At 58.5% G+C, this 115343-nt stretch carries 103 protein-coding genes; 64 read left to right on the top strand and 39 right to left on the bottom strand.

The window, feature by feature from the left end; genetic code table 11:
- Positions 1 to 395: 395 nt before the first annotated feature.
- Positions 396 to 1994: an isocitrate lyase gene (locus tag F1529_RS00710; protein WP_007150484.1), complete on the top strand. Its 1599-nt coding sequence runs from the start codon at positions 396 to 398 to the stop codon at positions 1992 to 1994.
- A 643-nt stretch (positions 1995 to 2637) separates the two neighbouring features.
- Here F1529_RS00710 and F1529_RS00705 read toward each other — a convergent pair.
- The 4 genes from F1529_RS00705 to F1529_RS00690 all read right to left on the bottom strand — a co-directional run bounded on the left by F1529_RS00705 (position 2638) and on the right by F1529_RS00690 (position 9298).
- Complete coding sequence (locus tag F1529_RS00705) at positions 2638 to 3930, bottom strand: hypothetical protein (protein ID WP_155131184.1); 1293 nt, start codon at positions 3928 to 3930, stop codon at positions 2638 to 2640.
- Positions 3931 to 4424: 494 nt separating this feature from the next.
- Positions 4425 to 6239: an acyl-CoA dehydrogenase C-terminal domain-containing protein gene (locus F1529_RS00700; RefSeq protein WP_155131181.1), complete on the bottom strand. Its 1815-nt coding sequence runs from the start codon at positions 6237 to 6239 to the stop codon at positions 4425 to 4427.
- A gap of 370 nt (positions 6240 to 6609) precedes the next feature.
- Positions 6610 to 7419, bottom strand: coding sequence for an SDR family oxidoreductase (locus F1529_RS00695; RefSeq protein WP_155131178.1), 810 nt, complete (start codon positions 7417 to 7419; stop codon positions 6610 to 6612).
- Between the two features lie 178 nt (positions 7420 to 7597).
- The gene (locus F1529_RS00690; RefSeq protein ID WP_155131175.1) at positions 7598 to 9298 is read right to left on the bottom strand and encodes a potassium/proton antiporter; all 1701 of its coding nucleotides are present in this window, start codon (positions 9296 to 9298) and stop codon (positions 7598 to 7600) included.
- A gap of 376 nt (positions 9299 to 9674) precedes the next feature.
- On the opposite strand from F1529_RS00690, the gene mnmG reads away from it, so the two are divergent.
- From mnmG to F1529_RS00605, 17 genes are all read left to right on the top strand, one after another.
- On the top strand, positions 9675 to 11570 hold the full coding sequence (mnmG, locus tag F1529_RS00685) for a tRNA uridine-5-carboxymethylaminomethyl(34) synthesis enzyme MnmG (RefSeq protein ID WP_007149401.1): 1896 nt from the start codon (positions 9675 to 9677) through the stop codon (positions 11568 to 11570).
- Positions 11567 to 12181 (top strand): 16S rRNA (guanine(527)-N(7))-methyltransferase RsmG, encoded by a 615-nt coding sequence (gene rsmG, locus F1529_RS00680; protein WP_155131172.1) that lies wholly within the window; start codon positions 11567 to 11569, stop codon positions 12179 to 12181. Before mnmG ends, rsmG begins: the two co-directional genes overlap by 4 nt.
- A 66-nt stretch (positions 12182 to 12247) precedes the next feature.
- The gene (locus F1529_RS00675) at positions 12248 to 13045 is read left to right on the top strand and encodes a ParA family protein (RefSeq protein ID WP_007151340.1); all 798 of its coding nucleotides are present in this window, start codon (positions 12248 to 12250) and stop codon (positions 13043 to 13045) included.
- A 13-nt stretch (positions 13046 to 13058) separates the two neighbouring features.
- Positions 13059 to 13976 carry a ParB/RepB/Spo0J family partition protein gene (locus F1529_RS00670; RefSeq protein ID WP_155131169.1) on the top strand — a complete coding sequence of 306 codons (918 nt, stop codon included), beginning with the start codon at positions 13059 to 13061 and terminating at the stop codon, positions 13974 to 13976.
- A gap of 440 nt (positions 13977 to 14416) precedes the next feature.
- Positions 14417 to 14794 carry an ATP synthase subunit I gene (locus tag F1529_RS00665; RefSeq protein WP_007149221.1) on the top strand — a complete coding sequence of 126 codons (378 nt, stop codon included), beginning with the start codon at positions 14417 to 14419 and terminating at the stop codon, positions 14792 to 14794.
- Positions 14795 to 14809: 15 nt separating this feature from the next.
- Positions 14810 to 15721 (top strand): F0F1 ATP synthase subunit A, encoded by a 912-nt coding sequence (gene atpB, locus F1529_RS00660; RefSeq protein WP_007149904.1) that lies wholly within the window; start codon positions 14810 to 14812, stop codon positions 15719 to 15721.
- Positions 15722 to 15777: 56 nt separating this feature from the next.
- Positions 15778 to 15999 (top strand): F0F1 ATP synthase subunit C, encoded by a 222-nt coding sequence (gene atpE, locus F1529_RS00655; RefSeq protein WP_007151035.1) that lies wholly within the window; start codon positions 15778 to 15780, stop codon positions 15997 to 15999.
- Between the two features lie 65 nt (positions 16000 to 16064).
- Entirely contained in the window at positions 16065 to 16535 is a 471-nt protein-coding gene (locus F1529_RS00650; RefSeq protein WP_007148941.1) for a F0F1 ATP synthase subunit B, read from the top strand.
- A 15-nt stretch (positions 16536 to 16550) separates the two neighbouring features.
- Positions 16551 to 17087: a F0F1 ATP synthase subunit delta gene (locus tag F1529_RS00645; protein WP_007148826.1), complete on the top strand. Its 537-nt coding sequence runs from the start codon at positions 16551 to 16553 to the stop codon at positions 17085 to 17087.
- Between the two features lie 16 nt (positions 17088 to 17103).
- The gene (gene atpA / locus F1529_RS00640; RefSeq protein ID WP_007151537.1) at positions 17104 to 18648 is read left to right on the top strand and encodes a F0F1 ATP synthase subunit alpha; all 1545 of its coding nucleotides are present in this window, start codon (positions 17104 to 17106) and stop codon (positions 18646 to 18648) included.
- A gap of 23 nt (positions 18649 to 18671) precedes the next feature.
- Entirely contained in the window at positions 18672 to 19532 is an 861-nt protein-coding gene (gene atpG, locus F1529_RS00635) for a F0F1 ATP synthase subunit gamma (protein WP_007150649.1), read from the top strand.
- 49 nt (positions 19533 to 19581) lie between these two features.
- Positions 19582 to 20964 (top strand): F0F1 ATP synthase subunit beta, encoded by a 1383-nt coding sequence (gene atpD, locus F1529_RS00630; protein WP_007149423.1) that lies wholly within the window; start codon positions 19582 to 19584, stop codon positions 20962 to 20964.
- Between the two features lie 22 nt (positions 20965 to 20986).
- Positions 20987 to 21409, top strand: a complete 423-nt coding sequence (locus F1529_RS00625) for a F0F1 ATP synthase subunit epsilon (protein WP_007150605.1) — start codon at positions 20987 to 20989, stop codon at positions 21407 to 21409.
- A gap of 165 nt (positions 21410 to 21574) precedes the next feature.
- Positions 21575 to 22933 carry a bifunctional UDP-N-acetylglucosamine diphosphorylase/glucosamine-1-phosphate N-acetyltransferase GlmU gene (glmU, locus tag F1529_RS00620; RefSeq protein ID WP_155131166.1) on the top strand — a complete coding sequence of 453 codons (1359 nt, stop codon included), beginning with the start codon at positions 21575 to 21577 and terminating at the stop codon, positions 22931 to 22933.
- Positions 22934 to 23052: 119 nt separating this feature from the next.
- Positions 23053 to 24882: a glutamine--fructose-6-phosphate transaminase (isomerizing) gene (glmS, locus tag F1529_RS00615; RefSeq protein WP_155131163.1), complete on the top strand. Its 1830-nt coding sequence runs from the start codon at positions 23053 to 23055 to the stop codon at positions 24880 to 24882.
- Positions 24883 to 25119: 237 nt separating this feature from the next.
- Complete coding sequence (locus F1529_RS00610; protein WP_155131160.1) at positions 25120 to 25401, top strand: hypothetical protein; 282 nt, start codon at positions 25120 to 25122, stop codon at positions 25399 to 25401.
- A gap of 251 nt (positions 25402 to 25652) precedes the next feature.
- Positions 25653 to 26207 carry a DUF3592 domain-containing protein gene (locus F1529_RS00605; protein ID WP_155131157.1) on the top strand — a complete coding sequence of 185 codons (555 nt, stop codon included), beginning with the start codon at positions 25653 to 25655 and terminating at the stop codon, positions 26205 to 26207.
- Positions 26208 to 26306: 99 nt separating this feature from the next.
- Here F1529_RS00605 and F1529_RS00600 read toward each other — a convergent pair whose 3' ends face one another.
- Positions 26307 to 27107: an SDR family NAD(P)-dependent oxidoreductase gene (locus F1529_RS00600; RefSeq protein WP_155131154.1), complete on the bottom strand. Its 801-nt coding sequence runs from the start codon at positions 27105 to 27107 to the stop codon at positions 26307 to 26309.
- 298 nt (positions 27108 to 27405) lie between these two features.
- Here F1529_RS00600 and F1529_RS00595 point away from each other — a divergent pair, with 298 nt between their 5' ends.
- The 4 genes from F1529_RS00595 (at position 27406) to F1529_RS00580 (ending at position 29078) form a co-directional block, all read left to right on the top strand.
- Positions 27406 to 27828, top strand: coding sequence for an RDD family protein (locus F1529_RS00595; RefSeq protein WP_155131151.1), 423 nt, complete (start codon positions 27406 to 27408; stop codon positions 27826 to 27828).
- Positions 27829 to 27900: 72 nt separating this feature from the next.
- On the top strand, positions 27901 to 28176 hold the full coding sequence (locus F1529_RS00590) for a DUF4145 domain-containing protein (protein ID WP_155131148.1): 276 nt from the start codon (positions 27901 to 27903) through the stop codon (positions 28174 to 28176).
- Positions 28177 to 28248: 72 nt separating this feature from the next.
- On the top strand, positions 28249 to 28515 hold the full coding sequence (locus F1529_RS00585) for a hypothetical protein (RefSeq protein ID WP_155131145.1): 267 nt from the start codon (positions 28249 to 28251) through the stop codon (positions 28513 to 28515).
- A gap of 203 nt (positions 28516 to 28718) precedes the next feature.
- Positions 28719 to 29078 (top strand): hypothetical protein, encoded by a 360-nt coding sequence (locus F1529_RS00580; protein WP_155131142.1) that lies wholly within the window; start codon positions 28719 to 28721, stop codon positions 29076 to 29078.
- 152 nt (positions 29079 to 29230) lie between these two features.
- Here F1529_RS00580 and F1529_RS00575 read toward each other — a convergent pair whose 3' ends face one another.
- Positions 29231 to 29764 carry a CGNR zinc finger domain-containing protein gene (locus tag F1529_RS00575; protein ID WP_155131139.1) on the bottom strand — a complete coding sequence of 178 codons (534 nt, stop codon included), beginning with the start codon at positions 29762 to 29764 and terminating at the stop codon, positions 29231 to 29233.
- 509 nt (positions 29765 to 30273) lie between these two features.
- On the opposite strand from F1529_RS00575, the gene F1529_RS00570 reads away from it, so the two are divergent.
- The 3 genes from F1529_RS00570 to F1529_RS00560 all read left to right on the top strand — a co-directional run bounded on the left by F1529_RS00570 (position 30274) and on the right by F1529_RS00560 (position 36305).
- Positions 30274 to 33543 (top strand): carboxyl transferase domain-containing protein, encoded by a 3270-nt coding sequence (locus F1529_RS00570; RefSeq protein WP_370456920.1) that lies wholly within the window; start codon positions 30274 to 30276, stop codon positions 33541 to 33543.
- Between the two features lie 410 nt (positions 33544 to 33953).
- A complete protein-coding gene (locus F1529_RS00565) occupies positions 33954 to 35318 on the top strand; it encodes a Na+/H+ antiporter NhaC family protein (RefSeq protein ID WP_007150477.1) in 1365 nt (454 codons plus the stop codon).
- A gap of 54 nt (positions 35319 to 35372) precedes the next feature.
- Positions 35373 to 36305, top strand: a complete 933-nt coding sequence (locus F1529_RS00560; protein WP_296030600.1) for a DUF808 domain-containing protein — start codon at positions 35373 to 35375, stop codon at positions 36303 to 36305.
- Positions 36306 to 36373: 68 nt separating this feature from the next.
- On the opposite strand, the gene msrB is transcribed toward F1529_RS00560, so the two are convergent.
- Positions 36374 to 37438 carry a peptide-methionine (R)-S-oxide reductase MsrB gene (msrB, locus tag F1529_RS00555; protein WP_155131136.1) on the bottom strand — a complete coding sequence of 355 codons (1065 nt, stop codon included), beginning with the start codon at positions 37436 to 37438 and terminating at the stop codon, positions 36374 to 36376.
- Positions 37439 to 37584: 146 nt separating this feature from the next.
- Here msrB and F1529_RS00550 point away from each other — a divergent pair, with 146 nt between their 5' ends.
- Positions 37585 to 38436 (top strand): DNA ligase, encoded by an 852-nt coding sequence (locus tag F1529_RS00550; protein WP_370456919.1) that lies wholly within the window; start codon positions 37585 to 37587, stop codon positions 38434 to 38436.
- 72 nt (positions 38437 to 38508) lie between these two features.
- Here the strand turns inward: F1529_RS00550 and F1529_RS00545 are convergent, their stop codons facing one another.
- Positions 38509 to 40509, bottom strand: coding sequence for a bifunctional 2',3'-cyclic-nucleotide 2'-phosphodiesterase/3'-nucleotidase (locus F1529_RS00545; protein WP_155131133.1), 2001 nt, complete (start codon positions 40507 to 40509; stop codon positions 38509 to 38511).
- A gap of 67 nt (positions 40510 to 40576) precedes the next feature.
- On the bottom strand, positions 40577 to 42463 hold the full coding sequence (locus tag F1529_RS00540) for a hypothetical protein (protein WP_230457666.1): 1887 nt from the start codon (positions 42461 to 42463) through the stop codon (positions 40577 to 40579).
- A gap of 248 nt (positions 42464 to 42711) precedes the next feature.
- Here F1529_RS00540 and F1529_RS00535 point away from each other — a divergent pair, with 248 nt between their 5' ends.
- Complete coding sequence (locus F1529_RS00535) at positions 42712 to 44115, top strand: phospholipase D family protein (protein ID WP_155131130.1); 1404 nt, start codon at positions 42712 to 42714, stop codon at positions 44113 to 44115.
- Between the two features lie 40 nt (positions 44116 to 44155).
- On the opposite strand, the gene F1529_RS00530 is transcribed toward F1529_RS00535, so the two are convergent.
- Positions 44156 to 45766: a class I adenylate-forming enzyme family protein gene (locus F1529_RS00530; RefSeq protein WP_230457665.1), complete on the bottom strand. Its 1611-nt coding sequence runs from the start codon at positions 45764 to 45766 to the stop codon at positions 44156 to 44158.
- 100 nt (positions 45767 to 45866) lie between these two features.
- Between F1529_RS00530 and F1529_RS00525 the strand changes: the two genes are divergently transcribed.
- Entirely contained in the window at positions 45867 to 46310 is a 444-nt protein-coding gene (locus F1529_RS00525) for a thioesterase family protein (protein WP_155131124.1), read from the top strand.
- Positions 46311 to 46368: 58 nt separating this feature from the next.
- Here F1529_RS00525 and F1529_RS00520 read toward each other — a convergent pair whose 3' ends face one another.
- The 7 genes from F1529_RS00520 to F1529_RS00490 form a co-directional block, all read right to left on the bottom strand.
- Positions 46369 to 46773, bottom strand: coding sequence for a PaaI family thioesterase (locus tag F1529_RS00520; protein WP_039926580.1), 405 nt, complete (start codon positions 46771 to 46773; stop codon positions 46369 to 46371).
- A 99-nt stretch (positions 46774 to 46872) separates the two neighbouring features.
- On the bottom strand, positions 46873 to 47853 hold the full coding sequence (locus tag F1529_RS00515) for an NADPH:quinone oxidoreductase family protein (RefSeq protein WP_155131121.1): 981 nt from the start codon (positions 47851 to 47853) through the stop codon (positions 46873 to 46875).
- A gap of 256 nt (positions 47854 to 48109) precedes the next feature.
- Complete coding sequence (locus F1529_RS00510; protein WP_155131118.1) at positions 48110 to 51208, bottom strand: penicillin acylase family protein; 3099 nt, start codon at positions 51206 to 51208, stop codon at positions 48110 to 48112.
- 331 nt (positions 51209 to 51539) lie between these two features.
- Positions 51540 to 52385, bottom strand: coding sequence for a MerR family transcriptional regulator (locus F1529_RS00505; protein WP_007151241.1), 846 nt, complete (start codon positions 52383 to 52385; stop codon positions 51540 to 51542).
- A gap of 203 nt (positions 52386 to 52588) precedes the next feature.
- Positions 52589 to 54328, bottom strand: a complete 1740-nt coding sequence (locus F1529_RS00500; RefSeq protein WP_155131115.1) for an SDR family oxidoreductase — start codon at positions 54326 to 54328, stop codon at positions 52589 to 52591.
- On the bottom strand, positions 54328 to 55065 hold the full coding sequence (locus tag F1529_RS00495) for a hypothetical protein (protein ID WP_155131112.1): 738 nt from the start codon (positions 55063 to 55065) through the stop codon (positions 54328 to 54330). The genes F1529_RS00500 and F1529_RS00495 overlap by 1 nt, the downstream gene beginning before the upstream one ends.
- Positions 55066 to 55316: 251 nt before the next feature.
- The gene (locus tag F1529_RS00490) at positions 55317 to 56162 is read right to left on the bottom strand and encodes a metal-dependent hydrolase (RefSeq protein ID WP_007150621.1); all 846 of its coding nucleotides are present in this window, start codon (positions 56160 to 56162) and stop codon (positions 55317 to 55319) included.
- An 86-nt stretch (positions 56163 to 56248) separates the two neighbouring features.
- On the opposite strand from F1529_RS00490, the gene F1529_RS00485 reads away from it, so the two are divergent.
- Positions 56249 to 57232: a hypothetical protein gene (locus F1529_RS00485; RefSeq protein WP_007148994.1), complete on the top strand. Its 984-nt coding sequence runs from the start codon at positions 56249 to 56251 to the stop codon at positions 57230 to 57232.
- Between the two features lie 143 nt (positions 57233 to 57375).
- Here the strand turns inward: F1529_RS00485 and F1529_RS00480 are convergent, their stop codons facing one another.
- Positions 57376 to 60255: a GGDEF domain-containing phosphodiesterase gene (locus tag F1529_RS00480; RefSeq protein ID WP_290519039.1), complete on the bottom strand. Its 2880-nt coding sequence runs from the start codon at positions 60253 to 60255 to the stop codon at positions 57376 to 57378.
- A gap of 196 nt (positions 60256 to 60451) precedes the next feature.
- On the opposite strand from F1529_RS00480, the gene uvrD reads away from it, so the two are divergent.
- Complete coding sequence (uvrD, locus tag F1529_RS00475) at positions 60452 to 62614, top strand: DNA helicase II (protein WP_155136795.1); 2163 nt, start codon at positions 60452 to 60454, stop codon at positions 62612 to 62614.
- Between the two features lie 125 nt (positions 62615 to 62739).
- The gene (locus F1529_RS00470; RefSeq protein ID WP_155131109.1) at positions 62740 to 63888 is read left to right on the top strand and encodes a TRAP transporter substrate-binding protein; all 1149 of its coding nucleotides are present in this window, start codon (positions 62740 to 62742) and stop codon (positions 63886 to 63888) included.
- Positions 63889 to 64019: 131 nt separating this feature from the next.
- Here F1529_RS00470 and F1529_RS00465 read toward each other — a convergent pair whose 3' ends face one another.
- The 3 genes from F1529_RS00465 to F1529_RS00455 are packed head-to-tail and all read right to left on the bottom strand — an operon-like array spanning position 64020 to position 66350.
- Positions 64020 to 64415 carry an acyl-CoA thioesterase gene (locus F1529_RS00465; RefSeq protein ID WP_007149898.1) on the bottom strand — a complete coding sequence of 132 codons (396 nt, stop codon included), beginning with the start codon at positions 64413 to 64415 and terminating at the stop codon, positions 64020 to 64022.
- A 4-nt stretch (positions 64416 to 64419) separates the two neighbouring features.
- Positions 64420 to 65790: a TRAP transporter large permease subunit gene (locus F1529_RS00460; protein WP_155131106.1), complete on the bottom strand. Its 1371-nt coding sequence runs from the start codon at positions 65788 to 65790 to the stop codon at positions 64420 to 64422.
- Positions 65790 to 66350: a TRAP transporter small permease subunit gene (locus F1529_RS00455; RefSeq protein ID WP_155131103.1), complete on the bottom strand. Its 561-nt coding sequence runs from the start codon at positions 66348 to 66350 to the stop codon at positions 65790 to 65792. The genes F1529_RS00460 and F1529_RS00455 overlap by 1 nt, the downstream gene beginning before the upstream one ends.
- Before the next feature lie 262 nt (positions 66351 to 66612).
- Here F1529_RS00455 and F1529_RS00450 point away from each other — a divergent pair, with 262 nt between their 5' ends.
- From F1529_RS00450 to arsH, 9 genes are all read left to right on the top strand, one after another.
- Entirely contained in the window at positions 66613 to 67665 is a 1053-nt protein-coding gene (locus F1529_RS00450) for a substrate-binding domain-containing protein (RefSeq protein WP_155136792.1), read from the top strand.
- 137 nt (positions 67666 to 67802) lie between these two features.
- Positions 67803 to 69191: a phosphate ABC transporter permease subunit PstC gene (gene pstC / locus F1529_RS00445; protein WP_155131100.1), complete on the top strand. Its 1389-nt coding sequence runs from the start codon at positions 67803 to 67805 to the stop codon at positions 69189 to 69191.
- A 22-nt stretch (positions 69192 to 69213) separates the two neighbouring features.
- Entirely contained in the window at positions 69214 to 70482 is a 1269-nt protein-coding gene (gene pstA / locus F1529_RS00440; RefSeq protein WP_155131097.1) for a phosphate ABC transporter permease PstA, read from the top strand.
- Between the two features lie 26 nt (positions 70483 to 70508).
- Positions 70509 to 71402 carry a phosphate ABC transporter ATP-binding protein PstB gene (pstB, locus tag F1529_RS00435; RefSeq protein ID WP_155131094.1) on the top strand — a complete coding sequence of 298 codons (894 nt, stop codon included), beginning with the start codon at positions 70509 to 70511 and terminating at the stop codon, positions 71400 to 71402.
- A gap of 24 nt (positions 71403 to 71426) precedes the next feature.
- Positions 71427 to 72140: a phosphate signaling complex protein PhoU gene (gene phoU, locus F1529_RS00430; protein WP_007149407.1), complete on the top strand. Its 714-nt coding sequence runs from the start codon at positions 71427 to 71429 to the stop codon at positions 72138 to 72140.
- 205 nt (positions 72141 to 72345) lie between these two features.
- On the top strand, positions 72346 to 72663 hold the full coding sequence (locus F1529_RS00425) for a metalloregulator ArsR/SmtB family transcription factor (RefSeq protein WP_007148977.1): 318 nt from the start codon (positions 72346 to 72348) through the stop codon (positions 72661 to 72663).
- 44 nt (positions 72664 to 72707) lie between these two features.
- A complete protein-coding gene (locus F1529_RS00420) occupies positions 72708 to 73202 on the top strand; it encodes an arsenate reductase ArsC (RefSeq protein ID WP_155131091.1) in 495 nt (164 codons plus the stop codon).
- Positions 73202 to 74221, top strand: coding sequence for an ACR3 family arsenite efflux transporter (gene arsB, locus F1529_RS00415; protein WP_155131088.1), 1020 nt, complete (start codon positions 73202 to 73204; stop codon positions 74219 to 74221). Before F1529_RS00420 ends, arsB begins: the two co-directional genes overlap by 1 nt.
- A gap of 137 nt (positions 74222 to 74358) precedes the next feature.
- A complete protein-coding gene (gene arsH / locus F1529_RS00410) occupies positions 74359 to 75069 on the top strand; it encodes an arsenical resistance protein ArsH (RefSeq protein ID WP_155131085.1) in 711 nt (236 codons plus the stop codon).
- 61 nt (positions 75070 to 75130) lie between these two features.
- Here arsH and F1529_RS00405 read toward each other — a convergent pair whose 3' ends face one another.
- From F1529_RS00405 to F1529_RS00380, 6 genes are all read right to left on the bottom strand, one after another.
- Entirely contained in the window at positions 75131 to 76315 is a 1185-nt protein-coding gene (locus F1529_RS00405; protein ID WP_155131082.1) for a hypothetical protein, read from the bottom strand.
- A 52-nt stretch (positions 76316 to 76367) separates the two neighbouring features.
- Positions 76368 to 76931 carry an HdeD family acid-resistance protein gene (locus F1529_RS00400; protein ID WP_155131079.1) on the bottom strand — a complete coding sequence of 188 codons (564 nt, stop codon included), beginning with the start codon at positions 76929 to 76931 and terminating at the stop codon, positions 76368 to 76370.
- Between the two features lie 168 nt (positions 76932 to 77099).
- Positions 77100 to 78188: an alanine/ornithine racemase family PLP-dependent enzyme gene (locus F1529_RS00395; RefSeq protein ID WP_155131076.1), complete on the bottom strand. Its 1089-nt coding sequence runs from the start codon at positions 78186 to 78188 to the stop codon at positions 77100 to 77102.
- On the bottom strand, positions 78185 to 79408 hold the full coding sequence (locus F1529_RS00390) for a DUF1611 domain-containing protein (RefSeq protein WP_230457664.1): 1224 nt from the start codon (positions 79406 to 79408) through the stop codon (positions 78185 to 78187). The genes F1529_RS00395 and F1529_RS00390 overlap by 4 nt, the downstream gene beginning before the upstream one ends.
- Positions 79409 to 79619: 211 nt before the next feature.
- On the bottom strand, positions 79620 to 80159 hold the full coding sequence (locus F1529_RS00385) for a YaeQ family protein (RefSeq protein ID WP_007151525.1): 540 nt from the start codon (positions 80157 to 80159) through the stop codon (positions 79620 to 79622).
- An 83-nt stretch (positions 80160 to 80242) separates the two neighbouring features.
- Positions 80243 to 80827 carry a TMEM165/GDT1 family protein gene (locus tag F1529_RS00380; RefSeq protein ID WP_007150279.1) on the bottom strand — a complete coding sequence of 195 codons (585 nt, stop codon included), beginning with the start codon at positions 80825 to 80827 and terminating at the stop codon, positions 80243 to 80245.
- A gap of 563 nt (positions 80828 to 81390) precedes the next feature.
- On the opposite strand from F1529_RS00380, the gene F1529_RS00375 reads away from it, so the two are divergent.
- A complete protein-coding gene (locus F1529_RS00375; protein ID WP_007150683.1) occupies positions 81391 to 81597 on the top strand; it encodes a SlyX family protein in 207 nt (68 codons plus the stop codon).
- A gap of 207 nt (positions 81598 to 81804) precedes the next feature.
- Here F1529_RS00375 and F1529_RS00370 read toward each other — a convergent pair whose 3' ends face one another.
- The 3 genes from F1529_RS00370 to F1529_RS00360 all read right to left on the bottom strand — a co-directional run bounded on the left by F1529_RS00370 (position 81805) and on the right by F1529_RS00360 (position 84647).
- Positions 81805 to 82230: a TM2 domain-containing protein gene (locus F1529_RS00370; RefSeq protein ID WP_155131073.1), complete on the bottom strand. Its 426-nt coding sequence runs from the start codon at positions 82228 to 82230 to the stop codon at positions 81805 to 81807.
- Between the two features lie 194 nt (positions 82231 to 82424).
- Entirely contained in the window at positions 82425 to 83546 is a 1122-nt protein-coding gene (locus F1529_RS00365; protein ID WP_007148919.1) for a PilT/PilU family type 4a pilus ATPase, read from the bottom strand.
- A 66-nt stretch (positions 83547 to 83612) separates the two neighbouring features.
- Entirely contained in the window at positions 83613 to 84647 is a 1035-nt protein-coding gene (locus F1529_RS00360; protein ID WP_007148309.1) for a type IV pilus twitching motility protein PilT, read from the bottom strand.
- A gap of 137 nt (positions 84648 to 84784) precedes the next feature.
- On the opposite strand from F1529_RS00360, the gene F1529_RS00355 reads away from it, so the two are divergent.
- The 5 genes from F1529_RS00355 to F1529_RS00335 all read left to right on the top strand — a co-directional run bounded on the left by F1529_RS00355 (position 84785) and on the right by F1529_RS00335 (position 89219).
- Positions 84785 to 85474, top strand: coding sequence for a YggS family pyridoxal phosphate-dependent enzyme (locus F1529_RS00355; RefSeq protein WP_155131070.1), 690 nt, complete (start codon positions 84785 to 84787; stop codon positions 85472 to 85474).
- Between the two features lie 19 nt (positions 85475 to 85493).
- The gene (proC, locus tag F1529_RS00350) at positions 85494 to 86303 is read left to right on the top strand and encodes a pyrroline-5-carboxylate reductase (protein WP_007149373.1); all 810 of its coding nucleotides are present in this window, start codon (positions 85494 to 85496) and stop codon (positions 86301 to 86303) included.
- Positions 86304 to 86478: 175 nt separating this feature from the next.
- A complete protein-coding gene (locus F1529_RS00345; protein ID WP_007150807.1) occupies positions 86479 to 87027 on the top strand; it encodes a YggT family protein in 549 nt (182 codons plus the stop codon).
- A 177-nt stretch (positions 87028 to 87204) separates the two neighbouring features.
- Positions 87205 to 88668, top strand: a complete 1464-nt coding sequence (locus F1529_RS00340; protein WP_155131067.1) for a sensor domain-containing diguanylate cyclase — start codon at positions 87205 to 87207, stop codon at positions 88666 to 88668.
- A gap of 77 nt (positions 88669 to 88745) precedes the next feature.
- On the top strand, positions 88746 to 89219 hold the full coding sequence (locus F1529_RS00335; protein WP_007148797.1) for a PaaI family thioesterase: 474 nt from the start codon (positions 88746 to 88748) through the stop codon (positions 89217 to 89219).
- Between the two features lie 181 nt (positions 89220 to 89400).
- Here the strand turns inward: F1529_RS00335 and F1529_RS00330 are convergent, their stop codons facing one another.
- Positions 89401 to 90324, bottom strand: a complete 924-nt coding sequence (locus F1529_RS00330; RefSeq protein WP_155131064.1) for a hydroxymethylglutaryl-CoA lyase — start codon at positions 90322 to 90324, stop codon at positions 89401 to 89403.
- Between the two features lie 203 nt (positions 90325 to 90527).
- Here F1529_RS00330 and F1529_RS00325 point away from each other — a divergent pair, with 203 nt between their 5' ends.
- The 10 genes from F1529_RS00325 to F1529_RS00280 all read left to right on the top strand — a co-directional run bounded on the left by F1529_RS00325 (position 90528) and on the right by F1529_RS00280 (position 98059).
- Positions 90528 to 91184, top strand: a complete 657-nt coding sequence (locus F1529_RS00325) for a VOC family protein (protein WP_155131061.1) — start codon at positions 90528 to 90530, stop codon at positions 91182 to 91184.
- On the top strand, positions 91181 to 92356 hold the full coding sequence (locus tag F1529_RS00320; RefSeq protein WP_155131058.1) for an alpha/beta fold hydrolase: 1176 nt from the start codon (positions 91181 to 91183) through the stop codon (positions 92354 to 92356). The genes F1529_RS00325 and F1529_RS00320 overlap by 4 nt, the downstream gene beginning before the upstream one ends.
- Positions 92357 to 92471: 115 nt before the next feature.
- A complete protein-coding gene (locus tag F1529_RS00315) occupies positions 92472 to 93326 on the top strand; it encodes a triacylglycerol lipase (RefSeq protein WP_007148664.1) in 855 nt (284 codons plus the stop codon).
- 84 nt (positions 93327 to 93410) lie between these two features.
- Positions 93411 to 93860, top strand: coding sequence for an OsmC family protein (locus F1529_RS00310; protein ID WP_155131055.1), 450 nt, complete (start codon positions 93411 to 93413; stop codon positions 93858 to 93860).
- A gap of 256 nt (positions 93861 to 94116) precedes the next feature.
- Positions 94117 to 95256 (top strand): acyl-CoA dehydrogenase family protein, encoded by a 1140-nt coding sequence (locus F1529_RS00305; protein WP_155131052.1) that lies wholly within the window; start codon positions 94117 to 94119, stop codon positions 95254 to 95256.
- Positions 95257 to 95861: 605 nt separating this feature from the next.
- Positions 95862 to 96308, top strand: coding sequence for a nuclear transport factor 2 family protein (locus F1529_RS00300; protein WP_155131049.1), 447 nt, complete (start codon positions 95862 to 95864; stop codon positions 96306 to 96308).
- Positions 96309 to 96499: 191 nt separating this feature from the next.
- Positions 96500 to 96829, top strand: coding sequence for a hypothetical protein (locus F1529_RS00295; protein ID WP_155131046.1), 330 nt, complete (start codon positions 96500 to 96502; stop codon positions 96827 to 96829).
- A gap of 63 nt (positions 96830 to 96892) precedes the next feature.
- Positions 96893 to 97165: a hypothetical protein gene (locus tag F1529_RS00290; RefSeq protein ID WP_155131043.1), complete on the top strand. Its 273-nt coding sequence runs from the start codon at positions 96893 to 96895 to the stop codon at positions 97163 to 97165.
- Positions 97166 to 97257: 92 nt separating this feature from the next.
- Positions 97258 to 97680 carry a hypothetical protein gene (locus tag F1529_RS00285; protein WP_155131040.1) on the top strand — a complete coding sequence of 141 codons (423 nt, stop codon included), beginning with the start codon at positions 97258 to 97260 and terminating at the stop codon, positions 97678 to 97680.
- A 49-nt stretch (positions 97681 to 97729) separates the two neighbouring features.
- The gene (locus F1529_RS00280; protein WP_290517223.1) at positions 97730 to 98059 is read left to right on the top strand and encodes a YnfA family protein; all 330 of its coding nucleotides are present in this window, start codon (positions 97730 to 97732) and stop codon (positions 98057 to 98059) included.
- A 77-nt stretch (positions 98060 to 98136) separates the two neighbouring features.
- Here the strand turns inward: F1529_RS00280 and F1529_RS00275 are convergent, their stop codons facing one another.
- The 3 genes from F1529_RS00275 to F1529_RS00265 all read right to left on the bottom strand — a co-directional run bounded on the left by F1529_RS00275 (position 98137) and on the right by F1529_RS00265 (position 101596).
- Positions 98137 to 98730, bottom strand: coding sequence for a class GN sortase (locus F1529_RS00275; RefSeq protein WP_155131037.1), 594 nt, complete (start codon positions 98728 to 98730; stop codon positions 98137 to 98139).
- A complete protein-coding gene (locus tag F1529_RS00270) occupies positions 98717 to 100690 on the bottom strand; it encodes a marine proteobacterial sortase target protein (protein ID WP_155131034.1) in 1974 nt (657 codons plus the stop codon). The genes F1529_RS00275 and F1529_RS00270 overlap by 14 nt, the downstream gene beginning before the upstream one ends.
- A 240-nt stretch (positions 100691 to 100930) precedes the next feature.
- Complete coding sequence (locus F1529_RS00265) at positions 100931 to 101596, bottom strand: GntR family transcriptional regulator (RefSeq protein WP_007150803.1); 666 nt, start codon at positions 101594 to 101596, stop codon at positions 100931 to 100933.
- Positions 101597 to 101757: 161 nt separating this feature from the next.
- Here F1529_RS00265 and F1529_RS00260 point away from each other — a divergent pair, with 161 nt between their 5' ends.
- Positions 101758 to 102906 carry an alkane 1-monooxygenase gene (locus F1529_RS00260; protein WP_007149975.1) on the top strand — a complete coding sequence of 383 codons (1149 nt, stop codon included), beginning with the start codon at positions 101758 to 101760 and terminating at the stop codon, positions 102904 to 102906.
- A gap of 192 nt (positions 102907 to 103098) precedes the next feature.
- Here F1529_RS00260 and F1529_RS00255 read toward each other — a convergent pair whose 3' ends face one another.
- The 5 genes from F1529_RS00255 to def all read right to left on the bottom strand — a co-directional run bounded on the left by F1529_RS00255 (position 103099) and on the right by def (position 109036).
- Complete coding sequence (locus tag F1529_RS00255) at positions 103099 to 104550, bottom strand: TrkH family potassium uptake protein (RefSeq protein ID WP_007150777.1); 1452 nt, start codon at positions 104548 to 104550, stop codon at positions 103099 to 103101.
- Positions 104551 to 104661: 111 nt separating this feature from the next.
- Positions 104662 to 106038: a Trk system potassium transporter TrkA gene (gene trkA, locus F1529_RS00250; RefSeq protein ID WP_007151073.1), complete on the bottom strand. Its 1377-nt coding sequence runs from the start codon at positions 106036 to 106038 to the stop codon at positions 104662 to 104664.
- Positions 106035 to 107366, bottom strand: coding sequence for a 16S rRNA (cytosine(967)-C(5))-methyltransferase RsmB (rsmB, locus tag F1529_RS00245; protein ID WP_230457832.1), 1332 nt, complete (start codon positions 107364 to 107366; stop codon positions 106035 to 106037). Before rsmB ends, trkA begins: the two co-directional genes overlap by 4 nt.
- The gene (gene fmt, locus F1529_RS00240) at positions 107335 to 108327 is read right to left on the bottom strand and encodes a methionyl-tRNA formyltransferase (RefSeq protein ID WP_155131028.1); all 993 of its coding nucleotides are present in this window, start codon (positions 108325 to 108327) and stop codon (positions 107335 to 107337) included. Before fmt ends, rsmB begins: the two co-directional genes overlap by 32 nt.
- 202 nt (positions 108328 to 108529) lie before the next feature.
- Positions 108530 to 109036 (bottom strand): peptide deformylase, encoded by a 507-nt coding sequence (def, locus tag F1529_RS00235; RefSeq protein WP_155131024.1) that lies wholly within the window; start codon positions 109034 to 109036, stop codon positions 108530 to 108532.
- A 147-nt stretch (positions 109037 to 109183) separates the two neighbouring features.
- On the opposite strand from def, the gene F1529_RS00230 reads away from it, so the two are divergent.
- From F1529_RS00230 to F1529_RS00200, 7 genes are all read left to right on the top strand, one after another.
- On the top strand, positions 109184 to 110254 hold the full coding sequence (locus tag F1529_RS00230; RefSeq protein ID WP_230457663.1) for a LysM peptidoglycan-binding domain-containing protein: 1071 nt from the start codon (positions 109184 to 109186) through the stop codon (positions 110252 to 110254).
- A gap of 75 nt (positions 110255 to 110329) precedes the next feature.
- A complete protein-coding gene (dprA, locus tag F1529_RS00225; RefSeq protein WP_007149770.1) occupies positions 110330 to 111391 on the top strand; it encodes a DNA-processing protein DprA in 1062 nt (353 codons plus the stop codon).
- Between the two features lie 76 nt (positions 111392 to 111467).
- A complete protein-coding gene (locus F1529_RS00220) occupies positions 111468 to 112016 on the top strand; it encodes an L-threonylcarbamoyladenylate synthase (protein ID WP_155131022.1) in 549 nt (182 codons plus the stop codon).
- A 29-nt stretch (positions 112017 to 112045) separates the two neighbouring features.
- Entirely contained in the window at positions 112046 to 112954 is a 909-nt protein-coding gene (gene hemF, locus F1529_RS00215) for an oxygen-dependent coproporphyrinogen oxidase (protein ID WP_007150863.1), read from the top strand.
- Positions 112951 to 113787 carry a shikimate dehydrogenase gene (gene aroE / locus F1529_RS00210; RefSeq protein WP_155131019.1) on the top strand — a complete coding sequence of 279 codons (837 nt, stop codon included), beginning with the start codon at positions 112951 to 112953 and terminating at the stop codon, positions 113785 to 113787. The genes hemF and aroE overlap by 4 nt, the downstream gene beginning before the upstream one ends.
- 6 nt (positions 113788 to 113793) lie before the next feature.
- On the top strand, positions 113794 to 114240 hold the full coding sequence (locus F1529_RS00205) for an ion channel (protein ID WP_007149358.1): 447 nt from the start codon (positions 113794 to 113796) through the stop codon (positions 114238 to 114240).
- A 61-nt stretch (positions 114241 to 114301) separates the two neighbouring features.
- Positions 114302 to 115282, top strand: a complete 981-nt coding sequence (locus F1529_RS00200) for a lipid A deacylase LpxR family protein (protein WP_155131016.1) — start codon at positions 114302 to 114304, stop codon at positions 115280 to 115282.
- The last annotated feature ends 61 nt before the right edge of the window (positions 115283 to 115343 follow it).

Genomic DNA, 115343 nt, shown 5'->3' with positions numbered 1-115343 from the left:
CTTGATAATAATTTTCTCCCTGGGCACATGCTGTCTACCTGATGGGTAATGCACTCTCCATGCCAGCTGTGCAGAGGTGATCATAGTCGCAAAGGGGAGGGTGGGTCACGGTGTGCGGGCCGCAAAACGTGGGCGTTTCGGTAAATCAGGACGCTGTCTCATTGAGCGATGGCAACGGCCGGTTCTCACTGGTACCTAAGACTGAGGTGACTCATCAGCCACGCTTTCCATAAACGTGGCATTCACGGGGTGAATACCGAATATAGATCATATTGATTATGTTTATGTGTCGTGGGGCACTAGAATGCGCGGCATCGGTAGACCGGCATGAAATGCATGAGCAGGGTTGCCCCTCTCCGGCGTCGATAAACCAATTTCATATTCAGAGGTTCACCATGTCATACACCAAAGACATCGAAGCACTCGGCTCCGTGGTTGGTGCGCAAAGCACCTGGAAAGATATCAACCCGGAATCTGCGGTTCGCATGCGTCTGCAAAACCGTTTCAACACGCATCTGGACATCGCCAAGTACAACGCCAAGATCATGCGTGAAGACATGGCGGCCTATGACGCTGACACGTCCAAGTACACCCAGTCTCTGGGTTGCTGGCACGGTTTTGTTGGTCAGCAGAAAATGATCTCCATCAAGAAGCACTTCGGTAGCACCAAAGGTCGTTACCTGTACCTGTCCGGCTGGATGGTTGCTGCTCTGCGTTCCGAGTTCGGTCCGCTGCCTGACCAGTCCATGCACGAGAAGACAGTTGTTGCTGACCTGATCCGTGAGCTGTACACCTTCCTGAAGCAGGCTGACGCCTGGGAACTGAACCACCTGTTCCGTGCTCTGGACGACGCTAAAGAAGCTGGCGACGAAGCCAAGCAGAAAGAAATCATCGGTCAGATCGACAACTTCGAAACTCACGTTGTGCCGATCATTGCTGACATCGATGCGGGCTTCGGTAACCCGGAAGCCACCTACCTGATGGCCAAGCAGCTGATCGAAGCTGGCGCGTGCTGTATCCAGATCGAAAACCAGGTTTCTGACGAGAAGCAGTGTGGCCACCAGGACGGTAAAGTAACCGTTCCTCACGCCGACTTCCTGGCCAAGATCAACGCTGTACGCTACGCGTTTCTGGAGCTGGGTGTTGACGACGGTGTCATCGTTGCCCGTACCGACTCCCTGGGTGCTGGCCTGACCAAGCAAATCGCTGTTACCAACGAGCCGGGCGACCTGGGCGACCAGTACAACGCATTCCTGGACGGTGACGTGGTTGAGTCCGCTGGCGACATCAACAACGGCGACGTTGTGATCAAGTCCAACGGCAAACTGCTCAAGCCGAAGCGTCTGGCTTCCGGCCTGTTCCAGTTCAAAGAAGGCACTGGTATCGACCGTGTTGTTCTGGACTGTATCACCAGCCTGCAGAACGGCGCTGACCTGCTGTGGATCGAAACCGAGAAGCCTCACGTTGGCCAGATCGCAGAAATGGTTAACCGTATCCGCGAAGTGGTGCCGGACGCCAAGCTGGTTTACAACAACAGCCCGTCCTTCAACTGGACTCTGAGCTTCCGTCAGCAGGTATTCGATGCGTGGGAGAAAGAAGGTAAAGACGTATCCGCTTACGATCGTGCCAAGCTGATGAGCGCGGACTACGACGACACCGAGCTGGCTCAGCTGGCTGACCAGTGGACCCAGAACTTCCAGCGTGATGCGGCCCGTGAAGCAGGTATCTTCCACCACCTGATCACCCTGCCGACTTACCACACTGTGGCTCTGTCCACCGACAACCTGGCTAAAGGCTACTTCGGTGAAGAAGGCATGCTGGCCTACGTTGCAGGCGTTCAGCGTAAGGAAATCCGTCAGGGTATCGCTACCGTGAAGCACCAGGACATGGCCGGTTCCAACATCGGTGATGACCACAAAGAGTACTTCTCCGGCGAAGCAGCACTGAAAGCTGGCGGTAAAGACAACACCATGGGTCAGTTCGAGAACAACTAAGTCTCGATAGATTCAAGGCAAGTCTTTAAGAGGCGGCCCCCGAAAGGGGGCCGCTTTTTTTTGGTTCTTCGCAGATTAGAGTGAATAAAACGCTTCTCGCCATCTGCCCGGTTTATCCCGAATACCCGGCACTTTGCCAAACGCTCGACGCCGGATGTCCGACGTAAACCTCCATCGCCTGAGAGGCTGTCGTTATTCCAGCCTCTCTTTTGAGAGATATTTTGAGGAATTGTCAGGGCCATCATTGAGGCAATAATCGGGTAATGCATTTTGCACAGAGAGTATGGCGGGCAATGTTTTCAGGTTTTGAATGCCCAGCGTCCGTCGTTGGGCATCCGGCGTCCAGCGGCGGCCAAGGCGGGATAATGAGACAAGTTCTGAAGCCGGCTGATCACTCAATTCCGCGATGAACCTTTTTTTGTGCTATCGCGGATTGGAATGAAAAAGGTTCCAGGCGGCTGACGGGCTTATCGCGCTCTTTTGTCACTTTGCCGGACGCTTGAAGCCGGGTGCCTGATACCCGGGAATAACCGAATAGCCTTTGTGATCGCTGTCCTTACGGTTTGTTGCGAGCCGGTGAGCGATGAAAAGCGCAGGGGCATAAGTGCCCCCGCTATTTACTGTTCTGCTTATGTGAGGGGTATCAGAAACTCAGCGGACAATTCAGGCCGCCAAAGTTCTTCTTTACCTGGCTCAGGCAGAGTTTCAGGGAGAGGCCAAAGGGGTCGCCGGGGAGCTTTTCGCAGGCTTTACGTGCGGCATAGGCCTTACCACATTCCGACGCCGTATCGCTGACCGTATTGGTGTCACTCTGCGCTGTCGCCGGGTTTGTGGGGTTGGTCGGGGCTGAGGCTTGCATGGCAATGGCGGGGGTGGGTGTGGTTGTCTGTGGCAGGCTCTTGCGAATGCGTAATATCGGATCCATGTAAACACCGTCCTGGCCGAATTCGGATTCGTTGGCAGCGACACAATCGTAATCGCCATCCATCCGGAAGTACTGCACGGAAACCCCTTCATCCTTGCAGTAAACATGAGACGGCTGGTCTCCCATTGGTACCACAAACAGTCCGCTCTGCTTGCCATTTTTCTGGGTAAGGATGGTGCCGTTACGCATCCAGGTTCGGGTCATGAAATCATCGCCGTTGATCCAGCGCATGGTGATGCTATTGCCGGTTTTGTTGGTCATAGTCTGACGAAACAGGGTGATATTTTTATAGTCATCGTTGTCGGCAGAAAAATACGTAATGATAAACATGGGCTGTTCTTTAAACCGGGAGATATCCACATCGCCCTGCTTCAGTGTTTGTGAGTGTTCCCAGCTGGTTTGTTGATAAGGAAACCCACTGATCTCACTGCGGGTGCGGTAACGTTTCACGGAAACGCGGGCAATACCTAGGTCGGAAGTGCGCCATTTATTATTAATGTTGACCTTGTTCCTGGTGTGCTTGGTATAGCTGCCACTCATATAAACCGGGTAGGGAAAATCATAGGGCAGCCGTTTCAGGTTGACGACCATATTGGGCTCAACGTGCATTTCCACATTGGCCAGCGCTGCGCAGCCAGCAGTTGTGGAGCGAATGGTCATAGGCTCATAGGTTACGGTGGATTCGTTTTTAACGTTACCGTTGGCGGGAGAGGCGGGATTGATCATATCCGGGCTGATGCCGGCGATGTCCAGCGCGCGCTCCTGGGACAGGTCGCAGATGACCAGATCGGCATAATCCGAGCCGACATCGTTGTTGGCATAGTTGGCCTGATAGTGCGCGACGAAATCGTTCTGTAGCACGGTAAGGTCTTTCTGATTTTGCGCAGGCCAATGGTTTATCGGATCGGTTTCCACGGCATACAGCTTCTGCATGGCTGGGCTGGTGGCGGTGGCGCAGGCATTGAGTGCGGCGATAACGGCCGTACACGCCAGTATACGAAATAGTTTCATGTCGTTCCCCTTCAGACAAACTTCCCCACAGTAGTAGGGAATAGTGCATGGTCAGGAACGGCGGCGCATCCCTCAGATGGGGGATGAGTGGCAGGAGGAATAAAAAAGGTTCTTCACGGATTAGAGTGAATAACTCGCTGTTCGCCGTCTGATGGGTTTATCGCGAATACCCGGTACTTTGCCAAACGCTCGAGGCCGAATGCCTGACGTAAAACCCCATAGCCTGAGAGGTTGTCGTTCTTGTGGCATCTCCTTTAAGGGGTATTCAGGGGCATCATTCAGGCAATAATCGGGTAATGCATTCTGCGCAGAATGCATGGGGGCCAAGGTTTTCAGGTTTTGAATTCAAGCGTCCGTCGTCGGGCATCTGGCGTCCAGCGGTTGCCAGGGCGGGATAATGAGACAAGCTTTGAAGTCGGCTGATCACTCAATTCCACGATGAACCATAAAAAAGGCGGCCAAATGGCCGCCTTTTTTGGATCATGCTGAGCGTTTTACTCGTAATCGAACGAGAAGTCTTCGGCGCTCATTTGCATGGTGCTCTTGGTGGGCTTCAGCGCCGCTTCGGCATGACCCTTGGCGCTGGGCAGCATACGATCGAAGTAGAATTCTGCGGTGGCCAGTTTGGCCTTGTAGAATTCAGCCGGCTCGTTACCGCCATTTTCCAGCTTGTCGCTGGCCACGCCCGCCTGCAGTGCCCAGAAGTACGCCATCATGGCGTAGCCGCTGTACATCAGGAAGTCGTAGCTGGCGGTGGATACCATGTCACGATCCTTCGCCGCCACCAGCATGATGCGGGTGGTCAGGTAGTTCCACTCGGCGGCAATTTTCAGCAGCTTCCAGGCGAACGGACGCAGCTTGGGGTCACGCAGGTTTTTGGTACCGAAATCCACCAGTTTCTTGGAGAATTCGCGCACACATTTGCCGCGGGAGGACAGCAGCACCTTGCGGCCCAGCAGGTCCAGCGCCTGAATGCCGGTGGTGCCTTCGTACAGGGTGGAGATGCGCGCGTCACGGGCGATCTGTTCCATGCCGTGTTCTTTGATGTAGCCATGGCCACCGAACACCTGCATACCCTCATTGGCTGCTTCCAGGCCTTTCTCGGTCAAGAAGCCTTTCAGGATCGGCGTCAGGAAGCCCAGCTCGCTGTCCCAGTGCTCGTACTTCTTCATGTCGTCTTCGAGCATGCCGGCGATCATGTTGTCCGCGTACTGGGCGGCGTAATAGATCATGGCGCGGCCGCCTTCAGCAATGGCCTTCTGCTTGAGCAGCATGCGACGCACGTCGCCGTGGTGGATCAGACTGTCGGCGATGGCATCCGGCTCTTTCTTGCCAGACAGGGCACGCATGGACTTACGCTCTTTGGCGTAAGGCAGGGCGCCCTGGTAAGACAGTTCCGCGTGGGCAACGCCCTGCATGGCGGTGCCGATACGGGCGCTGTTCATGAACGTGAACATGCACTCCAGGCCGCCATGTTCCGGGCCGATCAAAAAGCCGGTGGCTTCATCGAAGTTGATCACGCAGGTGGCGGATGCCTTGATGCCCATTTTCTTTTCCAGGGAACCACAGCTCACGCCGTTGTCTTCACCGATCTTGCCCGGCAGGTACTTGGGCACGATGAACAGGGAGATCCCCTTGGTGCCTTTCGGCGCATCGGGCAGGCGGGCCAGCACGATGTGGACAATGTTCTCGGTCAGGTCATGGTCACCGGAGGAGATGAAAATCTTGGTGCCAGAGATTTTGTAAGAACCGTCTTTCTGCGGCTCGGCCTTGGTTTTTACCTGGCCCAGGTCGGTACCACACTGAGGCTCGGTCAGGCACATGGTGCCGCCCCAAGTGCCTTCGGTAAGCGGTACCAGGTAATCCTGGTGCTGCTGCTCGGTGCCGTGCATCTGGATGGTATTCATGGCCCCCAGGGACAGGCCCGGGTACATGGAGAAGGACCAGTTGGCCGTCGCCATCATTTCCTGTTTGATCAGGCCCAGCGACATGGGCAGGCCCTGGCCACCGACTTCTACCGGGTGGCTAAGCCCCTGCCAGCCGCCGGCCACGAATTCGTTGTAGGCTTCCTTGAACCCTTTCGGGGTGGTAACCACACCGTCTTCCAGCTTACAGCCTTCTTCGTCGCCGCTCTGGTAAAGAGGCGCAATGGTGTTTTCACACAGCTTGGCCATTTCACCGACAATGGCTTCCACCATATCGGGAGTGGCGTCTTCACCATTAGGCAGAGTTTTGTAGTGACTCTCGAAATCGAAGACTTCGTTCATCAAAAAGCGCATATCGCGCACGGGGGCCTTGTAAGTCGGCATAGCAATCACCCTTGAAAAAACGGATTAACTGTCAGAAACGGACAGCGCAACAGGGCAGGCATTGTTGGGCAATTCAAGGGTGAAGGCATTGACTGCCAAGGCGCGGCGCCGTTGGCGTTAGGGTGAATGGGTGTAAACGGGGTGTTGAGTTGTGCACTGCGAGCAGCCTCCTGTAGGAGTTCCCTTCCAGGGGACGAACCGAGCTTCAGCGAGGAAATCTGCGAAAATTCTCTTAGCCCTCAGAAAACCATTCAAAAAATCTAAAACCCATGATCTCCCTTCGGTCGATGCCGCACTGCGTGCGGTTCGTCCCCTGGAAGGGAACTCCTACAGCGGTTTTTGAAGAAAAGGTTTTACTTATGATTCGCCGCTACTTCTTTCCCTTCCAGCTATACATGGAGGTGGAGACACCCATGCGCAGGGCAACCTCATCCCATACCCCTTGGGGAAGGACCGCCTTGAGCAGTTCGGTGGATTTGGCGATGGGGGGTTCGATGACAAAGCTGTCTTTCTTCTGCATGCCTCTGATGATGCTGTTGACCACTTTTCCGGGGGTGAGCATGGGCGTAAACATGGGGGTCTTCACACCATCAAACATGCCGGTGGAAATATAGCTGGGGCACACCGTGGTCACGTGCACGTGCTTTATCTTGCGCACATCCAGCTCCAGGCGGATGGATTCGGAAAAGCCGACCACCGCCCATTTGCTGGCGGCATAGGTGCTGCCATAGGGCAGGCCCACAAAAGCGGAGGCGCTGGCGATATTGACCAGATAGCCTTCTTTCGCCTGAATCAGGTCTTCGATAAAAGCATGGCTGGTCGCCATCAGGCCTTCGGTGTTGATGCGGAAAGTGTTCAGATGCTGTTCCAGCGATACCTGCTCGAACTCGCCACCAAAGACTACACCGGCGTTGTTGATCAGGCCGGTGATGGGGCCGACTTCTTCATGCAGCTTGTCCCGGAATTTGGCAATCGAGGCAATTTTGCTCACATCCAGCACATAGGGGTGAGCCTTGCCGCCGGAGGCCTTGATCCGCTCCGCCACTTCGCGAGCCGCGCTGATACGACGGGCCGTAACGATGACTTCTGCCCCCTGTTTGGCAAATTCTTCTGCCATCAGGGCGCCAATGCCGGCACCGGCGCCGGTGATCACAATACGGTGATTATCAAAACGGGCCATGTGTCGTCCTTGCTAATGAGTTGAAAGATTAAAGTTGAAAGTTTAAAAGCGCGGGATGGGTGCTGCTCTGCTTTGAGATTCCGTGCCCGCGCCATTACCGTTGATCGCGGGCACAGCACTGCATGACAGAGCTGCCTGATCCGCGTTTTAACTTTAAACTTTCAACTCGTAACTGCTTTTACCCCGGCAGCTTCAGGCCAGCCATCACCACCAACCCGTCTTCCACCGATCTTGCCCTTAGCCGAAGCCCGCTGACCCGCACCGTATCACCCACAACAGCCTGTTTCCCCACTTGTTTGGTGAACATCTCGGCCACGGTCAATCCTTGCCAGAGTGGTGGAGGGGCTTCGACCCCGTACACAGCAATCAATTGTGCTACCGGGGTTTTACCCAGCACGCTGAAGTCGCCGTAATACCGTTTCTCATCGCTACTTAATTTATGGCACAGGTCGGACAGGCCGGATTTGTGCGATAACGGTGCGAGCCAGGCGATCAAATCACCGGCTTCAATTTTGGGGTCGTCACCGAGGCTGAGCACCTGCTTGTTACGGTAGAGAATCAACGGCGTACGTTCGTCTTCGCCCAGCTCGGCCAGGCTTTTACCCACCGCCTTGGCGCCGTCTTCCACTTCAAACTGCATCAGGTAGCGGTCGCGGGGGGCGGCCAGGGCCACGGTCTGCTTGGGTTCGGTGGTCCGTGGTATCGAGACTTTCAATTTGCGCGCAACAAACCGCAGGCTCGCGCCCTGGCCGAGCAGGGAAATCAGTACCACCACCAGAGTGATATCAAACAACAGATAGGTCTGCTCGACCCCGGCCAGCAGCGGGAACACGGCCAGCACAATGGGAACGGCACCACGTAGCCCGGTCCAGGCGATAAAGATTTCTTCGCGCCAGGTGAAACGAAAGGGTAGCAAGCTCAGCCACACGGACACCGGGCGCGCCAACAACATCAGGAAGGCCGCCACGGCCAGCGCCCAGGGCAGGTTTTCGGTGAGCCGGGAGGGCGTGACCAGCAGCCCCAGGATCAGGAACATGCCGGATTGAGCCAGCCAGGCCATGGAATCCATGGCCTTGAGCACATTGTCGCCGGTGCCGCCGCGGCGGTTCCCCGCCACCAGGCCGGTCAGGTAGACCGCCAGGAAGCCGGAGCCGCCCACCAGATTGGTGATGGCAAATACCATGGCGCCCCCGCTGCACAACAGCAGCGCGTGCAGGCCTTCATTGCTGCGGACCCGCAATAACACCTCGCTGATCACCGCCCCCAGCAATAGCCCCAACAGAGCGCCGAGCCCGAATTGCTGCAGCAGGGTCACCAGCATGCCGATGCCCCACTCTGCATCCGGGTCCACCAGCAGCCCTACCAGCATCAGGGTAATAAAGATGGCCATGGGGTCGTTAAGGCCGGATTCGATTTCCAGGGTGCTTGCCACCCGCTCATTCAGGGTGACACCGGCGCCCTTGATCACGCTGAATACCGCTGCCGCATCGGTGGAACCAATAATGCCACCCAGCAGCAGGCCTACCCGCCAGTCCACCCCGATCAGCCAGGTGGTAAAGGCGCCGACCAGGGCGGCGGAGATAGCCACGCCGAGGGTGGCCAGGCTAAGGGCCGGGCGCAGGCCCAGCTTGAAGGTGCTTAATCGGGTGCGCAGACCGCCATCCAGCAAAATCACCGCCAGGGCGATGTTGCCAATCACATAGGCTGTGGAGAAATCATCGAACTCGATACCACCCAGGCCGTCTTCCCCGGCCACCATGCCGACCACCAGAAAAATAAGCAGGGACGGCACCCCGAAACGGGCGCTCAGGGAGCCCAGCAGCAGGCCGGTGAACATCAGGCCCGTGCCGATCAGCAGAAAGAGATTCAATGATTCCAAATGCGTTCCTGGTTAAGTGACTTCTAGGTTCTATAGTAGAATAGCTTACACGTAACACGCTGCACGCTGCATGCGCTCCGTAGGAGCGTCGCTGGCGGCGCGATAAACACAAGCGAGTAACGAGTTTCGAGTGACGAAAACCTTCAGGCAGTGCCTGTTTGTGGTCTATGCCTTTCGAAACTCGTTTCTCGCAACTCGAAACTGGCCGGATCAGAGTGTCGACACGGCTGTTTCTCCTGCGCGAGCTGGCGTTTCGGTGCTGCGCTGATTCTGACGCGTCCCGTGATGCTTGCAGCGTGAGGCGTTCTCTTTATACTACCGCGCCCGGATTGACTATATTTTGAGCAGCAGGCCAGCCCTGCAAGGTAAGTAAACGATGGATTTTTCCCAGCGATTTGGCGTGATTGTGATCGGCGGCGGCCATGCCGGTACCGAGGCGGCACTGGCCTCTGCGCGCATGGGCGTTTCAACGCTGCTGCTTACCCATAATATTGAAACCCTGGGTCAGATGAGCTGTAACCCGGCCATCGGAGGCATCGGCAAGAGCCATCTGGTGCGTGAAATCGATGCCCTGGGCGGGGCCATGGGCCGTGCCACCGATAAAGGTGGCATTCAGTTTCGTGTACTCAATGCCCGCAAAGGGCCGGCGGTGCGCGCCACCCGTGCCCAGGCCGATCGCGAGCTCTACAAGGCCGCCATTCGCGGGACCCTGGAAAACCAGCAGGACCTGACCCTGTTCCAGCAAGCCGTGGACGACCTGATTGTGGAAAACGGTCGCTGTGTGGGGGTAGTCACCAATATGGGCCTGCGCTTCATGGCCGATGCCGTGGTGCTCACCGCGGGGACCTTCCTGGGCGGTGTGATCCATATCGGTATGGATAACCACCAGGGCGGGCGCGCCGGAGATCAGCCTTCCAATGCGCTGGCGCGGCGCCTGCGGGAATTGCCGTTCCGTGTCGATCGCCTGAAAACCGGCACGCCGCCGCGCATCGACGGCAAGACCGTGGACTTCTCGGTAATGGAAGAGCAGTGGGGCGACAGCCCGCTGCCGGTGATGAGCTATCTGGGCCAGGTGGAAGAACACCCGCAGCAGGTGTGCTGTTACATCACCCACACCAATGCCCAGACCCACGACATCATCCGCAGCGGCTTTGATCGCAGCCCCATGTTCACCGGTGTCATTGATGGGGTGGGGCCGCGCTACTGCCCGTCCATCGAAGACAAGGTGAACCGCTACCCGGACAAGGACAGCCACCAGATTTTCGTGGAACCGGAAGGGCTCAATACCCACGAGTTATACCCCAATGGCATTTCCACCAGCCTGCCATTTGATGTGCAGCTGCAGGCGGTGCGTTCCATTCGTGGTTTTGAAAATGCCCATATCACCCGCCCGGGCTACGCCATCGAATACGACTACTTCAATCCCCAGGATCTCAAGCACAGCCTGGAAACCCAGCACATGCCGGGGCTGTTCTTCGCCGGCCAGATCAATGGCACCACCGGTTATGAAGAAGCGGGCGCCCAGGGGCTGCTGGCGGGCCTGAATGCGGCCCTGCTTAGCCAGGGCAAAGATGCCTGGACCCCGCGCAGGGACGAGGCCTATATCGGCGTGCTGGTGGATGACTTGATCACTATGGGCACCCAGGAGCCTTACCGCATGTTCACCAGCCGCGCGGAATACCGGTTGTTGCTGCGTGAAGACAACGCGGACCTGCGGCTCACCGAAAAAGGCCGCGAGCTGGGCCTGGTGGATGACGAGCGTTGGGCTGCCTTTAACGCCAAGCGCGAGGGCATGGCGCAGGAAGAGCAGCGCCTGAAGAGCACCTGGGTGCGGCCGAAAACGCCGCAAGCCGAGGCGGTGAATGCCCTGATCGAGAAGCCCCTGGCCCACGAATACAATCTGCTCGACTTGCTCAAGCGCCCGGAGCTGACTTACGCCAATCTGGCGGACGCGGTGGCGCTGGCGGAGCGCCCGGATAGCGCGGTTATCGAGCAGATGGAAATTCTCGCCAAATATGCCGGCTATATTGATCGCCAGGCCGATGAAATCGAAAAACTGCGTGCCGCAGAAACCACCGCGCTGCCGGCGGAATTCGATTACGGCCAGGTAAAAGGCCTGTCCAATGAGGTGAAGCAGAAGCTCGGCGAGATTCGCCCCCAGACCCTGGGCCAGGCCGGTCGGATTCCCGGTGTGACCCCGGCGGCCATCTCCCTGCTGATGATTTACCTGAAAAAACACCACCACCAAAAGAAGGCCGCCCAACAAGCATGAGTCTCTCTGACACCCTGGCCCGGGGCATCGATACCCTGGGCCTTACCCTGAGTGACGACCAGCAGCGCCTGTTGCTGGCCTATGTGGACCTGCTGGTCAAATGGAACCAGGCCTATAACCTCACCGCCATCCGCGATCCGCAGGAAATGGTGACCCGCCACCTGCTCGACTCCCTGGCCGTTTTGCCTTATCTGGGAGAGGGCGACACCCTGGACGTGGGCACCGGCGCCGGTATCCCCGGCATTATTCTCGCGGTGGCCCGCCCCCAGCAGGCATTCGTGCTGCTGGATTCCAACGGCAAGAAAACCCGTTTTGTGCGCCAGGCCCGCCGGGAGCTGGGGCTGGATAACGTGGAGGTTGTGCACGGTCGCGTGGAACAGTACCGTAAAGCCCCATCGCAGATTATTTGTCGCGCTTTTGCTTCCTTGTCGGACATGTTGGCGTTGATGACGCCCATAATGACTGACAATACCCGTTTGCTGGCCATGAAAGCGGCCAGCACGGAAGAAGAACTGGCCACCCTGCCGACGCAGTGGCAAGGGCGCCATCACACCCTGACCGTGCCGGGACTGGATGAGCCCCGCACCCTGGTGGTAGTGAACAAGGCCTGATGTCGAGCGGGGTGCCGCGTCAGGCATTCGGCCCCAGGCGTCAGGCGTAAAATCAAGGAGAACGCAGTGACCACCGTATTTGCCGTAGCCAATCAGAAAGGCGGCGTGGGCAAGACCACCAGTAGTGTCAACCTGGCGGCGTCGCTGGCGGCCACCCGCAAAAAGGTGATGCTCGTGGACATCGATCCCCAGGGCAACGCCACCACCGGGTCCGGGGTGGACAAGTTTGAAACCGACTACACCATTTACGATGTGCTGTGCGATGACGTGGCCATCGAGCAGGCGGTAACAGGCACGCCGGAAGATTCCGGGTTTGACCTGATCGCGGCCAATGGCGACCTGACTGCCGCGGAAGTGCAGTTGCTCGACATGAGCGCCAAGGAATTTCGCCTGCGCAATGCGCTGGCACGTATCCGGGACCAGTACGATTACATCCTCATTGATTGCCCGCCGTCCCTGAACATGCTCACCGTGAATGCGCTGACGGCGGCGGACTCCGTGATTGTGCCGATCCAGTGTGAGTACTACGCCCTGGAAGGCCTCACCGCGCTGATGAACACCATCGAGAAAATCCGCACGGTGCTGAATCCGAAGCTGCACATTGGCGGCCTGCTGCGCACCATGTATGACCCGCGCAACAGCCTGTCCAACGATGTGTCCAACCAGCTGATCAGCCACTTCGGCGACAAGGTTTACCGGACCATTATCCCGCGCAACGTGCGGCTGGCGGAAGCGCCCAGCCACGGTGCGCCGGTGATCACCTACGATCCGAAATCCCGCGGTGCGGTCAGCTATCTGGCATTGGCCGGTGAGATTCTGCGTCGTGAGCAGGCGCTCAAGGCCCAGCCTGCAGCAGCTTCATAAGGAACGAAACATCATGGCGGCAAAGCGTAAACGCGGTCTCAGCAAGGGCCTGGATGCCCTGCTTAGCAGCAATGAGTCCTATCAGCGGCACCAGGAAGAAGTGAGCCTGCAGAACAACGAGGGTGAAGCCACGGGTGAGCCCGATCAGCGCCCCCGCGATGGCGAATTGCGCCACCTGCCGGTGGGGTGCATGGAGCGGGGCCGCTACCAGCCACGCCGGGACATGTCCCCGGATGCGCTGGAAGAGCTGGCCGAGTCCATCCGCGCCCAGGGCGTCATGCAGCCCATCGTGGTGCGCCCTCTGGGTGACAAGCGTTACGAAATTATTGCCGGTGAGCGCCGCTGGCGCGCCGCGCAGATGGCCGAGCTGGATACCATTCCGGCGGTGATCCGCGAGGTGCCCGACGAAGCCGCCATTGCCATGGCGTTGATCGAGAATATCCAGCGGGAAAACCTCAATCCCATGGAAGAGGCCATTGCGCTGGGTCGCCTGAAAGAAGAGTTTGGTCTTACCCACCAGCAGGTGGCGGATGCGGTGGGCAAATCCCGCGCCATGGTCACCAACCTGCTGCGTCTGATGAGCCTGGAATCCGACGTCAAAAAGCTGCTTGAGCACGGCGATCTGGAAATGGGCCATGCCCGTGCGCTGCTGGCCCTGACGGGCAACAAGCAGATCGAAGCCGCTCGCACCGTGGTCGCCAAGGGGCTGTCGGTGCGCCAGACCGAAGAGCTGGTCCGGGATTTCGAGAAAGCGAAACCGGTCAAACCAGCGGCGCCAAAGGAAGATCCCAACGTGAAGGCGTTGATCAGCGACCTGTCGGATCGCCTCGGGGCACCGGTGCAGATCCAGCAGCAAGGCAAGAAGGGCAAGCTGGTGATCAGCTACAACAACCTGGACGAGCTGGACGGTATTCTGGCGCATATCAAATAATCGAATGACGCTGCCTGCGGCGGGAAGATTGCAACAAGCTGTTTCCCCGTGCAGGCTGCAGAGTCATTGTCGCGGTGCCGGTTCGTTGGCGGCCAGACAATCTGGCGTTGTTCTGTCCGTGAGGCCTGTGGCTCCGGCGTCATTGCCTCATCACGCAGGTATACAAAAAACACGCATTTGGGCATTCTTTTTACTGAATCAGGTTCATTCTTGTTTTGTGCACATCCTGCTGCGAAAAGTCGTTCCTGATGCGCGAAGTTTGACCAACAATCCGCGTACGGCGGTTGCCTCTTGCGTGCCAACTCCATATACTTCGCCGCGCTAAAGATCAGGGGTGCCCGAGACCTTAGCGCCTGATGTGGCATCACTTTGCATCGGCCAAGAGGCTCACGGTGACCAGCAACGAATTTCAGCCCGACAGAGCTCTGTTCTGGGGTTTAATGCGCGCTCAGCTAACCACTATTGTGGCGTTTGGGCTGCTGGTAACCGGGTTGGCTGGCGTATTCGCCGGTCTGGTGGCTGCCTGGGGCGGCACTATCAGCCTGATCGCTTATGCCTGGGGCGGTTTCCAGATATGGATGCACCCGGGCAACCGTGCGCCAAAACGCATGGCCACCGCAGCGATGCGGGCCGAGATGGGCAAGATCGCAATCATGTTGTTGCTGTTCTGGCTGACATTCTCCAAGGTCCCTGAAGCGCGGGAAATGAAAAGTGCAATGGTTCTGCTGTTAGGCTTCCTGATCGCCCAGGTCGTGGGCTGGATTCAGGTTGCGCGTCTCGACGGACGCACAGCAGGGCAAGACGGGCAAAACGACTGAGACTGTAGGCATTCTATGGCTGGTAGTAACGCGCAAGACTACATCAAGCACCACTTGGGTAATCTGACCTATGGCGAACTGCCGGCCGGCTATGTCCGTGAGTGTGACGGCCGCGATACGCAAACCCTGACCGAAAGCACCTGGACCTTTGCCTGTAACGGTAACGAAGCCAAAGACATGGGCTTCGCAGCATTCCACGTGGACTCTCTCGCCTGGTCTGGCGGTCTCGGCATCATCATGTGCCTGTTGTTCTGGATGGGTGCCCGCAAGGCCACCGCCGGCGTTCCTTCCGGCTTCCTGAACTTCGTCGAAAGCATTATTGAATTTATTGATACCCAGGTTCGCGACTCCTTCCACGGCAAGAGCAAACTGGTGGCGCCGCTGTCACTGGTGATCTTCTGCTGGGTGTTCCTGATGAACCTGATGGATCTGATCCCGGTTGATTTCATTCCGGGCACCTTTAGCTGGATCATGACGTCCTTCTTCGGCTGGACTGCCCAGGAAGCCTACTTCAAGATCGTGCCCAGCACCGACCCGAACATTACCCTGTCCATGTCCTTCTCTGTGATGCTGCTGGTGATCTTCTTCACCATAAAGGCAAAAGGTCTGGGCGGTTTTGTGGGTACCCTGACATTGCATCCGTTCGAGGCCAGCAATCCGGTCCTGAAGGCTCTGCTTATGCCTGTGAACCTGCTGCTGGAGACCATCGGTCTGCTGGCCAAGCCGGTTTCACTGGGTCTGCGACTGTTCGGCAACATGTACGCCGGTGAGTTCGTATTCATTATGCTGGCTGCCATGATGGGCGCCTGGCAGTTTATTGGTGCCTGGCCCTGGGCGGTATTCCACATTCTGGTTATCACCCTGCAGGCATTTATCTTCATGGTACTCACAATCGTGTACCTGAGCATGGCGGTCGAAGACCACTAAGATTTTTTAAACCGGTTTTTAATTAAACCAACCAAGCACTTAACGGGAGTGTAAAGATGGAAGGCATTCAATTTCTTGCTGCTGCTATCGTAGCTGGCCTCGCGGCCATCGGCGCAGGTCTGGGCTTCGGCATGATGGGTGGCCGTTTTCTCGAGTCTGTGGCTCGTCAACCGGAACTGGCTCCGATGCTGCAAACCCGCATGTTCATCATCGCTGGTCTGCTGGATGCTGTGCCGATTATCTGTATCGCTATCGCGTTCCTGCTGATTTTCCAGTAAATCGCGCTTTAACGTTTAAGCCCCGATTTAGGGAAATCTAAAGCAACGCGGATTGAGGTGTTGGCATGAATATTAATGCGACACTAATTGGCCAGGCCATTTGGTTTGCCCTGTTTGTGTTCTTCTGCATGAAGTTCGTTTGGCCCCCGATTTCACGGGCGCTGGATGAGCGTAAGCAGAAGATTGCCGAAGGCCTGAGTGCCGCGGATCGGGCAGAGCGTGATCTGGAGCTGGCGCAGGAAAAGGCGACCGCCAATCTCAAAGAATCTAAAGAGAAGGCGGCCGAAATTATTGATCAGGCCAATCGCCGGGCTAATCAGATTGTGGAAGAGGCAAAAGATGCAGCGCGCACCGAAGGTGAGCGTCTGATTGCCAAGGCCCAGTCTGAGATTGACCAAGAGGTTAATCAGGCTCGCGAGCAATTGCGTAAAGAAGTGGCTGTACTGGCGTTGAGCGGTGCCGAAAAGGTACTGGGCAACGAAGTAAACCAGGACGCACACACGCAGTTGCTTGAGCAGCTGGCGGCTGAACTCTGAGAATACGGGTAACCCATGGCTGAACTGACCACCATCGCACGCCCCTACGCCAAGGCCGCATTTGTGTTTGCAAAAGAACACGATGCCCTGGAGCAGTGGGAGAAGATGCTGGGCCTGGCAGCAGCAGTGGCAGGTGATGCCTCCATGCGTGCCTACCTTGACCAGCCGGAACTGGATGACGCCACCAAGGCTTCTGCCTTTGCAGAAGTCTGTGGTGATGAGCTGGACGAAAGCGTGCGCAACTTCGTTGCGCAACTGACGCAAAACAAGCGTCTGCCGCTTTTGCCAATCATCCTGCAACTGTTCCACGAGCTTCTGGCCGAACAGCAGCAGTTCACCGATGTGGAGATGATCTCTGCATTCGAGTTGGACGATGCCGCTACCGACAAGCTGGTAGCAGCGCTTAAGAAACGCCTTGGAACGGAAGTGAATGTCACGACTTCCGTCGACCAATCCCTGATTGGGGGCGTGCTGGTGCGAGCCGGCGATACCGTAATTGATGGCAGTGTGCGCGGCCGACTTAACCGTCTGGCAGAGCAACTGAACTCTTGAGTTTGAGGGATTAGAGATGCAGCAACTCAACCCGTCCGAAATCAGCGAGATTATCAAGTCGCGCATCGCGAAACTTGATACCTCCACCGAAGCACGCAACGAAGGTACGGTGGTTTCCGTATCTGATGGTATTGTGCGCATTCATGGTCTGGCCGACGTGATGTTCGGCGAGATGATCGAGTTTGAGGGCGGCATCTACGGCATGGCCCTTAACCTGGAGCAGGATTCTGTCGGCGCCGTGGTACTGGGTGATTACCTGGGCCTGGCTGAAGGTCAGAAAGTCCGTTGTACCGGTCGCATTCTGGAAGTCCCCACTGGCCCCGAAATGCTGGGTCGTGTGGTTGACGCTCTGGGTAACCCGATCGATGGCAAAGGCCCGATCGATGCCAAGCAGACCGATGCGGTTGAAAAGGTAGCGCCTGGCGTTATCTGGCGTCGTGAAGTTAACGAGCCTGTTCAGACCGGTTACAAGTCTATCGATGCCATGGTGCCAATCGGCCGTGGTCAGCGTGAGCTGATCATTGGTGACCGCCAGATCGGTAAGACCGCCGTTGCGGTTGATGCGATCATCAACCAGAAAGACTCCGGCATTAAGTGTGTCTACGTTGCCATCGGCCAGAAGCAATCCACCATTGCCAACGTGGTGCGCAAGCTGGAAGAGCACGGCGCGATGGAAAACACCATCATCGTTGCGGCCTCCGCTTCTGATCCGGCTTCCATGCAGTTCCTGGCACCGTTTGCCGGTTGCACCATGGGCGAATACTTCCGCGATCGCGGTGAAGATGCACTGATCGTTTATGATGATCTGACCAAGCAGGCGTGGGCGTATCGCCAAATCTCCCTGCTGCTGCGTCGTCCGCCGGGCCGTGAAGCTTACCCTGGTGACGTGTTCTACCTGCACTCCCGTCTGCTGGAGCGCGCCGCCAAGGTAAACGAAGATTATGTTGAGCAGTTCACCAACGGTGAAGTGAAAGGCAAAACCGGTTCTTTGACCGCGTTGCCGATCATCGAAACCCAGGGTGGTGACGTTTCTGCCTTCGTACCGACCAACGTGATTTCCATCACCGATGGTCAGATCTTCCTGGAAACCGACCTGTTCAACTCCGGCATTCGCCCGGCGATGAACGCCGGTGTATCTGTATCCCGTGTAGGTGGTGCAGCCCAGACCAAGATCGTCAAGAAGCTGGGTGGCGGTATTCGTCTGGCTCTGGCTCAGTACCGTGAACTGGCGGCATTCGCCCAGTTCGCTTCCGACCTCGACGATTCTACTCGCGAGCAGCTGGAGCATGGTCAGGCCGTTACCGAGCTGATGAAGCAGAAGCAGTACAGCCCGATGAGCGTTGCTGAAATGGGTGTTGTGCTGTACGCCGCGAACGAAGGTTACCTGAAAGGTATGGAAGTCGAGAAAATCGGCTCCTTCGAAGCCGCTCTGCTGGACTACATGAACAGCGAAAAGAAAGCGTTGATGGATAAAATCAACGAGAAGGGTGACTACAACGGCGAGATCGAAGCTGAGATCAAAGAATCTCTCGATCAGTTCAAAGCCACCCAGACCTGGTAATTCGCTGATAAAGGAACGTTCCTATGGCCAGCGGTAAAGAGATCAAAGGCAAGATTGCCAGCGTCCAGAGCACGAAGAAAATTACTCGTGCAATGGAAATGGTAGCAGCCTCCAAGATGCGTAAGGCGCAAGAGCGTATGTCGGCAAGCAAGCCGTACGCCAGCCGTATGCGTCAGGTGGTTGCTCACCTGGCTAACGCCGATCTGGAATACCGGCACGTTTACCTGCAAGAGCGGGAAGTGAAGAACGTTGGCTACATCGTAGTGAGCTCCGACCGGGGCCTCTGCGGTGGCCTCAACGTCAACCTGCTCAAGAATGTCGTCAAAAGCGCGAAGGAATGGCAAGAAAAAGGTGTCAAGGCCAGCTACTGCGTAGTCGGTTCCAAGGGCATGTCTTTCTTCAAGAGCGTTGGCGGCAACGTGGAAGCGAATGTCACAGGCCTGGGGGATACCCCGCACCTGAATGACCTGATCGGTTCCATCAAGGTGATGCTGGATGCCTACGAAAGCGGTGCGATCGACCGTTTGTACATCGTGTACAACGAATTCGTGAACACCATGACCCAGTCGCCCAAGAACATTCAGTTGCTGCCGCTGGAAGCGGGTAGCGATGAAGAGCTCAAGCGCCACTGGGACTACATTTACGAGCCAGCCCCGAAAGAGCTGCTCGACGAACTGCTGGTGCGGTTCATTGAGTCTCAGGTGTATCAGGGTGTGGTTGAAAACAATGCCTGTGAGCAGGCAGCACGTATGATCGCCATGAAGGCCGCCAGCGATAACGCCGGTGACATCATTCGTGATCTGCAATTGGTGTACAACAAAGCACGCCAGGCTGCTATTACGCAGGAAATCTCCGAAATCGTTGGTGGTGCTGCTGCGGTTTAATCGTCAAGCAGATTAACGCGGCAAAAACGCAAGTTAAGAGGATGCAAGCATGAGTAGCGGTCGTATTGTTCAGATCATCGGTGCTGTGATCGACGTGGAATTCCCACGCGAAACCGTACCGAAGGTATATGACGCCCTCTCCGTGGACGGTACTGAAACCACCCTGGAAGTTCAGCAGCAGCTGGGCGACGGCGTGGTACGTACTATCGCCATGGGCTCCACCGAAGGTCTGAAGCGCGGCCTTGGCGTGACTGATAACGGCGAGCCGATTCAGGTTCCCGTGGGCACCAAGACTTTGGGCCGTATCATGGACGTGCTGGGTCGCCCGATTGATGAGGCCGGCCCCATTGGTGAAGACGAGCGTATGCCGATTCACCGTGCTGCACCTACTTATGCAGACCAGGCAGCGACCAACGAACTGCTGGAAACCGGCATCAAGGTAATCGACCTGGTTTGTCCTTTCGCCAAAGGCGGTAAGGTCGGCCTGTTCGGTGGTGCGGGTGTTGGTAAAACCGTAAACATGATGGAGCTGATCCGGAACATCGCGATCGAGCACTCCGGTTTCTCCGTGTTTGCCGGTGTGGGTGAGCGTACTCGTGAGGGTAACGACTTCTACCACGAAATGAAGGATTCCAACGTACTGGATAAAGTATCGCTGGTGTACGGTCAGATGAACGAGCCGCCTGGTAACCGTCTGCGTGTAGCGCTGACCGGTCTGACCATGGCCGAGAAGTTCCGTGACGAAGGTCGCGACGTACTGTTCTTCGTGGATAACATCTACCGTTACACCCTGGCTGGTACCGAAGTATCTGCACTGCTGGGCCGTATGCCTTCAGCGGTAGGTTACCAGCCGACACTGGCGGAAGAGATGGGCGTTCTGCAGGAGCGTATTACTTCCACCAAGACCGGTTCCATTACCTCCGTACAGGCGGTATACGTACCTGCGGATGACTTGACTGACCCGTCTCCGGCCACCACCTTCGCGCACTTGGATTCCACCGTATCCCTGAGCCGTGACATCGCCTCCAAGGGTATCTACCCGGCGATCGACCCGCTGGATTCCACTTCTCGTCAGCTGGATCCGCTGGTTATCGGTCAAGAGCACTACGACATTGCGCGTGGCGTTCAAACCGTACTGCAGCGCTTCAAGGAGCTGAAGGACATCATCGCGATTCTGGGTATGGACGAGCTGTCAGAAGACGATAAACTGACCGTATCTCGTGCCCGTAAGATCGAGCGTTACCTGTCCCAGCCGTTCTTCGTGGCCGAAGTATTTACTGGCTCCCCGGGCAAGTATGTTTCCCTGAAAGACACCCTCGCGGGCTTCAAGGGCATCCTTGGCGGTGATTACGATCACATCCCGGAGCAGGACTTCTACATGAAGGGCTCTATCGACGAAGTGATCGAAGCCTACAACAAGCGTAGCAAGTAACCTGCACCCGGGAGACAAGCAAATGGCGATGACCGTGCATTGCGACATTGTAAGTGCAGAACGCCAGCTGTTCTCCGGCCTGGTTGAAATCGTGGTAGCTTCCGGTGTGGAAGGTGACCTCGGTATCATGCCTGGCCACGCCCCGCTGCTGACCCGGCTCAAGCCGGGCCCGGTACGGGTGAAGAAGCAGAATGGTGAAGAAGAAGTGTTCTACGTATCCGGCGGCTTCCTGGAAGTGCAGCCCAAGCTGGTCACCGTACTGGCGGATACTGCAGAGCGCGCTGAAAACATGGACGCCGCTGAAGCAGAGCGTGCCAAGGCCCGTGCCAAAGAAGCGCTGGAAGGCAAGAGTTCCGAAATGGATTACTCCCGTGCCGCCGCCACTCTGGCAGAAGCCGTTGCACAGCTGCGTGCCATCGAACAGTTGAAGAAAAAGACGCGGTAAGCATCTTTTGCAATTCTTCAACACAGAAGGGGGTAGCCAAGTGCTACCCTTTTTTGTTTCTGTCATTGTGAGATGGCCTGGATAAAACAGGGTACAAGTACAGAAACTGAAGTGACGCGGTGGTATAACAAGGCACTGGCGCAAGCAAAAAGACAAGGACAGGGTATGAGTCTAGCAGTAGTGATTCTGGCGGCGGGCAAGGGAACGCGTATGAAAAGCGCCCTGCCCAAGGTGCTCCACGCAGTGGCAGGTAAGCCCATGGTGCAGCACGTGGTTGATGCAGCGGCGTCGCTGAACCCGGCCAATATCGTCATTGTGTATGGCCATGGTGGCGAGCAGGTAAAAGCCACCGTCACCGGTGAACTGGCCTGGGCAGAGCAGGCCGAACAGCTCGGCACCGGCCATGCGGTCGCGCAGGCCATGCCTCATGTGAAAGAAGACATGGTGCTGGTGTTGTATGGTGATGTCCCCTTGATCCGCCCGGAAACCCTGAAAGATTTTGTCGCCTCCGTGGACGACAACACCCTGGCGCTAATGACGCTGACCCTGAATGATCCCAATGGCTACGGCCGCATCGTCCGTGATGGGCAGAACAATGTGCAGCGCATTGTGGAACAGAAAGATGCCAGCGAAGCCGAGCTGGGCATTCAGGAAATCAATACCGGCATTCTGGCGTGCTCTCGCCGTTTTCTGGAAGAAAGCCTGCCAAAACTTTCCAGCAACAATGCCCAGGGTGAATACTATCTCACCGACCTGATCGCCATGGCGTCGCAGTCCGGCCTGAACGTGGAAACCCTGCAGCCCAACGAAGGTTGGGAAGTGGATGGCGTAAATGACCGTGTTCAGCTGGCAAGACTGGAGCGTATTTTCCAGCAGGCCCAGGCGGAAACCCTGATGCGCGATGGAGTGACCCTGCGCGATCCGGCTCGGCTGGATATCCGTGGCAGCGTGCAGATTGCCAGTGATGTGATCATTGATGTCAACGTCATCCTCGATGGCGACGTGACCATCGACGAAGGCGTGGTCATCGGCCCCAACTGCATTCTTCGCGACGCCAACATTGGTGCCGGCACGGTGGTAGAAGCCAACACCTTGATCGACGGTGCCATCGTGGGTGAAAACTGCCAGCTAGGCCCTTATGCACGCTTGCGGCCGGGTACGGAACTGGCTGATAACGCCAAGGTGGGCAACTTTGTCGAAACCAAAAAGTCCTACATCGGCGAAGGCTCAAAGGTGAACCACCTGACCTACATCGGTGACAGCCAGATTGGTAAAGGGGTGAACGTGGGCGCGGGGACGATTACCTGCAACTACGATGGCGCCAACAAATTCCAGACAGTGATGAAAGATGGCGCCTTTATTGGTTCCAATTCGTCACTGGTTGCCCCGGTAACCATCGGCCAAAACGCCACCGTCGGGGCGGGCAGCACCATCACCAAGGATGTGGACGACAACGGTCTTGCGGTTGCCCGTGGCCAACAGCGCAACGTCAGCGACTGGAAGCGCCCCACGAAGAAAAGTTGACAGTTGATAGTGGAGAGTTGACAGCGCAACCCGCGTTACAACGGTATCTGTAGGGCGGAGATAGGCGTTATCACCATCCGAATATCCATTATCAGAAACAGAATTAGGGAAAATTAAGCATGTGCGGAATTGTCGGGGCCATTGCCCAGCGTAACGTGACAAACATCTTGATCACCGGGCTCAAACGGCTCGAGTACCGGGGTTACGACAGCGCCGGTGTGGCACTGTTGAATGACAGCGGTATTAGTCGTGTGCGTCGTCAGGGCAAGGTTGCCGGTTTGGAAGAGGCCGCCACGCAAGAACAGACGCAAGGCTTCACCGGCATTGCTCATACCCGTTGGGCCACCCATGGCAAGCCGTCAGAAGCCAATGCCCATCCGCACATGTCCGGTGGTGATCTGGCGCTGGTGCATAACGGTATCATCGAAAACTTTCAGGAACTGAAAGACGAACTGGAAGCCAGCGGCTACCACTTCGAATCCCAGACCGATACGGAAGTCATCGTCCACCTGGTACACCAGGCGCTGGACAGTGGCCTGAATCTTTTTGACGCCGTGCAGGCGGTCACCAAAAAACTGGATGGCGCTTACGCACTGGGCGTCATTCACGCCTCGGAACCGCACAAGCTGGTCACCGTTCGTTCTGGCAGCCCGCTGGTCATTGGTCTGGGCATTGACGAAAACTACATCGCATCGGATCAGCTGGCCCTGCTGCCAGTGACCAACCGCTTTATCTTCCTTGAAGAAGGTGACCAGGCAGAAATCACCACCGACAGCGTGCGTATAGTAGATGCGGCCGGCAATCCGGCAACCCGTGAAGCCCACGAGTTCGACGGCACCCATGAAGATGCGGAAAAGGGTGAATACCGCCACTACATGCAGAAGGAAATATTCGAGCAGCCGGCGGCAATCCAGAAAACCCTGGAAGGTCGTATCGACAACCCGGCAAGTCTGATCGAGGCCTTCGGCGAAAAAGCCCCGGCGATTTTCGACAAGGTAAAGACCGTACAAATCGTCGCCTGCGGCACCAGCTATCACGCCGGTATGGTGGCCCGTTACTGGCTGGAAGACATCGCCGGCATTCCCTGTCAGGTGGAAGTGGCCAGTGAATTCCGCTACCGCAAGCACGTGGTGCCGGAAGGCACCCTGTTCGTCACCATTTCTCAAAGCGGCGAAACCGCCGATACCCTGGCGGCCCTGCGTGACACCCAGTCACCCAACTACGTGGGTCGCCTGGCGGTGTGTAATGTGGATAGCTCCTCCCTGGTGCGCGAATCGGAGCTGGTGTTCCTCACCAAGGCCGGCCCGGAAATCGGTGTCGCGTCCACCAAGGCATTTACCACCCAGCTGGTTGGGTTGCTGATGCTGGTGCTGGCACTGAGTAGGCAAAAAGGCCTGGCTGACAGCGAGATTGAAAAAGTCCTGGAAGAGTTGCGCCAGCTGCCCAACCTGATTGAACAGGCCGCCGCGCTGGACAAGCCCATCGAAAAACTTTCCGAAGCGTTCGTGGAAAAACACCATGCCCTGTTCCTGGGCCGTGGCGTACAGTTCCCGGTGGCGCTGGAAGGGGCGCTCAAGCTAAAGGAAATTTCCTACATCCATGCCGAAGCCTACGCCGCCGGCGAGCTGAAGCACGGCCCCCTGGCATTGGTAGACAGCGAAATGCCGGTGGTCTCCGTGGCGCCCAACGACGAACTGCTGGAAAAGCTGAAATCCAACCTGCAGGAAGTGCGTGCCCGCGGCGGCGAACTGTATGTCTTCGCCGACAAGAATGCCCACGTAAAAGAAGGTGAAGGTATCCACGTACTGAACATGCCGGCGATACCGGAAACCATCTCCCCGATCGTCTATACCGTGCCTTTGCAGCTGCTTAGCTACCATGTGGCGGTGCTGCGCGGGACCGATGTGGATCAGCCAAGGAATCTGGCCAAGTCGGTGACGGTGGAGTAAAGGCAATTAATAATTAATAGTGAATAGTTAATAATGAAAGCCCGGCGATGCCGGGCTTTTTTTGTGGGTGCCAAGCGGAACTCGATATCGGTCTGTCTTTCAAAATATCTGTGCTGAAAGAACGGCTCCTTTGCTTTGTAGGATATGGCTTACAGAAAAGGATAATTGGTTGGTATAAAGTGACCGGCTTGGAAGCGGGGGTGCCCAAGCATAATTTTATTTAAATTGAGAGTTGATATGAAAAAGATACTTCTTGTTCCTTTTTTCCTGACAGGCTGCACCTATTTTAATGTAAATGCCGTTGATGAAAACACCTACATGATACATGGGCATGCCAGTGTTCTTAAGAGCGAGGAAGCGGTAAGAAAGAACATTGATGATAAGGCTAAGAAAGTTTGCGATGGTGAGGGGTTTGAGTACGTTGATGAAGGTGCGGGGCAAGTGAACAAAAACTATTCTCTAAATCCTGCTGCAACATCCCGAACCGTATCAGTAAAGGTGAAATGTAACGACGTCTGATTGCGTTGTGGTGTATGGGTCGCAAGGGCGGCCCATCCATCAAGCTAGCCCCTCATCGTCGGGTCATTACTTAATGATTACCCTTTGCTGCTGGGCGCACGAGACAAGACCTGATTATCAAGGGATCATTGCGAACGGAAACATTCAAGGTTTGATCTCTTTCGGGTGCTATGAGTGAGGCCAGGTTAGCAGGATAATGCCGTGTCTTTAGCTGGGGCTATATCAGTAAAAAATTAATAATGGGAAGGAATATGGGGTCTTTAATGTTCATGGTGGCCGGACTTTTGTTTGTTGGTATCTCTATTCTTGCGAAGAAAACGAGAGAAAAATTCATAGCTGAATCTTTCTTGGTTACAGGTAAAATTGTTGATATTAAAGAATCACGTCAGAGGTCTGGTGGCGCTACAACCGTTTTTTATTTGCCAATCATCGAATATAAGGCAGATTCTGTACTCCGCTTTCAAGCAGAAATAGATGCCGATCAGCATTCTTTGCAAGTAGGTGAATTTGTAGATGTTCTTGTTTCAAAGGCGAATCATAAAGTTGCTAAGTTGAAAAAATCTACGAAAGAGGTGTTCCTGTTGCTGAATTTGATGCTTTTCTTGGGCGTAGTGGCCTGCGGGCTTTCGGTATATCTATTTTATATAAGCGACGTTGATTTCTCTATCGATCCATTTATTGCGGGTATAGCGGCAATGAGTATCGCGAGCGTGTTATTTAGCCTGTCACCAATGATAAAGAATGTAATTGATCGTGGCCCCAGCTATGTCGAAAATGCCTATGAGGTTGCCGAAGATAATTCATAGCAATCTGGTGAAGGGGAGCCATTTTCTCCAGAATTCAGTGTTCTACGTTCATTTCTCCATATGCAAGAGCTCGTGTCTTGAATCTGTCTCTATCATTATTCAAACATATCGTACGGCACCCCCATCCACGCGAATATTCTGCCCATTAATAAACCCCGCTCGCGAGCTGGCCAGGAACACCACCAGATCCGCTACTTCCTGGCGGGTAGCCAGGCGGCCGCAGGGGTTGGGGAAGTCATGCTCTACAATTTTTTCCTGCAAGGATTGCCAATCCGTGGGCCAGTCTTTTTTCTGTGCCCTTGCCTGGTAGGCGCGTTCCACTTCTGGCGTGTGAATCAGGCCGGGGGAGACGGTATTAACGGTGATGCCGGTATGGCTGAGTTCTTTGGCCAGGCTCACGGAAGCATTGGAGAGCGCGGCCTTGGCACCGTAGTAGTGGGGCATGATGGAATTCGGCTGATGGTCGCCAATGGTGCTGAGGTTGATGATGCGTCCCCACTGGCTTTCCCTCATGTGCGGCGTGCAGTGCTGAATCAGGCGCACGGCGCTGAGTACATTCACATTGGTGGCTTCCAGCCATTGTTCGGTGGTGAGGGAGCCCCATTTCCCCCTTAGCGCGGTGCCGTAATTGTTGATCAGGATGCCTACCTGTAACCCCTGCTGTGCCAGTTGATTCATCACTTGCTGGGCACCGTCATCGGTGAGCAAGTCGCCCACCACCGGGACGATATTGAGCGCCGGATTCGTGATGGCTGCGATGGCCTCATCGGCTTGCGGCTGGGTAAACGCATGAAGCGCCACCGTGGCGCCTTCTTCTGCCAACGTGCTGGCAATGACATGGCCGGTGCCGCGGTGAGCCCCGCTGACCAAGGCGGTTTTATGCGTGAGTGCTAAATCCATGGTTGGCGCTCTCTTGTGGTATTTCGGCAATGCGTCGATGAAACCGCAACAAGCGATTGGGGTAAAGGGCGTCTGTGGGTTTGCTGCGCGGGTTTCCCGGTACGCGGCTGACCTGAGATGACACTTATTGCAGCTGCTCATCTGCCACGTGGCCGTGCTCCGGGGGACGGATCAGCCGCAGAATCTGGCGAAGTCGGTGACGGTTGAATAAAGGCAGTGAATAATTAATAGTGAATAACGAGCCCGGCGTTGCCGGGCTTTTTATTGCCTTGGACAAAGAATAAAAAGGAATCGGCATATGGAAATGAAGACAGCATTGCTCAGGATCCCGGCATTCGTCATTGATTTGGTGCTGGTTTCAGGCGTGATCATGTTGACCAATAAAATCGCCGTGATAGCCGGGCTAGTGACAGGTTTCATGCCTGTTGAAGCCTTTATGCTGCTGGCGTTACCCCTCGGTTTTTTTGTGTACTGGTTGACAGGTCTGCATCTGGGGAAAAGGCTATTTGGCTTGAAGGTTATAGATGCGAAGACCGGCCAGCCTCCATCCAGCTTTCAATGGTTCCGCCGCTGCTTGCTGTTCTCACTAGTGGTGTCCCTGAATGTTTTCCTCTTTATTCCGGTGCTGGTTTCCCGGGAGCAGAAAGGGTTTCATGACATGATCGCTGGGACGCGGGTTGTCTTTGCTGGGGAACTCACCGATAAAAAGAAAGAAAGTTAACGGTGAGCCACGATATCGGTGGGGGCTGCTTCGTAAGGTGGGGAATCCGTAGGGACGTTGGTGGCGGCGAGATTGGTTGAACGCACGGGGCAAGACCTGACCCTCATGTTCCGATTGAAAGAACTAGGAGAAAAGGGAGAAATACCTAAAACATTATCGGAGGCTTCAAATATTTTTAGGGTCATTGGTAATGTTGGTGCTCATGCAAATAAGAGGGATGTGCATCCTCTCCAGGTATTAGCTCTAGATGAGTTCTTTAAAGCTATCGTTGAATACGTGTATGTATCGCCATCAAAGATCGAGAGTTTCAGAGCACGTATGGATTCTTACAATAAATCGAATGAATAAGCCTAAAAGTGTCCACGAAAGTGGTAGCAAGTCATTCCGGTGAGAGCGGCGTTATGCATTCTAGGAGGTTAAGTGAAGGCTAAATTTTTGGCTGCTTTTGGTGCTATTCCACTGTTATCTAATGCAGGTGTAATTACCTGTGGCGATGCAATGAGCGTAGGTAGTGAATCAAGAGCTTCTCTTCACGCAGCAGCTCAATCTAGAGCCCAGAACGCGGCGCAAGAATTCATGGAGAAAACGATAGTTCATCCATATGGCGCCAGAGATTCTATGGTTGGTGGCACTCCTGAAAAGATGACAGGAACGAACCATAGAGGTTTATTGGTGCAAATCGGCTGAACAACCATTGCATTCTGCGTACTACAATTTTTATATGTCCAATAAGGGTGTATTTGAGTTAAATGCATAACAAGGTCAGGGGAACTAATCGTGGACAAGGGGGGTAATCGGGGACACGCATGTATTGTGCTTGCAATGAGAGGCTGGTGAAGAAATGAAATCCGGCTCAAAACCTGGTTCGATTTATAAGGGGGGAGGTAAATATGAGGCTTACATTTTTCTTGTTGGGTTTGTCACCATGCATTGTTTTTGCTAGGTACAACCCTGATGTTGGTTCGAATCCAATTGCAGGCCTAATTATTTTGGCTTTGTTGGTGTATGGATCTATCCGCGTCATAAAAGGCTTCTTTCGTGATCCTCTAGCAGGGTTCAGAGCTGTTTTAGGGTTTGTCTTTGTTATTTTTGTTGGACCGGCAGTGCCGATATTTTTGTCTATGCAATATGATATCGGTGGATGGATAGGATTAATTTGGCTTGTCTCGATCATTATGGCTGGGAAAGTTGGAATGATGATTGCTGGATTAGATGACGAGCCAAAGCAAAGTGATGAGAGATCGAAGTAATCGAGCGGGGATAAGAGGTCTTGCCCCGTGCCCTCGGGCTACACGTTTCACCGGGGGAAATAAGGGACACGAACCAACATAATCAAGGGAGTAACCGGGGGCACGCATGAATTGGGCATTCCGGCCCCCTGCCTCAACTGTATTAGTAAGCTCTACTTGTATTCAGAATCAATTTTTCTCTTTTTCTCGACTCTGTATCTAGATCCACAACTCTTGGAACACCATTTGGCTTGCGGTGGGCCCAAGAAGATGTTCTGACAATCAGGATATTGACACCTTTGGATCTTCTTGAGCATTCCATATGTTATAAACCGAGAGAATTCTTTTGCGGCAAACGCTTCATAAGAATAATCAATGTTCATATTTACAACAAAGATACTCTCTGGCTCTTTTCCACCAGCAGAGTAGAAATCAGATGGAACAATATAATTTGAATACTGAATTTGGCGCAATTCAGCATTTAAATCGTTAAGGAAGCGCTCGGTCGCTCCTTCATTCAGGTATCTGCAAATCCAATTGTGCAGCAGCTTGAAAATGATGGACTGGGGCATTGTGTCGGCCCATTCGCCCTGTATGCCTCGGTTAACTGCGGCAACAACTTCTTCTATACAGGTCTCCTCAGGGTAGATTTTGCCACCCTTTTCATAAAGAAATGCCCTTTCCTCTTGTGGTAACGCTTTTTTCATTAAAAGGCCTGTTGAAAGTGTAACGGCTATTTATTGAAAATAGCGTAACAAGGCTTTTCTTCAAAATCTACCATACGCAGGAGTATTCAAATGGATAAATACACTAAAGAGGGAAGATTAAGCTATTTCAAGAATCAAGGCCGCTACCGAAACCCGCATAAAATTGGGACGTCAGAGTACGACAGCTTTGAGCGAGGGTGGACACAGGCGGTGAAGCGCCATGGCCCAAGCCCAGTAAAAACAAACAGAAGAGGACGGGAGTAATACGGGGCTTACGTGATTTTTGGCTGGTTTCAGATGCAGGAGTGTTGGTTTAGTCAGTAGCGTTGGGTGATGGATGCGGAGAAATAAACGGGATCACGGGGGCGGGTCTTGCCCCCGTGTTCTTTATCCCGACAGCCCAGCATTAACCCAATGCATACCCCTCCATGCACCCTGATCAATGCCATCGATAATGGTGAGTGGCTACACTGTGGTCCTTGCTTTTACGTCAAAGAGTGGAGTCTGCCGTGCCCGTCCCGTTTTCTGCCATCCTGATCGCCAACCGTGGCGAGATTGCCATTCGTATTGCCAATGCCTGTGCGGATCTGGGGATTCGTTCCGTGGGGGTGTTTGCGGAGGATGATCAGGCATCGCTGCATGTCCGTCAGGTGGATGAGGCGGTGGCGTTGCCGGGACGGGGTGTGCCGGCGTATCTGGATGGGGCGCAGTTGATTGCGGTTGCCAGGGAGCAGGGCTGCGAGGCGATCCATCCCGGTTACGGTTTTCTGGCGGAAAACGCGGAGTTTGCCGAACAGTGTCAGATGGCCGGGCTGACATTGATCGGGCCGGGGGCGGATACGTTGCGGCTGTTTGGCGACAAGGCGGCGGCCCGGGCGCTGGCGGCGAAGTGTCAGGCGCCGTTGGTGCAGGGCACCGCGCAGGCGGTGACGATGGAGGAGGCGAAGGCCTTTATGGCGTCCCTCGATGGCAGTGGCGTGATGATCAAGGCCCTGAGCGGCGGCGGTGGTCGCGGTATGCGAGTGGTTACTGACGCTGCAGAACTGGAGGCGGCGTATCAGCGTTGTCAGTCGGAAGCGAAGACGGCCTTCGGCAATGACGCGGTCTATGTGGAGCAGCTGGTGCCCGCCGCCCGGCATATTGAAGTGCAGGTGCTGGGCGATGGCAGCGGCGCGGTGAGCCATCTGTGGGAGCGTGATTGCACCCTGCAGCGCCGTCACCAGAAGCTGGTGGAATTTGCGCCGGCGCCGGGGCTGGATGCGGCCCTCCGTGATCGCATTATCGACAGTGCCCTGACCCTGGCCGCCGAGGTGAACTATCTGGGTATCGGCACCTTTGAATTTCTGGTGGAGCCGGCCGCCGGCCGTTACTTCTTTATGGAAGCCAACCCCCGGGTGCAGGTGGAGCATACCGTCACCGAGCAGGTCACCGGGGTGGATCTGGTACAGACGCAGATTCATCTGGCGGCGGGGGCCAGCCTGGCGGACCTGAATCTGCTTACCCCACCAGCCTGCGACGGCATGGCGGTCCAGCTGCGCCTCAATCTGGAAACCCTCAAGGCCGATGGCAGTACCGCGCCGTCCGCCGGCACCCTGACGGCCTATGAGCCGGCCAGCGGGCCGGGCATTCGCGTGGATGGTTACGGTTATGCGGGTTACGCGGTGAGCCCGGCCTACGATTCTCTGCTGGCCAAGCTGATCGTGACGGGTGCGGATTATGCCGCGGTGCTGCAGCGTGCCCGCCGGGCGCTGAAGCAGACCCGCATCGCGGGCGTCTCAAGCAACCTGCCGCTGCTGCAGGCGTTGCTGGCCAGTGATGCGGTGCAGGCCAATGCGGTGACTACCCGCTATGTGGAGAGCGATCTTGCTGCGTTGTTGGCGGCCCTGCCTGATGAGATCACCCCGGATCTGCCGGTGGCCTCGTCACCGCAGGCGCAGACGGTGGCCACCCCGGCGGGTAGCGAGGCCCTGATCAGCCCGACCACCGGCGTGCTGGTATCCCTGTTGGTGAAGGAAGACGACGCGGTGCAGGTGGGCCAGGTGGTGGCCGTACTGGAAGCCATGAAAATGGAATTCGAGGTGCGCGCTACCACGGCCGGCCGGGTTCATAGCCTGGCGGCGGGTGAGGGGGATACCCTGAACGAAGCGGCGCCGCTGCTGTTTGTCACTCCCGGTGAGGTGGGGGGGCCGGCTGTCGCCACTGAAGAAAGTGTGGACCTGGATCATATTCGCCAGGATCTGGCGGATGTGCTGGATCGCCATCACGGGATCAGCGATGAAGGGCGCCCGCAGGCGGTGGAAAAACGTCACCGCAAGGGGAAGCGCACCGCCCGGGAAAACCTGGGCGATCTGCTGGATGCGGGCAGCTTTCAGGAATACGGCGCCATGGCGCTGGCCGCCCAGCGTCGCCGCCGCAGTGCCGAAGAGCTGCAGACCCTGAGCCCGGCGGATGGACTGATCGGCGGTACCGGCACGGTCAACGCCGATCAATTTGGTGAACAGGCCGCCCGCGTTATGGCCATGAGCTACGACTACACCGTGTTCGCCGGCACCCAGGGGATGATGAACCACAAGAAGACCGACCGCCTGCTGCAACTGGCCGGGCAATGGCAGATGCCGCTGGTGCTGTTTGCCGAAGGCGGCGGCGGTCGCCCCGGGGACACGGACTTTGTCGGCGTGGCCGGGTTGGACTGCCACACCTTCGCGGCCATGGCGAAACTGTCCGGTGAGGTGCCACTGGTGGGCATCGGTTCTGGCCGCTGCTTTGCCGGCAACGCGGCGTTGCTGGGTTGCTGTGATGTGATCATTGCCACAGAAGATGCCTCGATCGGCATGGCCGGGCCGGCCATGATCGAAGGCGGTGGTTTGGGCCGTTTTACCCCGGAACAAGTCGGCCCGGTGAGCGTACAGGCCCCTAACGGGGTAGTGGATGTGCGGGTAAAAGATGAAGCCGAGGCCGTGGCGGTGGCCAAGCAGTACCTGTCTTATTTTCAGGGCACGCAGACGGACTGGCAGGCGGCGGATCAGCGTGAGCTGCGCCACCGTATTCCGGAAAAACGCACCCGCGTTTACGACATTCGCGCTGTCATTGAGACCCTGGCGGACAGCGGTTCGGTGCTGGAACTGCGCAAGGCGTTTTCCCCGGGCATGATTACCGCGCTGGTGCGTATCGAAGGCAAACCGTTCGGCCTGATCGCCAACGATCCGCAGTACCTCGGTGGCGCCATCGATGCGGTGGGCGGCGACAAGGCGGCGCGGTTTATGCAGCTGTGCGAAGCCTTTGGGCTGCCCATGGTATCCCTGTGCGACACCCCCGGTTTCATGGTCGGCCCGGAAGCGGAAAAACAGGCCACGGTGCGGCATGTGTCGCGCATGTTTGTCACCGCCGCCAGCTTGACGGTGCCGTTCTTCACCGTGGTATTGCGCAAGGGCTACGGCCTCGGTGCTCAGGCCATGGCCGCCGGCAGTTTCCACTCGCCGCTGTTTACCGCCGCCTGGCCCAGTGCCGAGTTCGGCGCCATGGGGCTGGAAGGGGCGGTGCGACTGGGCTTCGCCAAAGAACTGGCGGCTCAGCCGACACCGGAACAACAGCAGCGGCTGTTCGACAAACTGGTGGCCAAGGCCTACCAGCAGGGCAAGGCGATGAACATGGCCAGCTTCCTGGAAATCGATGCGGTGATTGATCCCATGGAAAGCCGCCAGTGGATTCTGCGCGGGCTGAATGCCTCCGGGTTCAAGACCGGTCGACACGGCGGTCGGCCGTTTGTGGATACGTTCTGAAAAGGCCAGCAACGCGCCTCGAGCTACGAACACCCAGGCACGAAGCCGCTGTAGGAGTTCCCTTCCAGGGGACGAACAGAGCGCAGAGAGTCGAACGGCAGCCATCTTTTTTGAAACCTGCCGGGCTCTGCCGTCCCTGATCGCCCCGCGGTTCGCGCCTCAAGCGGCGCGCCTCAGTGCTTTCGCGTGCAGGCACGCTCCCACAGAAAGCCTTCCTTTCTTGTGGACGCCTTGTGATTGAGATGTGGGAGCTTGCCTGCAAGCGAAATCCATAGCGCCTACGGTGGATTGGCGCCGATCTATCGCTGTTCGTCCCCTGGAAGGGAACTCCTACAGGGAGAGAGGCGCTGCTACCGACTTGCTGACGAAATCTCTACACTGGGCCGATCATTGATTGATCGGGGCCTTCCATGACAGAACCCATGACGCCAGCGGCGCCTTCTCCACGGGCCTGGCCACTGATTCCGCTGCTGTTTTTTCTGGTGGTGTTTCTCGGTAGCGGGCTTTATTACACCTCCGCCGGCACCGACTTCGCGTTCTACCAGATCAAGGCACCGGTGGTGGCCATGGCGGCCATCGTGCTGTCCATGCTGATGGCCCGGGTGGCCGGAAAAAGGGTGAACACCAGCGTGGACCGCTTGCTGGCGGGGATCGGTCATCCCAACCTGTTGCTGATGTGCCTGGTGTTCCTGCTTGCCGGGGCATTTGCCAGCGTCAGTGACAGCATTGGCAGTGTGGACGCCACCGTCCAGCTGGGGCTGACCATCATTCCTGCCGAGTGGGTGTTGCCTGCCCTGTTTCTGATTTCTGCCTTTATCGCCACCGCCATGGGTACCTCCATGGGCACCATTGCGGCCACGGCGCCCATTGCCGTCGGCTTCGCCGGGGCCACGGAACTGTCCGTCCCGCTGGCCCTGGGCGCGGTGGTGGGCGGTGCCATGTTTGGCGACAACCTGTCGATGATTTCCGATACCACCATTGCGTCGACTCGCAGCCAGGGCGTGTCGTTGAAGGACAAGTTCCGCGTCAATATCTGGATTGCCGTGCCGGCGGCGGCGCTGACGGTACTGTTGCTGATCGTGTTGGGCGGTGGGGAGCACCAGGTGGAAGCTGAGCCCTTCCGGTTTGCGTTGGTGGTGCCCTACCTGCTGGTGTTCGGGTTGGCGCTTTGTGGCCTGAATGTGCTGGCGGTACTGATCGTGGGCATCGTCACGGCGGGCATTACCGGTATGGTAATGATGCCGGACTACACACTTGCCAGTATGAACGGGGCTATCTACACGGGCTTCGAAGGCATGTTCGAAATCATGCTGCTGTCCATGCTGATTGGTGGCTTGTCCCAGCTGATGACCGACCAGGGCGGCACCCGCTGGGTGATTGAACGCATCCACGGCCTGACCCGCTGGCTCAAGCTTCCCCTGCAGCGGGCCGGAGAAGTGGGCATTGCCCTGCTGGTTGTATTCGCCAATGTGTTTGTGGCCAATAACACCGTGGCTATCGTGCTCACCGGCGAGATGGCCCGGGACATCGCCAACGATCACGGCGTGGACCTGCGCCGTTCTGCCAGCTTGCTGGATATCTTTTCCTGCGTGGTGCAGGGCCTGATTCCCTACGGTGCCCAGGTGCTGTTGGCCTGTTCCATCGCCAAGCTGTCCCCCCTGGCGCTGATCGGTTCCATTCATTATTGCTGGGCCCTGGCCATTGCCGGTATCGCAGCGATCGCCATTAACCGGCCGCGTTTGCCGCTGCCAAATAGAGAGGGTGCCGAGGCGTGATAGTCTTGGCGAGTTAATTGTTGAGGCACAACTCCATTTACAAGGATAGATAACGTGGCTGGAACCAGTTTATTAATGTTGCTCGATGACATCGCAGCGGTGCTTGACGATGTATCGGTAATGACCAAGGTGGCGGCAAAAAAAACCGCCGGGGTATTGGGGGATGATCTGGCGTTGAATGCGGAGCAGACCTCCGGCGTTCGTGCGGAACGTGAGTTGCCGGTGGTCTGGGCGGTAGCCAAAGGCTCCATGCGCAACAAGTTTATTCTGGTGCCTTCGGCGCTGTTGATCAGCGCTTTTTTGCCCTGGTTGATTACACCGCTGCTGATGCTCGGTGGCGCCTACCTGTGTTACGAAGGGGTGGAAAAACTGGCGCATACCTTTTTCCATGGCAAAGAGGATGCCCGGAAGCATGAGGAAAAACTCAAGGCCATGGCGGATCCGAATGTGGACCTGGTCGCTTTCGAGGAGAACAAGATTAAAGGCGCCGTGCGCACGGACTTTATTCTTTCTGCAGAAATCATCGTGATCGCCCTGGGTACAGTGCAAGCTGCACCTTTCGTGCAGCAAGTGATGGTGGTCAGTATTATCGCCATCGGCATGACGATTGGCGTCTACGGCCTGGTGGCCGGTATCGTGAAAATGGATGACGCGGGTTTGCACCTGATCGAAACGGCCAGGGAGAAAGGCGGAAAAGTTCGCGAAACGCTGGGGAAAATGCTGGTGGGCTTTTCACCACGGCTAATGAAGTTTCTTTCTGTCGCCGGTACGGCGGCCATGTTCCTGGTAGGGGGCGGCATTTTGCTTCACGGCTTGCCGGGTAGCCACGATGCTCTGCACCATCTGGACGACGCCATGGCGTCATTACCGTTGTCGGGCATCCTCAGTGTCGTGGCGCCCATGCTGGCGAATCTGGTATTGGGTGTTATTGCCGGAAGTGTCTTATTGCTGTTGGTCACCGGTGCAGGAAAATTGAAAAAACAGTAAGAGAAAAACGAAAAATTAACACACAAAAAAGCGCGAACAGGAAAACTGTCCGCGCTTTTTTTGCAAAATCATTCTTCAAATAAAGAAAGGTATTTCTCGTAACCCTGTTCTGCCATTTGATCGACGGGAACAAACCGTAGCGCGGCGGAGTTCATGCACCAGCGCTTCCCGGTGGGCGCGGGGCCGTCTGCGAAAACGTGGCCAAGGTGGGAGTCCGCATAGCGGCTGCGCACTTCCGTTCGGGTGGTGAACAGGGTGTTGTCCTCGTGCACAGTGATAAAGGATTTATCAATGGGTTGGGTAAAGCTGGGCCAGCCGGTGCCGGACTTGTATTTGTCCTTCGATGAAAACAACGGCTCGCCGCTGATTACATCCACATAAATGCCGGCGGCCTTGTTGTCCCAGTAACGGTTCTGGAAGGCGCGCTCGGTGGCATCTTCACGGGTGACCTTGTAGACCAGTTCCGGCAGGGATTTTTTCAGTTCGTCGTCGCTGGGACGCGCAAAATTATCCGGCCCTTGCCATGACTGGGTGACATTCTTTTCAAGCCAGGGTCGGTGGCTCGGGTCGTCCCAGTGCTCTTCCAGGAACTGGTCCCGGCCGGAGCGATAGCGGTAGTACTTGTACTTGATGGAGTGCGTCTTGTAGTAGTTCTGGTGGTAGTCTTCGGCCGGATAGAAGGTGTCCAGTTTGGTGACATCCGTAACGATGGGCTTGTCGAAACGCCCGCTTTTTTCCAGGGCGGCCCGCGACGCTTCGGCGATTTTTTTCTCGTCAGCGGTCTGATAAAAAATTTCGCTACGGTACTGTTTACCACGGTCCACAAATTGCCCGTTGGCGTCGGTGGGGTCGATATGACGCCATAACCAGGTCACCAGATTGGCATAGCTGACTACCTCGGGGTCGTAGATCACCTTGACCGCTTCGGTGTGCCCGGTGTTTCCGGATGCCACCTGCTCATAGCTGGGGTTCGCCTCGTCACCGCCGGCATAGCCACTAATGGCTTCGCTCACGCCGTCCAGTTGCTCAAAATCGGACTCGGTACACCAGAAACAGCCACCGGCAAAATAGGCTTCCGCAGCCAGGCTCGGTGCGCTGATCACCAGCAGCCCCAATAGTGTGATAACTCGCATAATTACTTACCTCCTGCCTGTTGGATGCAGCCGATCGCGATTTGTTGCAAACCGTTATGGCTTACATCACCGGTATGCACAAACGGACAGGGCGCGCGGCCGGAATCTGTCATGGTGCCAGCCTGACATAAACCGGGGAGGATGCCGTGAAGAGCAGGCAAGGACTGGCCATTATTGGCCTGTGGATAATGGCCGGGTGGTGTCTGGCCCAGGGCCCGGCACTGCAGTTGGCGCAGACCTATGAGAAAGGGATGGTGCTGCAGGGGTATTGGGTCAGCGAAAAGCTGGACGGGGTGCGGGCCTACTGGAATGGGGAGCAGTTGATCAGCAAAGGCGGACACGTGATCAAGGCGCCGGCCTGGTTTGTGCGCGGTTACCCGGATACGCCCATGGACGGAGAGCTGTGGATGGGGCGCGGGCGATTTGCGGAGGTGTCCGCGGCGGTACGCCGGTTGCAACCCGATGCCAAGGAGTGGCGACAGATTCGATACAAGGTGTTTGATCTGCCCGCCAGTGACGCGCCCTTCTCGCAGCGTATTCAACAAATGAAGTCGCTGGCGTCAGCCAGTAATGCCTATACGCTTTCCGTGATAGAGCAGCAGCCCGTGTCCAGTCACGCGGCACTGTTGCAGCGGCTGGACAAGGTCATGGCGGCGGGAGGTGAAGGGCTGATGCTGCATCACGGGGACAGCCTGTACCAGGCGGGGCGCAGTGATGCGATTCTGAAAGTGAAGACGTACCAGGATGCGGAAGCCGTGGTGGTTGGCCACACGGAAGGGAAAGGCAAGTACCGGGGCATGTTGGGGGCGTTGGTGGTAAAGCGGGACGATGGCCGGCAATTCCGGTTGGGCACCGGCTTTACCGATAAACAGCGCAGAACGCCGCCGCCATTGGGCGCCACCGTGACCTACAAGTATTTCGGCAAAACCGCCACGGGGCTGCCACGCTTTGCCAGTTTTCTGCGGATCAGAAACGACGAGCCGTTGGCAGAGCCGTAACGGCAGTTTTGTGGTTTCGGGTGCAGCGATGTCACCCGGCCCACCCTGTGATGGCAGGCCGGGATGGATGCCTCAGGGCTGCAGGTTCAGCTCGTAGATGGCTTCGTTGCCGCTGTCATCCAGCAGGGAGGCCATAAAGCTGCCACCGGCCCCGGCCACCGCGCTGGGCACGAAGTTTTTGGCGCGGTCGGTGTTGGGTACCCGGAAGACGATTTCCAGATCGCTGCTGTAACCCAGGATCGGGGCAAACGACCAGTTGTTGTCGGCGGTGGGCGTTACCGGGCTGTTGGCCTGGATGTAGTTGCCGACTACCTGGCGGTTTTCGTCCGGGGACTCGATCACCACATGGTCGCCGCCGGTGCCAGCGAAGTGGCCGCCGGTGGCACGGTAGTTGTTGCTGGCGATGAGGAATTCCTTGGCTGGATCGATAGCCGCACCCTGAAACTGTAGATCGACGATGCGGTTACCGTCGCTGACCTTGATGCAGTCGCCGTTGTAACGGGCCGGTTCGGTCACATCGATCTGATAGGTCACCCCGTCGATAACATCGAAGTTGTAGGTGGGGAAGCCACTGAAATCCACCAGCTCCTGCCGGTCGGTGGTATCGGTGATCTGGAAAAATTGCGAGGCGGAACATTCCAGCCACTGTTCCAGTTCGGCACCGGTGACTTTTACCGCCATCAGGGTGTTGGGGTAGAGGTACAGGTCGGCAATGTTCTTCACTTGCAGCTCGCCGGCCGGCACCACGGTGAAGCTGCTTTCCTCGGCGCAGACCCCGTCACGGTCACAGGCCTTGAACGGGGCCGCAGCGGATAGCACTGGCAGGCCATCCAGTTCGGTGCCGACGATGGCGTCTTCCACATAGGCTTTCTGGGCATCGCTGACGATCTGGATGGAAGGATCATCCTTCACCACCGCCAGGAAGCTGAAGATGTCATCGGTGGATTCGCCGATCACCTGGCCCATGTATTCCAGGGTGGCGTCGTGGTCGGGCTTCACCAGGGCGGTGAGGGCGGCATCGGCCTCCCCTTCCGGGTCCAGGGCGCGGGCTTCCACCTTGCTGTCCACTACGGTCCAGCTTTCACCGTCCTCATTGAGTGCCAGGCTCAGGTCGATGATGCCCAGGTGGCTGCCCCAGTAGCCGGGCATTACCGAGGGCACGCCCTTGATGGTGCCTTTTTCCAGATCCACGTTAGCGGTGTTGGCAAAGCTGTCCGAGGGGAAGGTCAGGTGGCTGTGGCCGAACATGATGGCGTCGATGCCGTCCACGTCCGCCAGGTACCAGCTGCTGTTTTCTGCCTTGGCCTCTTCCGAGTAGGCGGTGGTGTTGATGCCGGAATGGGGAATGGCGACGATGATGTCCGCCCCTTCCGCCTTCATCTGTGGCACCAGTAACTCCGCGGTGGCCTTGATGTCTTTGGCGGTGACCTTGCCCTCCAGGTTCTTCTTGTCCCACTGCATGATTTGCGGTGGCAGGAAGCCGATAAAGCCCAGGGTCAGTTCGTGGGGGTTGCCGTTCCGGTCGTAGACCGTCTTGGTGATTAGCTTGTACTGGTCGAAGTGGGGGGTGTTGCCGTCGGCGCTGAATACGTTGGCGCTGATGTAGGGGAAGGCGGCGTCGTCCACGCTTTCGGCGAGGAAATCCAGGCCATAGTTGAATTCGTGATTGCCGTAGTTGCCCACGTCGTAGGCCATTTCATTCATCACCTTGTAGACCGGGTGCACTTCGCCGCTGGTGAGCCCTTGCGCCTGGCGCCAGTCACCCATGGGGCTGCCCTGGATCAGGTCGCCGTTATCCACCAGTGCGGAATTTTCTGGGTGGGCAATTTCCTCACGGGCCTGCTTGACCAGCATGGCGGTACGCACCAGGCCGTGGCCGTTATCCACGCTGTCGCTGTAGTAGTTGTAATCCATCACGTTGGCGTGGATATCGGTGGTTTCCATCAGACGCAGATCCACCCGTGGGGTGGTGTCCTGTTGGGCGGGGGTGTTGTCGTCATCGCCGCCGCAGCCGCTGAGCAGGACGCCGCCGGCCAGAGACAGGGCCAGCAGGGATCGCAGTGAAGCCTTCATGGTGTTTCCTGTGTTTGGGTTCAAGGAAGGGCGGCGCGAACGCCGCCGGGGAATTTTTTAAAACGAATCAGGGGCAGTTGCTGATCACGGTGAGTGAGCTCACCGATTCCAGGCTGGGGTGGTTCATGTAGAGGTCACGCACGCCGTCCACTTCCAGGGTCTGGCCGACCATGGCCGGGTTGTTGGCGGGGCTGTACTCGGCGCGCTGGTCGGACTCCAGCTTCACGTAGACGCTGGTGCTGTTGTTCAGGTCGCCCAGTTCCAGGGCGTAGGGGTCGTTGACGCCGCCAATCACTTCGCCCACCACGGTGAGCGGGGTGCCCTGGCTGTTGGCGTAGGCGTCGCTCACCGACACCGCGCCGCTGCTGCCACAGCTACCACCCCCGGTACTGCCATCCACCAGCTGCATGTCGGTGACGTACTCGATGCTGGGCTCGCCCATGTAGACATCGCGCTCGCCGCTCACTTGCAGGGTCTCGCCGATCACCGACGGGTTGTTCTGCGGGCTGAAGTCATTGCGGTACTGGCTGTCCAGTTTCACGTAAAGCGTGGCGCTGCCGGCACTGTCCTCAATTTCCAGGGCGTACTCGCCGTTGATGGCCTGGGTGATCACCCCTGACACGGTGACGGTGGTGCCGGTGGGTTCGGCCAGTGCCTCGCTCACGGACAAGGTGTCTCCGGTGCCGCCGCCATTGCTGCCACCGGGGCCGTCCGGAGCACCATAGGCGCCGTAGTCAAAGGTGCTGGCATCCCAGGGGTTATAGCCGCCGGAGGGGGTGTTCCAGGGTTGGCCGTTATCCGGGTCGTCCAGCTCTTCGCTGGCCATGGGGGTGGGTGTGGCGGTGCCAGCCGGATGGGCGCTGCTGTTGAACTGGGTGTAGCTTTCCGGGGTGGCCAGCCAGTCGATCAGGTTGATGCTGAGCTGGGCGGCGTTGCCGGCATCGGTCCAGCCCGGGTAGGTGCTTTTGGTGTTGCCGTTGTCCTGGCGCTTGTACTTGGGGGAGGCATCTTCGATGGGGCTGGAGTCACCGATAAAGGCGGCCTTGCCGGGGCCGGACTTGGCGATGGCCACATAGGGGCCTTCGGCGGTGCCGCCGAAGTAGAGCCCGGAATCCACCGCGTGGGTCCAGCGGCTGGGGCTGTCGCTGGTGGAGAAATACACCAGGCCTTTGGCCTTGTTCGGGTCGGTGATCGCCAGGGTGGCGCCACCGGCCATCAGTACCGGGCCCACGCCGGTGGTCAGCCCTTCTACCTGGCTGGCCGGTTCGATGCCGCTGGCGCCGCTGTGCCAGTCGATGGCATTGAAGCGAAAGCGAATGCCGAATTCCTGCGCCAGCCAGCCGCTGGCGGTGCCGGGATTGCGCAGGTCACCGTAGCTGCCGCCCACATTGAACTGGGACAGGGTGGAGCGGTTATAGCCGTTGAACACTTCGGTGCTGTCCCAGGTGTTCAGGTTGCGGTCCGCGTTGTAGTGGTCAGCCACAAAGAAGATGCCCTTGCCGGCGGCCACAAAATCTTCCAGTGCCTGTAATTCTGATTGGGTAAAAGGGCGGTTGCTTTCGGCCAGCACCAGCACATCCGCATGACTGATAGCGGTATAAGTGATGACTGCTTCATTGGCGTTGCTGTTGGCCGTGGTCGGGTTGGTGTAGTCATCCACAAACTGGATAACGCCGTCGCTGTTTTTATCCACCCCGCGGTATTCCTGCACGGTGTAACCGGTGCTGACCAGTGCATCGGCGAAGTCGGAAAAAGCGCCGTCGATCACCCAGTCGGCATTGCCTTCCGTGCCGCCGTGGGAGACATCGAAGAGCACGACCTTGCCATTATTGTTAGCGCCGGGGGATTGAATCGGCGCCGGGTAGTTCCAGTCGTAGGGGGCAGCGTTGACGCTGGCGCAAAGGGCAGTGAGCAGAGCGGTGACGGCCGGTGTTGTGAGAACGTGCCTGTTCATGTGCGGTCATCCTTGAATGAAAGAGGGAGACCGAAAGGCTGACGCCGTGACAAGAAAATGCGGTAAAAAGATCGTGATAGTTTGATGAATTCCGCTGAATGTATGGCAGGGTTGGCACTCAGGTCAGGTTTTATATTCCTGTCATCAGGGCATCATGACAGGGAGCAGAGAGGACGAGGTATGCGCATCGATTGGCAAATTGACGGGCGACCATCATGGCCAGCGCCGAGACAAAACGGTGAGCGCCAATGAGCCAGACACCATCCGGTTCGACGCCCACGCCGGTGTCGTCTTTTTCGCTGGTGGCTGACAGCGATCAGGCGTTTACCCTGCGTGTCACCCTGGCGCGGCTGGCGCAGCGCACGCTGGATGTGCAGTACTACATCTGGGATGACGACACCACCGGCAAGCTGCTGATCTATCGTTTGCTGGAAGCGGCGCGGCGGGGTGTGAAGGTGCGCATGTTGCTGGATCATGCCAATCAGTTGGGCCGGGATGTGAAGTGGGCGGCGCTGGATGCGCACCCCAATATCGAGGTGCGGTTATTCAACCCGTTCAAGGGTCGCTATAAATATTTTTTGCAATGGCTCTACCATGCGCCGCTGCTTAATCACCGCATGCACAACAAGGCTTGGATCATGGACGGGGAGCGGGCGCTGGTGGGCGGGCGCAACATTGCCGACCACTATTTTGGCGTCAATGCGTCCACCAATTTCCGTGATCTGGATCTGTACGCCCAGGGCGCCATTGTAGCCGATACCCGCAGCGCGTTTGATGCCTTCTGGGAGAGCCCGCTGGCGGTGCCCATGAAAAGTTACCGGCGCCGAACCGAGGCCACGGCGGAACGGGTCTGGCGTTGGTTGGGGCGCTGGCGCACCTCCCTGAAAGGTTATCCTTACCTGTTTCCCCAACACGAAGCGTTTTTTACCGAGTACCTGAGCAAGCAGGAGCAACAATGTGTGCAGGCGCCGGCGGCGTTGTTGTTCGACAGCCCGGACAAGGCCAGCGGTGCCAAGCAGACATTGATGGGTGAGCAGCTGGCCCGGTTACTGGGCAGGAAAGACCATCGCGAATTGCTGATGGAAGCCAGTTACTTTATTCCGGGTGACGCCTTTGTGGAGGCGCTGGCGGGCTTTCGGCAGCGAGGTGGTCGTGCGGCCGTGCTGACCAATAGCCTGGCGACCAATGACGTGATCGCCGCCCACGGCGCCTATTCCCGTTATCGGCCGGGGTTGCTGGCGGCGGGAGTGGAATTGCATGAATTGCAGCCCAATGCCCGGGCGCTGCGTCGCCAGGTGCGATTGTTCAAAGGCCGTTCCCAGGCGAGCCTGCATACCAAGGCCATGGTGCTGGATCGTCGCGAAGTGTTTGTCGGTTCGTTCAATATCGACCCGCGCTCGGTGCACCTGAATACCGAGATGGGTTACTACGTGGCGTCTGCCGAACTGGGGCAACAGGTGGCGGCGTTTATCGAAGAAGGGCTGGCGCCGGAAAACAGTTTTCGGTTGTCCCGGGAAGACGGCAAGCTGGCCTGGGCGGCAGACGGTGAGGAGGGCGTGCCGGAGGTGTTATATCGTGAGCCACGGGTCAGTGTGGTGCGTTGGTTGGCGGCGTGGTTGTTGGCGCGGTTGCCGATCGAGCGGTTTTTATAAACCAGTGACTGCCCCGACTGGCTGGCCGGGGCAGTGAGGCTTAGCCCCGCGCGGATTGAGGCTGTTCCTGCCAGTAGGGGTCACGCAGTTCCCGTTTGAGAATCTTGCCGATGGTGCTGCGTGGCAGGTGGTCCCGTTGTTCCAGTGCGGACAGCCGCTGGGCTTTGCCCAGTTGCTGGTTGGCCCAGTCACAAAGGGTGGTCAGGCCGGTATCGCAACCCTCGCGTAGCACCACCAGCCCCAGCGGGGTTTCGCCCCACTGGCGGCTGGGAATGGCGATCACAGCTGCATCGGTGATGTCGTCGTGGCTGAGCAGGGCTTTTTCCAGGTCTTCGGCGTAGATATTGAAACCCCCGGAAATGATCATGTCCTTGCGGCGATCCAGCACCGACAGGAAGCCGTCACTGTCGAGCCGGCCCATGTCACCGGTGCGATAGAACACGGCACCGTCGGCACGGGTCCAGAGCAGCTCTTCGGTCTTGTCCTCGCGTTTGTAGTAGCCGCGCATCATGGCGCTGCTGCGGCCCACGATTTCGCCAATTTCCCCGGCAGGCAGTTCCTCCAGATCCTCGTTGATGATGTGCACTTCGCAGCCTTCGCCCGGTTGCCCCACGGTGGCCCATTTATCCGGGTGCTCGGCACAGTTAAGTACTGTGGACAGCCCCCCTTCGGTGAGTCCGTAGAACTCAACCAGATTACCCGGCCAGCGTGCCATGGCATCGGCAATCAACGGTGCGCGAAGGGGCGCACTGGTGGAGAATTTCACCTTGAAGTGGCTCAGATCAAAGCGATCAAACGCCGGGTCATCCAGCAGCCGTTGATACTGCACGGGCACCAGCATGGTATGGGTGACGCGGTGTTGCTCGGCCAGTTCCAGGTAACGCTGGCTGTGGAATTTCGCCATGGTGATCAGGGTGCCGCCGGCAAACAGGGTAGGCAGCACACACACCAGGGTAGTGTTGGAATAGAGCGGCGTGGACACCAGTGCGACGGCGCTCTGGTCGTAGCCCAGGTCGGTGACTCGCTCCAGCTGACGGGCGCGCATGCGGTGGTCGTGGAGAATGCCTTTGGGGACGCCGGTGGTGCCGGAGCTGTAGATGATGTTGAACGGGTCATCTGGCTGCGGGATGTGATGCGGCGCGCTGGTGTCGGCGTCGGCGATCCAGTCATCCAGGGTGCGCCACCCCGGTGCCTGGAAATCCAGACTGAAGCGGTGTTGCGCAGGGATGTTGTCCAGATCGCCCAGCAAGGGGGCGATCAGGGTACGATGCTTGTCGGAGACAAACAGGAAGCGCGCGTCGCAATCGTTGATCATCAGTGCCAGGGTGTCACCGGAGGCCATGCCGGAGAGCGGGACCATGCAGCCGCCGGCGGTCAGGGTGCCCAGGAACAGTGTCAGGTAGCGGGCGCTGTTTTCCGATAACCCGGTGACGGTGTCGCCGGGTTTCAGCCCAGCCTCAATGAGTTGGTTGGCCACCTGGTGAATGTTGTCGACCAGTTGGCGCCAGGTCAGCATGCCGCTTTCATCGTAGAGGGCGGGGGTGTCGCCCTGGGTATCGGCCCAGTATTGCAGGCGCTGGGGCAGGGGCGTGAAAACCTCGTCGATTCGTTCCGGGGCGTAGCGGGGCATGGCGTCGCTGGCGGTGGTCATGGGCTCTCCGTTTATGGAATAGAATTCCGAAAATATATCGAGCATACTCTTCGGTATGTTTGCTCGCAATACAGCGATTTCACAGAATCAGGTGTGATGTATGGCCAATCCTTTTTGCTTTCGATTTCGGGTGCGCTACAACGAATGCGATGCCCAGCACGTGGTGTTTAACGCCCGTTACGGGGACTACGTGGACATCGCCATGACCGAATTCATGCGTGCCCTGGGGCGGGATTACAGCCAGTTGCTGGCGGCGGGGCTGGATAACCAGGTGGTGAAACTGACCACCGAGTGGCAGTCGCCGGCCCGCTTTGATGACGTGCTCGACGTGTTCGTGTCACTGACCCATATGGGCAACACCTCGTTTTCGCTTCAGGCAGACATCCGCCACGCGGATGATGGCCGAGCCATTGCCCATTCGGAAGCGGTGTACGTGATGATGACCACCGAGCCGTTCGAAAAAACCACGGTGCCGGACGACCTGCGCGAGCTACTGCAGGCAGGGGCGCCGGGGGTGGTGATTGACCAGAGTGGTCGGGGTTGAGAGCAGGCTGAAAGGGGAATGAAGGGGCCGCCGAGCCTGACTTGGTGGATGGCCGTTTTCAGGCAATGACGCTGAAGATGGCGCTGGCCCTGGCAATGCGTCTGCTTCCAATATGGAAATAGCAGTTGGCAAAGGCGGTGCTGCGACCGACCTTCTGCACGTCGGTATGCACCTCAATCCAGTCCCCCTGTTCGGCTTTGCCCACATAATCCATGGTTTGACTGGTCGTCACCATGGGCGTGGGAGGTTCGGTGGAAAACGCGGAGCTGTATCCCATGGCAATATCGGCCAGGGTCCCCAGGACGCCACCATGAACAATGCCCCTGGCGTTGCAGTGTTTTTTCTCTGCAAGCATGCCGATGATCAGTCCGTTTGCGGCTCGTTTTTCGTGGATCGGGCCGAGCAAATCCGTGAACGGGCTGGTTCGTGAGAGGGGCCCAAAATCTTCAGGTATTGCGCTCATACTAGAATCCTTTCTGGTTAATGGCGTTGGCAGGTTGTGTGGTGGCGGGGCCAAGCGGCGGAAATGGCTTTGCGGCCATTTCCGCCCCGCGTTGCGCGGTTATTGACCGGCCACGTCCAGTACGACTTTGCCTTTGGCGGTGCGCGAGGTCAGCGCGGCCAGCGCCTGTTCGTACTCCTCGAATTTGAACACCTGGCTGATGCGCGGCTTAAGCTTGCCCTGACCGAACAGCTGGAACAGTTCCATGATGTTCTGCATGTTCACTTTCGGTTCTTGCTGGGTGAACGCGCCCCAGAATACCCCGACGATGGAGCAGCCTTTCAGCAGCGCCAGGTTGGCGGGAATCTTGGGGATGTCACCGGCGGCAAAACCCACCACCAGCAAACGGCCGTTCCAGGCCATGTTGCGCAGGGCCGCTTCGGTGAACTTGTCGCCCACGGGGTCGTAGATCACGTCCACGCCTTTCGGGTAACGCTTCTTGAGCGCCTCTTTCAGGTCTTCGTCAGCGTAGTTGATCAGATCATCCGCGCCGGCTTCCCTGGCCACTTCCAGTTTCTCGTCACTGCTGGCGCAGGCGATCACTTTGGCGCCCATGGCCTTGCCAATTTCCACCGCAGCCAGCCCTACGCCGCCACTGGCGCCGAGTACCAGCAGGGTTTCCCCGGGCTGGATGTTGGCCCGTTGTTTCAGCGCGTGATAGCTGGTGCCGTAGACCATGGAGAAGGCGGCGGCGGTGTGGTCGTCCATGCCATCGGGCACCGGAATCAGCCGGTTCTCTGGCACCAGGATTTCTTCGGCAAAGGCACCGTAACCGGTGAGGCCCATGATCCGCTGGCCGGGTTTGAAGTTTTTTACCCCCTCGCCCACTTCCAGCACTTCGCCGGCCATTTCGCCGCCCGGTGAAAACGGCAATTCCGGTTTGATCTGGTATTTGCCTTCGATGATCAGGGTGTCGGGGAAGTTCAGGCCGGCGGCTTTTACCCGCACCTTCACTTCGCCCTTGCCCGGCGCAGGGGATGCGATGTCTTCAATGACCAGCGTGTTGGCTGGGCCCAGTTCTTTGCACAGAATGGCGCGCATGCGTAGCTCTCCCGAAAATCAGAATTTTTATGTGTAGGAGACGCTAACGCCGATGGGGGCATTAGACAAATGCATGGGGCGCATTGAAGGGGATAAGGGAAATGAATAGTTCAAAGTTCAAAGTTGAAACGCGGGCCAGGCAGGGACGCCTTGCGATGCTGTGCCCGCGGTTAACGTTAAAGGCGCGGGCACGGCCCTTCAAAACCTTGAGCCTGCCCCGCGCTTTTTAACTTTAAACTTTCAACTCGCTCCTGCTTTACCGGTGCCCGGTGAATTCCACTACCTGCTGGAAGGTGGGGCGGTTTTGCCAGTGGATGGGGGCGACGCCGGACAGGCCGATGGCGCGGTGCTGGATCTGGTCCTGGCTTTCGTCCACGTTCCAGCTGTCCATGCTGGCAATGCCGCCCAGTTGCTCGATGGCCTGGTTGAGGCTGTCGGCCAGGGCATCGCGGCAGGCGTTGCTGTCATCGCTATCCGCACAGCGCAGGGCCCGGTAAGGGTTGGCGCTGGTACCCAGAGCCTGTTCCAACACTCGCCCTACATAGCCGTAGTAGCCATTGTTATAGGCGGACCCGCCGGCCCCGGGCTTGTTGTCACGACCCATCAGCGACAGGTTCTGGCCGTCCACGTCTTCCACGGCGGTGACCTGTGGCAGCAGGATATCGATCATCAGCGGGTACCAGGCATCCATCAGGGCTACGGCGGCTTCTTCATCGTAGTTGCCGCTGCCGTCCCGGTCGCGACGCATGGCGCCGTTGGTGACCCAGTCCTGCATCAGGCGGATGGCGCTGTCCTGGTCGCCGGTGACGGGCGCACTTTCCAGCAGGGCCAGGGCGTGGGGAATGATTTCCTGGCCGCGCAGGTCCACGGTGGCCGCATCGCCCATGGCTTCTACCATGCGTGCCCGGGTGACGCTGCCTTCTTCCACCAGTTGTTGCAGGCGCACATCAAGGATGTCGTTGCGGTGGGCGGAGCCATAGGGGGCGTGGGCGTCCGCAGCCCACCAGTCACGGGCCGGGCGGTTGTTCCAGCTGGCCAGGTAGCCACGTTCCGGATTGCTCTCCTGGGGATGGGCCTGTTGGGGCAGGAAGCCGTTCCAGTCGTACTGGCCGTTGCCCCAGCTGGGCAGTTCCGGGTGGATGCCGTTGGCACGCTGGGGGTAGTCGCCGGAATGGAAGAAGGCGATATCCCGGTCGTCGATATAGAACCAGTTGAAGCTGCCCGTGGTGTTGTAGAACACGTCGTAGAAGCTTTGCACATCGTGCACCTCATTGCGGGTAGCCTGCATGAAGGGCAGGGCGGTATCCAGCTCGGCAAAGTAGGTGCTGCGCTGGCGGGTCACTGCCACGGGCAGGCCGGACACGGTGGCAAAGCCGATCACCGGGCCGTATTCCTTGGTGCGGATGACACGGCGGCGGACGGTTTCGTTTTGGCCGACCGCTTCCGGGTCCGTGGAGGAGGCCAGGTTCCAGCGGGCCACCCATTCTTCGTCGATCACATCGAAGGGTTTGCACTGGCCGTTGACCTGATAGCCGCCTTCACCATGGGCGGGAGCCTCGGCCGGTGAGCAGCGCTGTACTACGCGCACGTCGGTGAGGTCGGAGCTGCCGGAGGTGGCGCTCCAGGCGAAATCCGGGCCACGGCCGATCACCACATAGGGTAAGCCGGTGAAGGTCATGCCACGGGTGTTGAGGTCGCCGCCATGGATAGACATTTCCAGCAGTAGCTGCGGGACAAAGTAGCTGGTCTGCGGGCCGAACACGGCCAGCGGCTGGCCACTGGCGGAATGCTCGGCATTGAGCAGCAGGGCATTGGACATGGTGCTCGGGAAGCCATCACGCAGGCCGTTAAGGCCGGTTTCAATGCCGGCAATGCGTTGCATGACTTCCTGTCGTTGTTCGTCGCTCAGGCGCTCCTCGGGAGCGTTGCCGAGCTGGCGAACCTGCCGGGTGAGAGTGGCCCACTGGGAGCCCAGTTGGGCGCCATCGTCGTGGAGGAATGACAGGGACAAAATGCCACCGAGCAGATCGCCCACGGTATCCAGCAAGCCGCCGACTACACCGGTGCCGGGGAGAGCGGGCACATTACCCAGTGCCTCGGGGCACTGGGGCTGGCCGGGGCGGCCGCAGGGTTCGTGGCTAAGGGGTTGATGGGCCTGGAAGGAGCCGGCGTCGAACATGACGGCACCGGGGAACTGGCCGGCCAGCTCGCCGCTTAGCGGGCACAGGTCTGGCAGGGTCGGCGGTGACTGGGTGGCAAAGGAGCGGGTGGTGGTGACGGACGATTCCGCATCCAGCCCATTGCGCAGGTCTTTCCACAGGGCGCAGGCGGTTTCCGCGCTGCCGGTCTGTTCTTCCAGCGCTTGCAGCAGCAGCACGTTCTTGTGCTCGTTGCCGCCGCCGCCGGCGAAGATGCCCTGAATCAGGGTGGCGATGGCGACCACGTCTTCAATCACGAAGGGTTCCAGTTGCACGCCCAGCGCCACGTATTCCACCGGCACTTGCAGCAGGCCGCCACGGGCATCACTCACGTACTGGTTCAGCCCGGCCACGTAGTTGGTGGCGTCTTCGAATACCTGGGCGCCGTCGTCACCGAAACGGGCGATGGTCTTGGCGATCATGGTGGTGCGGTCTTCTTCCCGGTAGGGCGCATCCACCGCAATGTCCTGGTCGAAGGAGAAATCCGCCGGGCCCAGGAAGCGCGACAGTTCACCCCGGCCGGCCCGGCGCAGTACGTCGAGCAGGAACAGGCGGTCGGCGGCGGTGACATAGCCGACCCCGAACAGGGCGTCACGGCGGGAGTCACCGTAAATGTGCGGCACCCCAAAGTTATCCCGCTTGATGTCCACCTGGTAACCGGCGGTGTCCAGGGTCAGTTCACTTTCCCAGTTGCCGGCGTCGGCGGCCAACAACGGAGCCGCTTTGAAATAGTCAGTGAGTTGATCATCAGTGAGTCCCGGTTCGCTGCGCACCAGCGCATCGTAGAGGCCCAGCTGATCATCGAAGTGAGGTTCTTTGGTGAGCGCGGGGACCAGGCCGGTTTCCGCGACCAGGTCATCCAGCAGGGTGCCGACCAGGTCCCCCAGACCGGGGATGTCGGCGGTGAGGCTGCTGAGCCCACCGATATCATCCTGGCCGGGGGGCAGGATGTTGAGCACGGTGCCGTAATCCGCAAAGGGTGCGGAGACGGTGGCGGGACGGTCCGCTGGCGGTTCCGGCGTGGGTGTTTCCGGTTCCGTGGGTACGTTGGGGGTGGGCGTGTTGGCCACCGGAGCGGGGCTGCTGGAGCCCCCGCCTCCACAGGCGCTGATCAGGCTGGCGGCAAGCAGCGCGGTCATGACAAATCCGGGTTTCATGGTGCTCTCCTCGGGACTTTATTGTTTTGGCGCGAGATTGTTTTGGTGCGAGGGTTGCGCGGGATCGAGCAATGACGCAATTTTTCGCACGGTCGTCCCAAGATTGGCATTCCCATGGGTATGGGGGGAGAGGCGGCAACAAAACAGAAAGAAAAGCCTACTTAACGCAGCATGAAAAGACAGCTACGAGCTTCTAGCCATGAGCTGCTAGTGGCAGCCGGGTTTTCTGGTGAGATGCGAATGGGAGGAAGTGACGTTTGTGGGTATTAGCAAGTGGGGGGCAGCTGCTCACCTCTAGACGCTAGAAGCTCGCAGCTAGGCGCTGTTTTGCTCAGCCCTTCTTTTCCATATGCGCCAGCACGTTGGCCAGGCGGTCGACGAGGATCTTGTTGATGCTTTTTTCCAGTACCCGGCCCAGTTCATCGCTGACCACAGCATCGGCCAGTGGGCGGATGCGGGTGATGAAGTCGGCCAGTTTGGGCACGTCTTCGCCTTCGGGGAGGGCTTCGTCGCCGTACTTTTCGTCCACCAAGTGGTGGATGATCATGCCGATGAAACGCTCGGCCAGTTTGTCCACTTCCTCGCGGACCAGGCTCACATGGGTGAGTACCGCGTCCAGCGGTACGCCGGCTTCGCTGAGCTCCTTGCCGGCGTTGTAGACGCGCGGGTAGGGCAGGCGCAGTCGCATGCCTTCGGGAATGATGTAGCCGAGCTTGACCGCCTTGGTCATCACTTCCGGGGTGATGTCTTCGCCGAAGTCATCCAGCAGATCCTGGTAGTCCACGTAGGAGGGGACGCTGGGGTTCTGCCAGGAAGTAACGGCCACTTCCAGGCCGAGAATATCGTTGAGCTCGCGGCCCTGTTCCCAGGCGCTGAGCAAATCGCGGATGTTGTTGAGGGTGTAGCCGCGTTCCAGCAGGGCACCGATGATTTTCAGGCGTGCCAAGTGCACGTCGGTATAAATACCGGTACGGCCGCGCTTTTCCGGGGGCGGCAGGATGCCGCGGTCCTGGTAGGCACGCACGTTACGCACCGTCGAGCTGGCTTCGCGGGCCAGTTCGTCGATGGTGAATTCCTTGTGGTCGCCGGTGTCAGCCGGGGCCTGTTGTTCTGCCGGCTGAGTGTATTTTTTCAGGCTGCGCAGAATCGCTGCGGGATTACGGTCACTGGTTTTCATGTGGCGATGATAGCCCCCTTTTTGCACTGGGGCTAGAAGGAGAAAAGAGACGCAGCACGCAACAAGCATCACGCAACAACGGGGGCGAGGCGCGTGCTGATTGACAGGCCCGGTTTGCGCCCCGGCTGTGGGCGCGGCCACGGGCCTTGGAAAAACAACAGACCGGAATCGCGCTGTTGCCTGTTGCGTGAAGCTTGCCGCGTCTAAATTTCCACTTGTGCCAGATTGCGGGCCAGGGATGGGGTGAAGCGTCCCAGCCACTGCATGCCCCGCGCTTCCGGACTCACGGGCACCACCGCGCGATTGCTTTGTACGGCTTCAACAATGGCCTGGGCGACCCGGTCCGGGGTATAGGCCCGGCGCTGGTACAGCTTGGCGGCATCCTCTCGGCGGCGGCTTTGTTCTTCGTCGGCCACGCCCACAAAGCGGGTGCTGCGGGTGATGGGGGTATCAATGATACCGGGGCAGATGGCGCTGACGCCGATGTTGTGCTCCGCCATTTCTGCACGCAGGCATTCGCTGAACATGAGCACCGCGCTTTTGCTGGTGGCGTAGGCGGGCAGCATGCGCGAGGGCAGAAAGGCGGCGGCGGAAGCCACGTTGACGATATGCCCGGCCTTGCCGTTGTCGACCATCTGGCGGGCGAATAACCGGCAGCCGTGGATGACGCCCCACAGGTTCACGCCCAGCACCTGTTGCCAGTCCTTCACGCTGGTGTCGAGCAGTGAGCCGGAAAGGCCGATGCCGGCGTTATTGATCAGGATGTCCGGGGCGCCCAGTTCCTTTTCCACGTAGTTGGCCAGGGCCTCCATGGAGCGGGTGTTGCTCACGTCGCATTTGCGGCTGAGCGCGTCGCCGCCTTCACGGATGATGATGCTGGCGGTGCTGGCGGCGGCCTCGGCATTGATGTCGGTGCACAGCACCAGCGCGCCCCGGCGGCCAAAGGCCAGCGCGGTTTCGCGGCCGATGCCGGAGCCGGCTCCGGTGACCACAACGCGCTTGCCGCTGTCCGGGCCTTTCGGGTGTGTGCCGGTCACTTCGCTGCGTTGCAGTGGGCCGCTGGCAGGGGCGCCGTCGATGTGTTGAATAAACTCGCGGATCCAGCGGGCGGTCACGTCCGGGTGTTGCAGCAAGGGGCCCCAGTGGCCGCAATCCAGTTCCCGGCGCCACAGGCGATCGGTCCACAGATGCAGGTCTTCAAGCATGGCAGGGCGCACATAGTTATCTTCGCGGGCAACGATCAGTTGCACCGGTACCTTGGTATAGCGCTCCCGGGGTTTGAGCAAGGCGGGGCGCATGTTGGCGCGGTACAGTTCGATGCCGTGAATGCCGTCCTGTTGCTGGGTGGCGCTGGTTTCACTGTGCAGGTTTTCGCTGCGGCGCAGTAACTGGGGCCAGGCCTTGGCCAGCCCGACTTTCCACAAAGTCGGCGCCAGCACCGGTAATTGAAAGGCGCCGATATACCAGGAGTGGGCGAGCTGATTGAGTACGGTGCCAACTTTCTGTTCGCGCAGCCGGGCTTTCATCCACTGGCCCACGTGATCCAGGCAGGGGCCGGACAGGGTGGTGTAGGAGGCAATGCGTTGTTCCGCGCCGGGGTCAGTGACCGACTCCCAGGTCTGAATGGAGCCCCAGTCGTGGCCGACCAGATGGACTTTCTCATTGGGACAAACCGCATCCATCACCGCATGCAGGTCGTCACGGAGCTGGCGGAGCTTGTAGGCTGCTCGATCCTTTGGAATAGAGGAATTGCCGGCACCGCGGACATCATAGGCGACCACTTTGAAATCCCGGCTGAGTCGCTCTGCCACTTTTTCCCAGACATGATTGGCGTCGGGATAGCCGTGAACCAGCACCACGGTGGGGCTCTTGTCGGAACTCCAGGTCCGTACGGCCAGATCTACGCCATCACGGCTCACTTTGCTGTCGCGCCACTGCACCATCAGGCTGCTTCCTCTTGCTTGTGGTTATTGCCGTTATTGTTTGTGTCGAGCAGGTGCGCCGGAGTGTCGGTCAGCCAGCGCGGGCCTTGGTCGTCCATCAGCAGGAATTCACTGCTGCCGACGCTGTGCGTGCCATCGCTCAGGGTCAGCTGCCATTGCCACAGGCCGGGTATCAGCGGCCCTTCCCCGATGCGGTTCCCTTCGGGCAGGGTGCCGGTGAGCGGCGCCAGGCGGTAGTGCTGGCGCAGGCCGGGGAAACGGTCAGCCAGCTGCTGGGGTGTTTCCCCCCGGACCAGGGCGTGTGGCAGCTGGTCGCGATAGTCACGCAGACGGCGGTGTAATGCGGCCAGCTGAACGACGTCGGGGCCGCTGAGGCAGGCCTTGGCGGCGTAGCCGTTTTGCACCGCATCGCAACGCAGTATATAGCCCATGCCGATCCGGTAACGGCGCTTTCCCGGTCTGTTCAGGCCAAAGCGACGGCGGGTTGGCTGGGCGGTAAAGCGCACCTTTGGCGGGCGGGCCGGATCGAACAGCTGGTGCGCACGTAGCCAGTCACGGATCAGCAGCTCGCAATCCTGCTCGGTCATGCCCGGTTGCAGGGATCCAGCGATGATCTGCAGCCCTTTGTGCGCCTGCTGCCAGGCCGCGAGATAAGGCGCCAGGGCCTGCGAGTCCGGGGTCCAGAATGCGTTCATGAACGCCTCCACCGTGTTGTCGTTGGAATGGAGCTTGATCATTACAGTGCTCAATGTCACGGTCAACCGCCGTGACTGGCATTGTTACCCGGGTGATGACTCCCCAGGGCCAATTGCGGGGGCAAAAACGGCTGGTGAAGAGCTACTTCGACAAGACCCGATCTCGGCAGGTTTGCCAGCGTGTTGCATGCTGCGTGAAGCGCGCTGCGGCCGCAGCGCGGCAAAAAAAAGGGCCGGCAAAGTGCCGACCCTGAAAGTCACCGGAAAAGGGAGAGCTCGGTGAAGTAAAACGGTTAGGCGGCTTCCTCGTTGAGCAGGTCGCCAAGCAGGGCTTCGAAGTTTTGCAGCTGCTCGCTGTTATCGTGATCCCACGGATGGAAGCCGGGTTTGAACCAGTCGAACCAGGGTTTGGTGATGTTCAGGAAGATCCCTTTGCGGCCCCAGGTGTGTTTGGCCACGGCCCGCCAGCCTTTCAGGTCGGTCAGGCCGCCCTTGATGCGCACGTTGTGCAGGTAGAAGGGGATAAACAGGGCAAAGAAAATGCCAGTGGCAAGCACCAGGGTGCCGCTGCGCAGGGCGTAGGCGCCCAGATCGCTGTCGTCGCCAATCACCGTGCGGTACACATCGAAGGCTACGGCCTTGTGTTCGGTTTCTTCCAGGGCGTGCCAGTTCCAGATGGCCTTGTAGCCCTCGTCGGCGCCTTCCATGAGTTCGGGCAGATCCAGCAGGCCGCCGCCGAGAATGGCGGTCAGGTGTTCCAGCGCCACGGTGGCGGCCAGTTGAAACGATTTGGGGCTGTATTGCTGGGCAGCGCCAAGCAGCTTGGCCACAAAGGCTTCCTGGGCATGCAGCGGAATACCCGCCTGGGCGACGAAGTCGTTGTATTCTTCGTGCTCACGGCCGTGCATGGCTTCCTGGCCGATAAAGGCGGTCACTGCCTTTTTCAGCTCCGAGTCGGTAATCTGGTCGCGATAGTGACGGACGCTGTCGATAAAGAAGCGCTCACCCACCGGAAAAAACAGGCTCATGGTGTTGAGGAACTGGCTGACATTCAGGCCGTCCCGGTGCCAGGTCAGTGCTTTGGCCGGGTTCAGGTTGAATTTCAGGTTTCGACGTATGGGGAGTATCGAGATCGCCATTGTGCGTCCCTCCGCAACTGTTACATCATTCAATGATACAATCGATGTGCGCAGCATCAAGAACTTTTCATCGGGAAAGGCAAAAAATGGCGAGTAATAAACAGGAAGTAGCAAATCGTTTACTGGATGGGCTGGTCGAATATCTGTTGGCGCGTCTCTCGCCGGAGCAGCTGGACTCGCTGATTGTTGATGAGCTGGATTATGTCCTTGAACGGGCGGCAGGTTATTCCCTGAACCAGTGGGTGCAGGCTGACCAGATTTTTGCCACGGCGCAGAAATACGCGGTGCAGATGGATATCAGCGGTGCGATTCCCGAGCTGGTGGGCGATATGGTTGAGCGTTTCTATGACCACGCCATTCAGAGCGAACGCATCGTGGAGGAGGTGATCGACGAAGCCGTGGTGATGGCGCTGCTGGATAAAGGGCTGGAAATTCCTCTGTCACGTGAAGGCATGGCCTGGCTGGGACGTAATCCGGTGCTGCTGGCGTTGCTGGCGGGTGGCGCCCAGCTGGGGCTCAAGACGTTGCTGCATCAGGGTTTGCCCGGCCCCCTGCGCAGCCAGTTGAGCAAACGCTTGCCGGAGCGCTGGCTGTCCAGCCTGGAAGCGCGGTTGCAGGAGTGGTTGTTACGCCGCATGGAACAATTGCTGAGTGACCCGTATCTGTACCGGGACGAGAACCTGGACGAGCTGCGTGAGTTGGTGAAGGTCGCCTGGCAGGACTTTGGCCAGCGTCCGGTGGCGGATCTCAAGGAGCTGGTGAGCAGCGAGGATATTCAGGAGCTGTTCGTGATCGTGTTCGAGTACTGGCGCGAGTTGCGCCACACGGATTACTTCAATGCCATGCTGGAGTCGGGGGTGCAGGCCTTTTTTGATAAATATGGCGATACCAGCCTCACCGGCCTGCTGGATGAGCTGGGCGTCACCCGCGAGCTGATGCTGGGTGATGCCCGCCGCTTCCTGCCGCCAGTGATGGCCAAGCTGCAGAGCGAAGGGTTGCTGGAAGCGTGGCTGCGTCGGCATCTGGCGGGGTATTTTCAGGCGGAGGAGACGCTGGAGCTGCTTAATTAATAGTTAATAATGAATAATTAATAACGCGCGGGACAACATTGATTGTCCCTGTAAACGCAAGAGGCCGCGCCCTGACTTTGGACGCGGCCTCTTGCGTTTGAAAACCCCGCAGCGCAAACACGCGAGTTATTCATTATTAACTATTAATTATCAATTGCTTTTCGATACGCCTGGGTGTGCAGCAATTCCAGCAACTCGTTTTCCGGCACCGGGCGGCTGAGCAGGTAGCCCTGGATGCTGTCGCAATGCATGTCGCGCAGGATGCTCAGGTGTTCTTCGGTTTCCACCCCTTCGGCGATCACGTTCATCTTCAGGCTGTGGGCCATGTCGATGATGGCGCGGGTGATGGCGGCATCGTCCGGGCTTTTGTCCAGGTCCATGATGAAGGAGCGATCGATCTTCAGGGTGTCCACCGGGAAGCGCTTCAGGTAGCTCAGCGACGAATAGCCGGTGCCGAAATCGTCCAGTGCCAGCTCAATGCCCCGGGTGCGCAGTTGCTGGAGTAGTTCGATGTTCTGCTCCATGTCTTCCATGATCAGGCTTTCGGTGAGTTCCAGTTCCAGCAGGTGCGGGGGCAGTTCGGTGGTGGACAGTACCCGGTCCACGATTTCTGCCACGTTGCCTTTGCGGAACTGGTGAGCGGACAGGTTTACCGATACACAGATGTTGCCCAACCCCTGTTTGTACCACTTGTGGGCCTGGCGGCAGGAGCGCTCCAGTACCAGTTCACCGATGGCGGAAATCAGCCCGGTTTCTTCGGCCAGGGGAATGAAGTCCGCTGGCGGCAGCAGGCCCATGGTGGGGTGCTGCCAGCGCACCAGTGCTTCCACCGAGGTGATGCGGTTGCTGGCCAGCTCCATTTTCGGCTGGTAGTACACCACGAATTCGTTCTTGAAGATGGCCTTGCGCAGGCTGGTTTCCAGGGCCAGCTGTTCCACTGACGCCACGCGCATGTTGCTGCGGTAGAACTGGAAATTATTGCCGCCGCTGCGTTTGGCCTGATACACCGCCATGTCGGACTGGTTGATCATGCTTTGGGCTTCTTTGGCGGTATCCGGGAACAGGCTGATGCCGATGCTGGCGCCCAGCAGCAGTTCGTGGCCGTCGATCAGGAACGGCTTTTTCATGGCGTTGATCAGTTTCTGGCATTGCTGGCTGATGCCGCTTTCGCCGCCGTGATTCTCCAGCAGCAGGGTGAATTCATCACCGCCTACCCGGGCCAGGGCTTCTTCGCCGCCAGCATGTTGGGCAATACGTTCGGCGGCGGCCTTGAGCAGGCGGTCACCGATTTCATGGCCGAGGGATTCATTGATCGGCTTGAAGCGGTCCAGGTCGATCATCAGCAAGGCCACTTTTTCCCGGTTAAGGCGGGCCAGCGTCAGCGACTTGTGCAGGTGCTCACGGAACTGGGTGCGGTTGGCCAGGCCGGTGAGACGATCGTAGTTGGACAGGAACTGCAGCTGTTGTTCGGTTTCCTTGCGGGTGGTCAGGTCGGACATCATCCCCACATAGCGGATCACCCGTTTCTGCTCGTCACGGACGGCGCTCATCTGCAACCATTCGGGGAAGATTTCGCCGTTGCGGCGGCGTTCGCTGATTTCCCCTTCCCAGAAGCCACTTTCCTGCAGGGCAGTGGTAATGCTCAGGTAGGTGTCCCGGTTGGGCTGAGTCTGCTCTTCTTCGAGGATGCGGCGGCCAATGACCAGGGACTCGGAATAGCCGGTGATCTGTTCAAAGCGGGCGTTCACGGCGAGGAAACGGAACTCTTGATCAAGGATGAAGATGCCTTCCGGGGCGTTTTCGAACACGGTGGCGGCCAGGCGTTGCTGTTCCTGAGCCTGGCGGTCATCGGTGATGTCCCGGCGGGTGCCGATCATGCGGGTGGCGCGGCCGTCGCGGCTGCGGGATACCACCCGGCCTTCATCCTCAATCCAGCGCCAGCTGCCGTCTGCGTGGCGTAGCCGGTAGACCGCGTGGTAGCGGCTGTCTTCGCCCTTGAAGTGCGACACCATGGCGCGGCGGATGCGGGTCAGGTCGTCTGGATGAACCAGGGTTTCCAGGTCGCCGAAGAAATTCTTGAAGTAGGCGCTGTCGTAACCCAGCAGGCGGTCGAAGTTGGTGTGGTAGTTGCGCCCGGTATCCAGCATCCAGTCCCACAGGCCGATGTTGCTGGCTTCCAGCGCCAGTTCCAGCCGTTCACTGGTGGCGGCCAGGGCAGTGTTGGTTTCGCCCAGTGCCTGGGTGCGTTCCTGCACCATGCTTTCCAGCCGTTCGTTGGTTTCCTGCAGCCGCTGGCGGGCTTCCTTGCGCTCGTAGATTTCCTGGGCCAGTTTCTCGTTCAGGGCTTCGGCATCGCTGCGGGCCCGGTTCAGGTAATCAATCAGGGAGCGGTTGCTGGCCTGCAGCATCATCGCCTGGTGGCCGGTGCGGTTGATACGGCGGGCGGCGACCAGGAAGAACAGCCCCAGCAGTGACATCAGCACAACCAGTGAAAACGGATGGTGTTGCTGGGTTTCAGCCAGGCGGGTCACGGCCGGGCCCAGCAGCATCACCAGGTACAGAAATACGGTGGGGAAATGGCTGCTGTAGGCGGCCAGCGCCATGACACTCAGGCCCAGGCCCAGGCAGGCGCAAACCAGCTGCGCGCCCAGCATCTGCGGTGAGAACAGGGTTTCCAGGGGGTTGAACAGGTAGCCGGCCAGGCCGAGCAGTAGCGGCGTGGACAGGGCCAGCCCGGAGAGCATGCGGCGGCAGAACGGCATGGTTTCCTGCGCATCCAGGCGGCGACGGCAATAGGGCAGAACCAGCAGGCGGGCAATCTGTATCACCGCGATGACACCCAGCCAGATGAGCAGGGGCTGGTGGGCAATCGGGGTAAACCAGTAAGCCCAGACCAGGGTAATGGCGGCTGCACTTTCCAGCAGCAACAGGGCGGCAATGCCGCTTAGCAGCAATTGGCACTGTTCATTAAGTACACCGTTGAACGGTGGTACTGGCTGGGATGATGGAGACTGCGAAGACACCGTGAATGCTTCCTCTGGCTCGGGGCCGAGTGTTTTTGTTTTCCAGTTTACCCACAGGTAGGGGGCGAGGGAAACCGACTTTCGTATGAAGCACCGGGAGGAAAGCTGGAAAGCGGGAGAAAGCCGGGCAGGGAGGTGCAAAATGCCTTTGCAGGCGGGCATCACAGGCGAAGACATTCTGCTAAACTTCCGCGCCATGGATGATGTGACTTCCCTTATTGATGGCTTGAACCCGGCCCAGCGCGATGCGGTGGCTGCCGATGACCGACATTTGCTGGTGCTGGCCGGGGCCGGCTCGGGAAAAACCCGAGTGCTGGTGCACCGGATCGCCTGGCAGATCGCCACCGAACAGGCCTCGCCGTTTGGCATTCTGGCGGTGACCTTTACCAACAAGGCCGCCGCGGAAATGCGTGGGCGTATTGAGCAGCTGCTGGATATGTCCGCCGACGGCATGTGGGTGGGCACCTTCCACGGCATTGCTCACCGGCTGCTGCGGGCCCACTGGCAGGAGGCCGGGCTCCCCCAGGGCTTCCAGATCATCGATGCGGACGACCAGATTCGCCTGATCAAGCGGGTGAGCAAGGAACTGGGGCTGGATGAGCAGCGCTGGCCGGCCCGGCAGGCCACCTGGTTCATTAACGGCCAGAAAGATGAGGGCCTGCGCGCCCGTCATATGGATGTGGGCGGCGATCTGTTCGCGCTGACCATGCAGAAGATCTACTTCGCCTACGAAGACGCCTGCGAGCGTGGCGGGTTGGTGGACTTCAACGAAATGCTGCTGCGGGTGCTGGAGCTGTTCCGCGACAACGAGAATCTGCGTGGCCACTATCAGCGCCGCTTCCGGCACATTCTGGTGGACGAATTCCAGGATACCAACAGTATTCAGTACGCCTGGCTGCGGTTGCTGGCGGACGAGAACAATGCGGTCACTATCGTCGGTGACGATGACCAGTCCATTTATGGCTGGCGCGGTGCCAAGATCGAGAACATTCACAAATTCAGTCGTGACTTCCCGGATACCCGCACCATTCGCCTGGAGCAGAACTACCGCTCCACCGGCACCATCCTGAAAGCTGCCAACGCGGTGATCGGCAATAACAGCGATCGCCTGGGCAAGGAGTTGTGGACCGAGGGCGGTGATGGCGACCCGATTCGTCTCTATTCCGGTTTCAACGAAGTGGACGAAGCGCGTTTTATTGCCGGGCGCATGGACAAGCTGTTTCAGGAAGGCACCGCGCGGCGGGAAATGGCCGTGCTGTATCGCTCCAACGCCCAGTCGCGGGTGCTGGAAGAGGCGTTTCTGCAGGCGGGGATTCCCTACCGTATCTATGGCGGACAACGCTTCTTCGAGCGGGTGGAAATCAAGAACGCGCTGGCGTATCTGCGCCTGCTCAGCCACCGCCATGCGGATGCGGCCTTCGAACGGGTGGTGAATACGCCTACCCGCGGCATTGGCAACAAGACTCTGGAAACCCTGCGTGAGGTGGCGCGCCAGCGTAGCGTGTCCCTGTGGGAGGCCGCCCAGGCCGTGGTTGGTGAGCAGTTGCTTAGCGCCCGCGCCATCAATGCGCTGGCCGTGTTCCTGAATCTGATTGCCCAGCTGGAGCAGCAGTGCGAGGGATTGTCACTGGCGGAAACTACCGAACACGTGATCGAAGCCAGCGGCCTGCTGGAATTTCACGGCAAGGAAAAGGGCGAGAAGGGCCAGCAACGACTGGAAAACCTGCGCGAACTGCTTTCCGCTACCCGGGAATTCGGTGACGAGGATGAAGACTCCGAGCTGGATAGCCTCACCGCCTTTCTGGACCACGCGGCGCTGGAATCCGGTGAAGGCCAGGCCGACGCCCACGAGGATGCAGTGCAGATGATGACGTTGCATTCGGCCAAGGGGCTGGAGTTTCCGGTGGTCTTTATTACCGGTATGGAAGAAGGCCTGTTCCCGCACAAGATGTCCAGCGAGGAACCGGGCCGGTTGGCGGAAGAGCGCCGCCTTTGTTATGTGGGCCTGACCCGGGCCATGCGCGAGCTGTACCTGACCCACGCGGAAAGTCGCCGTCTGTACGGCAACGAGAACTACAATCCGGCCAGCCGTTTCCTGCGTGAAATTCCCGCCGAAACGCTGGAAGAAATCCGCGCCCGCGCCGGGTTTAGCCGGCCCATGGGTGGGGCGGCCAGGCCCATTCGGGAAACCGAATCCAACGGCATCAGCCTGGGCGCGCGGGTGCTGCACCCGAAATTCGGGGAAGGCACTATCTTGCACTTTGAAGGGCAGGGGCCGAACGCGCGCCTGCAAATCAATTTTGACGGCGCCGGCACCAAGTGGCTGGTCAGCCAGTACGCAAGGCTGGAAGTGATATAGAGCGGCTGGGCGCCTGATGCATGACGCCGGATGCGTACTCGTCAGGCGTTTGGCGTTTGGCGTCCTGCCCGCGTAAAAACGAAAACGTTGCGGCTCACAGCTGCACTGGATCGGAGGATACTCCATTGGATCGCCGTAAATTTGTTTCTGCTCTGGGTTTAGGGTTGGGTGGCCTGGCACTGGCCGGCTGCGAACAGAAAGATTGCCCGCCGACAGACGAGACGGTGGCGGCACCGCCGGAGCCCGAGAAGAAAGCGCCAAGCCAGCAGACCTACGAATGGAAAATGGTCACTACCTGGCCCAAGAACTATCCGGGCCTGGGCGCAGGGGCGAACCGCTTTGCCAAGCGAGTGGAAGAAATGTCCGCAGGGCGGATCAAGATCAAGGTCTATGGCGCGAAAGAATTGGTGCCGGCTTTTGAAGTGTTCGATGCGGTGCGCCAGGGCAGCGCGGAAATGGGCCATGGCGCCGCCTATTACTGGAAAGGCAAACACCCGGCCACGCCGTTCTTTACCGCTGTGCCCTTCGGCCTAACCGCCCAGGAAATGAATGGCTGGCTGCACCACGGTGGCGGCCAGGAACTGTGGGATGACCTGTATGCCCAGTTCAACCTGAAGCCGTTCGCCTGCGGTAACACCGGTACGCAAATGGCGGGCTGGTTCAACAAGGAAATCAACAGCATTGAGGACCTGAAAGGGTTGAAGATGCGCATGCCCGGCCTGGCGGGAGAAGTGTTGGGCAAGGTCGGCGCTACGCCGGTACAGCTGCCCGGTGCCGAGGTTTTTACCTCCCTGCAAACCGGTGCCATTGATGCGGCGGATTGGGTTGGCCCCTATAACGACCTGACCTTTGGTCTGCAGCGGGTGGCGGAGTATTACTACTATCCCGGCTGGCAGGAGCCCGGCCCGACGCTGGAGCTGACCATCAACAAGAAGGTGTGGGAAGGGTTGCCGGCGGATCTGCAGGCGATCATCCGCTACGCCGCCCAGTCTGAAAACCAGGACATGCTCGACGAGTACACCGCTCGCAACAATGCGGCTCTCGATGAGCTGGTTAACAAGCATGGCGTGAAGCTGCGCCGTCTGCCTGACGATGTGCTCAAGGCCCTGAAAGACGCCAGCGATGAAGTCATCGAAACGCTGGTGGCGGGCAACAAGGAAGCGCGCAAGGTGTACAACTCCTACCGCCGTTTCCGCGACGAGTCCTTGCAGACCATGGCCGTGGCAGAGCAGTCGTATATGAACGTGCGTAGTGAGTTACAAGTTAAAAGTTGAAAGTTCAAAGGCGCGGGTCAGAACGTAGCCATTTGAATACCTTTGTGCCCGCGCTTGACCCATGAAGCGCGGGCACAAAGTCGTTATGTAGCACTCTGCCAGCTCGCGCTTTTCAACTTTAAACTTTGAACTCAGTCCCTCGGCACGGCCCGTGTCCGCCCGGTGTCATCAATGGCCACGAAGGTAAAGTGGCCTTCGGTGACTTTCGACAGGGTGCCGGTGTCTTCGCGCACCCACACTTCCACCAGAATCTGCATGGAGCTGCGGCCGATGTCCTGTAGCTGGGTGTAGCAGCTCACCACGGCGCCCACGGGGACCGGGCGCAGGAAGGCCATGGAATCAATGGCCACGGTGGCCACGCGGCCCCGGGCTTTTTTGCGGGCGGTGACGGCACCGGCCAGATCCATCTGTGATACCAGCCAGCCGCCGAAAATATCGCCGTTCCAGTTGGCGCTTTGCGGCATGGCAATGGTCTGGATGGCAAGGGTCCCAATCGGCTGGGGTGTGTCGTCAGTGTGGTCGGTCATGTTGTTATCCGTAGAGCGTATGCGGCAGCCAGGTGGCCAGTTCCGGGAATAATGCCAGAATGCCCAGCATGATTAATTGTATGGCAATAAAGGGTATCACGCCCTGATAAATGTGCGTGGTTTTTACCTCCGGTGGCGCCACCCCGCGCAAATAGAACAGCGCGAACCCGAAGGGTGGGGTCAGAAACGAGGTTTGCAAGTTCAGCGCGATCATCACGCCAAGCCAGATCGGGTCCAGCCCCATGCCCAGCAGCACCGGTGCCACAATGGGCACCACCACAAAGGTGATCTCGATAAAGTCGAGAATGAAACCGAGCAGGAAAATCAGCAGCATCACCATCACGGTGGCACCGATGACACCGCCGGGCATGGCGGCGAACAGGTTGTGCACCGCTTCTTCGCCGCCGTATCCCCGGAATACCAGCGAAAACAGGCTGGCGCCGATCAGGATCATGAACACCATGGCGGTGACCCGGCTGGTGGCGCGGACCACCTCGCCAAGAATGGTTCGGCTCAGGTGCCGATTGGCGGCGGCCAGCAGCAGAGCGCCGAAGGCGCCGACACCGGCCGCTTCTGTGGGGGTGGCCTTGCCGGTGAGGATGGAGCCGAGCACTGCCGCAATCAGCAGCAGCGGCGGAACCAGGCCGCCCAGCAGGGAGCGCCAGCCCCGGGGGTCGCCGTCAGTGGCCGCGAAGGCCGGTGCCCACTGGGGTTTCCACAGGCTGATTACCACCACATAAAGCAGGTACAGCCCCACCAGAATCAGGCCGGGAATCAGCGCCCCGACAAACAAGTCCCCCACCGACACGGTGTCCAGCGACCACAGGCCCTGTTTGAGCTGGGCGTCCTGGTAGGCGTTGGCCAGCACATCGCCCAGCAACACCAGCGCAATGGAGGGCGGAATAATCTGCCCCAGGGTGCCAGTGGCGCAGATCAGCCCGGTGGACAGCTGCGGCTGGTAGCCCTGGCGCAGCATGGTGGGTAGCGAGAGCAGGCCCATGGTCACCACTGTGGCGCCAACGATACCGGTGCTGGCGGCCAGCAGGGCGCCCACCAGAATGATCGCCAGCCCCATGCCGCCAGGTAACGGGCCGAACAGCTGGCCCATGCTGGACAGCAGCTTTTCCGCTACCCGGGATTTTTCCAGCATTACCCCCATGAACACGAACAGCGGTACCGCCATCAGGGTGCTGTTCTCAATGATCCCGAACAGCCGGTTGGGCACAAAGGTCAGGTCGGAGGGAGAAAAGGTGCCGGTGAGGATGCCGCCGGCCGCAAACAGCAGCGCGGTGCCGCCCAGGGCAAAGGCCACCGGGTAGCCGGTGAGCAACACCAGGCAGACGGCCACAAACATCAGCAGAGGAAGCCATTCCATCACAGGCCCTCCTCCGGATGCGTATCATGCTCGCTGACCCGGGGGGGCGGTGTGGCGCCCAGCAGCGTGAGGCCGTGGCGCAGCAGTTCAGCGATTGCCTGAACGGTCAGCAGGGAAGGAAGGATCAGTAGCAGGGTCTTGAGCAGGTAGACAAAAGGCAGGCCGCCATTGGCGGAGCCTTCCTGCTCGCGCCAGCTGCTGGCCACATAGTCCAGTGACAACCAGAAAATGGCTACACACACGGGCAGTAGCAGGAATACCGTACCCAGCAGATTCACCCAGGCCCGGCCGCGCGGGCTGAAGCGCTGATAGAGCACATCCACGCGGACATGCTCGTCTTCGGCCAGGGTGTAGGCGATGGCCAGCATGAACAGGCCGCCGTGCAGGTAGGTCAGGGACTCCTGCAGGGCGATGTTGCCGATGTCGAAGCCGTAGCGCAGCACCACCACCAGCACCATGCCCAGCACCAGCAGCAGGGCCAGCCAGGCGCTGCCCCGGCCGATGGCCGTGGTAAAGGCGGTTAGCCATTGTTGGCAGTGTAGTAGGCGTTGTTTTGTCATTCTTGTCGGCAAATCGCTGAAAATGGGCATTATACGGAAAACGCCACAGGCAGCACGCATTCAGCGGGGGCGCCTTGCGTGGCGCGGTGACGATGGGTTGTAGCCTAAATTCGCTCTTGCTGTAATGTGGTTGTCACAAACCCTCTCTAGCATGCGCAGTGCTGAAACATGAACTGGCTTGCAACACGCGCAAAACAAACCGGGGTGGATACTTCCAACAAGCGCCGGTGCCAAAACTAGGAGGCTTATTGTGAACGTTAAAATGAAAGCAACACTGGCAGGTGCCGCTGCTGCTCTGGCCATGGCCAGCGTACCGGGTACTGCGATGGCTCGTGACACTATTTCCATCGTGGGTTCTTCCACGGTATACCCGTTCGCCACCGTGGTGGCCGAGCGTTTTGGCCGCAATACTGATTTTGCGACCCCGAAAATCGAATCTACCGGTTCTGGCGGCGGCATGAAGCTGTTCTGTCAGGGCGTTGGCCTGCAGCACCCGGATGTGACTAACGCGTCCCGTCGCATGAAGAGCTCTGAGTTTGAGCTGTGCCAGAAGAACGGCGTAAAAGAAATCACCGAAGTTCAGATCGGTTACGACGGTTTGGCCGTTGCCAACTCAGTGAACGCCAAGGACATGGATATCTCCTTGCGTGACCTGTTCCTCGCTCTCGCCAAGGAAGTGCCGAACCCGAACGGTAAGGAAGAACTGGTTGCCAACCCGTACAAGACCTGGAAAGAAGTGAACCCGGCGCTGCCCAACGTGAAAATCGAAGTGGTAGGTCCGCCGCCGACTTCCGGTACCCGTGATTCTTTCAACGAGCTGGGCATTGAAGGGGGCTGTAAGACCTTCCCTTGGCTGAAGGCCATGAAGAGCGAAGACAAGTCCAAGTATAAATCGGTTTGTCGTAGCATCCGTGAAGATGGCGCTTATGTCGAAGCAGGTGAAAACGACAACCTGATCGTGCAGAAGCTGGAGTCCAACCCTAACGCTGTGGGTGTTTTTGGCTACTCTTTCCTGGAAGAAAATACTTCCATTGTTAAGCCAGTGACCATCGGTGGCGTAGCGCCAGGTCCTGAGACTGTGAGCAGCGGCGAATACCCGATGTCCCGTTCCATGTTCTTCTACGTGAAGAAAGCCCACGTGGGTGTGGTACCGGGGATCGAAGGCTACGTGAAGGAATTCACCAGCGAGCGCGCTTGGGGTAACGATGGTTACCTGGTAGAAAAAGGTCTGATTCCTTCTGCTGACAGTGAGCGTGAGAAGTGGGGCAAGCAGGCTAAAAATCTGAAGCCGATGACTGGCAAAGAGTTTAAATAGAACACCGGACGAAAAATAAAAGCAGGGATGCTTTGACCCGGTGATGTAACATCACCGGGTTTTTTCGCCTTAAATGATTTGTTTTTTGCCGCAAGCGCTGCAACGCGTTTGCGAGAAAAAACTCACTGGAGCACCGCATGCAAACCGGTAATCTTTTATTGCTTCTGCTGGTGATGATCGCAGGGGCGTATTACTTGGGCCACCGCCGGGCCCTGATTTTGGCAAGGCCGTTGGGGGGCATTCGTCACCTGCACTCACTGCCATTCTATTTTGCCATGCGTTCGGCTATCTGGAGTGCGTTGCCCGCATTGCTGGTGTTGGCGTCCTGGTTGGCTTTTGAAAACAGCATTATCCGCGCCGTTGTTGTGGGTGGCATGGCGGAGTCAGCGCAGCCGGCAGACCCGGCAGCGATGAATCTGGTGATTAGCCAAATACAAAATGTGGCCTCGGGGGCAATACCGGCAAGCTTCGTGAGTCAGGACGTGGCGCAGGCAGCGGAGCAGCTGAGCCGGTTGCAAAATCTCAGTGGCATGGCAATGACGGTTGTGGTTCTTGTGCTGGCCATGTTGGGGTCCGCCTGGGCCTGGCTGCAGGTGTCACCACGCATGCGTGCGCGCCAGAAAGTAGAGCGCGTGCTGCAAACCATTTTTATGGTATGCGCAACGCTGGCGATTCTTACCACCGTGGGCATCGTGATGTCCGTGCTGTTCGAGTCCATGCAGTTTTTCAGCAAGATCCCGGTAACGGAATTTTTGTTTGGTTTGCAATGGAGTCCGCAGACTGCGTTACGTGCTGATCAGGTGGCGGCACAAGGGGCTTTCGGTGCGATCCCGCTGTTTGTAGGTACCTTGTTAATCTCTGCCATCGCGTTGTTGGTGGCGGTGCCGGTGGGTCTGATGTCGGCGATTTATCTGGCCGAGTACGCCCCGGCCCGTGTGCGCTCATTTGCCAAGCCAGCACTTGAAGTGTTGGCTGGTGTGCCGACCGTTGTCTATGGCTTTTTTGCCGCGCTGACCGTGGCGCCCTTTATTCGCAACCTTGGCGAATCCGTTGGCTTGAGCGTGGATTCTGAGTCCGCTCTGGCCGCCGGGTTGGTGATGGGCGTAATGATTATCCCGTTTGTATCTTCCCTGGCTGATGACGTCATTACCGCCGTTCCCCAGGCACTGCGCGACGGCTCACTGGGCTTGGGCGCAACCCGCTCGGAAACGATCAAGAAAGTGGTTTTCCCCGCCGCTTTGCCGGGCATCATGGGCGGCATTCTTCTGGCGGCGTCCCGGGCGATTGGTGAAACCATGATTGTGGTGATGGCCGCTGGCTTGGCCGCCAACCTGACGATCAATCCGCTGGAGTCGGTAACGACCATCACGGTACAAATTGTCACCTTGCTAACCGGCGACCAGGAATTCGACAGTGCCAAGACACTAGCGGCCTTCGCGCTGGGCCTGATGTTGTTCATTACCACACTGGTAATGAATATGGTGGCATTGCACATCGTGAAAAAATACCGCGAGCAGTACGACTAGGCTGGGCCTGGAGGAATTTGAAATGAGTAAAACGACTGAACAGGTTCGTAAAACGCTGGGCCGCCGTTATCGTGCAGAGAAGCGTTTCAAGGCATTTGGTATCGGTTCCATTCTGATCGGCCTGATGGCGTTGGTGATTTTGTTCACTGACATTATTGGTAAAGGTCATAGTGCTTTCATTGAACATACCGTCACTCTGGACGTTACCTTTGATGCGGCTGTTCTGGAAATCGATGATCCACTGGATCAAGAGCAAGTGCTTTACGGTAATTACAACGGTGCGTTGCGTGAAGCTCTGCGTGAAAAGTTTCCAGGTGTGGACGAGAGGAAAAATTTAAAAGAGCTGTATGGAATAATCAGTAATGGTGCGGGCTACGAGCTGCGCAGCATGCTTGAGGAAGATCCAGCCCTGATCGGGGAGACGCGTACCTTGCGCGTGCAGCTGGATGATGCCGCGGACTTGTTTGTAAAGGGCAATGCGGAGCAGCGCGAAGCTGCCAGGGTATCTGAACAACAGCGCGGTTGGCTGGAAGAGCTTGAGGCCGAAGGCTTGATCGAAATGCGCTTCAACCAGTCATTGTTCACTCGCGGTGATTCCCGTGAGCCGGAGCAGGCGGGTATGCTGGGTGCGATTCTGGGCTCCTTCTTTACCATGCTGGTGACGCTGGGGTTGAGCTTTCCTATTGGCGTGGCAGCAGCGATTTATCTGGAAGAGTTCGCGCCGAAAAATCGCTTTACCGATTTCATTGAAGTCAATATCAACAACCTGGCAGCCGTGCCTTCTATTATCTTCGGCCTGTTGGGGTTGGCTGTATTTATCGGCATTTTCGGCATGCCGCGTTCGGTGCCGCTGCTGGGTGGTGTGGTGCTGACGCTGATGACACTGCCCACCATCATTATTTCCAGTCGAGCGGCCATTAAGGCGGTACCACCGAGTATTCGTCAGGCTGCGATGGGGCTGGGGGCATCCAAGATGCAGGTCGTGCTGCACCATGTGTTGCCATTGGCTCTGCCGGGCATGCTCACCGGTGCCATTATTGGTATGGCTCAGGCTCTGGGCGAAACGGCTCCGCTGCTGATGATCGGCATGGTGGCCTTTATTGTTGAATTGCCAACCGGACCGCTGGATGCGGCCACGGTGCTGCCGGTACAGATTTTCCTTTGGGCAGGCAGCCCGGAGCAGGCCTTTGTGGCCCTGACCTCCGCTGCAATTATGGTGCTGTTGGCGTTCCTGATCACCATGAACACTCTGGCAGTAGTACTGCGCAAGCGCCTTGAGCGCCGCTGGTAACCGGACCGCTAACGAGGATTTTAGTTATGGAAACGGCACAGCAACTGGACAAAAACGTTTTGGGCGCCAATGATCTGCCCAAAGGCATCGTTAATGAAGAGCAAGGTTCAATGACACAAGACACCCCCTATCCGAAAGAAACTGTGGGCCGCCCCTTTGTGGATGACCCGAAAATGCGCCTGCGCGATGTGGAGGTGTTCTATGACGATAACCAGGCGATCCATGGCGTCAGCCTGGATATCGGCAAGAATGAGGTGGTGTCACTGATCGGTCCGTCCGGCTGTGGTAAATCCACGTTCCTGCGTTGTCTCAATCGCATGAACGACACTATCGATATTTGTAAGGTGAAGGGCAGCCTGCATCTGGAAAGTCAGGATCTGTATGACCCCAAGCTGGATGTGGTGGAGCTGCGCGCACGGGTGGGCATGGTGTTCCAGAAGCCCAATCCCTTCCCGAAATCCATTTACGATAACGTGGCCTATGGCCCACGGATTCACGGTCTGGCCAACAAGAAATATGACCTGGACGAAATCGTGGAAACCAGCCTGCGCAAGGCCGGGCTGTGGGAAGAGGTGAAAGACCGTCTGCACGCACCGGGTACCGGGTTGTCTGGTGGTCAGCAGCAGCGTCTGTGTATCGCCCGCACCATTGCCGTAAGCCCGGAAGTGGTGCTGATGGATGAGCCCTGTTCCGCGCTGGACCCCATTGCCACCGCCAAGATCGAAGAGCTGATCAGCGAGCTGAGCGAGTCTTATACCATCGCCATCGTGACTCACTCCATGCAGCAGGCCGCGCGGGTATCGCACCGTACCGCCTATTTCCACCTGGGACGTCTGGTGGAGATGAATGATACCGAGACCGTGTTCACCAAGCCTGAACATGATCTGACGGAAGCCTATATCACTGGCCGCTTCGGTTAACGCGCGGGTAAGGAGAGCAAGAGAATGGACCGTATGCATTTTGGCGAGCATAGCTCGACCCAGTTTAATGAAGCGCTGGAATCTATCCGAAACCACCTGATGGAAATGGGTGGTCTGGTGGAAAAGCAGGTAGTGGATGCATTGCAGGCATTGCTGCAGGCAGATTCAGCGCTGGCTGAAAAAGTGATTGAGACTGAAAAAAAGGTCGATAACCTGGAAATCCTGATCGACGAGCAATGCACTCGCGTGTTGGCATTGCGCCAGCCGGCAGCGTCGGATCTGCGCTTGATTATTGCCGTGTCCAAGGCAGTGTCTGATCTGGAGCGCATTGGTGACGAATCGGCCAAAATTGCCCGCATGGGGTTGCAGCTGGCCGAAGAAGGCGAGTCACCTCGCGGTTATGTGGAAGTGCGACATATCGGTAACCATGTGCGTAATATGCTGCGTGACGCCCTGGATGCCTTTGCCCGCTTCGACGCCCAGAAGGCCTTGACCGTGGCCGCCGAAGATAATGAAGTGGATATGGAATACGCCAGCGCCATGCGCTCGTTGGTCACCTTCATGATGGAAGATCCACGCTCTATCACCCGGGTGCTGAATATCATCTGGTCTCTGCGCGCCCTGGAGCGCATCGGCGACCATGCCCGCAATATCGGCGAACAGGTGATCTATCTGGTGGAAGGCAAGGATGTGCGCCATATCAGCATCGATGAAATCGAAAAGAAGCTGAAGGAATAAAGGCAGCTACGAGCTTCAAGCGGCGAGCTACAAGGAACACCCGCTCCTACGATCTTTTAAAAGGCCGTGCCTGATCTTCGGGCGCGGCCTTTTTCTTTCCGTCATCGTCATGAAATCGCCCCGCGATGTTGCATGAAGCATGTTGCGTGTCGCGTATCATGTTGCTAATATCCGTATTTCCGAATATACGAATATAAGGTTCGCAATGCTCACGCCCACCCAGCTCTGCAAATGCCTCGGTGATGATATTCGCCTCAGCCTGATCTGCCTGCTGCACGGTCAGGGGGAGGTGTGCGTGTGTGACCTGGTGGATGCCATGCAGGCGCCGCAATCCACGGTGTCGCGTCATCTGGCGCAGTTGCGCCAGTGCGAGTTGGTGGTGGCCCGCCGTCAGGGCACCTGGATGCATTACCAGCTCAACCCTGCATTGCCGGAATGGGCGCAAACGGCCATTGCGACACTGATTGTGCCCGCCCGAGCGGCTTTGAACGTGACGCTTCCCGATCATGCCTGTTGTGACTGAACCGGCTATCGATCCGATTATCGACAAACCAGCGAGACGTACTGATGAATACGCCATTGAATGTTTTGTTTCTGTGTACCGGTAATTCTTGCCGTTCCATTATCGGTGAAGCCCTGGCCGATCACCTTGGGCAGGGGAAATTGCGAGGCTTGAGCGCCGGCAGCATGCCCACCGGCAAGGTCAATGAAAACGCCTTGGCCGTGCTGTCCCGCCATGGTGTGGCAGTGAATAACCCCAGCTCCAAGAACATGGATGATCTGGAAGGCGAGCAGATCGATATGGTGATAACCGTGTGTGATGCGGCCGCGGGTGAGGCGTGCCCGGTATGGCTGGGTGATACGCCCAAGGTGCATTGGGGATTGGCCGATCCGGCCCATGCCACCGGCACCGAAGACGAAATCCAGGCGGCATTTGAAGCCACATACTCTGCGCTTCACGCGCGTATCAAGGCGCTGGGCGAGCTGGATCTGGCAGACATGAATCCGTTGGGGTTGATTGCCTCGGCTCAAAAAATTCACCGGGATCTGGGTGATTCGTAATGCCGTTTTTTGAACGATATCTCAGTGTCTGGGTGGCGTTGGCGATTGTTGCCGGGGTGACTCTGGGTGTGGCCATGCCGGGTGCTTTCGAAGCGGTGGCCGGGTTCGAGTATGCCCATGTGAATCTGGCGGTGGCCGTGTTCATCTGGGTGATGGTCTACCCGATGATGATCCAGATTGATTTCACGGCCATCAAGAAAGTGGGCCAGAACCCCCGGGGATTGCTGCTGACGTTGGTGATTAACTGGTTGATCAAACCGTTTACCATGGCGGCGCTGGGCTGGTTGTTCTTCAAGGTCTTCTTTGCCGGCTGGGTCGATCCACAAACCGCCACAGAGTATATCGCCGGCATGATCCTGCTGGGCGTGGCGCCCTGCACCGCGATGGTGTTTGTGTGGAGCCAGCTGACCAAAGGGGATGCCAATTACACCCTGGTGCAGGTGTCGGTAAATGACATCATCATGGTGTTTGCGTTTGCTCCCATCGCCGGCTTGTTGCTGGGGGTCAGCGACATCACGGTGCCCTGGGATACCTTGCTGTTGTCTGTGGTGCTGTACGTGTTGTTACCGCTGATCGCCGGGTTTATTACCCGGCAATGGTTGGGCAGCGATGAGCGTGTGGCTCACTTTGTAGGGCGCCTCAAACCGGTCAGCGTCATGGGGCTGCTGGCCACGGTGGTGCTGTTGTTCGGCTTCCAGGCCGAAACCATTCTCGCCAAACCCATGGCCATCGTGCTGATTGCCATTCCGTTGTTGATTCAGACCTACGGTATTTTTGTCATCGCTTATTGGGCGGCAAAACGCCTGCGGTTGAAACATAACGTAGCCGGCCCTGCCTGCCTGATCGGCACCAGTAATTTCTTCGAGTTGGCGGTGGCTGTTGCGATCAGTGTTTTTGGTCTGCATTCCGGTGCCGCCCTGGCGACCGTGGTCGGGGTGCTGGTGGAGGTGCCAGTGATGTTGTCACTGGTGGCGATTGTGAATCGTACCTCGCACTGGTTTGAAGAGAGCAATGAATAGTTAATAGTTAACAGCGAAATCAAAACCGTTTTTGATCAAGGATTCGTCGCTCCCACAGAGGCCGTTCGGCCACTTGTGGGAAGCGATGCTTGCATTGCGAAGACGGCCTCCATTATTGCGAAAGAAGTCATCGTGCCATGAAAGATATGCCCAATCTCGATAACGATTGTTTCCAGGTCCCCACTGCCGACAGCGTATTCCGGGATCAGCCGTCCACACACAAGCCGCGTATCCTGCTGTTGTACGGATCGCTGCGTCAGCGTTCCTTTAGCCGCCTTGTGGTGCAGGAAGCAGCACGTTTGCTGGAGGCCATGGGGGCAGAAACAAAAATTTTCCATGCCGATGGTTTGCCGTTACCCGACAGCGAAGACGTGACACACCCCAAGGTGCAAGAACTGCGTGATCTGGTGACCTGGAGTGAAGGCATGGTGTGGTGCTCGCCAGAGCGTCACGGCGCCATGACCGGCATCATGAAAGCACAAATCGACTGGATTCCTTTATCGCTTGGCGCGGTTCGCCCGACCCAGGGAAAGACCCTGGCGGTGATGCAGATCAGTGGTGGCTCCCAGTCGTTTAATACGGTCAGTCAGTTACGCGTGCTGGGACGTTGGATGCGGATGGTCACTATTCCCAATCAATCTTCTGTGCCGAAAGCTTTCCTGGAATTTGATGAGAATGATCGTATGAAGCCGTCAGGCTTTTATGATCGCATCGTGGATGTGATGGAAGAGCTGGTGAAGTTTACCTACTTGACCCGTGATCGTAGTGATTACCTCACCGATCGTTATTCAGAGCGCAAGGAATCTGCCGAACAGCTCATGGCGAGAGTCAATCAACGGAGTATGTAGCGGGATACGCTACACGCTGCACGGAACAGGTCTTCATGCTAAAGCGGATGGAGGCTGTGCCTTACAGCAAAGGCAGGCAGGAATTATAGCGGTCATGGTCCGGCGCGTGGCGAAAGCATAGCTGCTTATCGCGGCGCGTTAGCGTGTCTTCCTTGCCCGGTGTCCAGGGGTTGTTCACCGGGTTATCTGTCTCCGGTTTATCAAGTTGTTTCAGTAACGCCATGCGTGCATCCAGATGCACCAGCCGCAGTAGATATTGTTTGAAATCCGGCGACGCGGTTTCCAGCAGAACATTGCCGATGGGGTTACGAATCGCCTCGCTCATCGAGGCGGGATCGGGGTGAAACTGGTCGGCTTTGATGGCGTCCACAGGTTGCTCAGCAAGCTGCGCATAGTGTTGGTAAAGCGGTAGCATGCGGTTAACGCTAATATGTTTTTTCAGGCCCGCCCTGAATTGTATTTCTTCAATCCAGCTTGCTGCTTCATTGCCATCCCGATATTGCTCATCAATGAAAAAATGCGCCATCATCGCGAACTCTTTCTGCAATGGTGCCTGAAAGCTTTTTTCCGCTGTGGTGAGCGGCACAAGCCTAAGTGTGGGCATTTTCCCTTGCTGCACCAGCAGGGCAGTCAGTTGCAGTTTTTCTGCCAGCATCGCATTGGCGATCATCTTGCTGATCAGGCTATGGTCCTGGGCCAGCCAGTGCCGTAGCTGCTGTATTTCCCTGTCGATATTTTTTTCGGGCGCGTCGCTGAGGGCCCAAGCGAGGGATTGCAGTCGTGAGGCGGTAATCAGCAGGCTGTATTCAGGGAAGGTGGCATCCAGACGAGGCGGCGTGTTGTCCGAAAAATACGCAAAATCCAGAAAAGTCTGATAGCGATCAATCAGGAACTGATACCGGTTCACCAGGGCCTCAGCTGCCACGCGTTTTTCCTGTTGCTGAAGCAGGCAACTCGCGTCCATATTCCGGCATAGCAGGGGAGATGCATTCAGGTCCCGGTAGCTATTGGGAAGTGGCAGGTCAGGATGGCTTTTTTGCCGCTGCGCCAGTGCCTGGCCCTGCCGGGCAGGGGATTGATCGGCGGGCGCGCCAAAGCCCAGCAGATAAGCGTAAGCAGGGTTGTCATCGCTGGGTGTGGTGTCCAGCCACTGCCGGGCGGCGTCATCAAGGGGCGCGTCCTGTAGCCACCAGGTGGTAAACCCTGCCAGAGCCAAGACGCCAATTACCAGTATGATTTTTTTCATTATCCCGATTCTTTACGTGTCGTGGGTTGTGATGGCGTGGGCTTTGACCGCGTTACGGATCATTGCGCTGATATTGGCGGGCACCCAGCGCCACCATCACCAGCATCCAGCCGTTCATGATCAATTCAATGGCCAGCAACAGGCCGATCACCCATTGTCCGGATTGCGGCCACTGGGCAAAGATCATCCACGCCAGGGCCAGGCCAATAAGTGCGCTGAGCACCAGTAGAAAGACATTGGCGCCGCCGCGAACGTGCCAGGCAATCATTAATCGCAGGGCGGAAACAACGGCGATGGCGGCACCGATAATCAGGGTGAGGCCGTCGGCGGCGATGGCGGGGTGGGCCATCATGTAGCCGCCCAGCAAGGCATACAGCAGGCCCATTACCAGAAACGGCAGGCTGCGCGACAGAGTGGGGGTGCGAAATGCCTGAAGGATTTGAATCAGCCCGGCCAGCAGCAGAAGCCCGCCTACCCAGAACACGCTGATCAGGGTGAACAGGCCTGTGGCGCCCAGGCCCAGGGTGCCGAGCACAATAAACACAATCCCGGTAATCAACAGGCCTTTCCAGTGTTGGGAAAGGTGTTCAAGCAGAGGTGGTGGTGTGGCGGGCATGGCGAACTCCGTGTCGGCGATGCGAGGAAAAGCACGGTGTGAATGTAGCACAGCCGCGCTTGAAATAACGGGTGCCGGGTTGGAGTGGGGCGATTGAACCGTTGTTAGGAAGGCGCCGGCTGAGGTGCCGACGCGGGTATCGTTGAGGTCTGCGTTGCGTGAATTCGGCTAGCTGGCACTGCGCGTATGTTTGATGGCCCGGATCATTTTCTTTTCCACGAACGGTGAGGTCATGGCGCGGACCAGAGCGCTGTAATTCACCCCGAAACGTACTTCGTCCCCTACCCGCAGGTGCTGTTTGCCGCAGTCCAGCAGCAGGTGGTCGCCGCTGGCGCCAAGAATGGTCAGGCCCTCCGGAGCCAGCAGGCCGTCCGGGTCCAGGTCTTGTTCGCCCACCGCCAGAATCGCCCGTGCCATGGCGCCACTATCGGTGGAGATAACGTCACCGCCGAAGGCGGTTTCCGCCAGTGTGCCCCAGGGCAGGGACGGTTTGGTTTTCGACTCGATTACTTCCGCCACCAGCGTGATGGCGTCGGTGTGCAGGCCGTCAACGGGCTCGCGGTGCAGGGGTTCGCAACCGAGAAAAATGGCTTCACCGAGGCGCAGATGGTTGATGCGGCCGGTGGCGCTGTTGCTCAGTGCCCAATCCAGGTTGGCAGAATTGCCGCCGGAGATCAGGGCCAGTTTCACATCCAGTTCCGCTTCCACGCGGTCGGCCAGGGCGGACAGGGCGCCCATGTTGTCCGCATCCGGTGCCATGCCGCTGTGGCAGGCCAGGTTAGTGCCGATGCCGGTGAGTTCCAGGTTGGGCAGTCGCATGACTTCGCGGGCCGCACTGACCAGATCTTCGGGCAAGATGCCCTCGCGCAGGTCGCCCAGTTCCACCATCAGCACGATACCGTGGCTGCGTTCGGCTTCCTCGGCGGCGGCGGAGAGCCGGCGCACCACCGACAGTTCGGTGTTGAAGCTAATGTCTGCGTTTCGCACTACCCGTTCCACCTGGCTGAGCATGGGCGAGCGGATAAGCATGATGGGGGCAGAAATGCGCTGTTGGCGCATGGCTTCGATGTTTTCGATGCGCGAATCTCCCAACCCGCTCATGCCGGCCCGCAACATGGCCTTGGCAATGTCCAGTGAGCCCAGCGCTGCCTTGGTGACGCCGGTGACGGCGATGCCCCGGTCGCCCAGGTCCTCCACCAGCATACGAGCGTTGTGGCTGATCTTGTCCAGATTGATGTCCAGTCGCGGCGCGCTCATTGCGGTGCGCCTGTCAGTCCGTGGCGCAGGGCGGGGAAGGCGGCAAACACCATCTCCAGCAGATGCCGCACTGGCCGGTTCAGGGCGTCGGTGACCGGGATACCCAGTTCATGGCTGAAGCGGGCCATGGCCTCGCTGACCTGGTCGTCATCCATGTGTTCATGGTTCAGGGTCAGGCCGATCACGCGGGTGTCGGCAAAGGTTTCGATCAGGGTAATTTCGTCCGCCGGGTTTGGCATGGCCATGGTGTCGAAATCGCAGCGGAAAGTTCGCCCTGGCGCATGCTGCAGCACCACCGCTTGCGGGCAGGCGCCGCGCAGAATAAAGGAGGTGGTGGAGAACGCTGGATGGCTCAGGGCGCCCTGGCCTTCGATGATGATCACGTCCGGCTGTTCGTTGTCGAACGCTTCGACGATGGTGGCTTCCAGTTCGCCGGCGCAAAACTGCGAGGGCACCGAATCCAGTGCCACGCCGTAACGGGCGCCCTGGATCAGCCCGGTCTGGCCGGTACCCACAAGCACCGCCTTGAGGCCGATGGCATTGAGAGCGGCGGTGAGCACGGTGGCGGTGGTGCGTTTGCCGATGGCGCAGTCGGTGCCCAGCACGGCGATGCGCGGGCAGGTGACCTGATGGATGCTGCCGCTGAACATACGCAGAAATTTCTTCGGCCGGGGCCGGCGCACATCGACGATATCCACTTTGTGGGCAATGCGGGCGGCGGCGAATTCCGGGTCGTCGTTAAGGAATTCATGCAAACCGTTAACGATGCTCATGCCCTTGCCCATGGCGGCCAGCACTACATCGCGCTGGACTTCGGAGAGCAGGCCGCTGGCCGGTGCCATACCGAAAATCAAAAAATCCGGCAGGGTGGCGGTCTGGCTCAGGGCGTCATCCATATCCCGGCATACCGGGATGCCGTTGGCGGTGCCGTCCAGAATCATGCCGGTATCAAGCCCGGCCTGGGTGCTGTCGATCACTGACAGCACGGTATATTTTTCCGAGTGACGAATCAGGCCGTTGGCGGTTTTACCGTCGATGTCGCCGAACTGACCTTCACAATAGATGATCGCGGTGGCGGTGCGGCTGATAGCAGGTTGGGGCAGGGTGTGGGCGTTATGCAAGGGGGGGAAGGTGTTGGCGGGCGAAGGCTGAGTGCTGGCGGGCGGCGCCTGGGCTGAATAGGGACGGGGGCGTAACGAGATCGGGGAAACGGTACTCATGGTGGCTCCTCTGGGGGCACGAAGCTTAGAGGGGCAATGGCGATGGGCCGGTTTGAGGCACCGGTGAGCAGCGAGACGTCCCCACTAAGCGGTGGGGTTAAACGGCAAACAGAGTAACACGGACGGCGGCCGGACGTTGGGATTTAGCTGGGTGCCGCGTTTGCGCCGCCGCGGTGGGCGGCGATGACACCGGCAGTGGTAAGGTTGTACGTCAGGGGTACCACTGTGAAAGCGTTATTTCCTCGCTCTGTTCGGTGGTGCCGAACCAGACCTGACCGTCCTGAATCATGGCCTGCAACTGCATGGCCCGCTGGGCACAGGTGGCCAGTGCCGCTTCACTGTCCGCATCCACATGCACAATGGTCAGGTTGTCGAAGCGGCGCACCTTGTTCTTCATGCTGTCCCACCACACTTGTGGAGCGCGTGGACCGTAACAGTAAATGGTCACGTGCTCCGCCAGGCCGCAGGCTTTACGCAGGCGCTTCTCGTCGGGCATACCCAGCTCGATCCAGTGTGCCAGGGTGTCGTTGGGGTGCCGCTGCCACAGGTCCGGCTCTTCCGGATTGGACAGGCCCCGTGAGAACGCCAGGTCTTCATGGGCATTCAGCGCAAAGGCCAGTAGCCGCAACATCATTCGCGATTCGGTTTCCGAAGGGTGCAACGCCACCGTCAGGTTATGGGTGGCGTAATAATCCCGGTCCATATCGGAGACGGTGAGCTCGGCTTTGTAGATGGTGGCGGTGAGGGCCATGGCACAGGACTCGCAAACAGGCGGCACGCAACACGCATGCACGCAAAAGTGGGCTGATTGTATCAGGGTTTATGCATGCCGCCTTAAACCAACGCCCAGACCCCGAAACCGACAAACAGCACTGCGCTGATGCGATGGGCCCAGGTTTCAAAGCGCTTGCTGCCGAACTGGTGAGCCAGCCAGATCACCGGCAGGTTGGCGGCAACCATGCCCAGGGTGGAGCCACTCAGCACCGGCCAGAACTGGTCCTTGAACTGAACGGCCAGGGCGATGGTGGCCAGCTGGGTCTTGTCGCCGATTTCGGCAATAAAAAACAGCACCAGCGCGGTGAGGAAGGGGCCGAAGCGCGGGTTGTCATCCACGGCTTCATCGCCGTCTGGAATCAGCATCCACAGGCCCAGGCCGATAAAGCTGATGCCCAGAATCCAGCGCAGCCATTCCATCGGGATGGCATCGGCGAGCCAGTCGCCAAACCAGACGGAGGCGCCGTGGTTGAGCAGGGTGGCGATGACCACGCCGGCGAGAATGGGCCAGGGTTTGCGGAATTTGAGAATCAGCGCGAGGGACAGCAGCTGGGTCTTGTCGCCGATTTCCCCAAGGGCAACCAGCAGGAAAGAGCTGAGCAGGGCTTCCATGAACGGTTCCAGCGGGGCGGGATTGAACGACAAGAGACATCACCGGCCAATCCCGCCCCTGCGGAATGCCTGCGATGTCTCAGGTCTCGTCAATCCTGGGGGAGCCTCTGACTACTTCCTTGCGTACTCAGCGTGTCCTGGAGCGTGCAGCTGTTGTGTCTTGTCTCGACGGCAAGGGTGGCTCCCTTTCCTAGAGGCAAGGCGCAGCAGATGTGCGCTTCAGGGCACGCCCTTCGGGGCTTTCATGCTGGCCCGCACTCGTCGTTGCGCTTTCTCTACAGGCAACCAGCCTGCCTTCAAAAGCGCGCCTAGATTGCGAACTAGCATGAAAGCCTGAGCATGCAAAGAAGTAGTCAGAGGCTCCCTAGATACGGATGCAGCCACCATGCGCATGAGGCGCAACTATGTTGATGACCGCCAAGGGGCTTTGTGTAAAAGCGATCGAGCGACTACTCCCCCAAGACGGGCAAACCATAGCGGCAATATTCCGGGCAGGCAAGTACAATGGGCGCAGATGATGTTTGTAGGAGCGTCGCTGGCGGCGCGATGCAGACGGGAAGGCGTGCAGCCCGACGGTGGTTATAAGTGAGCAGAATATGAGTGAAGACCGTTTTCTTGATATCGAAACCAAGCTGGCCTACCAGGAAGACTTGGTGGAGTCGCTGAACAAGGTGGTCAGCGACCAGCAGCGTCAGATCGATGCGCTGGAAAAAACCTGTCGGAAGATGGCGGATCGGTTGATGGATCTGTCTGAGGCATTCGAGGCCACTCAGGTAGAAGACGCCCCGCCGCCGCATTACTGATTAGCTGCGAGCAACGAGCTTCCAGCAAAGAGAGAACCGTCGCTATTCGTTCAGGCTTGCAGGGTTTCGGAAGTAAGCCATGCTCCTGCAAGCTAGAAGCTAGAAGCTAGAAGCTAGAATGAAACAGGCCGCGCTCAAAGGATGGGCGCGGCCTGTTTCATTACAGCAAGGAGCCAGTTCGCGTTGCAGCTTGTGGCTTGCTTTTCTTCAGGCAGGAACGGGCGCGCCCTGGGCGGTCTCGCCATTGCGCTCGGAAACCTGGCCATTTAGCGTGAACAGGTCGTAGAGCACGCCGAAACCAAGCAGGCCGAAGGTCAGCAAGTAGAGAATGCCCGTGCCGATCTTGCCCATGTAGAAACGGTGTGCGCCAAATACGCCCAGAAACAGCATCAGTACCCAGGCTACGCTGTAGTCGGTGTCGCCGCTTTTGAACTGATTATTGGCATCCTGATTCATGCTGGGAATCAAGAATGCGTCCACGACCCAGCCGATGAAAAAGACGCCGAGGGTAAACATCCACAGCAAGCCGGTGAGCTGACGACCATAGTAAAACCGGTGATAGCCAAACAGGCCGCCAAAAAACCATAGCAGGTAGCCGATGGGTGTCAGGTGTGTTTCCTTTTCTTGTTGCATGGGTTTCCCCCTCCGTTGGTAAAGTAAAAAGCGTCCTTGTTATCGCGAGATTCAGTAGTAAGCGCAAAGCGGCAACGCGGGCGTTTCTGTGAAATGAGCAAGCCGCGCCCGGTGGATGGGCGCGGCCTCTTTTTTTCAGGGCGCAGGTGGCTTCATCCGCGTTGTTGCGTGAAGCGTGCGGCCTGCAGCGTCTCCTATTCCGTATCCTCGATACTCAGTCCCCGTGTGGCCACGTCCAGGCTGGAGGCGTCGGTTTCGTTGCCCAGCTTGATCATCAGGCGCAGGTCGTTGGGCGAGTCCGCGTGGAGCATGGCGTCTTCGTAGGTGATTTCGCCGGCGGAGTAGAGGTCGTAGAGGGCCTGGTCAAAGGTCTGCATGCCCTGCTCACGGGATTTGCTCATCAGCGCCTTGAGCTGGTGCACTTCGCCCTTGCGGATATGGTCCTGGACCAGCGGCGTGCCCAGCAGCACTTCGATGGCCGCGCGGCGGCCTTTGCCATCCGGGGTGGGAATCAGCTGCTGGGCGACGATGCCTTTCAGGTTCAGGGACAGGTCCATCCACAGCTGGCCGTGTCGGTCTGCCGGGAAGAAGTGGATGATCCGGTCCAGCGCCTGGTTGGCGTTGTTGGCGTGCAGGGTCGCCAGACACAGGTGCCCGGTTTCAGCAAAGGCGATGGCCTTGTCCATGGTGTCGGGGGTACGAATCTCGCCGATCAGAATCACGTCCGGCGCCTGACGCAGGGTATTTTTCAGGGCCACGTCGAAGGACTCGGTATCAATGCCCACCTCACGCTGGGTGACGATGCAGCCCTGGTGCTGGTGGATGAATTCGATGGGGTCTTCGATGGTGATGATATGACCCTTGGAGTTCTTGTTGCGGTGGCCAATCATGGACGCCAGCGAGGTGGACTTACCTGTACCGGTAGCGCCCACGAAAATCACCAGGCCACGCTTGGTCATGGCCAGTTCCTTGATCACCGGCGGCAGGCGCAAGTCGTCCACGTTGGGGATCTTGGTTTCAATGCGACGCAGCACCATACCCACCAGGTTGCGCTGGTAGAACGCGGAGACCCGGAAACGGCCCACGCCCCGGGCGGAAATGGCAAAGTTGCACTCGTGGTTGGCGACGAATTCCTTGCGCTGTTGCTCGGTCATCACGCCGAACACGATGTCCCGGGTCATGTCCGGGGTCAGCGCGCTCTTGGTCACCGGCAGGATCTTGCCGTTGATTTTCATGCTCGGGGGGACGCCAGCGGTGATAAACAGGTCCGACCCGCCTTTCTGTACCATTAATTTGAGAAGCTCTTCGAATTCCATGCTTAAGGCCTGCCTGTGCTGATTCCGCCGGCGCCCTCAGTGGGCGCCGGTGCCGTGCGTTCGGGGTTAGATTGAGTCCGGGCTCTTGGCTTTTTCACGGGCCACATCACGGGCCACCAGGCCTTTCTGCACCAGCCCTTGCAGGCACTGATCCAGGGTCTGCATGCCCAGCGCGCCGCCGGTCTGGATGGCGGAGTACATCTGCGCCACCTTGTCTTCACGAATCAGGTTCCGGATCGCTGCAGTGCCCATCATGATTTCGTGAGCCGCTACCCGGCCGCCGCCGTTCTTCTTCATCAGCGTTTGCGATACCACCGCCTGCAATGATTCCGACAGCATTGAGCGAATCATGGATTTTTCTTCTGCGGGGAATACGTCGATGACCCGGTCAATGGTCTTGGCCGCAGAGGTGGTGTGCAGGGTGCCGAACACCAGGTGGCCGGTTTCTGCCGCGGTCAGTGCCAGGCGGATGGTTTCCAGATCCCGCAGCTCACCCACCAGGATGATGTCCGGATCTTCCCGCAGGGCCGAGCGCAGGGCTTCGGAAAAGCCCAAGGTGTCGCGGTGGACTTCCCGCTGGTTGACCAGGCACTTTTTGGATTCGTGCACGAATTCGATGGGATCCTCAATGGTGAGGATGTGCTCGTAGCGGGAATCGTTGATGTAATCGATCATCGCCGCCAGGGTGGTGGACTTACCGGAACCGGTGGGCCCGGTGACCAGTACGATGCCCCGGGGCATTTCGGAGATCTTCTGGAACACCTTGCCCATGCCCAGGTCTTCCATGGTCAGCACTTTCGAGGGAATGGTCCGGAATACCGCACCGGCACCGCGGTTGTGGTTAAAGGCATTCACCCGGAAACGGGCCACACCGGGCACCTCGAAGGAGAAATCGGTTTCGTAGAATTCTTCGAAATCCTTGCGCTGCTTGTCATTCATGATGTCATAGATCAATGAATGGACTTCCTTGTGCTCCATGGCCGGCAAGTTGATGCGGCGCACGTCGCCATCCACCCGGATCATCGGGGGCAGGCCGGCGGACAAGTGAAGGTCAGAGGCGCCGTTTTTGGCGCTGAAAGCGAGCAGCTCGGTAATATCCATGATTTATACTTGCGTTGTCAGGTATTGGAAAGGACGCCCATAAGCACCCGTTTGTTATTATGTCGGCAGCCGGATCTCGGCTTACTCAGAAATTCGTCGCATGCCTAAAGTAACCCGACCTCTTGAGCCGTTCAATAATGACTGACGTCAAATCACCACTGCTGCACATTGATGAGCAAATAAATGCACTTTGCGCGCGCTCGGGCCGCGATCCACACAGTGTGCAGCTTCTCGCGGTCAGCAAGACCCGCACCGCAGACGAACTGGCCCAATTGGCAGACCAGGGGCAGCGCCATTTCGGGGAAAACTACTTGCAGGAGGCATTAGACAAGATAGCGGCGCTGCAAGGGCGAGGGCTGGTGTGGCATTTCATCGGGCCGATTCAGTCCAACAAGACCCGTGATATCGCCGCCCACTTTGATTGGGTGCACTCAGTCGATCGGCTCAAGGTGGCCCGGCGCCTTAGCGAACAGCGCGGGCCGGATCTGCCACCGTTGAATGTGTGCCTTCAGGTCAATGTGGATGATGAGGCCAGCAAGAGCGGGGTGCCCCTGGCGGGCGTAGCCGAGCTGGCGGAACAGATAGAGGCCTTGCCCAACCTGCGTCTGCGGGGGCTGATGGCGATTCCCCGGGCGGACAATGATGACGGCAATCGCGCCGCCTTCCGACAGCTCGCCATGACACTGTCACAATTGCGCAATACAATGCCCGCCCTCGATACGCTCTCCATGGGTATGAGTGCGGACTATGCGGTGGCCATTGAAGAAGGCGCCACCGTGATCCGGCTGGGCACTGCCCTGTTCGGCCCGCGCCGGCCCAAGGCCTGACAACAAGGACTGCGCAGTTATGGCACAACAACTAATCGGATTTATCGGCGCCGGCAACATGGCAACCAGCCTGGCCGGTGGCATGGTGGCGAAAGGAATTCGCCCGGCCCGTATCTGGATGAGTGATCCCTCCAAAGACCGCCTGGACGAGGTGGCCCAGCTCCACCGGGTGCACGTGAGCACCGAAAACCGTGATGTGGCCGGGCGCGTTGACGTACTGGTGCTGGCGGTGAAGCCGCAGATGATGGAGCAGGTCTGCACCGACCTGCGCGACCTGATCGCTGAGCGCCAGCCGCTGGTGATCTCCATCGCTGCCGGTGTCACCGTGGGCAACCTGCGCAACTGGCTGGGTAGCACCCCGATTGTGCGCTGCATGCCCAATACGCCGTCGCTGGTTCAGGCCGGTGCCACTGGCTTGTATGCCGCCGATGACGTGAGCGATGCACAAAAAGCCATGGCCAGGGAGATCCTGGGTTCCGTGGGTATTGCTTTCTGGTTCGACGAAGAGAAAGAGCTGGATGCGGTCACCGCGGTGTCTGGCTCCGGCCCGGCCTACTTCTTCCTGCTGATGGAATCGCTGATCGAAGCGGCCAAGGCCCAGGGGCTGGATGCGGGCACCGCCCGGCAGATGGTGCTGCAAACCGCCTGGGGCGCTGCCCAGCTGGCCATTACCAGCGAAGCCGGCCCGGATGTACTGCGCCAGCAGGTCACCAGCCCCGGTGGCACCACCGCTGCCGCGCTGAATGTGTTCGAAGAAGCCGGTTTCCGCGAGCAGGTGCAGGCGGCCGTCGCCGCTGCCCGGGAGCGCTCGGAAGAGCTGGCGGGGTAAAAGGCGAGTAACGAGTTGCGAGAAGCGAATCCCGAGGGCGGTCTTGATTTTCGCAACTCGTCACTCGCTTCTCGTTACTGTTTTTTGTCCACCCTTTGAAATTTGCCCCCATTGCCCCAAACTCTGTCCCAGCTTCTGGCTAAACGCCGGTCAAGACATCGCAACGGAGTGATCCATGAACCCGCAGGGTGCCCTGGTTTTTCTGCTGGATTTTGCGTTCAGCGCCTACATCTTCATCGTACTGACTCGCTTCGTGCTGCAGCTGGCCCGGGCGGATTTTTATAATCCGATCTCCCAGTTCGTGCTCAAGGCTACCAACCCGTTGCTGAAGCCTCTGCGCCGGATTATTCCTGGCTACGGCGGGCTGGATGTGGCGTCCTTGGTGCTGGTAGTGGTGCTGATCATGCTCAAGGCGGTGCTGATTCTCGGCATCCAGGTGGGCGGTTTCCCGGCGGGTATCGGTGGGCAGTTGGTGATCTACAGCCTGCAGGAGCTGGCCAGCCTGATCCTCAACTATGTGTTCTGGGCGGTGCTGATTCGGGTGATTCTCAGTTGGGTAGCCCCGGACCCGTATAACCCGGTGGTACGGGTCATTGTGCAGGTTACCGAGCCGATCATGGCACCGATTCGCAAACTGCTGCCGCCCATGGGCGGGTTTGATTTGAGCCCGCTGATTGTGCTGTTGGGCATCCAGTTACTGCAGATCCTGTTTAAGCTGCACTGACCACCAAAGTGGGAAAAGGCGCCGTATGGCGCCTTTTTTTGTTTCAGTGGTATCAAAAAGCGGGCCTTTCTCTGGTGCAAAACGTTGCAAGGGTTTTTACTTGCCCAGCGGCTTTGGTTACAAAAGAGAAATAACAACGGCGCACCAATGCGTTGGGCGCTAATCCCGGGGAAAAAGATGGAAAACCGTGCAGATTTCAGTCTGATCGGCCTGAGAGAGTTACACCACCTGTCATTGTTGCCTGGCAGTGACTTTGCGCAACTGTATGCCGCTTACCTGGAGGTGGGTCGCCGCCTGCTGGGCCTGTCCATTGGTATTGTCAGTCGTATTGAGGACGGAGACTACGAAGTGCTCGCGGTGCAACCGGGCGATGGGGGGATCAGCACTGGCGATCATTTTCCGCTGGGTGATACCTACTGTTCTACCGTGGTCAGCAAACAGGGGTCGGTGGCGTTGCACCATGTGGGCGAACTGGAAGAAATGCGCTCGCACCCGGTTTATGTGGGGATGAAGCTGGAATCCTACATGGCCGTGCCGCTTTATGTGCAGGGCGAGATTTTTGGCACCCTCAACTTCAGTGATCCGGTACCCCGCCACGAGCCGTTCGGCATCGAAGAAATGGAATTTCTGGAGTTGATGGGCAAGTCCCTTGGCCAGGCGCTGGAGCAGGACCACCTGGATCAGCAGCGGCAATTGGCCGTCAACAAGATGGAAGAGAACATGGCCCTGTTCGAGGGCGCGTTCCGTCACGCGGCCATTGGCATGGCCATTGTGTCCCCGCAAGGGGGCTGGATGCGGGTGAATCAGGCGCTGTGCAACATTCTGGGCTATGACGAGCAGACTTTGCTGGCAAGTGATTTCCAGACCATTACCCACCCGGACGACCTGGAAAAGGACCTGAACCACGTGCAGGCGCTGTTGGCAGGCAAGCGCAACAGTTACTGGATGAAGAAACGGTATTTTCACCAGGACGGTCGTATCGTCTGGGTCTTGCTGGCGGTGTCTATTGTCCGTAACGCGGATGGCACGCCCCGGTATTTTCTCTCCCAGATTGAAGATGTGTCCGCTCAAGTCACCGCAGAGCGTGCTTTGCGCCAGAAGCAGGACGAACTGGAGCAGCTCAATCAGGAGCTGGCGGACATGGCCCGCACGGACCCGCTTACCGGGCTGAATAACCGGCTGGTGCTGATGGAAAATCTGCGTCAGGAGTTCCGCCGCTGCGAACGCAGCCGTGAGCCGATTTCTGTAGTGTTCATGGATGTGGATTATTTCAAGCACTACAACGATACCTACGGGCACATGGAAGGGGATGTGGCGCTGCAGGCCGTGGCGGCGGCGCTGCGTCCGGTGATCCGTGATACCGATGTGCTGGCGCGTTACGGGGGCGAAGAGTTCGTTGCCTTGCTGCCCACCGCCAATGTGCAGGCGGCAGAGGGTGTGGCGGAACGTTGCCGCCATGCCGTGGCCGGCATTGCTTCGCTCAGCGCGCCGGTGAGCCTGAGCGTAGGAGTGGCGACGCTCCTGCCCTGCGGCGAAGCCGATGAAGCGAAGGATCCGGAAGCACTGCTAAGCGCGGCGGATCAGGCGCTCTACGCTGCCAAGGAAGCCGGCCGTAACTGCGTTCGTACGGCGTTGCTGTAACGCGCTCAAGGCGTTTCTTTGATGGCAGGGGGGGAAATAATGGCGCTCAAGTTGTAAGTTCCAAATAGGAACCTATAATGCAGGCAACGCCATTACCCCTGAGAATGACCATGAACCCTGCCACCATGACCGGCCTGGAAATCATGCAGGCTTTCGCCGCCGGCAAGATTCCCCGTGCCCCCATTTCTGAAACCATCCCCATGGACCCGGATACCGTGGAAGAAGGCCGTGTGGTCTTTATCGCGACTCCGGACAAGCGCCACACCAATCCGCTGGGCGGGGTACATGGTGGTTTTGCGGCCACCGTATTGGACTCGGTGACCGGCTGCGCCACCCACACCGTACTGGCTGCCGGCGAGAGCTACGGCACCACGGACCTGAACATCAAGATGTGCCGGCCGCTGACCTTCGACAAGGCCTACCGGGCGGAAGGGAAAGTGATTAACCGGGGGCGCAATCTGGTGATCTCGGAAGGGCGTATCGTGGACGAGGAAGGCAAGCTGTACGCCCACGCTACCTGCACTTGCATGATTGTGGCCCCGCGCGCGTAAACGTCTGCTGTAGGAGCGTCGCTGGCGGCGCGATACGATAACTTCAGTCTCGAGTTGCGAGAAGCGAGTTTCGAAAGGCAACCCCAAACCAGGGGAAAACCCAACGATTTTCGCTTCTCGTCACTCGTTACTCGCAACTGGGTTATCGCGCCGCCAGCGGCGCTCCTACGGAAGTACGGGATTACCCTATGCAGGGTGTCTTGCCCTGTTTCTCCTGGGATTCCATCCAGCTCAGAATGCGCCCGCCCAGCGGTCGCTGGGTCGCTTCGGCGGCCAGCGCCACGGCGCCCCGCAGCCCCTCGATATCGATACCGGTCTTCAGTCCGGCACTTTCCAGCAAGTACACCAGATCTTCCGTGGCCATATTGCCGGTGGCACCGGGGGCAAACGGGCAGCCGCCCAGCCCGCCCACGGAGGCATCGAAACGGCGCACACCCAGATCCGCCGCCGCCCAGGCCATGGCGGCGGCCAGCCCGCGGGTGTCGTGCAGGTGCACATAGAATTTCTCTGCGCCGAATTCCCGAATCAGCGGCGCCATGATGTCCTTCATCTGCTGGGGGTTGCCGGCGCCAATGGTGTCGGCGATGGCCACCTCGTCGGAGCCGGCGGCAAACATGCGCTCGCTGAGTTGCTGGGGCAGTGTCACTGGCACCGGGCCGTCGTAGGGGCAGGCGAAGGCGCCAGAGATATAAGTGCGGGTGGCGATGCCGTCGGCTTGGGCCGCTGCAATGATCGCCTCACAGCTCTGCGCGGCTTGCTCCAGGCTCATGCGCAGGTTGCGCTCGTTGAAGGAATCGGTGGTGGACAGCACCAATGCCACCGTGGGGTAGCCCGCTTCCCGCGCCAGCTGGTAGCCCTTAAGGTTGGGCACCAAAGCGGTGTAGTGCAGTGCGTCACCTTGCGGCAATAGCGGGGTGAGGGCGGCGGCATCGGCCATTTGCGGGATTGCCTTGGGGCTCACAAAGCTCACCGGTTCCAGGTAGCGCATGCCCGCATCGACCAGTAACTGGGCCAGTTTCGCCTTGGTGGCGGTGTCCACGGTTACCGGTTGATTCTGAAGGCCGTCGCGCAGCCCCACTTCGTTGATGATTGCCTGGTCTGTCATGGTGCTTGCCGTCGTACCGAAAAGGGCCCGCAAGTGTGCCATCGGTGCTGGCTTTGTGCACCCTGGGCGGACAGACGGTGGTTTGGCAGGGTGGCCAGAACTGACAGGTTCTTGGTGGTTTCGGTTTTCCTTGGTGGCGGCGTCTGCGGCAACCTTGGGTTAAGGAGCATCATTGCCGCCACTAACAATAACAGGAGCCAACCATGAGCAGCCTGCCCCCCTGCGCCATGCTCAAGCACGTGCACCACAGTGCCTACCGCTGCCGCGATGCCGAGCAGACCCGCTGGTTTTATGAAGATGTTTTGGGCCTGCCACTCACCCTGGCCATGGTGTTCGATGAAGAACCCGGCACCGGCCGCAAGATCGATTACATGCATCTGTTCTTCAAGATGGGCGATGACAATTTCATTGCCTTCTTCGATGCCCCGGAGGGGGCGGATGAAAAGATGTTTCGCCCGCGCAGTGCCTTCGATCTGCACTTGGCCTTTGAAGTGGACACCCTGGGCGAGTTGAAGGACTGGCGCCGACGAATCAACAAGGCGGGTCGCCCTTGCTTCGGCCCCATCGACCACGACTTCATTCACTCCATCTATTTCTTCGACCCCAACGGCATTCCGCTGGAGATCACCATCAAGGATGCCCGCTACGAGGCGGTGGTGGCGGAGGATGCTGCCAGCGCCCATGGGGTGCTGAAGGCATGGACCGAAAAGACCCGCGCGCTGAAGGAAGGCAATTTTGGTGCCGCGGCCCTGGATATGCGTGGCCTGGACATGAGCAAGACTGACTTCTCGAAAGTGAAGGGCGCCATGGACCAGCAGAAGGGCACACAAAGAGAAGAACAAAAGGACGCCCCGCAATGAGCAAGCACTACGATCGCACCCCGTATCTGGTGACCTTTATGGAGCAATCCAGCTTCAAGGACACCTATGCCGGCCCCATGGATCTGGTGGCGCTGGAATCCCACCTGCTTACCCCGAAAAGCGGCCCGGGCAAAACCGTGGTGATCTTTATGCACCCGGTGGGTGGAGGTGCTTACCTGCCCATGGTCTCGGCGCTGGCGAAAGCGGGGCTCTCCGTTATCTATTGCAACAGCCGTTACCGCGGGGCCGACAGCGCGTTGCTGATGGAAAAAGTGGTGGCGGATCTGGGCGCCTGCGTGCGCGATGCCAAAGAACGGTTGGGTTTTGAAAAGGTGGTGCTGGCGGGCTGGTCCGGTGGCGGCTCCCTGAGCCTGCTGTATCAGGCCGAAGCGGAAGACCCACAGATTACCCACACCCCGGCGGGGGATCCTTATGACCTCACCGCGCAAAAGCTGATCCCGGCGGACGGCATCATGCTGCTGGCGGCCCACGTGTCCCGCGCCATCACCATGACCGAATGGCTGGACCCCTCCGTGAAGGACGAAACCAACCCGGAGGATCGGGATCGGGAGCTGGATATCTACCACCCGGATTGCCCCAACCAGCCGCCCTACAGTGCTGCGTTCGTGGCCCGTTTCCGTCAGGCGCAGATCGACCGCAACCGCCGCATCACAGCCTGGGTGAAGGGCAAGCTGGAAGATTTCCGTAGCCAGGGCCTGCACACGGAGGAGTACGGCTTCATCGTGCACCGCACCATGTGCGACGTGCGCTGGCTGGATCCGAAACAGGACAGCAATGACCGTGCCCCCGGCACCTGTTATCTCGGCGACCCGCAAACGGTGAACAACGGCCCGGTGGCGTTGGCGCGCTTCAACACCCTGCGTGGCTGGTTGAGCCAGTGGAGCTTTGACGATTCCCGCGCCAATGGCCCGGCCTGTGCCGGGCGTATCACGGTGCCGGCCCTGGTGATCGGCAACACTGCCGACAATGCCTGTACCCCCAGCCATACCCAACGGCTCTTCGATGGCTTCCAATCAGGGCAGGCCACCTTGAGAGAAGTGGCCGGTGCGAATCACTATTACTTTGGCCAGAACGACAAACTGGCTGAAGCGGTAGAGCACTGCACCCGCTGGCTGCACGAGCAGGGGCTGCACCAGGCAGGTGTGGAATGATGGGTGGTCAATTGTGAATTCTCTTCACGCCTTGTCCGACAGTCATACCAGCCCCGCTTCATCCTCCCCGGCACTGGCCTAGCGTCAGTAAAAACAACAACGGAGTAATCACGGGATGGGTTTGATCATTTTTCTGTTGGCACTGGCGGTGCTCGCCACGGTGTCCATCACCCTGCTGTTCTACCTGTGCTGGTACTACGACCGCCGCAGTTTTCCGCAACAGGCCGAGCTGCCCGGTGAGCAGCCGCTACGGCTGGTGCCCGCCATGTTGGGCATGGCCAAGGAAGCCGCCGCGCTGACGGTTTTGGTGTTCAGTTATCCGTTGCGGTTGATCCACGATACCTCGCCGGCGCGCAGCCGCCATCACGGTGAGCCACCGGTGATTCTGGTCCACGGCTATGGCGGTAACAGCGCCAACTTCCTGTTTATGCAGTGGCGACTGAAGTGGCGGGGCTGGTCCAACGTCTATTCCGTGAGCTATACCCCGCCACACATCAATGCCCGCAAGCTGTCCCAGCAGGTGGTGGACCATGTGGAGCGTATCCTGGCGGCCACGGGCGCGGAAAAAGCGCACTTGGTTTGCCACTCCATGGGCGGCCCGCTGACCCGGTACGCCCTGAAAAACCTGGGCCTGGCCGGCAAGGTGGATCGGGTGATCACCCTGGGTAGTCCGCACTATGGTTCGCGGGTCGCCGGCCTGTTTCCGCCGTTGGGCGCTGCCGCCCAGCTGCGCTACCAGAGCCCTTTTATCCGGGAGCTGGCCACTGAAACAACCTGCCCGGGTGGCGCGCGGTACTTTTCCATCTTTTCCAACATGGATAATTTTGTGCTGCCGGTCTCCACGGCGGTGTTGCACGGTGCGGAAGAAAATATCCATGTCCCGTATCTGGGCCATTGTGCCTTGTTGTACAGCACGCGGGTGATGGATCAGGTGGAGCGTTGCCTTCTGGCCCCGGTGAAGGACAGCTGATCAGACATTGATCTGGAACATGGTTGCCTTTCCTCTCTTGCCGGATCATGGTGAAAGTGATCACGCGAGAGAGGGAGTTTGACCATGAGTGAATACGGCGCAACAGTGGCCTGGCACCTGCAGCGGGGCACTGAATTCGATTATGAACATTTCAATCGGGACCACGAGTGGACCTTCGCCGGCGGCGAAGTGGTGCAGGCCTCCGGCTCCCCGGAGTTTTACGGCTGCGCCAACCGGGTGAACCCGGACGAAGCCGTCATTGCCGCCACGGCCAGCTGTCATATGCTGACTTTCCTGTCCATCGCCGCCAAGCGTGGCCTCAACGTCCTTAGCTATATTGACCAGCCGGTAGGCACGGTAGAAAAGAACCCGGAAGGCCGCATGGCAATTACCCGGATCGTGCTGCGCCCCCGAGTCGTCTTCGACGGCGAGGAACCGGATGGCGATGCCCTGGAAAAGCTCCACGACAGCGCCCATCGCAACTGCTTCGTGGCCAATTCCCTGAAGGCGGACGTGCGCATAGAGCCAGTCTAGTCGACCGGGTTTCCCTCAAGCCTGACGGATTCTGCAGGAGCGCCCTTCCAGGGCGCGAACCCCCGTACGCCAATCGTAAACCCCCAAACTCCAGATTTGCCGGCGCAGGTCAAAGGCATCGATTCGCCTCACCCGTCGGGACCGGACAGTCACCCGGCAGTGATGTGACCGTCACGCCTTATGGCTAGAATGTGGACCATTGTTTCGCGGCCCACCCTGCGTGGGTCGTTGCCGTTCACTCACAGGACTAGCCAACATGCTTGATCAGAACGAAATCGAACTGTTTCGCGATAACGTCAAAAAATTCCTCGAAAACGAAGTCGCTCCTTACTACGACCAGTGGGAAAAAGCCGAAATGTTCCCCCGCGAGCTGTGGAACAAGATGGGCGAAAATGGCCTGCTGTGTGTGGACGTACCGGAAGAATACGGCGGCTTCGGCGCCAACTTCCGCCTGTCCGCAGTGATTGTGGAAGAAGCCTCCCGGGCCGGCTTCGGTGCCCTGGCCTCCAACATCTCCGTGCACTCCGACATCGTTGCTCCCTACATCCTGCACCTGGGCAACGAAGAGCAGAAACAAACCTGGTTGCCGAAAATGGTCACCGGTGAAGCCGTAGGCGCCATCGGCATGACCGAACCCGGTGCCGGTTCAGACCTGCAGGGCATGAAAACCCGTGCCGACAAGGACGGCGATGGCTACAGCATCAGCGGCCAGAAAACCTTCATCACCAACGGCCAGCACTGCGACGTGATCGTGCTCGCCACCAAGACCGACCCCAATGCCGGCTCCAAAGGCATGACCCTGTTCACCGTGGACTGCGCGCTGGATGGCTTTGCCCGTGGCCGCAACCTGGAAAAAATGGGCCACCACGCGGCGGACACCTCTGAACTGTTCTTCGAAAACGTGAAAGTGGGCGCCGACCAGATTCTCGGCGGTGAAGGCAAAGGCTTCGCCAACCTGATGAACGAACTGCCCCGCGAACGCCTGATCCTGGCCCTGGGCGCCATCGCTGCCTGTGAAGGCATGATCGAGCGCACCATCGAATACACCAAAGAGCGCATGGCGTTTGGCAAGCCGATCTCCAGCCTGCAAAACACCCGCTTCGTGCTGGCGGACCTGCACGCCCAGGTCGTCGTCAACCGCGCCTACGGTGAGCAGTGCATCGACCAGTACGATCGCAGCGAACTCACCGCCACCAACGCCTCCATCGCCAAGCTCACCACCACCGAGCTGCAAGGCGTGGTTGCCGACAAATGTCTGCAACTGTTCGGTGGCTACGGCTACATGCAGGAATATCCCATCTCCCGCGACTACGTGGATGCCCGCATCCAGCGCATCTACGGCGGTACCAGCGAAATCATGAAGGAAATCATCTCCCGGGAGATTATCGGGCGTTAATCGCTTCCTTTCATGTTTCACAAAAACGCGGCTTCGGCCGCGTTTTTTTGTCCCTGCTTTTCTGTAGGAGCACCTCTTGAGGTGCGAACCTTAGTGCAGCCAAACCCTGACTAGCCCGTGCTCAACAGAAAACCCGGCTTATTTGTAGTATATGGCTTACATAAAAAGCTAAGCGGTTGATATAAAGTGAGTTTCATTGGGGGAGGGGTTGGGGAAACTCAGGAAATAAATCGCTGCTTTGACTTTTGTCAGACGAGATAAGTTCTCAACGTTCTCTAGCTCTCTGTGTCCATGAAAGTGGTAGCAGATCATATGTGCCGCTAATGGGGTTATATCCAGTGGTAATGTGATTGTTAGCCTAATTGCGTCTCTGTTTTTCTTTGGTTTTTGGCGACATGGCAGCCGTTTTTGCGCTTGCTTCCAGTATTAAGGCGAAAAAAAGGGAAGAGGAAAATTCTCAGTAATGCGAGGGATTCGGGAGGGGCGTTCCCTCGCATTAAGTCAGGCGCAATCCTCAAAACTGAATCCAATTTTATTTCCACGTTTTAGGTGGATGTGGAATGGTGTTCTATTTGAAATTTAAGTTCCGTTCTAGGGGGGTGGTAGTGAAAATTGTATTTTGCTTTATTTTAATTCTCCCGTTGAGTTGCTTTTCATCTGATGTCATTGATAGAGAAATGGTCGAGGAGTTTTTATATAAAGAGAAAAAATTTATACAGAATAAGGACGTTTCAGGGTTTTCCTTGCTGTTCGCGGATGACTTCATGGGGAAAGATAGGAATGGAAAAACTATTGGGAAGAGAGACGTAGTTACTGATATTTCCTCTGCATTTATTAATGCATCTAATTTGCTGCATTCTTCAAAAATAATTTCGCTGTCAATTTATAAGGATGGAAGTTCAGCAGAGTTGATCCTGGAAAATGAAACAAAGCTTCTCATAGAAGTTGGAGGTTTCCGCCAGGTCATTTCTAGCTCAGGGCTGACTAAATCCGTAATCGCGATAGATGATGGGTTATTGAAATACAAAGAAAATGTATACTTGGAAAGATAGTTGCGTTTTTGTACTGGTCAAAGCTGATGATTGGAGACCGTCAGAGATGTGCATGAGGGAGCCTGTTCCAGGTTTTCTTTTTCGGTTCCGCTGGGATTGTGGGGGACGAGAGGCCTGGCCTTTTTTCAGTGTATGGTGCTCGTTTCCTCGGGGAAATATCTGCTGATAGAATCTTTATAGGGATTAAATTAATGAAAAAGTACTTGCCAGTGTTCTTCATCATTCTCCTGTCAGGGTGTGCGGATCCACTGCCCGAAGACAGACTGGACTATGTAGGAGAGTGGCGCAGTAACGAAATGGGTCTGCTGATTCTTGCTGATGGATCTGTTTCCTATAAGCGGCTAAAGGGAGGGGCAACCACTTCCGTAAGTGGACCTTTAAAACGTTTTGAGGGCGACAACTTTGTTGTGGGGGTGTTTTTCATGACTACCACATTCGACGTCACGGAGCCGCCGCATGAAATTGGTGGTGCATGGAAAATGACTGTTGATGGTGTGCGATTAACAAGAGTTAGTGACTAATGTGTCAACAGGAAGAGTAAAATTAGGAAAACCGGTTTTTTAATTTTTAATGCGCTGGGGTTGATGGGAATCATCCTTCTGGGTTTGTTTTGCTATCTTAATGAAATCGCATCGCCAGATAATGTTCTGCATGAGTACCGGTTAAGGCTCGTTCTGGTCTTCGTGGTAGCGATTATTATTCATGGCGCCTATTTGATCGCTGAAGCAGTCAAAAAGAAGAGATATGTCTGGATGGTGCTGATGCTAATTGCGCCGGTTCCTGTTTACTGGATCTATTACCTCTATGTCGTCGTGATAGGCATTGGAAACTATGTAAAAGCGAAAGCTGCGGAGTAGAAGCGGATCTATTCCCGGCGTTTTCCTGTGTGATGAGATTTCCATGTTTATGGTGTTTCGTTTCTTTAATTTAAATCGTCAAGATGTGATTTATGAAGCTCTCCAAGGTTTTTCTCCTTCTTCTGCCCGCAATTTTTTCCGGCTGTACCAATGTGGCCGGTGATGTCACCAGAACCTTGAGTCCGGTGTCGTCCGCTCCTCTCGACCGCGCGGCGTTGTTCTCCAGCGCTAATGCGTTTTTCACTGACGCGGGCTACCAGTGCAGGTCGACTTCCGATACGGAGGACTTTCGCTGCCGCAAAGATCTCCGTGATATCTATATTCACCAGACCCACGCGGTGGTGGAGATTTTCCCGGGCGATGATGGGGGCAACCCTCTGTTGGTGACGACGCGCTGGGATGAAGGGTTGATTCCGGGTGAGTTCATTTCCAGCCAGTTTAGTAATCCGGATGTGGCTGCGTTCTGTGATTACCTTGCGCAGGCGACGCTGGCTGTTTGCCGGAATGCGTCATGACGTGGCCTATGCCCCGGAGTGAATGGATGAGCAGAAAAAGGGCTGAACTGTGCCGGAAATAAAGACGTTTGCGTTGTTTGTGATTACGGCGCTCGCCGAGATCGTGGGCTGTTACTTGCCGTACCTGTGGTTGCGTGAAGGCAAGTCGATCTGGTTGCTGGTGCCAGCCGCGCTAAGTCTGGCGCTGTTTGCCTGGTTGCTTTCCTTGCACCCCACTGCTGCGGGCCGGGTGTATGCCGCCTACGGGGGCGTTTATATTTTTATGGCGATTTTCTGGTTGTGGGCGGTGGACGGTATTCGCCCGACAGCCTGGGATTTGCTGGGTTCCGGTGTGGCATTGTTGGGGATGGCCATCATCATGTTTGCGCCTCGCGCCTGACTGATACCTTCCTTGCTGGCCATTCGGCCTGTTCCTTTCTCCTTCTCATTTTCCCTTTCTGCCTTTTCCTGGTCTGTTTATTGTTCAGCATGGTTATTTGCCGCGTTGCTGGTGGGTGCCGATGTGGCGGTGACCACGTAGCGCAGGGGGCCGCCGGGAGTGAGGGCACCGAAGGGGTAGCAGGTGATCAGTATCAGCTGTTGGTCGTCCCGGGGGATGTGTAAGGGATGCTGTTGGCTATTGATGACCTGTTGTCTGCTGATCTGAAAATGCTGCTGTGAACCGTCGGCCAATTGCACGGCGAGGGGCTGGCCAGGGTTCAGGGTTTGCAGAAAGGCGAAGTGGGTGTCGCGGTGGCCGGCCAGGGTGAGGGCCTGGTCGCTGCCGATGCCGCCGGCCAGTCGGCCGGGCCCGAAAGCCAGGGCTTCACCGCTGGTGCTTTCCAGCACATAGAGGGTTTCCCCGGCGGGAGTGGTGAGGCGCGCCACCGGCCAGGTGTCTGCCCAGGGCCAGGGGCGCTGGGGTGCGCCCTGTTCCAGGGTGGTTTGCCAGGCGTGGGCGATCAGGTGCTGGGCCAGCCAGGCCTTGCCGTCCAGCCAGCTGGCCCAGCCTGCGAGCCCCAGAAGCCCCGCCAGACTGAGTGTCAGCGCCCCGCGTTCAAGCCGCGCCATGGTTCAGCCTCCGCTGACGAAGCCAGAGCAGCAGGCAGACCATCAGCAGCACGCCAGCCAGCCGCCACAACAACGGCGCCGGTGTGGCCGTGCCTGGCCAGGCCGCAGTGTGTTGCGTGCCGTGCGGTGCCTGGTTGCGAACGGTGTCGTGCAGCAGGGGTTCATGGGCGGGCCGGGAGACCGTTTCTTCCACGGCGATGAAGCTGGTGTAGCGGCTGACCAGTTGATGGCGCAGGGCCACGTCGGTGATCAGCGGGGCGATATCCGTTTCCGCAGCACCCAGGGTGATGCGGTCCATCAGGTCAGCGATTTTGCGCCGGGCCCACAGGCTGGCGGTGCCCGGGTGGTTGTTGTTGGTGGGCAGGGTGACCGGTTGTTGCCAGTGTTGGGTGCTGTAGCCGCTGACGGTAATGTGTTCCGGCGGCGCGGACAGCTTCATGGCTACCAACAGGGGCTCACCGGCATACAGGTCTGGCAGCTTTTGCGGCCAACGCTCGGTGACGATGCCGTCCGGGAGTTGCACCTGCAGGTTGCGCATCAGCGGCGATTCCAGGCGGCGAAACAAGGTGTCCATGCCTTGTTGCACCTGGTTTTGGTCGTTGATGTAGGTAAAGCTGCCGCGCCCGAACTGGGCGGCGCGGGTCATGAAATGGCTGTTGGGGGCGGAGCCGATACCCACGGTAAACAGGCGGGCTTCACCGAGCTGTTGCTGCAGGGCGCGGAAGATGCTGCTCTCGTTACCCACGGCGCCATCGGTAATAAAAATCACCTGGCGCAGGTAACCGTCGCTGACGGGCTGACTCAGGGTGGCGCTGAGGGCGGGCAGCATGTGAGTGCCGCCGCTGGCTTGCAGGCCATCCACGAAATCTTGCGCCTGTTGGCGGCTGTTATCGCTGACCGTGACCGGCGTTTCAAACAGCAGGGTGTGCTGGCTGTCGAAGTCGGTGATGTTGAAACGGTCGCCGGGCTTCAGGCGCTGCAGGGCCAAGTGCAGGCTGGCCTTGGCCTGGCGCATGGGCGCGCCGCCCATGGAGCCAGAGCTGTCGATGATGAACAGGGTTTCCCGCGGCAGCGCTGTCACTTGGCCGGTTTCCGGCGGAACCACCATCAGCAGGGCATAGTGCTCGCCGTCGATTTCTTCGTGAAAGCGGGTAACCAGTGGTTCGCCGGTGTCTTCCAGTTCCCAGTTGAGCAGCAGATCCCGATCCATGGCGATGGCGCCGGCTTTTGGTGTGATGCTGTAGCGCCGCCCGTGCCGTTGGTAGTGGATGGCGTGGCTGGGGCTGCCCAGCGTGGCCAGCCGCGCACCGGCATCCAGATCGATATGGACGGACGCGGTGCCGGCCTCGGCGGTACCGCCGGGGGCCGCTACGGTGTTGCGTAGCAGGGAATCCAGTGTGTGGGGTGCTTCCGTGGGCGGAGTGAAGCGCGGCGTCAGGGTGAGGGGCAGGCGCAGTTGGAAGCGGTGGCCATCCACATTCAGGGTCTGCTGGTAATGCAGCTCCACTTGCACCGTTTCGCCGGGGGCGATGTTGGCCACGGCGGTGGTAAACAGGTTGGGGCGTTGCTGGCTGACCAGGCTGGCCTTCTTGCCGCTGGCGCGGGCCTGTCGGTAGGTCTTTTCTGCTTCGGCCTTCCTGTCGATGCGGCCGACGATGCGCCTGTCTCCGATGGTCAGCACCATGCCGTCCACGGCGGCGTTTTCCGGCAGCGGAAACAGGTAGCGCCCTTCGCGAAACTGCTGGCTGGGATTGTGAAAACGCTGGGTCAGCGTGACCTCTGCCACCGGGCCGCTGACGGTAATGCGGGCGTCGGTGTCCAGCAGGGTGGCGGGCTGAATCTGCCCCTGTTCATCGACCAGCAGCAAGGCGCCGGTGGCAGCCTCGTCCTGCCAGCGTTGCCCGTTTGCCTGGGCGGTGAACGTCAGTAGCAGTAGTGAGAAGAAAAGCGTCAGTTTCATGGTGGCCTCCTTGTGATGAGGGCCAGCATGGCAAGGGGATAAGGGCGCTTTATGGGGATTGTGTGGGGAAGCAATTAATAGTTAATAATGAATAATTAATAGTTCGCGACCTGACGTGAGCACCAAGAGCAAACACATGAGGCCGCGCCTTCCCCGTAGACGCGGCCTCATGCATTGGAAAAACAGAGACACCAGCTTCGCGCGTTATTAATTATTCATTATTAACTCTTCATTGCCTTCTTACGCCGCGCTGCGTTTGGCGATGGCGCGCAGGACGATCTGGCACTGGTTGTCGCCGTATTCGCGGATATCCGCTTCTGCGTCGGCCACATTGCGGCCGACAACGTTGACCAGCAGGCGCTTGAAGATCTGTAGCGAGACGTCGAATTCCGAGGTGTCTTCCTGCAGGGCGATAAACGAATAGCGCTTGAGCAGGGGGATCAGGTCCTGAATATCGGTGGCCAGGTAGCGGTTGTGGGCGAAACGCACGGTGGCGATTTCCACAAACCGGAAGGCCAGCTGGTGCGCGGCGCGCAGGTCGTCATTCACAAAGTGCTGTTCCAGCTGGGGCAGCATCTCCACCAGATCCTCAATTTCACCGGGTTGCCAGCGGGCAGCGGCCAGCCCGGCCAGCCGTGATAGCAGCATGAACAGGAACTCATACAGGTCGCGAACCTGCTCATCGGTGACCTCGCAGACGCGGGCGCCCTTGCGCGGCTGGAGCTCGATCATGTGCTGCTTTTCCAACAGCCTGAAGGCCTCACGGAGTGAGTTAGTGCTTACATCAAGCTGCTTGGCCAGTTCGTTTTCCGGCAGGCGACTGCCGGGGGCGAGCTCACCGGTAATGATTTGCTCACCCAGGTGTCGGGCGATTTGCTCGCTGAGGCTGACCGCTTGTAGCGACATGCTGGAGTCCTTGGTAAGGCGAGTGTGGCGTGCGGCTATTATCCGCGATCGGGATAAATATGTCATTAATTGAGTTGTTTGACAATTCAGGAAATCATGGATAATGTGACCTTCACATTGATGACTGTTACTGTTTGGCTTGAACTAGCGAGGTGTGAGCCATGTTCGAGAATATGAATGCCGATGTAATGCTAAAAATGAAAAAATACGGCTACCTGAGTTTCTGGGCCATTATGGTTCCATTGGTGCCTTTTTCTGCCTATGTGGGTGTGGAAAGCGGGACCCAGGATTATTGGGCCTGGTTTATGTACGTGTTTATTTTCGGCGTGATCCCGGTACTGGATTACCTGATCGGTAAAGACCCGACCAACCCCAGCGAAGATGTCCAGGTGCCCACCATGAGTGAAGAGCGCTTTTACCGGGTGTCGGCTATTGCCATGGGCTTTGTGTGGATTGCGGTGCTGTTCTACGCCGGCCATATCTTCATGACCAATGACTATGGGTTGTTGGGCAAGATTGGCTGGATCGTGTCCATCGGCACGGTGGGTGGCATTATCGCCATTAACCTGGGCCATGAGCTGATCCACAAGGATCCCAAAGTAGAAAACTGGATGGGCGGTTTGCTGCTGTCTACAGTGACTTATGCGGGTTTCAAGGTGGAGCACGTACGCGGTCACCATGTGCACGTGTCTACTCCGGATGACGCCTCTTCAAGCCGTTACAACCAGAGCCTGTACAACTTCCTTCCCAAGGCGTTCGTGCATAACTTCATCAATGCCTGGAGCCTGGAAAAGAAATACCTGGAGCGTAAGGGCAAGAAAAATATCAGCATCTACAACGAGCTGATCTGGTGGTACAGCATTTCTGCCTTGTTCGCGGTGACCTTTGGTTTGCTGTGGGGCTGGATGGGTGTGGTTTTCTTCCTGGGGCAGAGCTTCTTTGCGGCGCTGGCACTGGAAATCATCAACTACATTGAGCACTACGGCCTGCACCGTCGTGTGAATGAGAAAGGGCGTTTCGAGCGGGTGACTCCGGCCCACAGCTGGAACTCCAACTACTTGCTGACCAATCTGGCCCTGTTCCAACTGCAGCGTCACAGTGATCACCACGCCTACGCCAAGCGTCGTTATCAGGTGCTGCGTCACTACGAGGAAAGCCCCCAGCTACCGGCGGGTTACGCCACCATGTATGTGTTGGCAATGATCCCGCCGCTGTGGAAAAAAGTGATGAACCCGCGGGTGGAAGCCTATTACGAAGGCGAGCTGGACCAGCTGTTCCGTGACAGCAAGCGAGTCAACAATATCGCGTAAGAGCAGTTAACAGTTAATAATTAAGAGTTAACAGCTAGAACAAGAAAGCCCCGGCAATGCCGGGGCTTTTTTATGGTCGCTGGCACGCTTTCAACGAAGTCGCTGTAGGAGCACCGTTCAGGGTGCGAACCGTGCGAAGCACGAGGCGGTAAGGCATGACAGGTTCTCCCCTCCTCGCGTCACTTCCTTACTTCATTGTTTCCAGAACATCGGCGTGAACAGGACCAGCAGCGTAAAGATTTCCAGACGGCCGGCGACCATCAGTACGGTCATCATCCACTTGGCGCTGTCGGTGATGTTGGCGAAGCCGCCGCCCACCTGGCCGATCCCAACCCCCAGGTTGTTAAGGCTGGCAGCGACGGCGCTGACGGCGGTGGCCAGGTCCATGCCGGTCATGGTGAACAGCAGGGTGAAGATCACCGAAATGGTGATGTAAACACCGACAAACCCCCAAACGGCCTGTAGCACCCGGTCGGGAATGGACTGGCGCCCAAAGCGCAGGGCGAATACGCCGTTGGGGTAAATCAAACGGCGCAGTTCGCGAATGCTGTGGTGGAACACCAGGGCGGCGCGCACGGCCTTCATGCCGCCGCCGGTGGAACCGGCGCAGCCGCCGATAAAGCTGGTGAGTACCAGCAGATAGGGGATAAAGCCGGGGAAGGCAGCAGCATTGGTGCTGGTTAGCCCGGTGCCGGTGCTGAAAGACGCCACCTGGAACGCGGAGTGGCGGAGGGCATCGTCCACTTCGAAGTCGTAATGGAAGAACAGCAGGCCGGCGGTGATGATGGCGGTGTAGATCAGGAACAGGCTGATAAAAAAGCGAAACTCCGGATCACGAAGGTAGGCGAACAGGGAGCGGCCGCGCCACACTGCAAAATGCAGGGCAAAGTTGAGCCCGCCAATCAGAATGAACAGGGTGGCGGTCCAGTCGATCAGTGGGTTGTCCCAGTAGGCCATGGAGGCATCGTGGGTGGAAAAGCCGCCGGTGGCCACGGTGCTGAAGCTGTGACAAATGGCGTCGAACACGCTCATGCCGAAAGCCCAGTACAGCAGGGCACAGGCAATGGTAATAAACAGGTAGATAAACCACAGGGCTTTGGCCGTTTCGGCGATGCGTGGGGTGAGTTTGGCGTCTTTCATGGGGCCGGGGATTTCAGCTTTGTAGAGCTGCATGCCACCGATGCCGAGCATGGGCAGAATGGCCACCGCTAAAACGACTACGCCCATGCCGCCCAGCCACTGTAATTGCTGGCGGTAGAAGAGTACCGATTTGGGCAGAAAGTCGATGCCGGACAGGATGGTGGCGCCGGTGGTGGTGAGGCCGGAAACGGATTCGAATACCGCATCGGTGAAGCCCACCGGAACATCGTCACTGATAATTAGCGGCAGCGCGCCGATCACGCCGAGCACGGACCAGAACAGGGTAACGACCAGAAAACCGTCGCGGGTTTGCAGTTCGGTTTTGTTGCGGAAAAACGGCAGCCACAGGCTTAAGCCCAGCGCCAGGGTAATGACAAAGGAGATCAGGAACGGGGTTTCGCTGCCTTCCTGATACCAGTAGGACACGGCTACCGGCGGCATCATGGTAAAGCTGAAGACCACCAGCAGCAGGCCGAGAATTTTCGAAATTAGCGCGAAGTGCATGAGGGTTCCCGCTGGCAGGCCGACACGCACCACGTATCACGCCGAAGCCCGGCATGGTCGTGTGCTGCCTGTTGCGTGGTGCGTGGTTGCGTGTCTGCGTGCATGCGTTTCCTAAAAAAACGTAAAGCCGACCTGGAACAGTTTCTCCACGTCCCGGGTTCGGCGTTTGTCGATCAGGAACAAAATCACGTGGTCGTCCGGTTCGATCACCACATGGTCGTGGGCAATCAGCACTTTTTCGCCGCGCACAATGGCGCCGATGGTGGTGCCTTCCGGCAGATCAATTTCGTCGATGGCCCGGCCCACTACCTTGGACGATTTGGCATCCCCGTGGGCAATGGCCTCGATGGCTTCCGCTGCACCCCGGCGCAGGGAATAGACGTTGACCACATCGCCCCGGCGCACATGGCTGAGCAGGCTGCCGATGGTGGATTGCTGGGGCGAAATGGCGATATCGATGTCGTGCCCCTGCACCAGGTCCACGTAGGCCGGGTTGGAAATCAGCGTCATTACCTTGCGAGCACCGAGCCGTTTGGCCAGCAGTGAGGCCATGATGTTGGCTTCGTCATCGTTGGTCAGGGCGCAGAACACATCGGTGTTCTCGATGTTGGCCTTGAGCAATTCGTCCCGGTCGGTGGCCAGCCCTTGCAGCACTACGGTCTGGTGCAGTTTTTCGCCCAGCCATTCCGCCCGTTTGGGCATGCGCTCCAGGACTTTGACGTTGTAGCGATGCTGAATGGTCTTGGCCAGGCGGTAACCGATGTTGCCGCCGCCGGCGATAACGATGCGCTTGTAGTTATGCTCCAGGCGGCGCAGCTCACTCATGACCGCACGGATATCGTTCTTGGCGGCGATGAAGAACACCTCATCGTCGGCTTCGATCACGGTGTTGCCTTCCGGGATGATTGGCCGGCCGCGGCGGAAAATAGCTGCGACGCGGGTATCCACGTTGGGCATGTGCTTGCGCAATTCGCGCAGTTCGTTGCCCACCAGCGGTCCACCGTAATAGGCGCGCACCGCCACCAGCTGTACCCGGCCACCGGCGAAGTTCACCACCTGCAGGGCGCCCGGGTGTTCGATCAGGCGCTTGATGTAGTCGGTCACCACCTGTTCAGGGCTGATGATCACATCAATGGGCAGGGCGTTCTCGTTGAACAGTTTTTCCGAGCGGCTGGTGTAGTGGGCGGTGCGAATGCGGGCGATCTTGGAGGGGGTGCGGAACAGGGAGTAGGCCACCTGACAGGCGATCATGTTGACCTCGTCAGAGTTGGTCACTGCGATCAGCATGTCCGCGTCTTCGGCGCCGGCTTCCTTGAGTACTGCCGGGTAGCAGCCCATGCCGCGCACGGTGCCGATATCCAGGCGGTCACCCAGCTCGCGCAGGCGTTCATCATCGGTGTCGATGACCGTGATGTCGTTGCGTTCATTGGCCAGGTTTTCGGCCAGAGTGCCACCCACCTGGCCGGCACCGAGAATAATGATTTTCATGAACTGAGTCGGGCCCCCGATTCTTTACGCAGGCAAGCCAGGTAGAAACCGTCCGGACCGTGTTGTTCCGGGAACAGCTGCCACCCTGCGTCCACCATTGTGGCCCCTTCCGGCCGTGGCGTCACATCCCGGGCCTGTGGCTGGCGTTGCAGGAAGTCACGAACCTGATGGTCGTTCTCGTCGCGCAGCACCGAACAGGTGGCATACACCAGCATGCCGCCGGGATTGAGCAGCGGCCATAGTGCATCCAGCATGCGCGCTTGTAAATCAACCAGTGCGGCGATGTCCGAGGCCTTGCGGTGCCATTTCACATCCGGCTGGCGGCGCAGGATGCCGGTGGCGGAGCAGGGGGCGTCCAGCAGGATGGCATCGAAGGGGGTGCCGTCCCACCAGGAGTGCGGGTCGCTGGCGTCGCCTTGTAGCAGGGTGACGTCAGTGCCCAGCCGTGCCAGGTTTTCGCGGATGCGGGCCAGCCGTTTGCCTTCCAGCTCCAGGGCGGTGAGGTCTGCGGCGGGGAATTTCTCGCGCAGCTGCCCGGTTTTGCCGCCGGGGGCGGCGCAGGCATCGAGGATGCGACCGTTGGCCGGGGCCTGCAGCAATTCGGCGGGCAGCTGGGCGGCTTCGTCCTGCACCGAGAGGGCACCTTGCTCAAAACCGGGCAGCTGAAATACCGGCCGAGCGGGTTGCAGGTAAATGCTGTAAGGGGCAGCGCTGCCGGCACGGGCGCCTTCACCCAGGGCGGTGAGGGCATCGGCGCGTTGTTGCTGCTGACGATTCACCCGCAGGGTGAACGGCGGTGTTTGCAGGTTGGCGCGGGCCATGGCGTCGGCGTCGTCGGGCCAATCTTTTTGCCAGCGTTTAAACAGCCAGTCTGGCAGGCTCAGCTGGATATTGGCGGGGGCGTCGGCCACAGCCTCTTCAAGGGTAATCTGGCTGGCCTTGCGCAGCACCGCATTGCTCAGGCCGGCGGCCCAGGGGGCTTTCAGCTTGCGGCACAGTTGCGGGTAGGCATTGACGATGGCGTGGGCCGGGCGGTCGCTGAACCACAGTTCATAGAGGCCGGCCAGCAGTGCCAGCCGGACCGGCTGGGCGCTGGCCTTGAGGGGCTTGGAGAGTTGCTGGTTGAGCCAGTGATTGAGAGGGCGCAGGTGACGGCACACGCCGAAGCAGATATCGCGCATCTGGCCGCCGTCGCTGCCTTGCAGGGGAAAGTCGCGCAGCACCTCGCGCAGGCTTTCGCCGTCGCCCTTGCCGGGGAGCACCCGGTTGAGGGCGCGCACGGCGCTCAGGCGCGGGTCAGGCGTTGCCACATTGATCACCAGACGCATCGGCAATGGCATCGCCCAGCGGTTCGCCAACGGTGAACAGGGCCGGGTTGCCGCGCAGCAGGTCGGACACCGCCATGCGCCGTTTGCCGGGCAGCTGCAGTTCTTCGAGGATCAGGGCGCCATCGCCGGTGGCCACATGGATGCCCTGGTCGTCCACGGCCAGAATATGGCCGGGCTCGTCGTTGTCCTGCCCCGGTTGCGGGCTTTCGCTGGCCTGCCAGATGCGCATGGGCTGGCCGTTCAGGGGCACCCAGCTCACCGGGAAAGGATTGAAGGCGCGAATGCGGTTGTAGAGCGCACGGGTGGGCAAACGAAAATCCAGCCGCGCTTCGGCCTTGCTGAGCTTGTGGGCGTAGGTGACGCCTTCGTCCGGCTGTGGGGTGGCGTTGGCCAGGTGGTGCTCCAGATCGTTCAGCACGGTCACCAGCAGGCGGGCGCCCTGGGCGGCCAGCCGGTCGTGCAGTTCGCCGCCGGTTTCACTCTCGCCGATGGGCAGGGGTTCGCTGAGCAGCATGGGGCCGGTATCGAGCCCGGCTTCCATTTGCATGATGGTGTTGCCGGTTTCCGTGTCGCCGGTGGTGATGGCCCGTTGAATGGGGGCGGCCCCACGCCAGCGCGGCAGCAGCGAGCCGTGCACGTTCAGGCAGCCCAAGCGGGGGATGTCCAGCACCGCCTGGGGAATGATCAGCCCATAGGCCACTACCACCAGGGCATCCAGAGCCAGGTCCCGCAGCTGCTGGCGGATGTCTTCACCCTTCAGGTTTTCCGGCTGCAGCACGGCAATCCCGTGGCTTGTCGCCAGCTGTTTGACCGGGCTTTGCTGCACTTTCTTGCCGCGCCCGGCGGCGCGATCCGGCTGGGTGAGCACAGCCACGACCTGATGATCGCTATCCAGCACGGCCTGCAGGCTGGCGGCGGCGAAGTCCGGGGTGCCGGCGAAGGCAAGGCGTAAGGGTTTCAATGAGCGGCCTCTGGGTCGGTAAGTGGTGGAGCAGAGAGGTGAGTTGAAAGTGAAAAGTTGAAAGTTCAAACGCGAACCCTCGAGAAAGCCACACGTCTAACGCCACGGCCGCGCCGCAGGGCTGGAATCGCGGGCATGGCGATTCGCTATTCTGAAAGCCGTTTCGGGCTTTTCAACTTTGAACTTTCAACTTGCCTCTCTCTTAAGCCTGCTGGCGGTGGATCTTTTCCAGCTTCTTCTTGATGCGGTCACGCTTCAGTCGGGAGACGTAGTCCACGAACAGCTTGCCGTCCAGGTGATCGATCTCGTGCTGGATGCAGGTGGCGAGCAGTTCGTCCGCTTCTACTTCGAAGGCGTTGCCGTCCCGGTCCAGGGCATTAATCCGCACTCGGGCCGCGCGTTTCACCTTCTCATAGAACCCGGGCACCGATAGGCAGCCTTCTTCGTAGGGTGCCAGCTCATCGGTGAGTGGCGTGATCTGCGGGTTGATGTACACCTTGGGCTCGTTGCGCTCTTCGGACAGATCCATCACCAGCAGGCGCTTGTGCACGTTCACCTGGGTGGCCGCCAGGCCGATGCCGGAGGCGTCGTACATGGTTTCGATCATGTCGTCGATCAGTTTGCGAAGCTCGTCATCTACCTTTTCCACCGGCTTTGCTACTGTGCGTAGTCGGGGATCAGGGAATTCCAGTATTTCCAGTTTAGCCATGTACCTTCTCGGAAGTTGCGGTAGTACTCGAATTTCGGTTGCTAAATATATGATCGCATTGCTAATATCCAAAAGGAACCGCGTCTACAATAAGGGATCGCGGCCGCTCTCGGGGATGAGTCCAATAATGATAAAAGGAATCCGATGATGATGAAATCGGTCCAGCGCGCCTTGACCTTTGGCCTGGTGCTGGCGGTGTCCGGTATGGCCTCCGCAGCGGTGGTGCTCAAAGACGGGCACCCCAGCAAGTATTTCGTGAAAAACGGCGATACCCTTTGGGATATCAGCGGCCGTTTTCTGCAAGAGCCGTGGCAATGGCCGGAAATCTGGCAGATCAATGAGGAAATCAGTAACCCTCACTTGATCTATCCCGGCGACGAAATCCGGCTTTCCTACGTTAACGGTGAGCCGCGCCTGTCGGTAAAACGGGGCGTGGAAGAGACCGTGATGTCCAATGGTACAGTGAAACTCACCCCGCGGGTGCGTGAAATTGCCAATGACGAAGCGATTCCGGCCATTCCTGCCAGTGCAATCCAGTCTTACCTGAAGGAAGGGCTGGTGGTAGACCGCAAGGAAATCGTCGAAGCCCCCTACTTGGTGGGTGGCCGCGATCGCCGTGTGATCTTCGGTGAAGGTGATACCGTTTACGCCCGCGATACCGTGACCCAATGGGAAGACCTGGATCAGGGTTACGGTTTCTACCGCACCGGCGAGCAATATGTGGACCCGGATACCAATGAAGTGCTGGGTTACGAAGCCCGCCAGATCGGCCTGGGCCGGGTGGCCAGCCACGATGACGACATGATTACCCTGCGGGTCACTGATTCCAGTGAAGACCTGCGTATTGATGATCGCCTGTTCTCCACCGAAGATCGCCGCGTGCGTGCCGTGTTGTATCCATCGGCACCGGACACCAAGATTGAGGCGAAAGTGATTCGCTTCTTTGACCGCCTTAACAGTGTGGCCCGTAACGACGTGGTGGTGATCAACAAGGGACTGCGTGACGGCCTGAAAGAAGGCAACGTGCTGGATATCTATGGCCAGGGCGAAGTGGTCCGCGATCGCCAGCAGGGTGACATGGTCCAGCTGCCCCGTGAGAAAACCGGTTCCATGGTGATCTTCCGGGTCTTCGACAAAGTCAGCTACGGCTTGATCATGGAGTCCATGCGGCCTATCTATATGAACGACATCGCCGAAAGCCCGGCGGGCAGCTACTGATTTCTCTGCGGTAGCGCTCACTGCCGGCGCTTAGGCGCCCGACAAAACCGTCAACGCACACAAGGAGGTGGGCGAATGGACGGACAATTTAAACGCCTGCTATTGCAGGCGTTGTTTTCCCCGTCGTCAGCGGCCCTTGGCCGCGCCCTGCAACAACACCGGATTGCGTCTGCACCGGTATCGGATTTTCTTCCCCTGCTACCGGCCGGCCTGAAAGAGCGTGCCCGGCTGCTGGACAATACCGGCAAGCTGCCCGTGTACTTTGAGCAACTGCGTGAGCAGGGCTGGCGCTGGATTGCGCTGGGGGATGCGGATTACCCGCCGCTGCTGGCACAGATCAACGACCCGCCCGGCGTGATTGCCGTGCGCGGTAGTGTTGAGGCATTGAATGCGCCTTCGCTGGCCATGGTGGGCGCGCGCAATGCCTCTGCGGACGGCCTCGACAACAGCCGCCGCTTTGCCCGCCAGCTGGCCGGTAGCGGCTTTGTGATTGTCAGTGGCCTGGCGCTGGGCATTGATGCGGCCGCTCATCGCGGTGCGGTGAGTGCCGGGCGCACGGTAGCGGTCATGGGGAGTGGTCCGGATTGTATCTACCCGCCGCGCCATGGCCTGCTGGCCAGCCAGATTGTGGAAGCCGGCGGGGCGCTGGTGTCGGAATTCGCGCCGGGGTCGCGCCCGCTACCTGCTCAATTTCCCATGCGTAATCGCATTATCAGTGGGCTCAGCCTGGCCACCATCGTGGTGGAGGCGGCCATCAAGAGTGGCTCGTTGATCACGGCGCGCACGGCGCTGTCCCAGAGCCGTGAGGTGTTTGCGATTCCGGGCAGTATCCACAATCCGCTTAGCAAGGGTTGCCACCAGTTGTTGCGCGATGGCGCCAGCTGGCTGGAATCCGTGGACGATATTTTCCAGGCCTTTGGGGATTTCCAGCGTAGCGTGGAAGCCAGCGGCATTCGTTGCGACCCTCCGGCCTTGCTTGCCCACCTGACCAGTGGACTGAACTCGCTGGATGCGTTGCAGCAGCGCACCGGAATGCCCATGCCGGAGCTGGCCGGGCAGCTGGCGGATCTGGAGCTGGAGGGTTGGGTGGAGCGGGTGGCGGGCGGCTATCTGAAACGCCAGACCAGCGAAGCCTGAGCCGTCTGCTGATCGGCAGACTTGAGTCGCCGGCCCGTGCAGGGTAATTTGCCGCTTTTGCTTTCAGGGCTTCGTCATGGACCAGCATCTGCTCAGCGCGGCACAGATTATTCAGGCGGGCGGCGTGATCGCCTACCCCACGGAGTCTGTCTACGGCCTTGGCTGCGACCCGTTCAACCAGGACGCGGTGATGCAGTTGCTGGCCATCAAACAACGGCCGGTGAGCAAAGGGCTGATTCTGATTGGTGAAACCCTGGCGCAGCTGGCGCCGTATCTGCGCCTGAACGACCAGCAGGCGGCCCGATTGCAGCAGCAATGGCCGGCGCCGGTGACCTATCTGGTTGAGGCCAATGAGCATCTGCCTGCCTGGGTACGTGGGCAGCACCGCAAGGTGGCGGTGCGCGTGCCGGACCATCCGCTGGCTCGCCAGCTGTGCCGGCTGGCCGGGCAACCGATTATTTCCACCAGTGCCAATATCAGCGGCCGCCCGGCTGCCTGCAATCGCTATCAGGTGGCCCGGCAGCTGGGTGACCAACTCGACTTTATTGTCAGCGGCGCCTGTGACCGGGCGAGCAAACCCTCTACCATTATTGATCTGGAAAGCGGGCGCATTTTGCGCCCGTGAACACACCGACCGCATCCGGGGAAAGCACCATGTCAGAGGTTTCACTGCAGGCGGTGAAAGACTACCTGCTGGATCTGCAGGACCGTATCTGTGACGCACTGGGCGCCGAAGATGGCTCCGCCACCTTCCGTGAAGACAGCTGGGAGCGCGAACAGGGCGGCGGCGGCCGTAGCCGGGTGCTGGAAAATGGCGCGGTGATCGAAAAAGGCGGGGTGAACTTTTCCCATGTGTTTGGCGATCAGTTGCCGCCATCCGCCACGGCGGCCCGTCCCGAATTGGCCGGGCGCAGTTTCCAGGCCATGGGCGTGTCGCTGGTGATCCACCCGAAAAACCCCTATGCGCCGACCAGCCACGCCAACGTACGTTTTTTTGTGGCGGAAAAAGACGGTGAAGACCCGGTGTGGTGGTTTGGCGGCGGGTTCGATCTGACACCCTACTATGGGTTTGAAGAAGACGTGGTGCATTGGCACCAGACGGCCCGCGACGCCTGTGAACCGTTCGGTAACGAGATCTACCCAGAATTCAAAACCTGGTGTGATGACTACTTTTACCTCAAGCACCGGGATGAGCCCCGTGGTGTGGGCGGCTTGTTCTTCGATGACCTGAACCGCTTTGATTTCGACACCAGCTTTGCCCTGATGCGCAGTGTGGGCGACGCTTATGTGCCCGCCTATCAGCCGATTCTGGCGCGCCGTAAAGATCACGATTATGGCGAGCGCGAACGCCAGTTCCAGCTGTACCGTCGCGGCCGTTATGTGGAGTTCAATCTGGTTTACGATCGCGGCACGATTTTTGGTCTGCAATCTGGCGGCCGTACCGAGTCCATCCTGATGTCACTGCCGCCGCTGGTGCGTTGGGACTACGACTACCACCCCGAACCGGACAGTGCCGAGATTGAGCTTTACCAGAAATTTCTGATTCACCGGGAGTGGGTATGACTGCTGAGAAAACCGCGTTAGAAGCCGGGTTGTATTGTGTTTTTGGCAATCCGGTGAGTCATTCCCGCTCGCCGGATATTCACCACGCGTTTGCCGCTCAGCGTGGCGACGCTGTGCAGTATGAAAAGCGTGAAGCGCCGTTGGATGATTTCGCCGGCGCTGTGCAGTCCTTCCGTGAGGCTGGCGGGTTGGGCGCCAATGTCACGGTGCCCTTCAAGGAGCTGGCCTTTGCATTGTGCGATGCCATCACCGAGCGGGCCGACCAGGCCGGTGCGGTGAATACCCTGTGGTGGGATGGCGAGCAGCTGCACGGCGATAACACCGATGGCGCCGGGCTGGTGAAAGATATCCGTGATAATCAGGGTTGGAACATCCGCAAGAAACGGGTGCTGATCCTGGGCGCAGGCGGTGCGGTACGCGGTGTGCTGGGCCCGTTGCTGGCGGAAGAGCCCACCTTGTTGCGCATTGCCAACCGAACCAAAGAGAAAGCGGAAACGCTGGCCGCCAACGTAATGAAAGGCGAAGGCCCTCCGGTGTTGGGGGGTGGCCTGGATAATCTCATGGGGCAGTTCGATCTGGTGATCAACGCCATCTCTGCCGGTTTGCAGGGCGAAATGCCGGCGCTGCCGGATGGTTTGCTGGCAGACGGTGCGGTGGCCTACGACATGATTTATGGCAATGAACCGACACCGTTTCTGCGCTGGGCAGAACAGCAGGGCGCCAACGCCACCGCGGATGGCTTGGGTATGCTGGTTGAGCAGGCCGCCGAAGCGTTTGAAATCTGGCGTGGCTGGCGTCCGGACACGGCGCCTGTCATGGCCTTGTTGCGTTAGCCTGTCATGGCAGAAGGCGCGGTCATGTACGAAGTGGTGTATGCCTCCGTGGTCAGCCTGGCCATGGTGCTGACCACGGTGACGTTGCATTACTGGACGCTGGCGGGCCTGTCCCGCCTGCTCAAGCGCTGGCCAAATTTCCGGGGTGAAATCCTGGTGGTCGTTATCGCCATGTTTGCCGCCCATATGGTGGAAATCAGCCTCTATGCCTGGGTGTACCTGCTGCTGGATGTGGGAGACACCGCCATGGGTATTGGTGGGGCGGTGAACGGCAGCTTTCTTGACCACCTGTATTTTTCTGCCGCTTGCTATACCTCTCTGGGGCTGGGGGATCTGTTCCCGGTGGGTACCCTGCGTTTAATTGCCGGGGTGCAAGCGCTGAATGGTTTGATACTCATCACCTGGTCTGCGTCGTTTGCGTTTCTGGTGATGCAGCGCCGCTGGCGCTTTTAATCACGTTTCGACGTCGTCGTACGTGCTCGGGGCTCTTGGGCCCGTTATCACTGGGTGAAGTATGTCCCTGCGTTTTACTCTGTTATTAAGCGTTTTTTTACCGCTGCCTGTGCTGGCTGCCACGGTAGGTTTTTCCTGGGATAACGATCTGTTCGTCGGTGCCGATGGGCAGTACACCAATGGTGTGCGGATCAGCTGGGTGGGTGATGCCCATGACCATTGCGAACGCAATGGCAGTGTTACCTGCGGCCTGGCGAGCGCGCTGTCTCCCTTGCCCGGCATCAGCCTCAAGGATGAAAAGCATGCGCTGACGCTCAGTCTGGAACAGGTCATGATTACCCCGGCGGATATCAGCCAAAGCGCCCCTGATTACAATGATCTTCCCTATGCGGGTTACAGCAATCTGGAGATGGGGCTGTTCAGCTGGAACGGCGACAGCCTGTTTGGTTATGGCGCGCGTCTGGGTGTCGTTGGTCCGGAGTCCGGGGCGGAGCAAAGCCAGAAACTGGTTCACAAGATAACCGGTTCCACCGAGCCGCAAGGCTGGGATAACCAGCTGGGGACAGACTTGATCGGCGGCGTGTATTTTATCAATGCCCGCCGTTTCCAGCAGTTTCAGTGGGACTCGGGGCTGCAGGGCGAGCTGGGTTATGCCTGGGGTGTGGATGCCAACAATTTCCATGGGACCGTAACGGCTGGCGGTTTTTTCCGGCTGGGCCGAAACCTGCCGCGCAACTTTATTCCCGATTATGCCGGTATCGGCACAGCCGGTTCGCTGGTTGGCCTGTTTGATGGCAGTGGTTTTGGCTGGGAAGCGTTTGTGGGCAGCTTTGGTGAATATATCGGTTATTCCTACCTGGAACATCATGCCGAGGAATACGATGTGGAAGCCCGCGATGGTGTGCTGGCTCTGGTGGTGGGAGGCGGTGTGCGCTGGGACAATTTTTCTTTCACCCTGACACTGCAAAGTTCCACCTCTCCCCTGCGTAGCAGCGATGACACCTTCAGCTTCGGCAACATGTCCTTCATGTGGCAGATCTGAGCTACGAGCTACGAGCTACGAGCTACGAGCTACGAGCTACGAGCTACGAGCTACGAGCTAC

Source organism: Alcanivorax sp. VBW004, from assembly GCF_009718865.1.
In the GTDB taxonomy this organism is placed as follows: Bacteria; Pseudomonadota; Gammaproteobacteria; order Pseudomonadales; family Alcanivoracaceae; genus Alcanivorax.
The sequence above is the reverse complement of the archived record's forward strand: the minus strand, read 5'-3'. Positions and strand labels throughout refer to the sequence as shown.

Bases quoted from the DNA above. Each gene is read 5' to 3' on its own strand.
- F1529_RS00460 (WP_155131106.1), bottom strand. From the start codon at position 65,790: ATGGAATGGCTTCCTCTGCTGATGTTTGTGGCCGTCTGCCTGGTGTTG.
- aroE (WP_155131019.1), top strand. From the start codon at position 112,951: ATGACTGCTGAGAAAACCGCGTTAGAAGCCGGGTTGTATTGTGTTTTT.
- mnmG (WP_007149401.1), top strand. From the start codon at position 9,675: ATGGATTTTTCCCAGCGATTTGGCGTGATTGTGATCGGCGGCGGCCAT.
- dprA (WP_007149770.1), top strand. From the start codon at position 110,330: ATGGACGGACAATTTAAACGCCTGCTATTGCAGGCGTTGTTTTCCCCG.
- F1529_RS00420 (WP_155131091.1), top strand. From the start codon at position 72,708: ATGAATACGCCATTGAATGTTTTGTTTCTGTGTACCGGTAATTCTTGC.
- F1529_RS00610 (WP_155131160.1), top strand. From the start codon at position 25,120: ATGAAAAAGATACTTCTTGTTCCTTTTTTCCTGACAGGCTGCACCTAT.
- F1529_RS00220 (WP_155131022.1), top strand. From the start codon at position 111,468: ATGGACCAGCATCTGCTCAGCGCGGCACAGATTATTCAGGCGGGCGGC.
- F1529_RS00330 (WP_155131064.1), bottom strand. From the start codon at position 90,324: ATGACAGACCAGGCAATCATCAACGAAGTGGGGCTGCGCGACGGCCTT.
- F1529_RS00405 (WP_155131082.1), bottom strand. From the start codon at position 76,315: ATGAAAAAAATCATACTGGTAATTGGCGTCTTGGCTCTGGCAGGGTTT.
- F1529_RS00390 (WP_230457664.1), bottom strand. From the start codon at position 79,408: ATGAGTACCGTTTCCCCGATCTCGTTACGCCCCCGTCCCTATTCAGCC.
- F1529_RS00515 (WP_155131121.1), bottom strand. From the start codon at position 47,853: ATGCGCGCCATTCTGTGCAAAGAACTGGGCCCAGCCAACACGCTGGTC.
- F1529_RS00545 (WP_155131133.1), bottom strand. From the start codon at position 40,509: ATGAAGGCTTCACTGCGATCCCTGCTGGCCCTGTCTCTGGCCGGCGGC.
- F1529_RS00650 (WP_007148941.1), top strand. From the start codon at position 16,065: ATGAATATTAATGCGACACTAATTGGCCAGGCCATTTGGTTTGCCCTG.
- F1529_RS00360 (WP_007148309.1), bottom strand. From the start codon at position 84,647: ATGGATATTACCGAGCTGCTCGCTTTCAGCGCCAAAAACGGCGCCTCT.
- F1529_RS00535 (WP_155131130.1), top strand. From the start codon at position 42,712: ATGAGCCAGACACCATCCGGTTCGACGCCCACGCCGGTGTCGTCTTTT.
- F1529_RS00200 (WP_155131016.1), top strand. From the start codon at position 114,302: ATGTCCCTGCGTTTTACTCTGTTATTAAGCGTTTTTTTACCGCTGCCT.
- F1529_RS00320 (WP_155131058.1), top strand. From the start codon at position 91,181: ATGAGCAAGCACTACGATCGCACCCCGTATCTGGTGACCTTTATGGAG.
- atpB (WP_007149904.1), top strand. From the start codon at position 14,810: ATGGCTGGTAGTAACGCGCAAGACTACATCAAGCACCACTTGGGTAAT.
- arsB (WP_155131088.1), top strand. From the start codon at position 73,202: ATGCCGTTTTTTGAACGATATCTCAGTGTCTGGGTGGCGTTGGCGATT.
- F1529_RS00370 (WP_155131073.1), bottom strand. From the start codon at position 82,230: ATGCAACAAGAAAAGGAAACACACCTGACACCCATCGGCTACCTGCTA.
- rsmG (WP_155131172.1), top strand. From the start codon at position 11,567: ATGAGTCTCTCTGACACCCTGGCCCGGGGCATCGATACCCTGGGCCTT.
- atpD (WP_007149423.1), top strand. From the start codon at position 19,582: ATGAGTAGCGGTCGTATTGTTCAGATCATCGGTGCTGTGATCGACGTG.
- F1529_RS00625 (WP_007150605.1), top strand. From the start codon at position 20,987: ATGGCGATGACCGTGCATTGCGACATTGTAAGTGCAGAACGCCAGCTG.
- F1529_RS00395 (WP_155131076.1), bottom strand. From the start codon at position 78,188: ATGAGCGCGCCGCGACTGGACATCAATCTGGACAAGATCAGCCACAAC.
- F1529_RS00255 (WP_007150777.1), bottom strand. From the start codon at position 104,550: ATGCACTTCGCGCTAATTTCGAAAATTCTCGGCCTGCTGCTGGTGGTC.
- def (WP_155131024.1), bottom strand. From the start codon at position 109,036: ATGGCTAAACTGGAAATACTGGAATTCCCTGATCCCCGACTACGCACA.
- F1529_RS00490 (WP_007150621.1), bottom strand. From the start codon at position 56,162: ATGGCGATCTCGATACTCCCCATACGTCGAAACCTGAAATTCAACCTG.
- atpA (WP_007151537.1), top strand. From the start codon at position 17,104: ATGCAGCAACTCAACCCGTCCGAAATCAGCGAGATTATCAAGTCGCGC.
- F1529_RS00340 (WP_155131067.1), top strand. From the start codon at position 87,205: ATGGAAAACCGTGCAGATTTCAGTCTGATCGGCCTGAGAGAGTTACAC.
- pstC (WP_155131100.1), top strand. From the start codon at position 67,803: ATGCAAACCGGTAATCTTTTATTGCTTCTGCTGGTGATGATCGCAGGG.
- F1529_RS00525 (WP_155131124.1), top strand. From the start codon at position 45,867: ATGGCCAATCCTTTTTGCTTTCGATTTCGGGTGCGCTACAACGAATGC.
- F1529_RS00520 (WP_039926580.1), bottom strand. From the start codon at position 46,773: ATGAGCGCAATACCTGAAGATTTTGGGCCCCTCTCACGAACCAGCCCG.
- F1529_RS00705 (WP_155131184.1), bottom strand. From the start codon at position 3,930: ATGAAACTATTTCGTATACTGGCGTGTACGGCCGTTATCGCCGCACTC.
- F1529_RS00505 (WP_007151241.1), bottom strand. From the start codon at position 52,385: ATGAAAACCAGTGACCGTAATCCCGCAGCGATTCTGCGCAGCCTGAAA.
- pstA (WP_155131097.1), top strand. From the start codon at position 69,214: ATGAGTAAAACGACTGAACAGGTTCGTAAAACGCTGGGCCGCCGTTAT.
- F1529_RS00425 (WP_007148977.1), top strand. From the start codon at position 72,346: ATGCTCACGCCCACCCAGCTCTGCAAATGCCTCGGTGATGATATTCGC.
- F1529_RS00565 (WP_007150477.1), top strand. From the start codon at position 33,954: ATGACAGAACCCATGACGCCAGCGGCGCCTTCTCCACGGGCCTGGCCA.
- F1529_RS00670 (WP_155131169.1), top strand. From the start codon at position 13,059: ATGGCGGCAAAGCGTAAACGCGGTCTCAGCAAGGGCCTGGATGCCCTG.
- F1529_RS00595 (WP_155131151.1), top strand. From the start codon at position 27,406: ATGGAAATGAAGACAGCATTGCTCAGGATCCCGGCATTCGTCATTGAT.
- arsH (WP_155131085.1), top strand. From the start codon at position 74,359: ATGAAAGATATGCCCAATCTCGATAACGATTGTTTCCAGGTCCCCACT.
- atpG (WP_007150649.1), top strand. From the start codon at position 18,672: ATGGCCAGCGGTAAAGAGATCAAAGGCAAGATTGCCAGCGTCCAGAGC.
- F1529_RS00485 (WP_007148994.1), top strand. From the start codon at position 56,249: ATGGCGAGTAATAAACAGGAAGTAGCAAATCGTTTACTGGATGGGCTG.
- F1529_RS00230 (WP_230457663.1), top strand. From the start codon at position 109,184: ATGATGAAATCGGTCCAGCGCGCCTTGACCTTTGGCCTGGTGCTGGCG.
- F1529_RS00305 (WP_155131052.1), top strand. From the start codon at position 94,117: ATGCTTGATCAGAACGAAATCGAACTGTTTCGCGATAACGTCAAAAAA.
- F1529_RS00290 (WP_155131043.1), top strand. From the start codon at position 96,893: ATGGGAATCATCCTTCTGGGTTTGTTTTGCTATCTTAATGAAATCGCA.
- F1529_RS00500 (WP_155131115.1), bottom strand. From the start codon at position 54,328: ATGGTGCAGTGGCGCGACAGCAAAGTGAGCCGTGATGGCGTAGATCTG.
- F1529_RS00695 (WP_155131178.1), bottom strand. From the start codon at position 7,419: ATGGCCCGTTTTGATAATCACCGTATTGTGATCACCGGCGCCGGTGCC.
- rsmB (WP_230457832.1), bottom strand. From the start codon at position 107,366: ATGCGTCTGGTGATCAATGTGGCAACGCCTGACCCGCGCCTGAGCGCC.
- phoU (WP_007149407.1), top strand. From the start codon at position 71,427: ATGGACCGTATGCATTTTGGCGAGCATAGCTCGACCCAGTTTAATGAA.
- F1529_RS00260 (WP_007149975.1), top strand. From the start codon at position 101,758: ATGTTCGAGAATATGAATGCCGATGTAATGCTAAAAATGAAAAAATAC.
- uvrD (WP_155136795.1), top strand. From the start codon at position 60,452: ATGGATGATGTGACTTCCCTTATTGATGGCTTGAACCCGGCCCAGCGC.
- F1529_RS00465 (WP_007149898.1), bottom strand. From the start codon at position 64,415: ATGACCGACCACACTGACGACACACCCCAGCCGATTGGGACCCTTGCC.
- F1529_RS00375 (WP_007150683.1), top strand. From the start codon at position 81,391: ATGAGTGAAGACCGTTTTCTTGATATCGAAACCAAGCTGGCCTACCAG.
- F1529_RS00385 (WP_007151525.1), bottom strand. From the start codon at position 80,159: ATGGCCCTCACCGCCACCATCTACAAAGCCGAGCTCACCGTCTCCGAT.
- glmS (WP_155131163.1), top strand. From the start codon at position 23,053: ATGTGCGGAATTGTCGGGGCCATTGCCCAGCGTAACGTGACAAACATC.
- F1529_RS00495 (WP_155131112.1), bottom strand. From the start codon at position 55,065: ATGATCAAGCTCCATTCCAACGACAACACGGTGGAGGCGTTCATGAAC.
- F1529_RS00285 (WP_155131040.1), top strand. From the start codon at position 97,258: ATGAAGCTCTCCAAGGTTTTTCTCCTTCTTCTGCCCGCAATTTTTTCC.
- F1529_RS00365 (WP_007148919.1), bottom strand. From the start codon at position 83,546: ATGGAATTCGAAGAGCTTCTCAAATTAATGGTACAGAAAGGCGGGTCG.
- F1529_RS00710 (WP_007150484.1), top strand. From the start codon at position 396: ATGTCATACACCAAAGACATCGAAGCACTCGGCTCCGTGGTTGGTGCG.
- F1529_RS00315 (WP_007148664.1), top strand. From the start codon at position 92,472: ATGGGTTTGATCATTTTTCTGTTGGCACTGGCGGTGCTCGCCACGGTG.
- F1529_RS00295 (WP_155131046.1), top strand. From the start codon at position 96,500: ATGAAAAAGTACTTGCCAGTGTTCTTCATCATTCTCCTGTCAGGGTGT.
- glmU (WP_155131166.1), top strand. From the start codon at position 21,575: ATGAGTCTAGCAGTAGTGATTCTGGCGGCGGGCAAGGGAACGCGTATG.
- F1529_RS00530 (WP_230457665.1), bottom strand. From the start codon at position 45,766: ATGACCACCGCCAGCGACGCCATGCCCCGCTACGCCCCGGAACGAATC.
- F1529_RS00310 (WP_155131055.1), top strand. From the start codon at position 93,411: ATGAGTGAATACGGCGCAACAGTGGCCTGGCACCTGCAGCGGGGCACT.
- F1529_RS00600 (WP_155131154.1), bottom strand. From the start codon at position 27,107: ATGGATTTAGCACTCACGCATAAAACCGCCTTGGTCAGCGGGGCTCAC.
- F1529_RS00335 (WP_007148797.1), top strand. From the start codon at position 88,746: ATGCAGGCAACGCCATTACCCCTGAGAATGACCATGAACCCTGCCACC.
- F1529_RS00700 (WP_155131181.1), bottom strand. From the start codon at position 6,239: ATGCCGACTTACAAGGCCCCCGTGCGCGATATGCGCTTTTTGATGAAC.
- F1529_RS00345 (WP_007150807.1), top strand. From the start codon at position 86,479: ATGAACCCGCAGGGTGCCCTGGTTTTTCTGCTGGATTTTGCGTTCAGC.
- F1529_RS00455 (WP_155131103.1), bottom strand. From the start codon at position 66,350: ATGACAAAACAACGCCTACTACACTGCCAACAATGGCTAACCGCCTTT.
- F1529_RS00580 (WP_155131142.1), top strand. From the start codon at position 28,719: ATGAGGCTTACATTTTTCTTGTTGGGTTTGTCACCATGCATTGTTTTT.
- hemF (WP_007150863.1), top strand. From the start codon at position 112,046: ATGTCAGAGGTTTCACTGCAGGCGGTGAAAGACTACCTGCTGGATCTG.
- atpE (WP_007151035.1), top strand. From the start codon at position 15,778: ATGGAAGGCATTCAATTTCTTGCTGCTGCTATCGTAGCTGGCCTCGCG.
- msrB (WP_155131136.1), bottom strand. From the start codon at position 37,438: ATGCGAGTTATCACACTATTGGGGCTGCTGGTGATCAGCGCACCGAGC.
- F1529_RS00275 (WP_155131037.1), bottom strand. From the start codon at position 98,730: ATGGCGCGGCTTGAACGCGGGGCGCTGACACTCAGTCTGGCGGGGCTT.
- F1529_RS00450 (WP_155136792.1), top strand. From the start codon at position 66,613: ATGAAAGCAACACTGGCAGGTGCCGCTGCTGCTCTGGCCATGGCCAGC.
- F1529_RS00265 (WP_007150803.1), bottom strand. From the start codon at position 101,596: ATGTCGCTACAAGCGGTCAGCCTCAGCGAGCAAATCGCCCGACACCTG.
- F1529_RS00205 (WP_007149358.1), top strand. From the start codon at position 113,794: ATGGCAGAAGGCGCGGTCATGTACGAAGTGGTGTATGCCTCCGTGGTC.
- F1529_RS00400 (WP_155131079.1), bottom strand. From the start codon at position 76,931: ATGCCCGCCACACCACCACCTCTGCTTGAACACCTTTCCCAACACTGG.
- F1529_RS00540 (WP_230457666.1), bottom strand. From the start codon at position 42,463: ATGAACAGGCACGTTCTCACAACACCGGCCGTCACCGCTCTGCTCACT.
- proC (WP_007149373.1), top strand. From the start codon at position 85,494: ATGGCACAACAACTAATCGGATTTATCGGCGCCGGCAACATGGCAACC.
- F1529_RS00645 (WP_007148826.1), top strand. From the start codon at position 16,551: ATGGCTGAACTGACCACCATCGCACGCCCCTACGCCAAGGCCGCATTT.
- F1529_RS00575 (WP_155131139.1), bottom strand. From the start codon at position 29,764: ATGAAAAAAGCGTTACCACAAGAGGAAAGGGCATTTCTTTATGAAAAG.
- trkA (WP_007151073.1), bottom strand. From the start codon at position 106,038: ATGAAAATCATTATTCTCGGTGCCGGCCAGGTGGGTGGCACTCTGGCC.
- F1529_RS00510 (WP_155131118.1), bottom strand. From the start codon at position 51,208: ATGAAACCCGGATTTGTCATGACCGCGCTGCTTGCCGCCAGCCTGATC.
- F1529_RS00325 (WP_155131061.1), top strand. From the start codon at position 90,528: ATGAGCAGCCTGCCCCCCTGCGCCATGCTCAAGCACGTGCACCACAGT.
- F1529_RS00355 (WP_155131070.1), top strand. From the start codon at position 84,785: ATGACTGACGTCAAATCACCACTGCTGCACATTGATGAGCAAATAAAT.
- pstB (WP_155131094.1), top strand. From the start codon at position 70,509: ATGGAAACGGCACAGCAACTGGACAAAAACGTTTTGGGCGCCAATGAT.
- F1529_RS00665 (WP_007149221.1), top strand. From the start codon at position 14,417: ATGCGCGCTCAGCTAACCACTATTGTGGCGTTTGGGCTGCTGGTAACC.
- F1529_RS00605 (WP_155131157.1), top strand. From the start codon at position 25,653: ATGGGGTCTTTAATGTTCATGGTGGCCGGACTTTTGTTTGTTGGTATC.
- F1529_RS00270 (WP_155131034.1), bottom strand. From the start codon at position 100,690: ATGAAACTGACGCTTTTCTTCTCACTACTGCTACTGACGTTCACCGCC.